The 115343-nt window shown below is 71.2% G+C and carries 96 protein-coding genes, 3 rRNA genes and 2 pseudogenes (2 of these 101 cut by a window edge); 66 read left to right on the top strand and 35 right to left on the bottom strand.

The genetic code is table 11. The features are described 5' to 3' along the window. A protein-coding gene (locus AC3IX6_RS29485; protein ID WP_489366118.1) for a zinc-dependent alcohol dehydrogenase family protein crosses the window boundary here: on the top strand, positions 1–401 show its 3' portion. It extends 643 nt beyond the left edge of the window; the window shows 401 of its 1044 coding nt (coding positions 644–1044); its start codon lies beyond the left edge, outside the window; the stop codon is at positions 399–401. 90 nt (positions 402–491) lie between these two features. Here the strand turns inward: AC3IX6_RS29485 and AC3IX6_RS29490 are convergent, their stop codons facing one another. Beyond that, the gene (locus AC3IX6_RS29490; RefSeq protein WP_489366120.1) at positions 492–2036 is read right to left on the bottom strand and encodes a S8 family serine peptidase; all 1545 of its coding nucleotides are present in this window, start codon (positions 2034–2036) and stop codon (positions 492–494) included. Between the two features lie 254 nt (positions 2037–2290). Between AC3IX6_RS29490 and AC3IX6_RS29495 the strand changes: the two genes are divergently transcribed. The 3 genes from AC3IX6_RS29495 to moaA all read left to right on the top strand — a co-directional run bounded on the left by AC3IX6_RS29495 (position 2291) and on the right by moaA (position 5494). Beyond that, positions 2291–2656, top strand: coding sequence for a DUF485 domain-containing protein (locus tag AC3IX6_RS29495; RefSeq protein WP_489366122.1), 366 nt, complete (start codon positions 2291–2293; stop codon positions 2654–2656). Then, the gene (locus AC3IX6_RS29500) at positions 2653–4308 is read left to right on the top strand and encodes a solute symporter family protein (RefSeq protein WP_489366124.1); all 1656 of its coding nucleotides are present in this window, start codon (positions 2653–2655) and stop codon (positions 4306–4308) included. Before AC3IX6_RS29495 ends, AC3IX6_RS29500 begins: the two co-directional genes overlap by 4 nt. Positions 4309–4504: 196 nt before the next feature. After that, on the top strand, positions 4505–5494 hold the full coding sequence (gene moaA, locus AC3IX6_RS29505) for a GTP 3',8-cyclase MoaA (protein WP_489366126.1): 990 nt from the start codon (positions 4505–4507) through the stop codon (positions 5492–5494). 83 nt (positions 5495–5577) lie between these two features. On the opposite strand, the gene AC3IX6_RS29510 is transcribed toward moaA, so the two are convergent. Together AC3IX6_RS29510 and AC3IX6_RS29515 are read right to left on the bottom strand one after the other, a co-directional pair. Next, positions 5578–5838: a hypothetical protein gene (locus AC3IX6_RS29510; RefSeq protein WP_489366128.1), complete on the bottom strand. Its 261-nt coding sequence runs from the start codon at positions 5836–5838 to the stop codon at positions 5578–5580. Between the two features lie 136 nt (positions 5839–5974). Then, positions 5975–6253, bottom strand: coding sequence for a DUF3099 domain-containing protein (locus AC3IX6_RS29515; protein WP_489366130.1), 279 nt, complete (start codon positions 6251–6253; stop codon positions 5975–5977). A gap of 232 nt (positions 6254–6485) precedes the next feature. Here AC3IX6_RS29515 and AC3IX6_RS29520 point away from each other — a divergent pair, with 232 nt between their 5' ends. Then, positions 6486–6764: a GlsB/YeaQ/YmgE family stress response membrane protein gene (locus AC3IX6_RS29520; RefSeq protein ID WP_489366132.1), complete on the top strand. Its 279-nt coding sequence runs from the start codon at positions 6486–6488 to the stop codon at positions 6762–6764. Positions 6765–6874: 110 nt separating this feature from the next. On the opposite strand, the gene tyrS is transcribed toward AC3IX6_RS29520, so the two are convergent. From tyrS to AC3IX6_RS29535, 3 genes are all read right to left on the bottom strand, one after another. Continuing rightward, entirely contained in the window at positions 6875–8140 is a 1266-nt protein-coding gene (gene tyrS / locus AC3IX6_RS29525) for a tyrosine--tRNA ligase (protein ID WP_489366134.1), read from the bottom strand. A 114-nt stretch (positions 8141–8254) separates the two neighbouring features. After that, positions 8255–9655, bottom strand: a complete 1401-nt coding sequence (locus AC3IX6_RS29530; RefSeq protein ID WP_489366136.1) for a metallopeptidase TldD-related protein — start codon at positions 9653–9655, stop codon at positions 8255–8257. Then, on the bottom strand, positions 9652–11175 hold the full coding sequence (locus AC3IX6_RS29535) for a TldD/PmbA family protein (protein WP_489366138.1): 1524 nt from the start codon (positions 11173–11175) through the stop codon (positions 9652–9654). The genes AC3IX6_RS29530 and AC3IX6_RS29535 overlap by 4 nt, the downstream gene beginning before the upstream one ends. 185 nt (positions 11176–11360) lie before the next feature. Between AC3IX6_RS29535 and fabG the strand changes: the two genes are divergently transcribed. The 3 genes from fabG to AC3IX6_RS29550 all read left to right on the top strand — a co-directional run bounded on the left by fabG (position 11361) and on the right by AC3IX6_RS29550 (position 13515). Continuing rightward, entirely contained in the window at positions 11361–12080 is a 720-nt protein-coding gene (gene fabG, locus AC3IX6_RS29540; RefSeq protein ID WP_327307427.1) for a 3-oxoacyl-[acyl-carrier-protein] reductase, read from the top strand. A gap of 5 nt (positions 12081–12085) precedes the next feature. Next, positions 12086–12859: an enoyl-ACP reductase FabI gene (gene fabI / locus AC3IX6_RS29545; RefSeq protein WP_489366140.1), complete on the top strand. Its 774-nt coding sequence runs from the start codon at positions 12086–12088 to the stop codon at positions 12857–12859. Between the two features lie 224 nt (positions 12860–13083). Then, entirely contained in the window at positions 13084–13515 is a 432-nt protein-coding gene (locus tag AC3IX6_RS29550; RefSeq protein ID WP_489366142.1) for a hypothetical protein, read from the top strand. On the opposite strand, the gene AC3IX6_RS29555 is transcribed toward AC3IX6_RS29550, so the two are convergent. Then, positions 13496–14203, bottom strand: a complete 708-nt coding sequence (locus AC3IX6_RS29555) for a FadR/GntR family transcriptional regulator (RefSeq protein ID WP_489366144.1) — start codon at positions 14201–14203, stop codon at positions 13496–13498. The two genes, AC3IX6_RS29550 and AC3IX6_RS29555, sit on opposite strands and share 20 nt — an antisense overlap. Before the next feature lie 137 nt (positions 14204–14340). Here AC3IX6_RS29555 and AC3IX6_RS29560 point away from each other — a divergent pair, with 137 nt between their 5' ends. The 4 genes from AC3IX6_RS29560 to AC3IX6_RS29575 all read left to right on the top strand — a co-directional run bounded on the left by AC3IX6_RS29560 (position 14341) and on the right by AC3IX6_RS29575 (position 16756). Then, positions 14341–15636, top strand: a complete 1296-nt coding sequence (locus tag AC3IX6_RS29560) for a CynX/NimT family MFS transporter (RefSeq protein ID WP_489366146.1) — start codon at positions 14341–14343, stop codon at positions 15634–15636. A gap of 5 nt (positions 15637–15641) precedes the next feature. Beyond that, entirely contained in the window at positions 15642–15761 is a 120-nt protein-coding gene (locus tag AC3IX6_RS29565) for an SGM_5486 family transporter-associated protein (RefSeq protein ID WP_489366148.1), read from the top strand. Positions 15762–15901: 140 nt separating this feature from the next. Continuing rightward, positions 15902–16117, top strand: a complete 216-nt coding sequence (locus AC3IX6_RS29570) for a hypothetical protein (protein ID WP_489366149.1) — start codon at positions 15902–15904, stop codon at positions 16115–16117. A gap of 120 nt (positions 16118–16237) precedes the next feature. Continuing rightward, positions 16238–16756 carry a SixA phosphatase family protein gene (locus AC3IX6_RS29575; protein WP_489366151.1) on the top strand — a complete coding sequence of 173 codons (519 nt, stop codon included), beginning with the start codon at positions 16238–16240 and terminating at the stop codon, positions 16754–16756. Positions 16757–16841: 85 nt separating this feature from the next. On the opposite strand, the gene serB is transcribed toward AC3IX6_RS29575, so the two are convergent. Then, a complete protein-coding gene (gene serB / locus AC3IX6_RS29580) occupies positions 16842–18041 on the bottom strand; it encodes a phosphoserine phosphatase SerB (protein WP_254387950.1) in 1200 nt (399 codons plus the stop codon). A 453-nt stretch (positions 18042–18494) separates the two neighbouring features. Here serB and AC3IX6_RS29585 point away from each other — a divergent pair, with 453 nt between their 5' ends. Continuing rightward, entirely contained in the window at positions 18495–21047 is a 2553-nt protein-coding gene (locus tag AC3IX6_RS29585) for an ABC transporter ATP-binding protein/permease (protein ID WP_489366153.1), read from the top strand. Between the two features lie 120 nt (positions 21048–21167). Here AC3IX6_RS29585 and AC3IX6_RS29590 read toward each other — a convergent pair whose 3' ends face one another. From AC3IX6_RS29590 to AC3IX6_RS29600, 3 genes and pseudogenes are all read right to left on the bottom strand, one after another. Next, on the bottom strand, positions 21168–21866 hold the full coding sequence (locus tag AC3IX6_RS29590; RefSeq protein WP_489366155.1) for a transglycosylase SLT domain-containing protein: 699 nt from the start codon (positions 21864–21866) through the stop codon (positions 21168–21170). Positions 21867–22172: 306 nt separating this feature from the next. After that, positions 22173–23285, bottom strand: a complete 1113-nt coding sequence (locus AC3IX6_RS29595) for an S-adenosylmethionine:tRNA ribosyltransferase-isomerase (protein ID WP_489366157.1) — start codon at positions 23283–23285, stop codon at positions 22173–22175. A gap of 191 nt (positions 23286–23476) precedes the next feature. Continuing rightward, positions 23477–24172: pseudogene (locus AC3IX6_RS29600) on the bottom strand (SDR family NAD(P)-dependent oxidoreductase); the annotation flags it as partial. Positions 24173–24420: 248 nt separating this feature from the next. Here AC3IX6_RS29600 and AC3IX6_RS29605 point away from each other — a divergent pair. The 3 genes from AC3IX6_RS29605 (at position 24421) to AC3IX6_RS29615 (ending at position 26652) form a co-directional block, all read left to right on the top strand. Then, a complete protein-coding gene (locus AC3IX6_RS29605) occupies positions 24421–25578 on the top strand; it encodes a GAF domain-containing sensor histidine kinase (protein ID WP_489366159.1) in 1158 nt (385 codons plus the stop codon). After that, complete coding sequence (locus AC3IX6_RS29610) at positions 25571–26230, top strand: response regulator (protein ID WP_489366161.1); 660 nt, start codon at positions 25571–25573, stop codon at positions 26228–26230. The genes AC3IX6_RS29605 and AC3IX6_RS29610 overlap by 8 nt, the downstream gene beginning before the upstream one ends. A gap of 176 nt (positions 26231–26406) precedes the next feature. Continuing rightward, entirely contained in the window at positions 26407–26652 is a 246-nt protein-coding gene (locus AC3IX6_RS29615; protein WP_243338617.1) for a chaplin, read from the top strand. Between the two features lie 435 nt (positions 26653–27087). Here the strand turns inward: AC3IX6_RS29615 and AC3IX6_RS29620 are convergent, their stop codons facing one another. Continuing rightward, entirely contained in the window at positions 27088–27867 is a 780-nt protein-coding gene (locus tag AC3IX6_RS29620; RefSeq protein WP_489366163.1) for a hypothetical protein, read from the bottom strand. A 144-nt stretch (positions 27868–28011) separates the two neighbouring features. Between AC3IX6_RS29620 and AC3IX6_RS29625 the strand changes: the two genes are divergently transcribed. The 4 genes from AC3IX6_RS29625 to AC3IX6_RS29640 all read left to right on the top strand — a co-directional run bounded on the left by AC3IX6_RS29625 (position 28012) and on the right by AC3IX6_RS29640 (position 31313). Continuing rightward, on the top strand, positions 28012–28806 hold the full coding sequence (locus tag AC3IX6_RS29625; RefSeq protein WP_327252042.1) for an ABC transporter ATP-binding protein: 795 nt from the start codon (positions 28012–28014) through the stop codon (positions 28804–28806). 71 nt (positions 28807–28877) lie between these two features. Beyond that, a complete protein-coding gene (locus tag AC3IX6_RS29630) occupies positions 28878–29309 on the top strand; it encodes an NfeD family protein (protein WP_489366165.1) in 432 nt (143 codons plus the stop codon). Positions 29310–29456: 147 nt separating this feature from the next. Next, positions 29457–30452: an SPFH domain-containing protein gene (locus AC3IX6_RS29635; RefSeq protein ID WP_489366167.1), complete on the top strand. Its 996-nt coding sequence runs from the start codon at positions 29457–29459 to the stop codon at positions 30450–30452. Positions 30453–30542: 90 nt separating this feature from the next. Continuing rightward, positions 30543–31313 carry a sulfite exporter TauE/SafE family protein gene (locus AC3IX6_RS29640; RefSeq protein ID WP_489366169.1) on the top strand — a complete coding sequence of 257 codons (771 nt, stop codon included), beginning with the start codon at positions 30543–30545 and terminating at the stop codon, positions 31311–31313. A 79-nt stretch (positions 31314–31392) separates the two neighbouring features. Here the strand turns inward: AC3IX6_RS29640 and AC3IX6_RS29645 are convergent, their stop codons facing one another. The 3 genes from AC3IX6_RS29645 to AC3IX6_RS29655 all read right to left on the bottom strand — a co-directional run bounded on the left by AC3IX6_RS29645 (position 31393) and on the right by AC3IX6_RS29655 (position 33456). After that, positions 31393–31896 (bottom strand): HNH endonuclease, encoded by a 504-nt coding sequence (locus AC3IX6_RS29645; RefSeq protein WP_254387938.1) that lies wholly within the window; start codon positions 31894–31896, stop codon positions 31393–31395. Between the two features lie 161 nt (positions 31897–32057). Next, on the bottom strand, positions 32058–32591 hold the full coding sequence (locus AC3IX6_RS29650; protein ID WP_489366171.1) for a YbhB/YbcL family Raf kinase inhibitor-like protein: 534 nt from the start codon (positions 32589–32591) through the stop codon (positions 32058–32060). A gap of 82 nt (positions 32592–32673) precedes the next feature. Next, entirely contained in the window at positions 32674–33456 is a 783-nt protein-coding gene (locus tag AC3IX6_RS29655) for a sporulation protein (protein ID WP_250742210.1), read from the bottom strand. Between the two features lie 143 nt (positions 33457–33599). On the opposite strand from AC3IX6_RS29655, the gene AC3IX6_RS29660 reads away from it, so the two are divergent. The 6 genes and pseudogenes from AC3IX6_RS29660 (at position 33600) to AC3IX6_RS29685 (ending at position 42659) form a co-directional block, all read left to right on the top strand. Continuing rightward, the gene (locus AC3IX6_RS29660) at positions 33600–34241 is read left to right on the top strand and encodes a DNA-3-methyladenine glycosylase (RefSeq protein WP_489366173.1); all 642 of its coding nucleotides are present in this window, start codon (positions 33600–33602) and stop codon (positions 34239–34241) included. 539 nt (positions 34242–34780) lie between these two features. Next, a 16S ribosomal RNA gene (locus AC3IX6_RS29665) occupies positions 34781–36305 on the top strand. A 283-nt stretch (positions 36306–36588) separates the two neighbouring features. After that, positions 36589–39712, top strand: a 23S ribosomal RNA gene (locus AC3IX6_RS29670). A 107-nt stretch (positions 39713–39819) separates the two neighbouring features. Continuing rightward, positions 39820–39936: ribosomal RNA gene (gene rrf / locus AC3IX6_RS29675) — 5S ribosomal RNA — on the top strand. The 16S, 23S and 5S rRNA genes sit together here, the layout of an rRNA operon. A 179-nt stretch (positions 39937–40115) precedes the next feature. Further along, positions 40116–41639: pseudogene (locus tag AC3IX6_RS29680) on the top strand (hypothetical protein); the annotation flags it as partial. Positions 41640–41807: 168 nt separating this feature from the next. After that, positions 41808–42659 (top strand): tetratricopeptide repeat protein, encoded by an 852-nt coding sequence (locus AC3IX6_RS29685; RefSeq protein WP_489371596.1) that lies wholly within the window; start codon positions 41808–41810, stop codon positions 42657–42659. 84 nt (positions 42660–42743) lie between these two features. Here AC3IX6_RS29685 and AC3IX6_RS29690 read toward each other — a convergent pair whose 3' ends face one another. Next, positions 42744–44015 (bottom strand): DUF1015 family protein, encoded by a 1272-nt coding sequence (locus AC3IX6_RS29690; RefSeq protein ID WP_489366174.1) that lies wholly within the window; start codon positions 44013–44015, stop codon positions 42744–42746. 89 nt (positions 44016–44104) lie between these two features. On the opposite strand from AC3IX6_RS29690, the gene AC3IX6_RS29695 reads away from it, so the two are divergent. The 4 genes from AC3IX6_RS29695 to AC3IX6_RS29710 all read left to right on the top strand — a co-directional run bounded on the left by AC3IX6_RS29695 (position 44105) and on the right by AC3IX6_RS29710 (position 48358). Continuing rightward, positions 44105–45205 (top strand): HAD-IIA family hydrolase, encoded by a 1101-nt coding sequence (locus tag AC3IX6_RS29695; protein WP_489366176.1) that lies wholly within the window; start codon positions 44105–44107, stop codon positions 45203–45205. Positions 45206–45396: 191 nt separating this feature from the next. Then, entirely contained in the window at positions 45397–46440 is a 1044-nt protein-coding gene (locus AC3IX6_RS29700) for a FecCD family ABC transporter permease (RefSeq protein ID WP_489371597.1), read from the top strand. Further along, complete coding sequence (locus tag AC3IX6_RS29705; RefSeq protein ID WP_489366178.1) at positions 46437–47513, top strand: FecCD family ABC transporter permease; 1077 nt, start codon at positions 46437–46439, stop codon at positions 47511–47513. The genes AC3IX6_RS29700 and AC3IX6_RS29705 overlap by 4 nt, the downstream gene beginning before the upstream one ends. Next, on the top strand, positions 47510–48358 hold the full coding sequence (locus AC3IX6_RS29710) for an ABC transporter ATP-binding protein (RefSeq protein WP_489366179.1): 849 nt from the start codon (positions 47510–47512) through the stop codon (positions 48356–48358). The genes AC3IX6_RS29705 and AC3IX6_RS29710 overlap by 4 nt, the downstream gene beginning before the upstream one ends. 147 nt (positions 48359–48505) lie before the next feature. Here the strand turns inward: AC3IX6_RS29710 and AC3IX6_RS29715 are convergent, their stop codons facing one another. Continuing rightward, on the bottom strand, positions 48506–48853 hold the full coding sequence (locus AC3IX6_RS29715) for an SCP2 sterol-binding domain-containing protein (RefSeq protein ID WP_274552579.1): 348 nt from the start codon (positions 48851–48853) through the stop codon (positions 48506–48508). A 66-nt stretch (positions 48854–48919) separates the two neighbouring features. Between AC3IX6_RS29715 and AC3IX6_RS29720 the strand changes: the two genes are divergently transcribed. The 5 genes from AC3IX6_RS29720 (at position 48920) to AC3IX6_RS29740 (ending at position 54161) form a co-directional block, all read left to right on the top strand. Beyond that, a complete protein-coding gene (locus tag AC3IX6_RS29720) occupies positions 48920–49180 on the top strand; it encodes a hypothetical protein (RefSeq protein ID WP_489366181.1) in 261 nt (86 codons plus the stop codon). 7 nt (positions 49181–49187) lie between these two features. After that, positions 49188–50003 carry a TlyA family RNA methyltransferase gene (locus AC3IX6_RS29725; protein ID WP_489366183.1) on the top strand — a complete coding sequence of 272 codons (816 nt, stop codon included), beginning with the start codon at positions 49188–49190 and terminating at the stop codon, positions 50001–50003. Then, positions 50000–50983 carry an NAD kinase gene (locus AC3IX6_RS29730; protein ID WP_489366185.1) on the top strand — a complete coding sequence of 328 codons (984 nt, stop codon included), beginning with the start codon at positions 50000–50002 and terminating at the stop codon, positions 50981–50983. Before AC3IX6_RS29725 ends, AC3IX6_RS29730 begins: the two co-directional genes overlap by 4 nt. A gap of 156 nt (positions 50984–51139) precedes the next feature. After that, positions 51140–52867 carry a DNA repair protein RecN gene (recN, locus tag AC3IX6_RS29735; RefSeq protein WP_489371598.1) on the top strand — a complete coding sequence of 576 codons (1728 nt, stop codon included), beginning with the start codon at positions 51140–51142 and terminating at the stop codon, positions 52865–52867. 205 nt (positions 52868–53072) lie between these two features. Further along, positions 53073–54161, top strand: a complete 1089-nt coding sequence (locus tag AC3IX6_RS29740; protein ID WP_489366187.1) for a glycosyltransferase family 4 protein — start codon at positions 53073–53075, stop codon at positions 54159–54161. A 274-nt stretch (positions 54162–54435) separates the two neighbouring features. Here the strand turns inward: AC3IX6_RS29740 and AC3IX6_RS29745 are convergent, their stop codons facing one another. Next, entirely contained in the window at positions 54436–56058 is a 1623-nt protein-coding gene (locus tag AC3IX6_RS29745; protein ID WP_489366189.1) for a PucR family transcriptional regulator, read from the bottom strand. A gap of 181 nt (positions 56059–56239) precedes the next feature. Between AC3IX6_RS29745 and AC3IX6_RS29750 the strand changes: the two genes are divergently transcribed. Beyond that, positions 56240–57772 (top strand): APC family permease, encoded by a 1533-nt coding sequence (locus tag AC3IX6_RS29750; protein ID WP_489366190.1) that lies wholly within the window; start codon positions 56240–56242, stop codon positions 57770–57772. A 15-nt stretch (positions 57773–57787) separates the two neighbouring features. Continuing rightward, positions 57788–59422 carry a flavin monoamine oxidase family protein gene (locus AC3IX6_RS29755; RefSeq protein WP_489366192.1) on the top strand — a complete coding sequence of 545 codons (1635 nt, stop codon included), beginning with the start codon at positions 57788–57790 and terminating at the stop codon, positions 59420–59422. Positions 59423–59437: 15 nt separating this feature from the next. On the opposite strand, the gene AC3IX6_RS29760 is transcribed toward AC3IX6_RS29755, so the two are convergent. Both AC3IX6_RS29760 and AC3IX6_RS29765 read right to left on the bottom strand, forming a co-directional pair. Beyond that, on the bottom strand, positions 59438–60820 hold the full coding sequence (locus AC3IX6_RS29760) for an FAD-binding oxidoreductase (RefSeq protein ID WP_489366194.1): 1383 nt from the start codon (positions 60818–60820) through the stop codon (positions 59438–59440). A 78-nt stretch (positions 60821–60898) separates the two neighbouring features. After that, positions 60899–62704: a glycoside hydrolase family 15 protein gene (locus AC3IX6_RS29765; RefSeq protein WP_489366196.1), complete on the bottom strand. Its 1806-nt coding sequence runs from the start codon at positions 62702–62704 to the stop codon at positions 60899–60901. 472 nt (positions 62705–63176) lie between these two features. On the opposite strand from AC3IX6_RS29765, the gene pyrG reads away from it, so the two are divergent. The 14 genes from pyrG (at position 63177) to AC3IX6_RS29835 (ending at position 79132) form a co-directional block, all read left to right on the top strand. Continuing rightward, the gene (gene pyrG, locus AC3IX6_RS29770) at positions 63177–64829 is read left to right on the top strand and encodes a CTP synthase (protein WP_489366198.1); all 1653 of its coding nucleotides are present in this window, start codon (positions 63177–63179) and stop codon (positions 64827–64829) included. Between the two features lie 88 nt (positions 64830–64917). After that, positions 64918–65550: an NUDIX domain-containing protein gene (locus AC3IX6_RS29775; RefSeq protein ID WP_489371599.1), complete on the top strand. Its 633-nt coding sequence runs from the start codon at positions 64918–64920 to the stop codon at positions 65548–65550. A 480-nt stretch (positions 65551–66030) separates the two neighbouring features. Continuing rightward, positions 66031–68013 (top strand): AAA family ATPase, encoded by a 1983-nt coding sequence (locus AC3IX6_RS29780; RefSeq protein WP_489366200.1) that lies wholly within the window; start codon positions 66031–66033, stop codon positions 68011–68013. A 152-nt stretch (positions 68014–68165) separates the two neighbouring features. Next, positions 68166–69281, top strand: a complete 1116-nt coding sequence (ald, locus tag AC3IX6_RS29785) for an alanine dehydrogenase (RefSeq protein ID WP_266876781.1) — start codon at positions 68166–68168, stop codon at positions 69279–69281. Positions 69282–69730: 449 nt separating this feature from the next. Next, complete coding sequence (locus AC3IX6_RS29790) at positions 69731–70768, top strand: ParA family protein (protein ID WP_266958946.1); 1038 nt, start codon at positions 69731–69733, stop codon at positions 70766–70768. Continuing rightward, the gene (locus AC3IX6_RS29795; protein WP_383953705.1) at positions 70753–71241 is read left to right on the top strand and encodes a hypothetical protein; all 489 of its coding nucleotides are present in this window, start codon (positions 70753–70755) and stop codon (positions 71239–71241) included. The genes AC3IX6_RS29790 and AC3IX6_RS29795 overlap by 16 nt, the downstream gene beginning before the upstream one ends. 177 nt (positions 71242–71418) lie before the next feature. After that, complete coding sequence (locus AC3IX6_RS29800; RefSeq protein WP_489366203.1) at positions 71419–72435, top strand: segregation and condensation protein A; 1017 nt, start codon at positions 71419–71421, stop codon at positions 72433–72435. Between the two features lie 5 nt (positions 72436–72440). Then, positions 72441–73064, top strand: coding sequence for an SMC-Scp complex subunit ScpB (gene scpB / locus AC3IX6_RS29805; RefSeq protein WP_489366205.1), 624 nt, complete (start codon positions 72441–72443; stop codon positions 73062–73064). Next, complete coding sequence (locus tag AC3IX6_RS29810) at positions 73064–74635, top strand: pseudouridine synthase (RefSeq protein WP_489366207.1); 1572 nt, start codon at positions 73064–73066, stop codon at positions 74633–74635. Before scpB ends, AC3IX6_RS29810 begins: the two co-directional genes overlap by 1 nt. A 132-nt stretch (positions 74636–74767) precedes the next feature. After that, entirely contained in the window at positions 74768–75367 is a 600-nt protein-coding gene (gene pnuC, locus AC3IX6_RS29815) for a nicotinamide riboside transporter PnuC (protein WP_489366209.1), read from the top strand. Next, entirely contained in the window at positions 75364–76530 is a 1167-nt protein-coding gene (locus tag AC3IX6_RS29820) for an AAA family ATPase (protein WP_489366211.1), read from the top strand. Before pnuC ends, AC3IX6_RS29820 begins: the two co-directional genes overlap by 4 nt. Next, complete coding sequence (locus tag AC3IX6_RS29825; RefSeq protein ID WP_489366213.1) at positions 76527–77333, top strand: NUDIX hydrolase; 807 nt, start codon at positions 76527–76529, stop codon at positions 77331–77333. The genes AC3IX6_RS29820 and AC3IX6_RS29825 overlap by 4 nt, the downstream gene beginning before the upstream one ends. Next, on the top strand, positions 77330–78376 hold the full coding sequence (locus AC3IX6_RS29830; RefSeq protein ID WP_489366215.1) for an ADP-ribosylglycohydrolase family protein: 1047 nt from the start codon (positions 77330–77332) through the stop codon (positions 78374–78376). The genes AC3IX6_RS29825 and AC3IX6_RS29830 overlap by 4 nt, the downstream gene beginning before the upstream one ends. Before the next feature lie 15 nt (positions 78377–78391). Next, positions 78392–79132, top strand: coding sequence for a nucleotidyltransferase domain-containing protein (locus tag AC3IX6_RS29835; protein WP_489366217.1), 741 nt, complete (start codon positions 78392–78394; stop codon positions 79130–79132). Here the strand turns inward: AC3IX6_RS29835 and AC3IX6_RS29840 are convergent. The 3 genes from AC3IX6_RS29840 to AC3IX6_RS29850 form a co-directional block, all read right to left on the bottom strand. Further along, on the bottom strand, positions 79129–79848 hold the full coding sequence (locus AC3IX6_RS29840) for a nucleotidyltransferase domain-containing protein (RefSeq protein ID WP_489366219.1): 720 nt from the start codon (positions 79846–79848) through the stop codon (positions 79129–79131). The genes AC3IX6_RS29835 and AC3IX6_RS29840 overlap by 4 nt on opposite strands. A 28-nt stretch (positions 79849–79876) precedes the next feature. Next, positions 79877–80347 (bottom strand): Rieske (2Fe-2S) protein, encoded by a 471-nt coding sequence (locus tag AC3IX6_RS29845; RefSeq protein ID WP_489366221.1) that lies wholly within the window; start codon positions 80345–80347, stop codon positions 79877–79879. 83 nt (positions 80348–80430) lie between these two features. Then, complete coding sequence (locus tag AC3IX6_RS29850; RefSeq protein WP_489366223.1) at positions 80431–80772, bottom strand: DUF952 domain-containing protein; 342 nt, start codon at positions 80770–80772, stop codon at positions 80431–80433. A 136-nt stretch (positions 80773–80908) separates the two neighbouring features. On the opposite strand from AC3IX6_RS29850, the gene AC3IX6_RS29855 reads away from it, so the two are divergent. The 5 genes from AC3IX6_RS29855 (at position 80909) to der (ending at position 85780) form a co-directional block, all read left to right on the top strand. Next, positions 80909–81355, top strand: coding sequence for a YidB family protein (locus AC3IX6_RS29855; protein WP_489366224.1), 447 nt, complete (start codon positions 80909–80911; stop codon positions 81353–81355). Between the two features lie 165 nt (positions 81356–81520). Then, complete coding sequence (locus AC3IX6_RS29860) at positions 81521–82609, top strand: prephenate dehydrogenase (protein WP_489366226.1); 1089 nt, start codon at positions 81521–81523, stop codon at positions 82607–82609. Positions 82610–82796: 187 nt separating this feature from the next. Next, a complete protein-coding gene (cmk, locus tag AC3IX6_RS29865) occupies positions 82797–83600 on the top strand; it encodes a (d)CMP kinase (protein WP_489366228.1) in 804 nt (267 codons plus the stop codon). Continuing rightward, positions 83597–84244 carry a lysophospholipid acyltransferase family protein gene (locus tag AC3IX6_RS29870; RefSeq protein WP_489366229.1) on the top strand — a complete coding sequence of 216 codons (648 nt, stop codon included), beginning with the start codon at positions 83597–83599 and terminating at the stop codon, positions 84242–84244. Before cmk ends, AC3IX6_RS29870 begins: the two co-directional genes overlap by 4 nt. 75 nt (positions 84245–84319) lie before the next feature. Further along, positions 84320–85780 (top strand): ribosome biogenesis GTPase Der, encoded by a 1461-nt coding sequence (der, locus tag AC3IX6_RS29875; protein ID WP_388504200.1) that lies wholly within the window; start codon positions 84320–84322, stop codon positions 85778–85780. A gap of 21 nt (positions 85781–85801) precedes the next feature. Here the strand turns inward: der and AC3IX6_RS29880 are convergent, their stop codons facing one another. Next, a complete protein-coding gene (locus AC3IX6_RS29880; protein WP_489366231.1) occupies positions 85802–86284 on the bottom strand; it encodes a hypothetical protein in 483 nt (160 codons plus the stop codon). 212 nt (positions 86285–86496) lie between these two features. Further along, complete coding sequence (locus AC3IX6_RS29885) at positions 86497–87294, bottom strand: hypothetical protein (protein ID WP_489366233.1); 798 nt, start codon at positions 87292–87294, stop codon at positions 86497–86499. A 286-nt stretch (positions 87295–87580) separates the two neighbouring features. On the opposite strand from AC3IX6_RS29885, the gene AC3IX6_RS29890 reads away from it, so the two are divergent. Further along, the gene (locus AC3IX6_RS29890) at positions 87581–88312 is read left to right on the top strand and encodes a transglycosylase family protein (RefSeq protein ID WP_489366235.1); all 732 of its coding nucleotides are present in this window, start codon (positions 87581–87583) and stop codon (positions 88310–88312) included. Between the two features lie 249 nt (positions 88313–88561). On the opposite strand, the gene AC3IX6_RS29895 is transcribed toward AC3IX6_RS29890, so the two are convergent. After that, positions 88562–90244: an MFS transporter gene (locus AC3IX6_RS29895; RefSeq protein WP_489366237.1), complete on the bottom strand. Its 1683-nt coding sequence runs from the start codon at positions 90242–90244 to the stop codon at positions 88562–88564. A gap of 278 nt (positions 90245–90522) precedes the next feature. Between AC3IX6_RS29895 and AC3IX6_RS29900 the strand changes: the two genes are divergently transcribed. Beyond that, positions 90523–91638 (top strand): glycosyltransferase family 39 protein, encoded by a 1116-nt coding sequence (locus AC3IX6_RS29900; protein ID WP_489366239.1) that lies wholly within the window; start codon positions 90523–90525, stop codon positions 91636–91638. 259 nt (positions 91639–91897) lie between these two features. Continuing rightward, a complete protein-coding gene (locus AC3IX6_RS29905) occupies positions 91898–93088 on the top strand; it encodes a phosphatase PAP2 family protein (protein WP_489366241.1) in 1191 nt (396 codons plus the stop codon). Between the two features lie 327 nt (positions 93089–93415). Here the strand turns inward: AC3IX6_RS29905 and AC3IX6_RS29910 are convergent, their stop codons facing one another. Continuing rightward, positions 93416–94408 (bottom strand): helix-turn-helix transcriptional regulator, encoded by a 993-nt coding sequence (locus AC3IX6_RS29910; protein ID WP_489366243.1) that lies wholly within the window; start codon positions 94406–94408, stop codon positions 93416–93418. A 157-nt stretch (positions 94409–94565) separates the two neighbouring features. Between AC3IX6_RS29910 and AC3IX6_RS29915 the strand changes: the two genes are divergently transcribed. Next, positions 94566–95735: an acyl-CoA dehydrogenase family protein gene (locus tag AC3IX6_RS29915; RefSeq protein ID WP_489366245.1), complete on the top strand. Its 1170-nt coding sequence runs from the start codon at positions 94566–94568 to the stop codon at positions 95733–95735. A 66-nt stretch (positions 95736–95801) separates the two neighbouring features. On the opposite strand, the gene AC3IX6_RS29920 is transcribed toward AC3IX6_RS29915, so the two are convergent. Further along, positions 95802–96254 (bottom strand): cell division protein SepF, encoded by a 453-nt coding sequence (locus AC3IX6_RS29920; RefSeq protein ID WP_214947996.1) that lies wholly within the window; start codon positions 96252–96254, stop codon positions 95802–95804. Between the two features lie 284 nt (positions 96255–96538). Between AC3IX6_RS29920 and AC3IX6_RS29925 the strand changes: the two genes are divergently transcribed. The 5 genes from AC3IX6_RS29925 to AC3IX6_RS29945 all read left to right on the top strand — a co-directional run bounded on the left by AC3IX6_RS29925 (position 96539) and on the right by AC3IX6_RS29945 (position 101543). Beyond that, complete coding sequence (locus AC3IX6_RS29925; protein WP_489366247.1) at positions 96539–97684, top strand: DUF5685 family protein; 1146 nt, start codon at positions 96539–96541, stop codon at positions 97682–97684. Between the two features lie 386 nt (positions 97685–98070). Beyond that, positions 98071–98952, top strand: a complete 882-nt coding sequence (locus AC3IX6_RS29930; RefSeq protein WP_489366249.1) for a S1 family peptidase — start codon at positions 98071–98073, stop codon at positions 98950–98952. Between the two features lie 155 nt (positions 98953–99107). Then, the gene (locus AC3IX6_RS29935; RefSeq protein WP_489366250.1) at positions 99108–99923 is read left to right on the top strand and encodes a DUF1684 domain-containing protein; all 816 of its coding nucleotides are present in this window, start codon (positions 99108–99110) and stop codon (positions 99921–99923) included. Between the two features lie 198 nt (positions 99924–100121). Then, on the top strand, positions 100122–100946 hold the full coding sequence (locus AC3IX6_RS29940; protein WP_489371600.1) for a S1 family peptidase: 825 nt from the start codon (positions 100122–100124) through the stop codon (positions 100944–100946). A gap of 117 nt (positions 100947–101063) precedes the next feature. Continuing rightward, positions 101064–101543 carry a hypothetical protein gene (locus AC3IX6_RS29945; protein WP_489366252.1) on the top strand — a complete coding sequence of 160 codons (480 nt, stop codon included), beginning with the start codon at positions 101064–101066 and terminating at the stop codon, positions 101541–101543. Between the two features lie 34 nt (positions 101544–101577). Here the strand turns inward: AC3IX6_RS29945 and AC3IX6_RS29950 are convergent, their stop codons facing one another. The 7 genes from AC3IX6_RS29950 to AC3IX6_RS29980 all read right to left on the bottom strand — a co-directional run bounded on the left by AC3IX6_RS29950 (position 101578) and on the right by AC3IX6_RS29980 (position 112571). Further along, positions 101578–102474 (bottom strand): DUF4231 domain-containing protein, encoded by an 897-nt coding sequence (locus tag AC3IX6_RS29950; RefSeq protein ID WP_489366254.1) that lies wholly within the window; start codon positions 102472–102474, stop codon positions 101578–101580. A gap of 91 nt (positions 102475–102565) precedes the next feature. Further along, complete coding sequence (gene fxsT, locus AC3IX6_RS29955) at positions 102566–106567, bottom strand: FxSxx-COOH system tetratricopeptide repeat protein (RefSeq protein ID WP_489366256.1); 4002 nt, start codon at positions 106565–106567, stop codon at positions 102566–102568. Next, complete coding sequence (locus tag AC3IX6_RS29960) at positions 106551–107981, bottom strand: TIR-like protein FxsC (protein ID WP_489371601.1); 1431 nt, start codon at positions 107979–107981, stop codon at positions 106551–106553. Before AC3IX6_RS29960 ends, fxsT begins: the two co-directional genes overlap by 17 nt. Before the next feature lie 43 nt (positions 107982–108024). Next, positions 108025–108879, bottom strand: a complete 855-nt coding sequence (locus tag AC3IX6_RS29965) for an AAC(3) family N-acetyltransferase (protein ID WP_489366258.1) — start codon at positions 108877–108879, stop codon at positions 108025–108027. After that, the gene (fxsBH, locus tag AC3IX6_RS29970; RefSeq protein ID WP_489366260.1) at positions 108876–111197 is read right to left on the bottom strand and encodes a radical SAM/SPASM protein FxsBH, inactivated beta-hydroxylase extension form; all 2322 of its coding nucleotides are present in this window, start codon (positions 111195–111197) and stop codon (positions 108876–108878) included. Before fxsBH ends, AC3IX6_RS29965 begins: the two co-directional genes overlap by 4 nt. Positions 111198–111226: 29 nt before the next feature. Beyond that, on the bottom strand, positions 111227–111391 hold the full coding sequence (fxsA, locus tag AC3IX6_RS29975) for an FxSxx-COOH cyclophane-containing RiPP peptide (protein ID WP_489366261.1): 165 nt from the start codon (positions 111389–111391) through the stop codon (positions 111227–111229). A gap of 277 nt (positions 111392–111668) precedes the next feature. Next, positions 111669–112571: an alpha/beta fold hydrolase gene (locus AC3IX6_RS29980; protein ID WP_489366262.1), complete on the bottom strand. Its 903-nt coding sequence runs from the start codon at positions 112569–112571 to the stop codon at positions 111669–111671. 299 nt (positions 112572–112870) lie between these two features. On the opposite strand from AC3IX6_RS29980, the gene adhE reads away from it, so the two are divergent. Further along, positions 112871–115343: the 5' portion of a bifunctional acetaldehyde-CoA/alcohol dehydrogenase gene (gene adhE / locus AC3IX6_RS29985; RefSeq protein WP_489366264.1), read on the top strand. It continues 164 nt past the right edge of the window; only the first 2473 of its 2637 coding nucleotides appear in the window; the start codon lies at positions 112871–112873; its stop codon lies beyond the right edge, outside the window.

Below are 115343 nucleotides of genomic sequence, written 5' to 3' on the forward strand. Positions count from 1 at the left end.
CCACCGACGTGGTCGCCGAGCGCGGCGAGGCCGCCGAGGCGGCCGTGCGCGAACTCACCGGCGGCCAGGGCGCCCACTCGGTCATCGAGGCCGTCGGCACCGAGCAGTCCATGCGCACCGCCGTGAACATCGCCCGCGACGGCGGGGCCATCGGCTACGTCGGCGTCCCGCACGGCAGCGGCACCGGCCTCGACCTCGGTGTCATGTTCGACCGCAACCTCACCCTGCGCGGCGGTGTCGCGCCGGTCCGCGCGTACATCCCCGAGCTGCTCGCGGACGTGCTCAGCGGTGCGATCGACCCGTCGCCCGTCTTCGACCGGGCCGTCACCCTGGACGAGGTCCCGGACGGCTACCGGGCGATGGACGACCGCAGCGCGCTGAAGGTCATGATCAAGCCCTGACGGCAGGACCCGTAGGAACGCAGCGACGCAAGGAAGGGCCGGGCGGGATGTTCCCCGCCCGGCCCTTCCCCGTGTCAGACGGTCAGCCGGTTACTTGACGGCCTTCAGCGCGTCGACCACGCCGTGGCCGTAGTAGCCCGTCTGGCCCCAGCCGCTCTCGCAGGTGGTGGCGTCGATCAGGGTGCCCGCAGAGTTGAAGATCTGCGACGGGCAGGCCGTCTTGGTGGCCTGGCCCTTGAGCATCGCCTGCAGGATCGCGGGCGAGGCGTACGGGTGGGCGCTCTTGAGGAGCGCCGCGACGCCGGCGACGTGCGGGGCGGCCATCGAGGTGCCCTGCTTGTAGCCGTAGCCGCCGCCCGGGACCGTCGACAGCACGCGGCCGTTGGCGTCCGGGGTGGCCGGGATCTGCCACTTGTCGCCACCGGGGGCGGCGACGTCGACGACTCCGAGGCCGTAGCTGGAGTAGTACGAGCGCAGGCCCTTGTCACCGGTCGCCGACACCGTGACCACGCCCGGGAGCTGGGTGGGCAGGTCGAAGCAGACGCTCGGGTCGATGGTGCGCGGCACCGGGGTGGTGTCGTTCGGGCTGGTGTCGTCGAGGATCGAGTCGCCGGCCAGGTCGTGGTTCGAGTTGCCCGCCGAGGCCACGTGCAGCGTGCCCTTGCGCTCGGAGTACTTGGTGGCCCGGCCGATGGCCTCCACCAGCGCCTTCTGGTCCTCGTCCGCCTTGCAGTTGTAGAGCCAGGGGTCGACGTAGTAGCTGTTGTTGGTCACCTCGATCCCCTTCTCGGCGGCGAACATGAAGCCGCAGACGACCGCCTCGGTGTAGAAGAGGCTGGTGCCGGGCTCGCTCACCTTGATGCCGGCGACCTTGACGCCCGGCGCGACCCCGCTGATGCCGAGGCCGTTGCGCGGGGCCGCGATGGTGCCGGCCACGTGCGTGCCGTGGTCGCTGCCGTCCGCGTACGGACGCCAGGCGCCCTCGCTGGTGTCCGCGACGCCGCCGACACAGTTGGCCGACTGCTCCTTGGAGAAGTTCGGCGCGATGTCGGGGTGAGTGTCGTCGACACCCGTGTCGATGACGCCCACAGTGACGTTCCGGCTGCCATCGTTGATCTTGTGAGCCTGATCGGCCTTGATCGTCCGCAGGTCCCACTGGTTGGACTCCAGCGGCTCCTGACCCTCCTGGGCCGCCGCTGCCGCCTTGGCGGCGTCCGCCGCGCTCAGCTGCTGCGTCGCGCCCTCGTCGGTGGTCTGCACCGCCGAGAGGGGGGCCGTACGGGTGGCGCCGACCGAGTCGAACAGACCGCGGTTGGCGCGCAGCTGCTTGGCGAAGTCAGGGTTCTGGGAGTGCGCGACGACGACCCCTATCTGCTCATAGGCCGTCACCACCGTTCCACCGGCCCGCTCGATGGCCTTCTTCGCCGCCGTCACCGTGGCAAAGGTCCTCAAGTTCGCCACGTACGACAGCTTCGGGCCCGTCGTCTCGGCCGTAGAGGTCGCAGCCGCGTCCGCCGTGCTGCTCAGCGGTGCGGCTGAAGCCGCGACCGAGGGCAGGAAGGCGAGCGAGGCGGTGAGCGCCAGGCCGACCGGTACGGCGAGAGCACGCCGGCGGCCGGATCCCAGATGAGCCATGGGTTCTCCAGATCATCTTTGAAAAGCCGTCCGGGCGCGGTCGCGACGGACGGGTTCATGACAGGCGAACTTAGCGTTTCCGTTCCCCTCTGCGCCATTAGTTCGAGGAATCAGTTCCCAAAGAAACAAACAGGTGTTGAACCACCCCGACGCGCCGGACGTGCCGTTGACAGGGGGATCGGCACCACCGTCCCCCCACGGAGGTTGTTTTGTCCGTCGTCCCCACCGCCCCCGCGTCACAAGGAGAGTCCCCCGTGACAGCCGAAACAGCGCCGCCCCCGGGCAGCACGGGAACGCCGCCGGCGAGCCCCGGGCCCCAGGAGTTCGTACGCGTCCAGCAGAGCGAGGAGTTCGCCGAACTGCGCCGCGCCCACCGCTCCTTCGCCTTCCCGCTCACCGTGGCGTTCATCGCCTGGTACCTGCTCTACGTGCTGCTCTCCAACTACGCGGGCGGCTTCATGGGGACGAAGCTCTTCGGCAACATCAACGTCGCGCTCGTCCTGGGCCTCGGCCAGTTCGCGACGACCTTCCTCATCGCCTGGCTGTACTCGCGCCACGCGGCGACCCAGCTCGACCCCAAGGCCTCGGCCATCAAGGCAAGGATGGAGGCGGGCGAATGAGCGCCCCGCTGTACGTGGCGGTCGCCGGGGCGGCCACCGCGGGCACGACCACCGCCGCCGGTGCCTCCGAGCACCGCCCGCTGATCATCACCCTGTTCGGGCTGTTCGTCGTCGCCACCCTGGCCATCACGATCTGGGCCGGACGCCAGACCAAGGACGCCGCCGACTTCTACGCGGGCGGCCGCCAGTTCACCGGCTTCCAGAACGGCCTGGCCATCTCCGGCGACTACATGTCCGCCGCGTCCTTCCTCGGCATCGCCGGAGCCATCGCGCTCTTCGGCTACGACGGCTTCCTCTACTCGATCGGCTTCCTCGTCGCCTGGCTGGTGGCCCTGCTCCTGGTCGCCGAGCCGCTGCGCAACTCGGGCCGGTACACGATGGGCGACGTGCTCGCGTACCGGATGCGCCAGCGCCCCGTACGCACCGCCGCCGGCACCTCCACCATCGTGGTCTCGATCTTCTACCTGCTCGCCCAGATGGCCGGAGCCGGCGTGCTCGTCTCGCTGCTCCTCGGCATCACCAGCGACTTCGGCAAGGTCGTGATCGTCTCGCTGGTCGGCGTCCTGATGATCCTCTACGTCACCATCGGCGGGATGAAGGGCACCACCTGGGTCCAGATGATCAAGGCCGTGCTGCTGATCGCGGGCACGCTGCTGATCACCTTCCTGGTGCTGCTCAAGTTCAACTTCAACATCTCGGACCTGCTGGGCCAGGCCGCCGACAACAGCGGCCAGGGAGTGAAGTTCCTGGAGCCCGGCCTGAAGTACGGCAAGGACTCGCTCTCGAAGCTGGACTTCCTCTCGCTGGGCCTCGCCCTGGTCCTGGGCACCGCCGGCCTGCCGCACATCCTGATCCGCTTCTACACGGTCCCCACGGCCAAGGCCGCCCGGAAGTCCGTGAACTGGGCCATCGGCATCATCGGCGCCTTCTACCTGATGACGATCGTCCTCGGCTTCGGCGCCGCGGCCCTGCTCAAGCGGGCCGACATCATCGCCTCCAACAAGGCCGGCACCACCGCGGCCCCGCTGCTCGCCCAGGAGATCGGCGGCGGCCCGGGCTCCACCGGCGGAGCGGTGCTGCTCGCCGTGATCTCGGCGGTGGCCTTCGCCACGATCCTCGCGGTCGTCGCGGGCCTGACCCTGGCCTCGTCCTCGTCCTTCGCGCACGACCTCTACGTGAACGTGATCCGCAAGGGCAAGGCCACCGAGAAGGAAGAGGTACGGGCGGCCCGCTGGTCGACCGTGGTCATCGGAGCCGTGGCCATCGGCCTCGGCGCCCTGGCCCGCGACCTCAACGTGGCCGGCCTCGTCGCCCTGGCCTTCGCGGTCGCCGCGTCGGCCAACCTGCCGACGATCCTCTACAGCCTCTTCTGGAAGCGCTTCACCACCCAGGGCGCCCTGTGGTCCATCTACGGAGGCCTGGTCTCCTCGGTCGTCCTGGTGCTCTTCTCGCCGGTCGTCTCCGGCAAGCCCACCTCGATGTTCAAGGGCGCCGACTTCTACTGGTTCCCTCTGGAGAACCCCGGCATCATCTCCATCCCGCTCGGCTTCCTGCTCGGGTGGCTGGGAACGGTCCTCTCCAAGGAGAAGGCCGACCCGCAGAAGTTCGCCGAGCTCGAGGTCCGCTCGCTCACCGGAACCGGCGCGCACTGACACGCTGCGCCTCAGCGAGATGCTCCGAACACCGAGCGTGGCCGTGTCGTATTTCCCTACGACACGGCCACGCCTCGTCTCGTTCATTCCGGCACCCCTAGATGTCACGGGTGTCGCGTAGGCTCGTTGATAGCGCTCGTACTCTCAACCATCACGGCGCAAACCTCTACAAACCGGACAGGGGAGGGGGCTTACAGTGCTTCTCGACACCTACGGCCGCGTAGCCACTGACCTGCGCGTCTCACTCACCGACCGGTGCAATCTGCGCTGTACGTACTGCATGCCCGAGGAGGGCCTGCAGTGGCTCGGCAAATCGGATCTGCTCAGTGACGACGAGATCGTCCGCCTGATCCGCATCGCAGTCACCCAGCTCGGGATCAAGGAAGTCCGCTTCACCGGCGGCGAGCCGCTGCTGCGCCCCGGCCTCGTCGGGATCGTCGAGCAGTGCGCGGCCCTGGAGCCCCGCCCCAAGATGTCGCTGACCACCAACGGCATCGGCCTCAAGCGCACCGCGCAGGCCCTCAAGGCCGCCGGCCTGGACCGGGTGAACGTTTCCCTGGACACCCTGCGGCCCGAGGTCTTCAAGACCCTGACCCGGCGCGACCGCCACAAGGACGTCATCGAGGGCATGGCCGCCGCCCGCGACGCCGGCCTCGCCCCCGTCAAGGTCAACGCGGTCCTGATGCCCGGACTCAACGACGACGAGGCCCCCGACCTGCTGGCCTGGGCCGTGGAGAACGAGTACGAGCTCCGCTTCATCGAGCAGATGCCGCTCGACGCCCAGCACGGCTGGAAGCGCGACGGCATGATCACCGCCGGTGACATCCTGGAATCCCTGCGCACCCGCTTCACGCTCACCGAAGAAGGGTCCGAGGAGCGCGGTTCCGCCCCGGCCGAGCGCTGGGTCGTCGACGGCGGCCCGGCCACCGTCGGCGTCATCGCCTCGGTCACCCGCCCCTTCTGCGGAGCCTGCGACCGTACGCGCCTCACGGCCGACGGCCAGATCCGTACGTGCCTCTTCGCCACCGAGGAGTCCGACCTGCGCGCCGCCCTGCGCTCGGGCGCTCCGGACGAGGAGATCGCCCGCCTGTGGAAGGTGGCGATGTGGGGCAAGAAGGCCGGCTCCGGCCTCGACGACCCGACCTTCCTGCAGCCCGACCGCCCGATGTCGGCGATCGGCGGCTGACCTCAGAGGTCCTCAGAGGCCAACCCGCCGTCAACCCCCGTCGTCGCCGACGGGGGCCGAGCGACCCCGAGGGCTCGCAGTGACTACGGCCGCTGCGAGCCCTCGGGCGCTTCCCACTCGTCGAGCTTGACGACGTCCTTGAGGAAGCCGCGGACCCCCAGGAACTGGGACAGGTGCTCGCGGTGCTCCTCGCACGCCAGCCAGGTCTTGCGGCGCTCGGGGGTGTGCAGCTTCGGGTTGTTCCACGCCAGGACCCAGACGGCCGCCTGGCGGCAGGCCTTGGCGGAACACGTGGGTGCTTCGGCGGCGGAAGAATCGTTCAGGAGTGCGTCAAGGGGAGTCACGGCTCAACCCTAAGACGGAATGGCGACGCCGAGCAGCCACGGGGGGAGCTGCCCGGCGTCGGTCCGTCGCTCCGACGGGGGATGCGGAGCGCGTAGGCAGTATGTCACGCAGGACCCGGTGCGGTGCACTGGAACTTCATGATTGATCTGAGCTTTTCTTGAGGTTTCCGTCATCCAGCGCGGGGCGCACGGGCGCCGGAACGAAGTGGGACGGCAGGGAGGGCGTCGATTCGCGTCCCGCGTTGGCGATGACCACGGCGATGTACGGCAGCAGCGCCCCCGCGACGAGCGTCACGACGGCCACGGGCCGCTGCACGTTCCACAGGACGATCGTCGCGACGACCGACAGGGTCCTGATCAGCATCGAAATCACGTACCGGCGCTGGCGTCCCCGCACGTCATCGGCGAGGCTCATCCGCGCCCCCGTGATCCGGAAGACCTCGGACCCGTTCCGCTTCGTCCGCTCCACAACCCACCACCCGATCGATCGCCGGACACTCCCCGGCCCGGACGCCTCCACGGTACGCCGCGTGCCCGCGGGCGGGCAGAGGGGGTGTCCCCCGAATGGAGGTGCCCGAAATGCGCAGTAGACCGGACGGGTCGAGACTGGGCCCACATGCGCACAACGCGCCAGGAGGAGGCTCGACATGGGTTGGTTGTGGGCGATCATCGTCGGCTTTGTACTGGGACTGATTGCCCGGGCGATCCTGCCGGGCAAGCAGCACCAGCCCCTTTGGCTGACCACCGTCTTCGGCATCATCGGCGCCGTCCTCGGCAACGCCGTGGCCACGTGGATCGGCGTCAACGAGACGCGCGGCGTCGACTGGATCCGGCACCTGCTGCAGCTCGCCGGAGCCGTCGTGGTGGTCGGGCTCGGCGACCTGATCTACAGCTCGTTGCGCGGCGGCAAGAAGCAGATGACCTGAGGGTTCCCGCCCGCTCCGCGGCGGAGCACGACGGAGGGGCCGGCCCGGACAGTGCGTCCGGACCGGCCCCTCCGTCGTGCCTGCGAGATGCCGGGGTGGCGAGCCGGCGCCTAGCCGGTGACCTCGACCGCCGCCAGGTTCTTCTTGCCGCGGCGCAGCACCAGCCAGCGCCCGTGCAGCAGGTCCTCCTTGGCGGGGACCACGTCCTCGGAGGCGACCTTCACGTTGTTCACGTAGGCGCCGCCCTCCTTGACGGTCCGGCGGGCGGCCGACTTGCTCGCGACCAGCCCGGTCTCCGCCAGCAGGTCGATGACCAGGCCCGGCTCCGCCACCTTCGCGTGCGGCAGCTCGGACAGGGCCGCGGCCAGGGTGGCCTCGTCCAGGTCCGCCAGCTCGCCCTGGCCGAACAGCGCCTTGGACGCCGCGATCACGGCGGCGCACTGGTCCGCGCCGTGCACCAGCGTCGTCAGCTCCTCCGCCAGCGCCCGCTGGGCGGCGCGCGCCTGCGGCCGCTCGGAGGTCTGCGCCTCCAGCGCCTCCAGCTCCTCGGGAGTCTGGAAGGACAGGATGCGCATGTAGGTGGAGACGTCCCGGTCGTCCACGTTCAGCCAGAACTGGTAGAACGCGTACGGGGTGGTCATCTCCGGGTCGAGCCAGACGGCGCCGCTCTCGGACTTGCCGAACTTGGTCCCGTCCGCCTTGACCATCAGCGGGGTCGCGATGGCGTGGACGTGCGCGTCCGGCTCCACGCGGTGGATCAGGTCGAGACCGGCCGTCAGGTTGCCCCACTGGTCGGACCCGCCCTGCTGGAGCACGCAGCCGTGCCGGCGGTACAGCTCCAGGAAGTCCATGCCCTGGAGCAGCTGGTAGCTGAACTCCGTGTAGCTGATGCCCTGGTCGGACTCCAGCCGCTTGGCGACCGAGTCCTTCGTCAGCATCTTGTTCACGCGGAAGTGCTTGCCGATGTCCCGGAGGAACTCGATGGCGGACATGCCCGCCGTCCAGTCCAGGTTGTTCACCATGAGCGCCGCGTTCTCGCCCTCGAAGGACAGGAACGGCTCGATCTGGGTGCGCAGGCGCGTCACCCAGTTCGCGACGGTCTCCGGGTCGTTCAGGGTGCGCTCGGCGGTCGGCCGCGGGTCGCCGATCTGACCCGTGGCCCCGCCGACCAGCGCCAGCGGGCGGTGACCCGCCTGCTGGAGCCGGCGCACGGTGAGGACCTGCACCAGGTGACCCACGTGCAGCGAGGCCGCCGTCGGGTCGAAGCCGCAATAGAACGTGACGGGACCGTCCGCGAACGCCTTGCGCAGCGCTTCTTCGTCGGTGGACTGGGCGAAGAGCCCGCGCCACTTCAGTTCGTCGACGATGTCCGTCACGGTTCTGGGTCTCCTTGAACGAGAGGGAACGAGGTGGAACGAGGTAAAACGGAAAGCTGAGGGTTTCCCCGCCAGTCTAGGCGGGGAAGGCCCGCACCTCTCACGCTTTGTTGATCAGACGCCCTTGCTGACCGAGCTCATGTTGAAGTCCGGGATGCGCAGCGCCGGCATCGAGGTCCTGGTGAACCAGTCGTTCCATTCGCGCGGCAGGGTCTTCTCGGTCCGGCCGGCCTCCGAGGCCCGCGACAGCAGGTCCACGGGGGACTCGTTGAACCGGAAGTTGTTGACCTCGCCGACGACCTGGCCGTCCTCCACCAGGTAGACGCCGTCCCGGGTCAGCCCGGTGAGCAGCAGCGTCGCCGGGTCCACCTCGCGGATGTACCAGAGGCAGGTCAGCAGCAGCCCGCGCTCGGTGGCGGCCACCATCTCCTCCAGCGACTTCTCCCCGCCGGCGTCCAGGATCAGGTTCCCGAACGACGGGGAGACCGGCAGCCCGGTCAGGTCCGCGGTGTGCCGGGTCGTGGTCAGCCGGGCCAGCTCGCCGTCCTTCATCCAGTCGGTCGCCGGGACCGGCAGGCCGTTGTCGAAGACGGAGGCGTCGTCGCCGGAGCTGTGCGCGATCACGAACGGCGCGGACTCCAGACCCGGCGCGTTCGGATCGCTGCGCAGGTTCAGCGGCAGCGGGGAGAGCCGCTCGCCGATCCGGGTGCCGCCGCCGGGCTTGGAGAAGACCGTCCGGCCCTCCACCGCGTCCCGGGCCGACGCCGACCACATCTGGTAGATCAGCAGGTCGGCCACCGCCGTGGGCGGCAGCAGCGTCTCGTACCGCCCGGCCGGCAGGTCGATCTTCCGCTCCGCCCAGCCGAGCCGTACGGCCAGCTCCGCGTCCAGCGCGGTCGGGTCCACGTCCTTGAAGTCCCGCGTCGCACGGCCGGCCCAGGCCGAGCGCTGGCGGTCCGGGGACTTCGCGTTGAGCTCCAGGGTGCCGTTGGGCTGGTCGTGGCGCAGGCGCAGCCCCGTAGAGGTGCCGACGTACGTGGAGACCAGCTCGTGGTTGGCGAACCCGTAGAGCTCGCGGCCGCCCGCGCGGGCCCGGGCGAAGGCCTCGCCGAGGGCCGGGGCGAAGTCCGCGAACACCGCCGAGGAGGTCTCGGACGGGGCGTCGGCGAAGTCCGGCGAGGACGGGGTGCCGGTGACCAGCGGCCGGGCGTCCTCCGCCGGTCCGGCGCCGCGGGCGGCCGCCTCGGCGGCCCGGACCAGCGGCTCCAGCTCCGCGGCCGTGACGGCGGAGCGCGAGACGACCCCCGAGGCCGTGCCCTCCTTGCCGTCGACGGTGGCGATGACCGTGAGGGTCCGGCCGCGGGTGACCCCGTTGGTGGTCAGGGCGTTGCCCGCCCAGCGCAGGTTGGCGCTCGACTGCTCGTCGGCGATGACGACGCAGCCGTCCGCGGTGGACAGCTCCAGCGCCCGCTCGACGATCTCGTGGGGCTTGGTGGTGCGACTCGACGAGGTCATCGTCCGGCCTCCTGCGTGGTGTTCAAGATGTTCACGTCGCGGAACAGCGCGGACGGGCAGCCGTGCGAGACCGCCGCGACCTGGCCCGGCTGCGCCTTGCCGCAGTTGAAGGCGCCGCCCAGGACGTAGGTCTGCGGACCGCCGACCTTCTCCATCGAGCCCCAGAACTCCGTGGTCGTGGCCTGGTAGGCGACGTCGCGGAGCTGACCGGCGAGCTTGCCGTTCTCGATGCGGAAGAAGCGCTGCCCGGTGAACTGGAAGTTGTAGCGCTGCATGTCGATGGACCAGGAGCGGTCGCCGACCACGTAGATCCCGCGTTCCACCCCGCCGATCAGGTCCTCGGTGGACAGCCCGCCCGGATCCGGCTGGAGCGAGACGTTCGCCATGCGCTGGACGGGCACGTGCCCGGGGGAGTCGGCGTAGGCACAGCCGTTGGAGCGGCCGAGCCCGGTCAGCTTCGCGATCCGCCGGTCCGTCTGGTAGCCGGCCAGGGTGCCGTCCTTGACCAGGTCCCAGCTCTGCGCTTCCACGCCCTCGTCGTCGTACCCGATGGTGGCCAGCCCGTGCTCGGCCGTCCGGTCGCCGGTGACGTTCATGATCGGAGAGCCGTAGGCGAGCTTGCCCAGCTGGTCGAAGGTGGCGAAGGAGGTCCCGGCGTACGCGGCCTCGTAGCCCAGCGCCCGGTCCAGCTCGGTGGCGTGGCCGATGGACTCGTGGATGGTGAGCCACAGGTTCGAGGGGTCCACGACCAGGTCGTAGCGCCCGGCCTCGACGCTCGGGGCCCGCATCTTCTCGGCGAGCAGCCCGGGGATCGCCTCCAGCTCGGAGTTCCAGTCCCAGCCGGTGCCGGTCAGGTACTCCCAGCCGCGCCCGGCCGGCGGGGCGATGGTGCGCATCGAGTCGAACTCGCCGGTGGTGGCGTCCACGGCGACGGCGGTGAACTGCGGGTGGATGCGCACCCGCTGCTGGGTGGTGGAGGTGCCCGCGGTGTCGGCGTAGAACTTGTTCTCGTGGACGGCGAGCAGCGAGGCGTCCACGTGGGCCACGCCGTCGGCCGCCAGGAGGCGCGCGCTGAAGTCGGCGAGCAGCGCGGCCTTCTCCGTGTCCGGCACCTCGAAGGGGTTCACGTCGTAGGCGGAGATCCAGGTCTTGTCGGCGTGCACGGGCTCGTCGGCGAGTTCGACCCGCTCGTCCGATCCCGCCGCCTTGATCACCTGGGCGGAGAGCTTCGCCATGGCCACGGCCTGCGAGGCCACCTTGGCGGCGGCGTCCATGGTCAGGTCCACACCGGAGGCGAACCCCCAGCTGCCTCCGTGCACCACGCGGACCGCGAAGCCGAGGTCGGTGGTGTCGGATCCGCCCGAGGGCTTGGCGTCACGCAGGCGCCAGGAGGCGCTGCGGATGCGTTCCAGGCGGAAATCGGCATGATCGGCGCCCAGCGCGCGGGCCCGCGCGAGCGCCGCGTCGGCGAGCGCCCGCAAGGGCAGCGCGGTGAAGGCCGCGTCGATGGAATGGGGCACGGAGGTCCTCCCGGGGGTTGGGGCAGCTGGCACGATCATGTCGCGCCGGGACTCGCGGTGCCTACATCTTTCTGTAGGGACTCGACAGAGCGCGTACCGAGGCCCTGTCGGAGCCGGATTCTCCGTAAGGGGTACTTGACCTATAGGTTTTTGGTATTCAGACCGCTAGTCGAAAGGGTGATCCGTTGAGCCGCTCGGTTCTCGTCACCGGAGGTAACCGGGGCATCGGCCTCGCCATCGCCCGAGCCTTCGCGGAAGCGGGGGACAAGGTCGCGATCACGTACCGGTCGGGCGAGCCCCCCGCGGAGCTCACGGCTCTGGGCGTGCTGGCGGTCCGCTGCGACATCACCGACTCGGACCAGGTCGACCAGGCGTACAAGCAGGTCGAGGACGCGCACGGCGCGGTCGAGGTCCTCGTGGCCAATGCCGGGATCACCAAGGACACGCTGCTGATGCGCATGTCCGAGGACGATTTCGCCTCGGTCGTCGACACGAACCTCACCGGCACCTTCCGCGTGGTCAAGCGCGCGAACCGCGGCATGCTCCGCGCCAAGAAGGGCCGCGTCGTCCTGATCTCCTCGGTCGTCGGCCTCCTCGGCTCGGCCGGCCAGGCCAACTACGCCGCCTCCAAGTCGGCGCTGGTCGGCTTCGCCCGCTCCCTCGCCCGTGAGCTGGGCTCCCGCAACATCACCTTCAACGTCGTCGCTCCCGGCTTCGTGGACACCGACATGACGAAGGTGCTCACGGACGAACAGCGGGCCGGCATCGTCGGCCAGGTGCCCCTGGGCCGCTACGCGCAGCCCGAGGAGATCGCGGCCGCGGTCAGCTTCCTGGCGTCCGACAACGCCGCGTACATCACTGGTGCCGTCATTCCCGTTGACGGCGGATTGGGCATGGGTCACTGATCACCATGAGCGGAATTCTCGACGGCAAGCGCCTCCTCGTCACCGGCGTGCTGATGGAGTCCTCCATCGCCTTCCACGTCGCCAAGCTGGCCCAGGAGCAGGGCGCCGAGGTCATCCTCACCGCCTTCCCGCGGCCGACGCTGACCGAGCGCATCGCCCGCAAGCTGCCCAAGCCCGCCAAGGTGATCGAGCTCGACGTCACCAACGACGAGCACCTGGCCCGCCTGGAGGGCCTCGTCCGCGCGGAGCTCGGCGGCCTCGACGGCGTCGTCCACTCCATCGGCTTCGCGCCGCAGGACGCGCTCGGCGGCAACTTCCTGAACACCCCCTTCGAGTCGGTCGCCACGGCCATGCACGTCTCGGCGTTCTCGCTGAAGTCGCTGACCATGGCCTGCAAGCCGCTCTTCCCGGAGAACGAGGGCGCCTCGGTCGTCGGCCTCACCTTCGACGCGCAGTACGCGTGGCCGCAGTACGACTGGATGGGCCCGGCCAAGGCCGCGCTGGAGGCCACCAGCCGCTACCTCGCCCGTGACCTGGGCAAGGAGAAGATCCGCTGCAACCTGATCTCGGCGGGTCCGATCGGCTCGATGGCCGCGAAGTCCATCCCGGGCTTCAGCGGACTGGCGGACATCTGGGACCAGCGCTCCCCGATGGAGTGGGACATGGCGGACCCGGAGCCGGCTGCCAAGGGCGTCGTCGCCCTGCTGTCGGACTGGTTCCCGAAGACCACCGGCGAGATCATCCACGTCGACGGCGGCCTGCACGCGATGGGTGCCTGACCTCTCAGGCTCCACCCCTGTTCCATCCGTACGGCGGCGGCCGCGTCTTCCCTTTCGGGAGGCGCGGCCGCCGCCGTTCTGGCGCGCGGGGCGGGGACCGTACGGGTTGACTCGATCAGATGTCCGCCCCCGGGTCCGATCTTCCCGAGTCGAAAATCAGGACATTTGCCTGCAAACTGGGCCCGTCGGGATCTTCCCGGCTCCTGCGGGGAGGAGGTACGGGAGTGCGCGCGAGGCGGAGCCGAGCGGTATCCCTGCTGGTCACCTCGGTGGTCCTGACCGGATTCCTGCTCCCGGGAGCCGTCGCGCAGGACGAGGGGCCCGTCCCGGCACCCGGCACGGACGTCCAGGCCCCGGCCGTGGTCGACCTGGCCCAGATCCCCGCCGAACCCCCCGTACAGCCCGCGAAGCCCCCCGCCCGGGAGCTCTTCGGGGCCGACTGCGACACCGAGATCAACGGTTCGCAGGTGGTCGCCTTCTGCCACAACGGCTATCCCCAGACCGACCTGGTCCGCCTGCACGTGGAGTGCGACCGCTGGTGGGACGTGGACGGGGACGGCGCCGCCGTGGCCGTCGGCCCGGCGGGCCGGGTGGAGCTCTCCGGCCGCTGCTGGAAGGAAGTCCGCTCCGCCTGGGTCAGCCACCAGCGGCAGTGACCCCCGCGGGCCGCCGCTCCTCCTTGGCCAGGCAGACGAACGGATAGCCGGCCGCCTCCGAGGCCGCCGCGTCCCCGTCCCCGCGCCGGATCGCCTCGATCAGCCGGGCGTGGTCCAGGTGCGAGGCGGGATCGAGCTCCGTCCCCACGTCGGTGCGCAGCCAGTCGGCCACCAGATCGCCGAGGTCCGCGTACAGCTCGATGAGCACGTCGTTGTGCGAGGCCGCCACCACCGCCATGTGCAGGGCCACGTCCGCCGCGACGAACGGCTCCGCGTCCCCGCCCGACCACGCCTCCTCGCGCCGCGCCAGCAGCGCGTCCAGCTGTACGAGGTCCCGCGCCGTCCGCCGCTCCGCCGCGAGACGGGCCGCCGAGGACTCCAGCGTCGAGCGCAGCTCCGCGATGTGCCGGGGATCGGCGCCGGCGAAGCGGCGGTGCATGACCCCGGCCAGCTCGCTGGTGGCGATGACGTACGTCCCCGAGCCCTGGCGGATGTCGAGGAGGCCGTTGTGCGCGAGGGCCCGGACGGCCTCCCGCACGGTGTTGCGGGCGACCCCCATCAGCTCCACGAGCTCCGGCTCGGTCGGGATGCGGGAGCCCACGGGCCATTCGCCGGAGGTGATCTGGTTCCTGAGCTGGGTGATCACCTGGTCGACGAGCGCGGATCGCCGGGGCGAGGTCAGCGGCATGCGGTCGGGGTTCCTCTCGGGGCGGGCGTGATGGGGGTGACGGGAACGAATGTGAGTGACGGGCACGAGTGCGAGTGACGGGCACGATACGGCTGCGGGGTGGACAACCAATCATCCCATGATTCTATGATGTCGGAATGTCCGACGAAGAAATCCAGACCCTGAACCGGCCCCCGGCCGCGCGCACGGCATCCCAGCAGCCCCTTCCCGCCTCCGCCGCCACCGCGCAGCCGGCGTGGCTCGGACCCGTGCTCCTCGTCGGCATCGTGCTGGCCGCCCTCAACCTGCGGCCCGCCATCACCAGCCTCGGCGCCCTGTTCGAGGAGACCCGCGAGGGCCTCGGCATGAGCGGCACCGTCGCCGGACTCATCACCTCCGTACCCGCCCTCTGCTTCGCCGTCTTCGGCGTCACCGCGCCCCGGCTCTCCCGCCGCTTCGGCCCGGCCGCCGTCGTCTGCGCCGGCATGGCCGCCGTCGCCGCGGGCCTGCTGATCCGGCCCTTCGCGACCAACGCCGCCGGATTCCTCGCGGCCAGCGCCCTGACCCTGGCGGGCATAGCCCTGACCAACGTGCTCCTGCCGGTGATCGTCAAGCGCTGGTTCCCCGACCGGGTCGGCACCATGACGGGGCTCTACTCCATGGCCCTGGCCGCCGGCACCTCGCTCGCCGCGGCGGCCACGGTCCCGATGACCCAGGCCCTCGGCGGCAGCTGGCGCACCGGCCTGCTGGTGTGGGCCTTCCTCGCCGTGGCGGCCGTCCTGCCCTGGCTGGCCATCGCCGCGGCCGCCCGCAAGGAGAAGGCCGCGGCGGCGGGCGTACCGGCCGCCCGCCCCGACGCCGGGCCGGGCGTGGTGCGCAGCCGCACCGCCTGGGCCCTCGCCTGCTACTTCGGACTCCAGGCCACGGGCGCCTACATCACCATGGGCTGGCTCCCGCAGATCTTCCGCGACGCCGGGGTCTCCGCCTCCACGGCGGGCGTCCTGCTCGCCGTCACCATGGTCATGGGCGTGCCGCTCGCCTTCGTCATCCCGGGCCTCGCCGGCCGGATGAAGAACCAGGGCCCCATCGCCGTCGTACTCGGCCTCTTCGGCCTCGTCGGCTACCTGGGGCTCTACTTCGCCCCCGCCGGCGGCGCGTGGGCCTGGGCCCTCCTGCTCGGCGTCTCCAACTGCGCCTTCCCGCTCGTCATCACCATGATCGGACTGCGGGCCAAGTCCCCGGCCGGCGTGGTCAAGCTGTCCGCCTTCGCCCAGAGCACCGGCTACCTCATCTCCATCCCCGGGCCGCTCCTCATCGGCACCCTCTACCAGCACACCGGAGGCTGGGACCTGCCGCTCGCCCTGATGGCCGGTCTGCTCGTCCCGCAGATCGCGCTCGGCGTGCTGGCGGGCCGGGACCGGACGATCGAGGACGAATGCGGCGTGCGAAACTGATCGGCATGTCGCCCGTACTTGAACCGAACCCCCCGAACGGCCACCGGAAGCTCGGCCTCGTGCTGGGCGCGATGCTGCTGGTGACCGTGATCATCGCCGTCGTCGCCACCCTCGCCTCGCCGTAGGAGGTGGGGTTAACCCCCCAACCCCTAGGGGGTCAGGCTCAGGGTCATCTGGGGTGCGCCCCGGATGGGAACCGCCTGCTCGAATCCTTAGATTCGAAGAGCAAGAGCGAGCCCGCCCGACGCACCCCACGGAGGCGGCCATGTCGGCCCCCACGCACCTGGCCCCCGGCCACCCGTCCGCTCCCCGCACCGCCGGGGCCGACGCCCGGCTGCCCTGGTGGGCCCTCGCCCTGCCCGCCCTCGCCTTCGGCCTGCTGCTCATACTCCTCACCGGATCCGGTGAGGCCCACGCCGCCTCCGGCGAAGGCTCCCCGCTCGTCCACGTCACCGAACGGCTGCTGAGCGCCGTCGGCTGACGGGCCGCCAGCCACCCGGAGCCCGCCCGCGCGGCCGCGCGCCCCGGCACGCTCCACACCTGCGGGTGAGCGCCTCAACACCCTGCGCCCCGTGGCTCGATTCATGCGAAGCTGGGAGTCATGAGCGCCGACACACCCCGCAGGATCGTCCTCCTCCGGCACGCCAAGGCCGAATGGTCGGACGGCACGGACCACGACCGCCCCCTGGCGGAGCGCGGCCGTCACGACGCCCCGGCCGCGGGCCAGAAACTGGCCCAGACCGGCATCACCTTCGACCTGGCCCTCTGCTCCAGCGCGGCCCGGACCAGGGAGACCTGGAAGCTGGCCGTCCAGGAGCTGCCGCACCGGCCGAAGACCACGTACGAGGAACGGCTCTACGAGGCCTCGCTGGGCGAGCTCATCGCCCTGGTCAACGAGACCTCCGACGAGGCGAGGAACCTCCTGGTCATCGGCCACAACCCCGGCATGCACGCGCTGGCCGACGCCCTCTCGGGCAGCGCACAGGGCGACGTGCTCGCCCGGATGAACCGTAGCGGCTTCCCGACCTCCGGGATCGCCGTCGTCTCCTTCACCGGCCCGTGGAAGTCCGTGGAACACGGCGTGGGCACCCTGCTGGACTTCTGGACCCCGCACAGCTGACGCGCGCACACCCCTACAACGGAGCGGGCCCCGGCACTGTCGAAGTGCCGGGGCCCGCTCCGTCGTAGGGAGCCGGACGGGTTCGTCACGCCAGGTCGGCGGCCTCGACCTCTTCGCGGGTGATGCCGAGCAGGTAGAGCACGGCGTCCAGGAAGGGCACGTTCACCGCGGTGTGCGCGGCCTGGCGGACCACCGGCTTGGCACAGAAGGCCACGCCCAGACCGGCCGCGTTCAGCATGTCCAGGTCGTTGGCTCCGTCACCGATGGCCACCGTCTGGGCCAGCGGTACGCCGGCCTCCGCGGCGAAGCGGCGCAGCAGCCGGGCCTTGCCGGCCCGGTCCACGATCTCGCCCGTGACCTTGCCCGTCAGCTTTCCGTCGACGATCTCCAGGGTGTTGGCGGAGGCGAAGTCCAGCCCGAGCCGTTCCCGCAGATCGTCCGTCACCTGCGTGAACCCGCCGGAGACCACGCCCACCTGGTACCCGAGGCGCTTGAGGGTGCGGATCAGCGTCCGGGCACCCGGGGTGAGGCGCACCTCGGAGCGGACCTTGTCCACCACGGAGGCGTCCAGCCCGGCCAGCAGCGCGACCCGGGCGTGCAGCGACTGCTCGAAGTCCAGCTCCCCGCGCATGGCCCGCTCGGTCACCTCGGCGACCTCGGCCTCACAGCCGGCGTGGGCGGCGAAGAGCTCGATGACCTCGTCCTGGATCAGGGTCGAGTCCACGTCCATGACGACGAGGCGCTGGGCCCGCCGGTGCAGCCCGGCCGAGACCACGGCCACGTCGACGCCGATCTGTGCGGCGGCGGTGGCCAGCGCGGTGCGCAGCGGCTCGGTCGCGGTGCCGGAGACGGCGAACTCCACGGCCGTCACCGGATACTTCGCGAGCCGGAAGATGCGGTCGATGTTGCCGCCGGTCGCGGTGATCCGCGCGGCGATGGCGGCCGTGGACTCGGCGGTGAGCGGGTGTCCGAGCACGGTGACGTGCGAACGGCCACTGCCGCGCGGCCGGTTGTCACCGGTGCCGGAGAGGATCTCGGCCTGCAGTTTGAGGGACTCGGCCCAGCTGTGGACGGTGGCCCGCAGCTCGCCCTCGGTGCCGGCGGTCGGATGGGTGACGAGGGCGCACAGGACGATGCGGCCTCGGGTGACGACCTGCTCGATGTCGACGACGTCGACGGAGTAGGCGGCGAGGGTGTCGAACAGCCCGGCGGTGATCCCGGGACGGTCCTTGCCGAAGATCTTGACGAGGAGGGTGGGGACGTCGGAGGTCTGCGAAGCGCTCATGGTGCCTTCACCGTATCTCCCCGGCCTGTGCGCACGGAGCCCCGTCCCACCTGGCGGAACCGTTTCGCTCCGTACGGACGTGCGGGCGCCACGCGGTGGACGTGTGGAGGTCGTGCGGTGGCCATGGGCGGGCCCTGGAGCGGGCCCGTGGAGATCCGGCGACGGGGCGCCGGCGGACGGCCGGATGCCGCGCGCGGAACGCGGGGCGAGGGCGGGGTGCGAGCCCGCCCGGCGGGACGAAGCGATGCCCCGGCCCGGCCGGAGGGATGGCGGGGCGTCCCGAAACGCACCTTCCGGCATGCTTTCGGCCCCCTCGGCAGGGCTATCGGGGCGCCGCCGCGTGGCCCGGATTCCCCTTGTGGCCGTGCGCCTGAAATAGTTCCCCCGGATGTTCGCCATCCCTAGACTCCCTGACGTCATGGGGGATTCTCGGGGGACTTAAGTGGGGCTGGAGTGCCGGAACTCGTACTGGAATTGAATGGAAGGACCTGGACGCTCGATCCGTCCAGGTCGTACTCGCTGGGGCGCGATCCCCAGGGAGACGTGGTGATCGATGACGCCCGGGTGTCGTGGCGGCACGCCACCATCGCCTGGAACGGGCGAGGTTGGGGAATCGAGGACCACGGCAGCACCAACGGCACGTACGTGCACGGGGCGAGGGTCCAGCAGGCCGAGCTCGTACCCGGCACGCCGGTGCACCTCGGCAACGCCACCGACGGGCCGAGGCTGAATCCCGTCGCGGGCGCGGCCGCCGCCGCGCCGCAGCCGGCCGTGGCGCAGCAGTCGCCCGCCCAGGCGTACGCGCAGCAGCCGCAGGCCCAGCAGCAGGCACCGCAGCACGCGCCGCAGCAGCCCTGGGAGCAGCAGGTCCAGCAGGCCCCGCCGTTCCCGCAGCAGCAGGCACAGCAGCCGCAGCAGGCGCAGTCCTTCCCGCAGCAGCACCAGCCGCACCAGCAGCAGCCGGGCGGCGGCGGCACCCCGGGCTACGGAGACCACCGCAGCCCGACGACGTTCCACCAGCTCGCGCTGGGCCACGTCATGCGCATCGGCCGTGCGCTGGAGAACGAGCTGGTGGTCTCCGACCTCCAGGTCTCCCGCCACCACGCGGAATTCCGCTCGATGCCGGGCGGCCGCTTCGAGATCCGCGACCTCGGCAGCCACAACGGCACCTACGTCAACGGCCAGCCGCTGGCGAAGTCGGGCACTGCGCTGCTCGGCCCGAACGACATCGTCGGCGTCGGCCACTCGACCTTCCGGATCGTCGGCGACCGCCTCGAAGAGTTCGTCGACACCGGTGACGTCTCCTTCTCGGCCCGCCACCTCACGGTCACGGTCGACGGCGGCAAGCAGATCCTCAAGGACGTCACCTTCGGCGTCCCCGAGAAGTCGCTGATCGGCGTCATCGGCCCCTCCGGCTCCGGCAAGTCGACGCTCCTCAAGGCGCTGACCGGCTACCGCCCGGCCAACGAGGGCGACGTCCTCTACGACAACCGCAACCTGTACAAGCAGTTCGCGGAGCTCCGCCAGCGCATCGGCCTGGTCCCGCAGGACGACATCCTGCACAAGGAGCTGAAGGTCAGCACCGCCCTCAAGTACGCGGCCAAGCTCCGCTTCCCGGGCGACACCGCCGAGTCCGAGCGCGCCGCCCGCATCAACGAGGTGCTGCGCGAGCTCAAGCTCGACATCCACAAGGACAAGAAGATCACCTCGCTCTCGGGCGGCCAGCGCAAGCGCGTGTCCGTGGCCCTGGAGCTGCTGACCAAGCCCTCGCTGATCTTCCTGGACGAGCCCACCTCCGGCCTCGACCCGGGCATGGACCGCGACGTCATGCAGCTGCTGCGCGGCCTCGCCGACGACGGCCGCACGGTCCTCGTCGTCACGCACTCGGTCGCCGAGCTGGCCATCTGCGACAAGCTGCTGGTCATGGCCCCGGGCGGCTCGGTCGCGTACTTCGGCCCGCCGGACGAGGCGCTGAACTTCTTCGGCTACTCCACCTGGGCCGACGTGTTCTCCGCCTTCGAGAGCTACCGAGACTACGACTGGGCCGGCCGCTGGAAGGGCTCGCAGCACTACCAGCTCTACGCCGCCGACATCGACGCGGTCGCCCCGCAGTCGGTGCAGCCCGCCGTGCAGCAGACCCGGCCGCCGAAGCCGCAGGGCTGGGGCTCCCAGCTCTGGACGCTGATGCGCCGCTACATGTCGGTCATCGCGTCCGACAAGGGCTTCATCGGGCTGATGCTGATCCTCCCCGCGGTCCTCGGCGTGGTCTCCGTCGTCATCCCCGCGAAGTTCGGACTCGCGCCGCCCGTGGCGCCGTCCCGCTTCAACGGCGACGCCGGCACGATCATGCTGATCCTCGCGGTCGGCATGTGCTTCTCCGGAGCCGCGAACTCGGTCCGCGAGCTGATCAAGGAACGCGTAATCTACGAGCGCGAGCGCGCGACCGGCCTGTCCCGGTCGGCGTACCTCGCGTCGAAGGTGATCGTCCTCGGCTTCATCACGGCCATCCAGGGCGTGATCATCTGCGCGATCGGCTTCTACCCGCGCGACCTGCCCGCCGAGGGTCTGCTGATGCCGCCGGCCGTGGAGATCTGCCTGTCGGTCATCGCGCTCGGCTTCACGTCCATGATGTTCGGCCTGGTGATCTCCTCGCTGGTGAAGACCGCCGAGAAGACCATGCCGCTGCTCGTCATGTTCGCGATCGTCCAGGTCGTCTTCACCGGCATCCTCTTCCAGGTCTACGACTCTCCGGGCCTGGAGCAGTTCGCCTGGCTGATGCCGTCCCGCTGGGCGATCGCCGCCGCCGGCACCACGCTGAACCTCGGCGTGCTCATGCCGCCGTGGGACGCGGAGAACCCGACCAACACCGACCCGCTCTGGGACGCCACGGCCGGCCAGTGGAGCCTGAACATCACGATCCTGCTGCTCCTCGGCGTCGCCTGCGGCTTCGCCGTGCAGCGCCTGCTGCGCCGCCACGAGCCCGAGGTCATGCGCGCGGGCAAGTGAGCCGGCGAGCAGGAACCAGGGCCGCGTAGGCGCGCGGGCACGCACGAAACGCCTCAGGGCGGCTCCGGAACACCGGGGCCGCCCTGAGGCGCATGGGGGGCTGGGGAGGACGCCAGGGGCCTAGTAGGCGCTGTTGACGTTGTCCATGGAGCCGTAGCGGTCGGCCGCGTAGTTGCAGGCCGCGACGATGTTGGCGACCGGGTCGTACTGGTCGAACTTGGTGCCCTTGACGTGGTACGCCTTGAAGGTCGGGGCGATGACCTGGAGCAGACCCTTGCTGGGGATGCCGTTCTGGGCGTTGATGTCCCAGTTGTTGATCGCCATCGGGTTACCGCTGGACTCGCGCATGATGTTCTTGTGGATCCCGGCGTAGGTGCCCGGAATGCCCTCGCGCTTCATGATGAAGAGGGCTTCCTTGATCCAGCCGTCCAGGTTGTTCGCGAAGACCGGCACGCGGTTCGCGGAACGGCTGGCGGCCGCCTTCTGCTCGCGGTCCTTCTTCGCGTCCGCCTCGGCCTTGGCCTTGGCAGCAGAGTCCTTGGCGGCCTTGGCGTCCTTCGCGACCTTGGCCTGCTGGCCCGCGACGACCTGCTGAACGGTGAGGTGCTGCTGCATGGCCTGCGCCTGCGCACCGTCGACGACCTTGGACCAGGCGACGGGAGCAGCGGCGACGGCCGTCTGCGTCTCGGCGGCGTCGGCCGGAACGAGGGAGAAGGCGAGGGCGGCGGCGCCCAGGGTGGCTACACCGGCGATGGAAAGCTTGTGCGCCTTCGTCATCGTCAGACGACGACTGTGGCCGGGAGTGCTGGTCTCGGTCATGCGTAGCAACCTCTTCGAATAGCGGGGGCCGCAGGAAAGCGCCTGCCGGATCCGGGATCCGCGGCGCTGTGCGGCGAGAGCAATTCTTAGCGGTGGCAAAATCCTGTGGCAAAGGTGTGACGTACGATCCCGCTTAGTGGATCAGGGGGCGGAGGCGGGCCCCGAATTCGGGGCCCGGTCCACGCGAGCCAGCGCTAACAGCGCTCTTATGCGTCCACTAGGGAGCTTCGTAAGTGATGTGCGTCCTATGCCCGGGCTCACATCGGTCACGTATCAATCTCACCAACCGTTGCGACAGCAATCCGTTCAGTGACCGTTCTCATCCTTGAGTAGCAGATGAACGTCCCCGAACTCGTGCCAGAGGCACAGATTCGCTACGGCTGAGGCATACCCGCGCAGTACGGCCTCCCGTCCGGCGACCGCCTCCAGCATCAGCAGGTGCGAGGCCCCGGGCTCGTGCAGCCCGGTCAGCAGCCCGTCCACCACCGACACCCCGCGCTCCGGCGTCACGACCAGACCGGTCCAGCCCCCGGCCGCCCGCACCACCCCGTCCCCGTCGGCGGCCGACTCCAGTGCCCGCACCGCCGTGGTTCCCACCCCGATCACCCTGCCGCCCGCCGCCCTCGCCGCGTTCACCAGCCGGGCCGTGGTCGCCGGCACCTCGTACCGCTCCGGGTACGGCGGCTCGTGCGCCTCCTGCGAGGCCACCCCCGTGTGCAGGGTCAGCGGAGCGAAGCACACACCCCGGCGCACCAGCTCCGCCACCAGCTCCGCCGTGAAGGGTCGGCCCGCGCTCGGCATCTCCGCCGAACCCGTCCCGTCGGCCCGGGGCACCGAGAACACCGTCTGGTACGCCGAGAGCGGCTGGTCCCGCTCCGTATAGGCGTACCGGATCGGCCGCCCGTACGAGCGCAGCAGCGCGGGCACCTCCTCCGGACGCCCCCGCGGCGGCCCGGGCCGCGCCCACCACAGCCGGTCCGCAGCGGGGGCCACCGGCTCCTCCAGTACGAGGCGCCACCCGCCCGGCAGCTCCACGACGGCCCCGGCGGGCCCCCCGGCCCGGGGCCGGGTCGTCCCCCGTACGACCCGGTCCCGCTCCCGGAGCTCCACCGCCCAGCGGCCGTCCCCGCCCTGCGTGGAGAAGTGCACGACGAGCTCCTCGCCGCCGAGCCGCCCGTCCACGGCGGCCGCCAGCGTCGCCGAGGTGTTCACCACCAGCACGTCCCCGGCGCTCAGCAGCCCCGGCAGCTCCCGGAAGGCGTGCAGCGACACCTCCGAGGCACCCCGCGAGACCAGCAGCCGCACCGAGTCCCGCCCCCGCCGCGCCCCCCGCTGCTCGGCGGGAACCCGGGCCGCAAGACCCGGCGGAATGTCCCTTATATACAGTCCCTTCTCCCGTAGCCCCCGCTCCCCACTCACGGCCCCACCCCATCCACCCGGACGACGCGGTCCGCCCCGGCGTCCCCATCCACCCGGACGACCTGGTCCGCCCCGGCGACCCGGTCCACTCCGGCGATCCCGTCCACTCCGGCGACCCCCTCCATCACGGCGGCCCCCTGTGCCCCGGTGACCCCCCGGGCTTCGGCGAGACCCTGTGCCCCGGCGGCCCCCCGGGCTTCGGCGAGCCCCTCGGCCGTGTACCGCCCGCTGGGCGCAGGCCCCGTGAGGAGGGTCAGCAGGACCGGGGCCACCTCCTGCGGCGTCGGCAGCGCCGCCAGGTCCTCCCCGGGGTCGGCCGCCGCCATCATCCGCGTCCGCATCGAGCCCGGATCCGCCCACCACACGCGCAGCCCCGGCTCCTCCACCGCCAGCACCGCCGACAGCAGGTCCCCCGCCGCCTTGGTCGCTCCGTAGCCACCCCAGGTCCCGTAGGGCACCACCGCCGCGTCCGAGCTGACGTTCAGCACCGCCCCGGCGGCGGCCGCCCGCAGCAGCGGCAGCGCCTCCTGGACCAGCCCCAGCGGCGCCACCACGTTCACCTCGAACGCCTCGCGCAGCCCCTCCAGCGGGTGCACCGCCAACGGCACCAGCGGCTCCGCACCCAGCACGCCCGCGTTGTTCACCAGCAGGTCCAGCCCGCCCAGCGCCCGCGCCGCCGCCACCAGCTCCGCCCGGTGCGCCGCCGAGGACACGTCCCCGGCCACCACCGTCACCCGCGCCCCCGCAGCCCGCAGGGCCTCCCCGGCCTCCGCCAGCGGGCCCGCACCCCGTGCGCTCAGCACCAGGTCCCAGCCCCGGGCCGCCAGCTCCCCGGCCACCGCCCGGCCCAGCCCCCTCGACGCCCCCGTCACCATCGCCACCGACATGACCGCACCCTCGCCTTCCGAACCGCCCGGCAGATGCCCCCAACGTAGGAACCCGGCGGCCCCCGCCGCCTCGGCCGCGGGCCGCACCCCGCCAGGTCCCTTCGCCCTAGGACGAGGACCTACGCCGAAACCCCGCCCCGAGGCGTGGACCTGCGCGGAGACCTACGCCGAGACCTACGTCGCGACCGGCCGCGGCCTACGCCCCCCGCCCGATCCGCCCGCCCCGGCGCCGCGAGTACCGTGAGGCCATGGACTCCGGACCCCGAGCCGCCCGCGGCGGCGGCCTCGCCGCCGTGAGCACCGCACTGCTCGCCATGAGCCGCCGGCTGGAGGTCCGTGACGTGCTGCGCACGATCGTCGCCTCGGCCCGCGAGCTGCTCGACGCCGAGTACGCGGCCCTGGGCGTCCCGGACGACCACGGCGGCTTCGCCCAGTTCGTCGTGGACGGCATCAGCGAGGAGCAGTGGCGGGCGATCGGCCCGCTGCCCCGCCAGCACGGCGTCCTCGCCGCGATGCTCCACCAGGACGGCCCCGAGCGGCTGGCCGACGTACGCGAGGACCCCCGCTTCGGAGGCTGGCCCGCCGCCCACCCCGACATGTCCGACTTCCTCGGGCTGCCCATCCGGGACGGCGAGGAGACCCTCGGCGCACTCTTCCTCGCGAACAAGCGGAGCACCCCGGGCGGCAGGCGCGGTTTCACCGACGAGGACGAGGAACTGCTCTCCCTCCTCGCCCAGCACGCGGCGATCGCCCTCACCAACGCCCGCCTCTACGAGCGCAGCCGCGAGCTGACCATCGCCGAGGAGCGCTCCCGGCTGGCCCACGAGCTGCACGACGCGGTGAGCCAGAAGCTCTTCTCGCTCCGCCTGACCGCACAGGCCGCCGCCGCCCTGGTGGACCGCGACCCGGCCCGCGCGAAGGACGAGCTCCAGCAGGTCGCCGTCCTCGCGGCCGAGGCCGCCGACGAACTGCGCGCGGCCGTCACCGAGCTCCGCCCCGCCGCCCTCGACGAGGACGGCCTGGTCGCCACCCTGCGCAACCAGGTCCGCGTCCTGGACCGGGCCCACACCGCGCACGTCACCTTCACCTGCGACGGCGTACGGGCCCTGCCCGCGGCCCAGGAGGAGGCGGTCCTGCGCGTCGCCCAGGAAGCCCTGCACAACGCCCTGCGCCACTCCGCCGGCGACCGGATCGACGTCACCCTGACCCGCCGGGAAACCGGGGGAGCCCTGCTCCGGGTGACCGACGACGGAACCGGCTTCTCCCCTCCCACCGTCCGCCGGGCGGGCCGGCACCTCGGCCTGGTCTCCATGCGGGACCGGGCCGCCGGCGTCGGAGGGAAACTCACCGTACGGTCCGATCCCGGCACCGGCACCACGATCGAACTGGAGGTACCCGGTGGCTGACACGCCGGGCCGTAGTGGCCGCGTCAGGGTGTTGCTCGTGGACGACCACCAGGTGGTCCGGCGGGGCCTGCGCACCTTCCTCGAGGTCCAGGACGACATCGAGGTGGTCGGCGAGGCGGCCGACGGCGACGAGGGCATCGAGCGCGCCGAGGAACTGGGCCCCGACGTCATCCTGATGGACATCAAGATGCCGGGCACCGACGGCATCGAGGCGCTGCGCCGGCTGCGCACGCTGGCGAACCCGGCGCGCGTCCTGATCGTCACCAGCTTCACCGAGCAGCGCACGGTGGTCCCCGCCCTGCGCGCGGGCGCGGCGGGCTACGTGTACAAGGACATCGACCCCGACGCCCTCGCCGCCGCCATCCGCTCGGTGCACGCGGGCCACGTCCTCCTCCAGCCGGAGGTCGCCGGAGCCCTGCTCGCCGAGGAGGGCCCCGGCCCGTCATCCGGCCGCGGCGGCAACCTGACGGACCGCGAGCGCGAGGTGCTGCACCACATAGCGGACGGGCGCTCGAACCGGGAGATCGCCCGTGCGCTCGTCCTGTCGGAGAAGACGGTGAAGACGCACGTCTCGAACATCCTCATGAAGCTGGACGTCGCGGACCGCACCCAGGCGGCACTGTGGGCGGTCAGACACGGCATCGCGCAGTGACCCACAAGGACAGTGACCCACAAGGACAGTGACCCACAAGCACAGTGACGCACACGGCCGGTGATTCATCCGGTCGGGTGTATGTAGCCCACATGGCGCATCCCGTTCGTCGGATGAGCGTTCTTCATGACGTGCCGCGGCGGCTGGCCGCGGCAGACGTACTGGAGGACGAGAACGTGAAGAACTTCAAGAAGGCCACCGCCGTCACCATGATCGCGGGCGGCCTCCTCGCCGCCGGCGCGGGTGTCTCGTCGGCGCACGGCGGTGCGTCGGCGGAGGGCGAGGCCCTGAACTCGCCCGGCGTGGCCGCGGGGAACCAGCTCCAGCTCCCCGTCCACATCCCCGCGAACGTCGTGGGCAACTCGGTCAACGTGATCGGCCTGCTGAACGGCGCCTGGGGCAACACGGGCGTCAACAACTGACCCCGCACCCTTCTTGACGAGGCCCTCGCACTGCTCGCCTTCTAGACGAGGCCCTCGCACTGCTCCGCAGGCTTCGCCCCGCTGCGCCGGCCTCCGACCGGCGGGCCAGTCGGGCCGGCGCAGCGGCCATGCACTTCGGCCCCGCTTCCCCCCTCTCCCTGGGAAGCGGGGCCGAGCCGTTCTCCGGCGCGGTACGGGCACTGCTCCGCGAGCTTCGCCCCGCAGGGCCGAACCGCGCAGCGCCGGCCCGATGGCGCAGCCGGGCCAAATCAGCCCCTCCGGCGTTTGAGGAGCTGGGTCCGGGGCGGCGCCCCAGAAGGCCCGGCGCAGCCGGGGCCGCTCGCGCAAGGGCGCCGCACCCGAATCCACCCGCAGCGGGGCCAGCTCGCGCAACGGCGCCGCACCCCCGATCCCCGCACCCCCCGCGGCCAGCGGCTAGCGCAACCGCTCCTCAACGGCCGAGTTGTACGCCGCGACCAGCGCCCGCCGGGCGACCCGCTCCACGGGCCGCAACGCCTCCGCGCGAGCCGCCATCTCGGAGGCGGCCACCGCCGCCCCGTGCCCCCGCTCGGTCGCCAGGGACACCATCAGGTCCACCCGCTGCGCCAGCGAGAGGACCCGTACCGCCCGTGCCGGATACCCCGGCGCCAGCGCGTCCCGCCCGGCTTCCGTCCGCGCCCGGTACGCGGACAGCGCCGCGTCCGCGACCGGACCGGATCCGGCCACGTCCAGCCGGGTCAGCACCACCGTGGCCTCGCGCAGCGCCTCCGCGAGTTCCCGTTCCGCCTCGCCGAGCGACGGCACGTCCGCCGGCGGGGCCTCCCGTACCGGCAGGCAGTGCCAGATCACCGACACGTGCACATCACCCGCGGGCCCGGCCTCCCGGACCTCCGGGACGAGCCCGACCGCCGCACCCACCGCGACGACCGCTTCCTCCGCGTCCAGCGCCCTCGCGTTGAATTCCGGCGGCCCGCTCAGCCCCAGCGGATGCCCCGGCGCCGGGAGCGCGATCCGCAGCCCGGTCACGCCCAGCACCCGCAGCCGGCCCAGCGCCAGGGTCAGACCCACCGGGCCGGATTCCCCGGGCAGCCCCTCCACCCGGTGCACGGAGTCCTCGCCCACGATCGACAACACGGCCTCGTCGGGCGAGACGAGACCGGCCAGCAGAGCGTTCCCCCAGGCGGCCAGCCGCCCTGAACGCGGTTCGAAAAGCATCCCCCCACTTTACGGACGGCCCCCCGGACCCGGGCCCGCGCCCGGAGCCCTCCCCGAGTGGCGTAGGTTTTCCCCTGGGGCTGCGCCCACCGACACGGGGCGGCGCACAGACGAACCGAGACTGCAAGGGGAGACAACACGCTCATGAGCGATGTTCTGGAGCTGGTGGACGTATCCGTGGTCCGCGAGGGCCGGGCTCTGGTGGACCAGGTCTCCTGGTCGGTCAAGGAGGGGGAGCGCTGGGTGATCCTCGGCCCCAACGGCGCCGGCAAGACCACACTGCTGAACCTCGCCTCCAGCTACCTCTTCCCCACCAAGGGTTCCGCCACCATCCTCGGCAGCACCCTCGGCAAGGTGGACGTCTTCGAGCTGCGCCCCCGCATCGGCATGGCCGGCATCGCGATGGCCGACAAGCTGCCCAGGCGCCAGACCGTCCTGGAGACCGTCCTCACCGCCGCGTACGGCATGACGGCCACCTGGCAGGAGGAGTACGAGGAGATCGACGAGCAGCGCGCCCGCGCCTTCCTCGACCGCCTCGGCATGACGCCCTACCTCGACCGGAAGTTCGGCACCCTCTCCGAGGGCGAGCGCAAGCGCACCCTGATCGCCCGTGCGCTGATGACCGACCCCGAGCTGCTGCTGCTCGACGAGCCCGCCGCGGGTCTCGACCTCGGCGGCCGCGAAGACCTCGTACGACGCCTCGGCCGGCTCGCCCGCGACCCGCTCGCCCCGTCGATGATCATGGTCACGCACCACGTCGAGGAGATCGCCCCCGGCTTCACCCACGTCCTGATGATCCGTCAGGGCAAGGTGGTCGCGGCCGGACCCATCGACCTCGAACTGACCTCCCGCAACCTCTCCCTCTGCTTCGGCCTGCCGCTCGTCGTCGAGCGCAACGACAGCGACCGCTGGACCGCCCAGGGCCTGCCCCTGCGGTAGTCGCGCCCACGGGCCCCAGCCGGGCCTCCCGCACCCTGTCCGGACCGTGCCCACCGACCTACCATGACCCTGTGGACATCGACGCGTGGGTGTGGTGGCTCATAGGCGCGGTCGGACTGGGCATCCCCCTCGTCCTGACCGCGATGCCCGAGTTCGGCATGTTCGCCGCCGGAGCGGTCGCGGCCGCCGTCACGGCGGCCCTCGGCGGGGGAGTGGTCGCCCAAGTCCTGGTCTTCGTGGCCGTGTCGGTCGCGCTCCTCGCGGTCGTCCGCCCGATCGCCAACCGGCACCGCAACCAGAAACCCCAACACCGCAGCGGCATCGACGCGTTGAGGGGGCGGAGCGCCGTCGTCCTGGAACGCGTGGACGCGAGCGGCGGCGGCCGGATCAAGCTCGCCGGCGAGATCTGGTCGGCGCGCTCCCTGGACGCGGACATCACCTTCGAACCGGGTCAGTCCGTCGACGTCGTGGAGATCGACGGGGCGACCGCCGTCGTCATGTGACGGACCGGCAGGATGTGACGAACCAGCACGTGAGCAACTCGCCTGTGTGCGAGCACATGTGGGCAAGCAGCCGACCCGCGGCCCCGGGGTCTGCGAGACTCCGCTGAACGGGGCAGCACAGACAGCCGGAAGGGCACGGGGAACCGCATGCAACCGATCATCATCGTTCTGATCATTCTGGTGGTTCTGGTCTTCATCGCACTGGTCAAGACGATCCAGGTGATCCCGCAGGCCAGCGCCGCCATCGTCGAGCGATTCGGCCGCTACACCCGCACCCTCAACGCGGGCCTCAACATCGTCGTCCCCTTCATCGACTCGATCCGCAACCGGATCGACCTCCGCGAGCAGGTCGTCCCCTTCCCGCCGCAGCCCGTCATCACCCAGGACAACCTGGTCGTCAACATCGACACCGTCATCTACTACCAGGTGACCGACGCCCGCGCCGCGACGTACGAGGTGGCCAGCTACATCCAGGCCATCGAGCAGCTCACCGTCACCACGCTCCGCAACATCATCGGCGGCATGGACCTGGAGCGGACCCTGACCTCCCGCGAGGAGATCAACGCGGCCCTGCGCGGAGTCCTCGACGAGGCCACCGGCAAGTGGGGCATCCGCGTCAACCGCGTCGAGCTGAAGGCCATCGAGCCGCCGACCTCCATCCAGGACTCGATGGAGAAGCAGATGCGCGCCGACCGCGACAAGCGCGCCGCGATCCTCCAGGCCGAAGGTGTCCGCCAGTCCGAGATCCTGCGCGCCGAGGGTGAGAAGCAGTCCTCCATCCTGCGCGCCGAAGGTGACGCCAAGGCCGCGGCCCTGCGCGCCGAGGGCGAGGCCCAGGCCATCCGTACGGTCTTCGAGTCCATCCACGCCGGCGACGCCGACCAGAAGCTGCTCGCCTACCAGTACCTCCAGATGCTCCCGAAACTCGCCGAAGGCGACGCCAACAAGCTCTGGATCGTCCCGAGCGAGATCGGCGACGCCCTCAAGGGACTCTCCGGAGCGATGGGCAACTTCGGCCCGATGGGAGCCGCGTCCGGCTTCAACCCGCAGAATGTCGGCAAGGACGGCGGCGGCACCGGCGGGATCCCCGCCGCCCGCGACAAGGACGCCGCGGAACGCCGGGAGCAGCCCCCGATCGACTGAAGGGGCCGCCCCCTCCGGCATGATCAGTGAGGCCCCCCGACCTTCATGGCGGGGAGGCGACTCACTCATGCAAAGGGGACGACCCCGCCCATGTCCATCTGGGAATCACTCGCGGTCTTCGCGGCCGGCATCGGCGCCGGCACCATCAACACCATCGTCGGTTCCGGCACCCTGATCACCTTCCCGGTGCTGCTGGCCACCGGCCTGCCGCCGGTCACCGCCAACGTCTCCAACACCCTGGGGCTCGTACCCGGTTCCATCAGCGGAGCCATCGGCTACCGCAAGGAACTCCAGGGCCAGCGCGCCCGCATCATCAGGCTCGGCGCCGTCTCCCTCGTCGGCGGACTCGCCGGCGCGATCCTGCTCCTCACCCTGCCGTCGGACTCCTTCGACACGATCGTGCCCGTCCTGATCGGCCTGGCCCTCGTGCTCGTCGTCTTCCAGCCCCGGCTCGCCGCCGCCCTGCGCAGGCGCCAGGAGGCAGCGGGCGGCGACACCGGCCACCCCGACGGGGGCCCGCTCCTGCTGTCGGGCATGCTGCTCTCCAGCGCGTACGGGGGCTACTTCGGCGCCGCCCAGGGCGTGCTCTACGTCGGCCTGATGGGCCTGCTCCTCCGCGAGGACCTCCAGCGGATCAACGCCGTGAAGAACGTCGTCGCGGCGATGGTCAACGGCATCGCGGCCGTCTTCTTCCTCTTCGTCGCCGAGTTCGACTGGACGGCCGTCCTGCTCATCGCCGTCGGCTCCACCATCGGCGGCCAGCTCGGCGCCAAAGTCGGCCGCCGACTGCCGCCCACCGTCCTGCGCGCTGTCATCGTGACCGTCGGGATCCTCGCGATCGTCCAGTTGCTGCTCCGCTGAGCGACGTAGAAAACGTACGTCGCCCAGCGCAGCCGTCTATCCAGCGGGACGATCCCGCCCTACGCGATCACAGGCAGCCCTACGCGGAACGCTCCAGCCACTCCGGCAGCGCCTCCCGCCCGCCCACCCCCAGCGCGAGCAGCATGGCGTCGGCCGGCGAGGGAACGAAGGGCTTGCGGAGGAGCGGCATCCCCGCCTCCTCCGGAGTCCGGGCCGCCTTGCGGTGGTTGTCCTCGGAGCAGGAGGCCACCGTGTTCAGCCAGGTGTCCCCACCGCCCTGAGCCCGCGGAAGCACGTGGTCCACGGTCGTCGCGCGCTTCCCGCAGTACGCGCACCGGTGTTGGTCCCGGATCAACACCCCCCTCCGTGACCAGGGAGCATGTCTCCGGAAGGGCACCCGGACGTACCTGCAGAGTCTGATCACCCGCGGCAACGGAAGCTCCATCGTGGCCGCGCGCACACGGAACTCGGGATGCGCCTGTTCGACCACGGCCTTGTCCTGGAGCACCAAGACCACAGCCCGGTTCATCGTCACCGTCGACAGCGGCTCGAAGCTCGCGTTCAGCACCAGCGTGTCCCGCATCTCGCCCACCTCCCGTGTGCAGGCCCGCGACCACCCTGGCGGCAAGGCCCGCAACCACTCTGGTCGCGCGCGCCACGCGGGACAACGCAATAAAAATGCCCGGTCCTGGTCGTCTTTAGACCAGGACCGGGCTAACGCTCGGAGAACGAAGGGCGGAACGCTCAGCCCGCGGGAGCCTCGTACTCACCGATGAGCTGCGCACGCCCCAGCGTGTGGAACCGCAGATTGAACCCGACGACGGCCGGCGAAACGTCCGCGCCGGGACCGAGCTTCTCCTCGTCCACCGCGTACACGGTGAACACGTACCGGTGCCGCTCCCCGGCCGGCGGAGCCGCCCCGCCGAAGTCCTGCGTGCCGTAGTCGTTGCGCACGTGCACGGCCCCGGCGGGCAGCCCCTCGAACTTCCCGCTGCCCGCCCCGGCCGGCAGCTCGGTGACCGAGACCGGCAGGTCGAAGAGCACCCAGTGCCAGAATCCGCTCCCCGTCGGAGCGTCCGGGTCGAAGCACGTCACGGCGAAGCTCTTCGTCCCCTCCGGGAATCCCTCCCACCGCAACTGCGGCGAGACGTTCCCACCGGACAGCACCTGGGCGGACCCCAGATCGGCCCCGGGCTCCAGGTCCGCACTGCTCACGGTGAACGCGTGCACCGCCGGATGGAAAGCGTGGGGGAGCGGCGCCCTGCTCTGCTCGGCCACTGCGGAACCTCCTACTGGATCGAGTCGACGCTGACCGTTACCTGTACACCGGTCGCTGTACCGGCACCGAGCCTAGATCCGCTCAGAACCAGTTGCGCTGCGAACCCACCGACGAGATCCACTGGTTCAGGTAGGCCGCCCAGTCGGTGCCCTGGTAGGACTGCAGCCCCACCTGGAAGCAGCGGAAGGTGTCGCTGCCCTCGCTGAACAGGCCCGGCTTCTTGTCCATCTCCAGGACGACGTCCATCTCGCGCCCGTCGGAGACGAAGGTCAGCTCGACCTGGTTCAGCCCCCGGTACTGCGACGGCGGCAGGAACTCGATCTCCTGGTAGAAGGGCAGCGTCTGGCGCGTCCCCCGGATGTGCCCGCGCTCCATGTCCGCACTGCGGAAGGTGAAGCCCAGCTGGGCGAAGGCGTCGAGGATCGCCTGCTGCGCCGGCACCGGGTGCACGTTGATCGCGTCGAGGTCGCCGGCGTCCACCGCGCGCGCGATCTCCAGCTCCGTGCTGACCCCGATGTTCATCCCGTGCAGCTGACGCCCCCCGAAGTGGGTGATCGGCGTCTCCCAGGGGATCTCCAGCCCGAACGGCACCACGTGCAGAGCGCCCGCCTGCACCTGGAAGGCACCACCGAGACGCTGCTTGGTGAAGACCACGTCCTGCTTGTACTCCTGGTCGTTGCCCTCCACCTCCACCCGCGCCTGGAGACCGACGGACAGCCCCTCGATCTGCTGCTCCACGGACCCGCCCTGGATCCGTACCTCGCCCTGGACGATCCCGCCCGGCACGACGTTCGGCTCGGTGATGACGGTGTCGACCGAAGCACCACCGGCACCCAGGCTCGCGAACAGCTTCCTGAACCCCATGCTCTGACTCCCCTATACGACTACGACGTGCTCGAAAAAGTCCTGCTCGACAGGACGCGCGCCACTGCGCGCGGTACTACCCCTACAAACGCGGAACCTTAGGCCCCGGTTGCAGGAGTACGCAGTCCACTACGCTCGACCGGATGAGCGCGCGCCCCGACCGTACGCCCCTGCTCCGGTCCTTCTTCGACCGCCCGGTCCTCACCGTGGCCCCGGACCTCCTCGGCCGCACCCTGGTCCGCCGTACCCCGGACGGCCCCATGGAGCTGCGCATCACGGAGGTGGAGGCGTACGAGGGGGAAGCCGACCCGGGCTCCCACGCCTACCGCGGCCGGACGGCGCGCAACGCGTCGATGTTCGGTCCACCCGGACACGCGTACGTCTACTTCATCTACGGCATGTGGTTCAGCCTCAACCTGGTCTGCGGCCCGCCGGGCCACGCGAGCGGTGTCCTGCTCAGGGCGGGGGAGATCACCGTGGGCGCGGAGCTGGCCCGCAAACGCCGAGTTTCAGCCAGAAACGACCGGGAACTGGCCAAAGGTCCGGCTCGCCTGGCCACCGCCCTGGCCGTGGACCGCTCCCTGGACGGCACGGACCTCTGCAGCGGTACGGATTCCCCCTTGTCCCTGCTGACCGGCACCCCCGTGCCGCCGGACCTGCGGAGCCACGGCCCCCGCACCGGAGTGGGCGGCGCCGGCGCGGCCCACCCGTACCGCTACTGGATCACCCACGACCCGACGGTGAGCCCGTACCGAGCCCACGGGCCACGCCGCCGCTCAACTTGACTCGGCGCGGGCGGACGCCTAACGTAGCCCGAGCCGCTTGAACGGGGCACTGCTATCAGCAGACCCCCAGAGCGGCCAACCCACTACCTACGACTTACCCCTGGCGGGGTCTTATTCGGCATGTCCGAATTCGATTTCGAACGGCCGATTATGAGCCACACGGGATAAGCGCTAATGTGGTGGAGCGCCGAAAGGCAAAGACCCTCCAACGGTCACCGAATTCAAATCCAGAGTCGGAAACGACAACGGAAATGATCTGGTAGAGTTGGAAACGAAGGAAGCGCCCGGAGGGCCTGGAAACAGGAACAAAGGAAGCGTCCGCTCCTTGAGAACTCAACAGCGTGCCAAAAATCAACGCCAAAAAGTTGATACCCCGTCCATTTCGGTGGATGAGGTTCCTTTGAAAAAGACCTGTGAGGTCGCGGCTTCGGCCCTGACACTTGCAGGCAATTACACAGCGAGGACGCAGTGGACGGTCGGTCTTATTCCGACATGACTGTCCCGCTCTAAGTGCGTGTGCACCGGATAACCGGTAAACATTCATGGAGAGTTTGATCCTGGCTCAGGACGAACGCTGGCGGCGTGCTTAACACATGCAAGTCGAACGATGAAGCCCTTCGGGGTGGATTAGTGGCGAACGGGTGAGTAACACGTGGGCAATCTGCCCTTCACTCTGGGACAAGCCCTGGAAACGGGGTCTAATACCGGATAACACTCCTGCCTGCATGGGCGGGGGTTAAAAGCTCCGGCGGTGAAGGATGAGCCCGCGGCCTATCAGCTTGTTGGTGGGGTAATGGCCCACCAAGGCGACGACGGGTAGCCGGCCTGAGAGGGCGACCGGCCACACTGGGACTGAGACACGGCCCAGACTCCTACGGGAGGCAGCAGTGGGGAATATTGCACAATGGGCGAAAGCCTGATGCAGCGACGCCGCGTGAGGGATGACGGCCTTCGGGTTGTAAACCTCTTTCAGCAGGGAAGAAGCGAAAGTGACGGTACCTGCAGAAGAAGCGCCGGCTAACTACGTGCCAGCAGCCGCGGTAATACGTAGGGCGCAAGCGTTGTCCGGAATTATTGGGCGTAAAGAGCTCGTAGGCGGCTTGTCACGTCGGATGTGAAAGCCCGAGGCTTAACCTCGGGTCTGCATTCGATACGGGCTAGCTAGAGTGTGGTAGGGGAGATCGGAATTCCTGGTGTAGCGGTGAAATGCGCAGATATCAGGAGGAACACCGGTGGCGAAGGCGGATCTCTGGGCCATTACTGACGCTGAGGAGCGAAAGCGTGGGGAGCGAACAGGATTAGATACCCTGGTAGTCCACGCCGTAAACGTTGGGAACTAGGTGTTGGCGACATTCCACGTCGTCGGTGCCGCAGCTAACGCATTAAGTTCCCCGCCTGGGGAGTACGGCCGCAAGGCTAAAACTCAAAGGAATTGACGGGGGCCCGCACAAGCAGCGGAGCATGTGGCTTAATTCGACGCAACGCGAAGAACCTTACCAAGGCTTGACATATACCGGAAAGCATTAGAGATAGTGCCCCCCTTGTGGTCGGTATACAGGTGGTGCATGGCTGTCGTCAGCTCGTGTCGTGAGATGTTGGGTTAAGTCCCGCAACGAGCGCAACCCTTGTCCTGTGTTGCCAGCATGCCCTTCGGGGTGATGGGGACTCACAGGAGACCGCCGGGGTCAACTCGGAGGAAGGTGGGGACGACGTCAAGTCATCATGCCCCTTATGTCTTGGGCTGCACACGTGCTACAATGGCCGGTACAATGAGCTGCGATACCGTGAGGTGGAGCGAATCTCAAAAAGCCGGTCTCAGTTCGGATTGGGGTCTGCAACTCGACCCCATGAAGTCGGAGTTGCTAGTAATCGCAGATCAGCATTGCTGCGGTGAATACGTTCCCGGGCCTTGTACACACCGCCCGTCACGTCACGAAAGTCGGTAACACCCGAAGCCGGTGGCCCAACCCGTAAGGGAGGGAGCTGTCGAAGGTGGGACTGGCGATTGGGACGAAGTCGTAACAAGGTAGCCGTACCGGAAGGTGCGGCTGGATCACCTCCTTTCTAAGGAGCACAGTACCGATTGCAGACAAACGTTCTGCACGGTCAGCTCAGGGTGGAACGTTGATTAGTTGGCACGGTTTCCAAAACCTTCTGTGAGTACTGCTTCGGCGTGGAAAACAGTAAGAGTGGCGGGGATCGTGCTTGGCACGTTGTTGGGTATCTGAGGGTACGGCCGAAAGGCTTTATCTTCGCGATGCCGGCCCCAGTGAACTTCGTCTTCGGATGAGGGTGATGGGTGACTGGTCGTTGCTTGAGAACTACACAGTGGACGCGAGCATCTGTAGGCCAAGTTTTTAAGGGCGCACGGTGGATGCCTTGGCACCAGGAACCGATGAAGGACGTGAGAGGCCGCGATAGGCCCCGGGGAGCTGCCAACTGAGCTTTGATCCGGGGGTGTCCGAATGGGGAAACCCGGCAGTCGTCATGGGCTGTCACCCACTGCTGAACACATAGGCAGTGTGGAGGGAACGCGGGGAAGTGAAACATCTCAGTACCCGCAGGAAGAGAAAACAACCGTGATTCCGGGAGTAGTGGCGAGCGAAACCGGATGAGGCCAAACCGTATGCGTGTGATACCCGGCAGGGGTTGCGCATGCGGGGTTGTGGGAATTCTTTTGATCGGTCTGCCGGCCGGTCGGCGAGTCAAAAACCGTTGATGTAGTCGAAGGACATGCGAAAGGTCCGGCGTAGAGGGTAAGACCCCCGTAGACGAAACATCAGCGGCTTGCTTAAGAATCTCCCAAGTAGCACGGGGCCCGAGAAATCCCGTGTGAATCTGGCGGGACCACCCGCTAAGCCTAAATATTCCCTGGTGACCGATAGCGGATAGTACCGTGAGGGAATGGTGAAAAGTACCGCGGGAGCGGAGTGAAATAGTACCTGAAACCGTGTGCCTACAAGCCGTGGGAGCGTCGCTGTATGTGCTTGCACATACAGTCGTGACTGCGTGCCTTTTGAAGAATGAGCCTGCGAGTTAGCGGTGTGTAGCGAGGTTAACCCGTGTGGGGAAGCCGTAGCGAAAGCGAGTCCGAATAGGGCGATTGAGTTGCACGCTCTAGACCCGAAGCGGAGTGATCTAGCCATGGGCAGGTTGAAGCGGAGGTAAGACTTCGTGGAGGACCGAACCCACCAGGGTTGAAAACCTGGGGGATGACCTGTGGTTAGGGGTGAAAGGCCAATCAAACTCCGTGATAGCTGGTTCTCCCCGAAATGCATTTAGGTGCAGCGTCACGTGTTTCTTGCCGGAGGTAGAGCACTGGATAGGCGATGGGCCCTACCGGGTTACTGACCTTAGCCAAACTCCGAATGCCGGTAAGTGAGAGCGTGGCAGTGAGACTGTGGGGGATAAGCTCCATGGTCGAGAGGGAAACAGCCCAGAGCATCGACTAAGGCCCCTAAGCGTACGCTAAGTGGGAAAGGATGTGGAGTCGCAGAGACAACCAGGAGGTTGGCTTAGAAGCAGCCACCCTTGAAAGAGTGCGTAATAGCTCACTGGTCAAGTGATTCCGCGCCGACAATGTAGCGGGGCTCAAGCGTACCGCCGAAGTCGTGTCATTGCAGCAATAGGGCCAACGCCCGCTGTGATGGGTAGGGGAGCGTCGTGTGCCGGGTGAAGCAGCAGCGGAAGCTAGTTGTGGACGGTTCACGAGTGAGAATGCAGGCATGAGTAGCGATACACACGTGAGAAACGTGTGCGCCGATTGACTAAGGGTTCCTGGGTCAAGCTGATCTGCCCAGGGTAAGTCGGGACCTAAGGCGAGGCCGACAGGCGTAGTCGATGGACAACCGGTTGATATTCCGGTACCCGCTTTGAAACGCCCAATATCGAATCAGGCGATGCTAAGCCCGTGAAGCCGTTCCGGACCCTTCGGGGAAAGGAAAGTGGTGGAGCCGGCGAACCAGACTTGTAGTAGGTAAGCGATGGGGTGACGCAGGAAGGTAGTCCAGCCCGGGCGGTGGTAGTCCCGGGGTAAGGGTGTAGGCCGAGGGGTAGGCAAATCCGTCCCTCATATAAGGCTGAGACCTGATGCCGAGCCGATTGTGGTGAAGTGGATGATCCTATGCTGTCGAGAAAAGCCTCTAGCGAGTTTCATGGCGGCCCGTACCCTAAACCGACTCAGGTGGTCAGGTAGAGAATACCGAGGCGTTCGGGTGAACTATGGTTAAGGAACTCGGCAAAATGCCCCCGTAACTTCGGGAGAAGGGGGGCCATCACTGGTGATCGGATTTACTCCGTGAGCTGGGGGTGGCCGCAGAGACCAGCGAGAAGCGACTGTTTACTAAAAACACAGGTCCGTGCGAAGCCGTAAGGCGATGTATACGGACTGACGCCTGCCCGGTGCTGGAACGTTAAGGGGACCGGTTAGTCACATTTCGGTGTGGCGAAGCTGAGAACTTAAGCGCCAGTAAACGGCGGTGGTAACTATAACCATCCTAAGGTAGCGAAATTCCTTGTCGGGTAAGTTCCGACCTGCACGAATGGCGTAACGACTTCTCGACTGTCTCAACCATAGGCCCGGTGAAATTGCACTACGAGTAAAGATGCTCGTTTCGCGCAGCAGGACGGAAAGACCCCGGGACCTTTACTATAGTTTGATATTGGTGTTCGGTTCGGCTTGTGTAGGATAGGTGGGAGACTTTGAAGCAGCCACGCCAGTGGTTGTGGAGTCGTCGTTGAAATACCACTCTGGTCGTGCTGGATGTCTAACCTCGGTCCGTGATCCGGATCAGGGACAGTGTCTGATGGGTAGTTTAACTGGGGCGGTTGCCTCCCAAAAAGTAACGGAGGCGCCCAAAGGTTCCCTCAGCCTGGTTGGCAATCAGGTGTTGAGTGTAAGTGCACAAGGGAGCTTGACTGTGAGACCGACGGGTCGAGCAGGGACGAAAGTCGGGACTAGTGATCCGGCGGTGGCTTGTGGAAGCGCCGTCGCTCAACGGATAAAAGGTACCCCGGGGATAACAGGCTGATCTTCCCCAAGAGTCCATATCGACGGGATGGTTTGGCACCTCGATGTCGGCTCGTCGCATCCTGGGGCTGGAGTCGGTCCCAAGGGTTGGGCTGTTCGCCCATTAAAGCGGTACGCGAGCTGGGTTTAGAACGTCGTGAGACAGTTCGGTCCCTATCCGCTGTGCGCGTAGGAATATTGAGAAGGGCTGTCCCTAGTACGAGAGGACCGGGACGGACGAACCTCTGGTGTGCCAGTTGTCCTGCCAAGGGCATGGCTGGTTGGCTACGTTCGGGAGGGATAACCGCTGAAAGCATCTAAGCGGGAAGCCTGCTTCAAGATGAGTATTCCCACCTCCTTGAGAGGGTAAGGCTCCCAGTAGACGACTGGGTTGATAGGCCAGATGTGGAAGCCCGGTAACGGGTGGAGCTGACTGGTACTAATAGGCCGAGGGCTTGTCCTCAGTTGCTCGCGTCCACTGTGTTAGTTCTGAAGCAACGAACGGTTGCTGGTTTCTAGAGCTAGAACATAACTATAAAGTGTGCTTGTTCGCTCGAAACCGATTAGGGTTTCGGTGGTCATAGCGTTAGGGAAACGCCCGGTTACATTCCGAACCCGGAAGCTAAGCCTTTCAGCGCCGATGGTACTGCAGGGGGGACCCTGTGGGAGAGTAGGACACCGCCGAACAATTTTTCAAAGGACCCCTGGTCCAGCGTTCAACGCTGGAGCAGGGGTCTTTTTTGTTTTTCTGAGCTTTACCTGGCTTTACGTAGCTTTACGCCGAAGCGCGGCCATGGGTTGGTTGCGCGAGAATGACTAGCGGTACCCCGACGACAGGAGTCACACCCATGTCCAACTCTCCCGACGATCGTCCGGAGCGCGAGCCTCGTCGCAACGACGGCGGTGACAGGGGCGGCTACCGCGGGGGCCGTGACGACCGTGGCGGCGACCGTCCGCCGTTCCGTCGCGACGACCGTGGTGGCGACCGTCCCGCCGGTGGTGGCTTCCGTCGTGACGACCGTGGCGGCCGTCCGGCCGGCGGTGGCGACCGTCCGTCGTACCCGCGTCGCGATGACCGTCCCTCCGGTGGTGGCGACCGTCCCGCCGGCGGCGGCTTCCGCCGTGACGACCGTGGCGGCCGTCCGGCCGGTGGTGGCGACCGTCCGTCGTACCCGCGTCGTGACGACCGTGGCGGCGACCGTCCCACCGGTGGTGGCTTCCGTGGCAACGACCGTGGTGACCGTCCCTCCGGCGGTGGCGGCTTCCGCGGCAACGACCGTGGTGACCGCCCCTCCTTCCCGCGTCGTGATGACGACCGTGGTGGGTTCCGCGGCGGCCGTGACGACCGCGGTGGCGACCGTCCGTCGTACCCGCGTCGCGATGACCGCCCCTCCGGTGGCGACCGCCCGGCCGGCGGTGGCTTCCGCCGCGACGACCGTGGTGACCGCCCCTCCGGTGGCGGCTTCCGTGGCAACGACCGCGGCGACCGTCCCTCGTACCCGCGTCGCGATGACCGTCCCTCCGGTGGCGACCGTCCGTCGTACCCGCGTCGTGATGACGACCGTGGTGGGTTCCGCGGCGGCCGTGACGACCGCGGTGGCGACCGTCCCTCCTTCCCGCGTCGCGATGACCGGGGTGGCGACCGTCCCTCCGGTGGTGGCTTCCGTGGGAACGACCGGGGCGACCGTCCGTCGTACCCGCGTCGTGACGACCGTCCCTCCGGTGGCGACCGTCCCTCGTTCCCGCGTCGTGATGACGACCGTGGTGGGTTCCGTGGCGGCCGTGACGACCGCGGTGGCGACCGTCCGTCGTACCCGCGTCGCGATGACCGTCCCTCCGGTGGCGACCGCCCGTCGTACCCGCGTCGTGACGACCGTGGCGGCGACCGCCCCACCGGTGGTGGCTTCCGCGGCAACGACCGGGGCGACCGTCCCTCCGGCGGTGGCGGCTTCCGCGGCAACGACCGCGGCGACCGCCCCTCCTTCCCGCGTCGTGATGACGACCGTGGTGGGTTCCGCGGCGGCCGTGACGACCGCGGTGGCGACCGTCCGTCGTACCCGCGTCGCGATGACCGCCCCTCCGGTGGCGACCGCCCGGCCGGCGGTGGCTTCCGCCGCGACGACCGTGGTGACCGCCCCTCCGGTGGCGGCTTCCGTGGCAACGACCGCGGCGACCGTCCCTCGTACCCGCGTCGCGATGACCGTCCCTCCGGTGGCGACCGTCCCTCGTACCCGCGTCGTGACGACCGTCCCTCCGGTGGCGACCGTCCCTCGTACCCCCGTCGTGATGACGACCGTGGTGGGTTCCGTGGCGGCCGTGACGACCGCGGCGGCGACCGTCCGTCGTACCCGCGTCGTGACGACCGGGGTGGCGACCGCGGTGGGTTCCGTGGTCGGGACGACCGTGGTGGCGACCGTGACTTCCGTGCCGACCGGGACCCGGTCAAGCGGCTTCCGATCGACGACGACGTCACCGGTTTCGAGATCGACTCCGACGTTCGCCAGGAGCTGCTGAGCCTGCCCAAGGGCCTGGCCGAGGAAGTCTCCAAGAACCTGGTCATGGTGGCCCGGCTGATCGACGAGGACCCGGAGCAGGCGTACGCGTACTCGCGCATCGCCCTGCGTCTGGCCTCCCGTGTCGCCGCCGTGCGCGAGGCCGCCGGCTTCGCCGCGTACGCCAACCAGAAGTACGCCGAGGCGATCGCGGAGTTCCGCGCCGCCAAGCGGATGACCGGTTCGGTCGAGCTGTGGCCGGTCATCGCCGACTGCGAGCGCGGCCTCGGCCGTCCGGAGCGGGCGCTGGCCATGGCCGGCGAGCCCGAGGTGCAGAAGCTGGACAAGGCCGGACAGGTCGAGATGCGACTGGTCGCGGCCGGCGCCCGCCGGGACATGGACCAGCTCGACGCGGCCATCGTGACCCTGCAGAGCCCGGAGCTGGCCTCCAACTCGGTGCAGCCGTGGACCGCGCGTCTGCGGTACGCCTACGCCGACGCCCTGCTGGCGGCCGGTCGTGAGGACGAGGCGCGCGAGTGGTTCGCCAAGACCCTCGAGGCCGACAAGGACGGGGCCACGGACGCCTCGGACCGCCTCGCCGAGCTGGACGGTGTCGAGTTCGTCGACGCCTCCGCCGACGACTCGGACGCCGACGATTCGGACGTCGAGGACGCGGACGTCGAGGACGAGTTCGACGACGAGGAAGAGGAAGAGGACGACGAGGACGACGACGACCCCGAGGTCGTTGCGGCCGAGCGCGCCTCCGACCAGGCCGAGTACTACGACGAGGACGACGACGAGTACGAAGGTGACGCCGACGTCGACGTCACCGACGAGATCGTCGTTCTCGACGAGGACGAGGACGGCGACCGTCAGGACGACGGGCGTCGCGAGTCCGGAGTCCGCGACGACGGCTGAGTGAGCTGAGAAGGGCGGTACCCCCGATGGGGGTACCGCCCTTTTTTGGTGGTCCGGGGTCCGCGGACCGGGTCCGGGCGTCCGTCAGTCCAGGCTGCGCAGGACCAGGCCGGTGGCCGGCTTGGGGCCGAAGGAGGTGGACTTGCGGGGCATCGTCACGCCCTGGCGGGCCAGTTCCCGTACGACCGACTCGCGTACGGGGTGCAGCAGGACGGCCGTGCCGCCGAGGCGCTCCGCCATCTCGACGGTGGCCTCGGTGTCGTGGATGTACGAGATCTGGTCGGGGGAGTCGGGGACGGCCCACAGCGTGTCCAGCAGGGTCGCGTGGAGCACCGTGGCGTCCAGCCGGCGCCAGGCCTCGGGGCGGTCGCCGCGGACCGTGCTCTCGATCAGGGCCGCCTCGGGGTCGGTGACCAGGTGGAAGCTGCCGTCGCCGGTGAGGAGGAAGGCGTTGCCGAGCTCCGCGGCCTCGGCCAGGGCCGCCATGGCCGCCGGCAGCGGGCCGTCGACGGTGCGGACCCGGAAGCGGCCGTCGAGGGCGGCCAGGGCGTCGGCGGGGGCCAGGCGCCGGAGCAGCCGGTGGATCGCGCGGACCTGGAGCGGGTAGCGGGCGGTGTCGACGAGGAGGACCAGGCCGAAGTCCCAGGGGGTGGGGGAGCCGTGCTCCTCCTGGAGGCGCAGGTACGTCGCCCAGCGGTGGTGGCCGTCGGCGATGAGGGCCTGGCGGTCGCCCAGGTCGGCGGTGATCGCCGCCAGGTCGGCGGGGTCCGTGACGGCCCACAGCCGGTGCTGGAAGCCGTCCTCGGTGGTGGTGGAGAACAGCGGCGTGGAGCGGGCGGTGCGCTCGACGACCGCGGCCGCGCCCGCCGCCGGATCCTCGCCGAGGTACGTCAGGAGGAGGGGCTCGAGATTGGCCGAGGTGGCGCGCATGAGGCCGGCGCGGTCGGTGACCACGTGGGGCATGACGTCCTCGTGGGGGAGGACGATCCCGGCGTCGGCGGCGGAGAGGGCGAGGGCCCCGATGACCCCGCGCTGGAGGAGCTCGCCCCGGCGCTGCTCGTAGACGTAGAGCGCGGGCACCGGATCGGCGCTGAGGATGCCCTCGGAGAGCCAGTCGCGCAGCGTGTGCGCCGCCTGCTGGTTGCGGGCGGCGGGGGTGTCGGCCTGCGGCAGGATCAGGCGGACGATGTTGTGGGGGTCGGCGGACTCCAGGTGGTTGAGTCCGTCGGGGCGCACGACCACGTCGTACGGCGGCGAGGTCACGGCGGCCAGGCTGCCGACGCGCTCGGGGACATAGCGCAGGCCATGGAACGGGATCAGGCGCAGTCCGTGGTCCGCGGTGCCAGATGTGGTCATTGGTGAATCGTAAGACCCGTCTCGGCATGCGGGATGATCGGGGGAGTACGGAAACCGGACAAGATCGATCGCACGAGGAGCCGACACCCATGACCCGGCAGAGCAGGACCCTTCCCGCGGGCAGTGAGCGGAGTCTGCACCAGGCGTACGACACGGCTCTGCTGGACCTGGACGGGGTGGTGTACGCGGGCGGTGAGGCCATCGCGCACGCCGTGGACTCGCTCGCCGCGGCCCGGGCCGACGGGATGCACCTGGCGTACGTGACGAACAACGCGCTGCGCACCCCGGACGCGGTCGCCGAGCACCTGAGCGAGCTGGGGATCCCGACGGAGGCCGGCGAGGTGATCACCTCCGCGCAGGCGGTGGCCCGGCTCATCTCCGAGCAGGTGGCGCCCGGTTCGAAGGTGCTGGTGATCGGCGGCGAGGGGCTGCGGGTCGCGCTGCGCGAACGCGGGCTGGTGCCGGTGGAGTCCGCCGAGGAGGAGGGGCTCGCCGCGGTGGTCCAGGGGTACGGAGGGCCCGATCTGGCGTGGGGGCGGTTCGCGGAGGCCTCGTACGCGATCAACCGCGGGGTGCCGTGGTACGCCTCGAACACCGATCTGACGATTCCGGGGGCGCGGGGGATCGCGCCGGGCAACGGGGCCGCCGTGGAGGTCGTACGGATCGCCACGGGCGCGGAGCCGCAGGTGGCGGGCAAGCCGCTGCCCCCGATGCACCGCGAGACCGTGCTGCGGACCGGGGCGAAGCGGCCGCTGGTGGTCGGGGACCGGCTGGACACCGATATCGAGGGCGCCTTCAACGGGGACGTGGACTCGCTGCTGGTGCTGACCGGGGTGACGGACGGGGCGCAGCTGCTGCGGGCCGAGCCGAAGTACCGGCCGACGTACGTGGACCGGGACCTGCGCGGGCTGCTGACCGGGCAGCCGGAGGTGGTGCCGGTGGCCGGGGGCGGTTTCCGCTGCGGGGGCTGGACCGCGGTGGCGGTGGACGGCGTACTGGAGCTGCGCGGGGAGGAAGCCGGAGCGGACGGTGCCGATGGCTCCGCCGGTGCTGAGAGTGCTGGCAGCGCCGACGGTGCCGATGGTGCGATGGACGGGCTGCGGGCGCTGTGTGCGGCGGCCTGGACCGCGGCGGGCGACGGCTCGTGCGGGCTGGACGCGGGCAAGGCGCTGGCCAGGCTCGGGCTGTAACTCGGGCTGCGACTCGGTCTGGAAGGGGATGTGATCTGTTCGGGCCGTACGCGCCGCCGGAGCCGGGCCGTCGGTGGGCGTGGCCGGGTCTTGGCAGGTCGGGGCCGGTCGGGGCCTGGTCCGAGGTCCCGGTGGGAGGGCCGTTCGGGGGAGTCGAGTGGGGTGGAGGGTAGGCTAACCTAACTTTCGTGTTGGTCGAGAGTCCCCCCGAACCGAGCGCGGCGCCGGCCGCCGCCACCCGCGCGCGCCACGGTGCGCGAGCCGCCGGTCTGCTCGCCGCCTTCGGCGTGCTCGCGCTGGTCGTGGTGGCGAGCATCGCCGTCGGCGCCAAGCAGATGCCCCTCCACGAGGTCTGGCACGGCCTGTTCCACTACTCCGGGACGGCCTCCGACGTCGTCGTACGGGACCTGCGGATCCCGCGGACCCTCCTCGGCGTGCTCGTCGGCCTCGGCCTCGGCCTGTCCGGCGCCGTGATGCAGGCCCTGACCCGCAACCCGCTGGCGGAGCCGGGCATCCTCGGCGTCAACGCGGGGGCCGCGGCCGCCGTCGTATCGGCCATCAGCTTCTTCGGGGCGACCTCGCTCGGCGAATTCGTGTGGTGGGCCTTCCTCGGCGCCGCCGTCGTCTCCGTGGTCGTGTACGTGCTCGGCGGCAGCCGCAGCGCCACACCCGTGCGCCTGGCGCTCGCCGGTACGGCGGCCACCGCGGCCCTCGTCGGATACATCAACGCCGTGCAGCTGATGGACAGCAAGGCGCTGGACAAGCTCCGCTTCTGGACCGTGGGCTCGCTGGCCTCCGCGAACATGGACACCGTCCGGCAAGTGGCGCCCTTCCTGCTGGTCGGCGCCGTCCTCGCGCTCGCTCTGGGCCGGCCGCTCAACGCCATGGCCATGGGCGACGACACCGCGCGGGCGCTCGGCGCCCACCTGACGCGGACCCGGATCGGCGCGATGATCGCCATCACCCTGCTGTGCGGGGCCGCGACCGCCGCCTGCGGGCCGATCGTCTTCGTCGGCCTGATGATTCCGCACCTCGTACGGTTCTTCACCGGCCCGGACATGCGCTGGGTGCTCGCGTACTCGGCGGTGCTCTCGCCCGTCCTGCTGCTCGGCGCCGACGTCATCGGCCGGGTCGTCACCCGGCCCGCCGAACTCCAGGTCGGCATCGTCACCGCGCTGATCGGCGGACCCGTCTTCATCTACCTCGTCCGGCGCAAGAGGATGGCCCAGCTGTGACAGTGACCGACGCACCCGTCAAGGCGCGCCGGGGCCGGACCGGGCCCCGGCCGGTGCACCTGCCCGGCGGGATCTCGCTGCGCGTGGAGCGGCGCGCGCTGGGCGTCGGGGCGCTGCTCCTGCTGCTCGTGCTGGCGACGGCCGTCCTGCTCATCGGCACCGGCGACTTCGACATCGCCCCCTGGGACGTCGTACAGACCCTGCTGGGCAACGGCACGCCCGCGCACGAGTTCATCGTCAACGACCTGCGGCTGCCGCGGGTCCTGGTCGGCGTCCTGGTGGGCGCGGCCCTCGGCATGGCCGGCGCCGTCTTCCAGTCCGTCTCGCGCAACCCCCTCGGCTCGCCCGACGTACTGGGCTTCGGCTACGGGTCCGCCGTCGGCGCGCTCCTGGTCATCGTGCTGTTCCACGGCAGCGCCGGCGAGGTGGCCGTCGGGGCCCTGGTGGGCGGGCTGGTGGCCGGCCTGGCCGTGTACCTGCTCGCGTACAAGCAGGGCATCCACGGCTACCGGCTGGTCCTCGTCGGAATCGGCGCCTCCGCGATGCTGACCGCCGTCATCCAGTACCTGCTGACGAAGGCGCAGCTCGTCGAGGCCACCCGCGCGATGGTCTGGCTGACCGGCTCGCTCGCCGGCCGGGACTGGGCGCAGGTCTGGCCGCTGCTCGCGACGTGCGCGGTGCTGTTCCCGCTGGTCCTCGGCCAGAGCCGGGCCCTGCGGATGATCGAGATGGGCGACGACGCGGCGTACGCCGTCGGGGTGCGGGTGGAGCGGACCCGGCTGCTCCTGATGGTGGCGGCGATCCTGCTCACCACCGCGGCCAGCGCCGCGGCCGGGCCCGTCAGTTTCGTCGCGCTGGCCGCGCCGCAGCTCGCCCGCCGGCTGACCCGCTCGCCCGGGGCGAGCCTGCTGACCGGCGCGCTGATGGGCGCACTCCTGCTGCTGGTGTCCGACTGGGTCTCACAGCGGGCCTTCGGCGCCGACCAGTTGCCGGTGGGGGTGGTGACGGGGCTGGTTGGCGGCTGCTACCTGCTCTGGCTGCTCGTCACCGAGCGCAGGGCGGGCCGCATATGAGGAACCAGAGGGGCCAGAAGGGCATGAGCAACCAGAGGAGCAGGCAAGTGCAGCGGCTGACCGCGGAGAACGTGACCCTCGGCTACGACCAGCGGGTCATCGCCGAGAACCTGTCGGTGGAGATCCCCGACCACTCCTTCACCGTGATCGTCGGCCCCAACGCCTGCGGCAAGTCCACCCTGCTGCGTGCGCTGTCGCGGATGCTGAAGCCGACGGCGGGACGGGTGCTGCTGGACGGTCAGGCCATCGGCTCGATGCCGGCGAAGAAGGTGGCCAAGACGCTGGGCCTGCTGCCGCAGTCCTCGATCGCCCCGGACGGGATCACCGTGTCGGACCTCGTCTCGCGGGGCCGCTACCCGCACCAGGGGCTGCTGCGGCAGTGGTCGGCGGACGACGAACGCATCGTGAACGAGTCGATGGCCTCCACGGGGGTCGCCGAGCTCGCGGACCGGGCGGTGGACGAGCTGTCGGGCGGGCAGCGCCAGCGGGTGTGGATCGCCATGGCACTGGCGCAGCAGACGCCGCTGCTGCTGCTGGACGAGCCGACGACCTACCTGGACATCCAGCACCAGATCGAGGTGCTGAACCTTTGCGCTGAGCTCCACGAGGAGCAGGGGCGGACGCTGGTCGCCGTGCTCCACGACCTGAACCACGCGGCCCGCTACGCCACCCACCTGATCGCGATGCGGGACGGGAGGGTCGTGGCGGAGGGGCCGCCGGCCGAGGTGGTCACGGCGGAGCTGGTGGAGCGGGTGTTCGGGCTGCGGTGCCAAGTCATTCCGGACCCGGAGACGGGGACGCCGCTGGTGATCCCCGCGGCCAGGCTTGCTCGCGCGACCCGGTAGGCGGCGGGGTGGCAGGCCCGGTCGGCAGGGTGCGGCGGTGCTTCCGGGGCTCCGCCCCGGACCCCGCGCCTCAAACGCCGGCGAGGCTGATCTTGCCCGGCCAGGATGAAATTGCCCTGGCAGGGGTGGATGTGGCCCGGTGGGGGCTCAGAGCAGGCTCTTGAGGCGGAGGAGGTCGCGGAAGCCTGCCTCCAGGCGGATGCGGCCCGAGGCCCAGGCCTTCGGGAACTTCAGGTCGCCGGCGACCAGGGCGACCAGGTCGTCGCCGGTCATCGCGAGCCGGATCTCGGCCTTGGCGGACGGCGGGCCGGGGGCCACCGCGTCCACGCGGATCCGGCCTCCGTCGAGGCGGCCCGTGAAGGTCCGGTCCAGGTCGGTGATGTGGCAGCTCAGCGAGCGGTCGAGCGCGGTCGCACCGCGCACGTCGCCTTCGGCCCGCGCCAGGTTGTCGGAGAGTTGGTCGAGTGCCGCACGGCACTCCTCGATCGTAGCCATCGTGATCCCGACCGTACCGCAGAGCCGCGCGCGGTCGCGGGCCCCCTACGCGGTAGCGTCGGGGGCATGAGCGAAGAAGTGCCCGCCGCCGCCCAGGAACCGGACGAAGCCCCGGCCGCGCCCGCCGGGCCGGTCGCGCTGGGCGTCGTACGCACCCCCACCGGGCACGCCGGAGTGGACTCCGCGCTGGAGCGGCTGGCGGACCTGGACCACCTCCCGGCGGACGGACACGTCGAGGTGTACGAGGATGTGCACAGGGGGCTGCGCTCCGCGCTCACCGCGCTGGACGCGACCGAAGGCCCCCGTCCGCACGAAAACAGGAGCTGAACCGATCGTGGCAGGAGTGGCACGCCGCCGCCTGGACGCCGAACTGGTACGCCGCAGCATGGCCCGCTCGCGCGAGCACGCCGCGCAGCTGATCGCCGCCGGCCGGGTGACCGTGGGCGGCAATACGGCGACGAAGCCGGCCACCCAGGTCGAGACCAGCGCGGCCCTCGTTGTCCTCAAGGACGACGGCGACCCCGACTACGTCTCCCGGGGCGGCCACAAGCTGGCGGGGGCGCTCGCGGCCTTCCAGCCCCAGGGGCTGCGCGTGGAGGGCCGCCGGGCGCTGGACGCGGGCGCCTCGACCGGTGGCTTCACCGACGTGCTGCTGCGCGCCGGCGTGGAGCACGTGATGGCGGTCGACGTCGGCTACGGGCAGCTCGCCTGGTCCCTGCAGAGCGACGACCGGGTCACCGTCAAGGACCGCACGAACGTGCGCGAGCTGACGGTGGAGCTGATCGACGGGGTGCCGGTGGATCTGGTCGTCGGTGACCTGTCCTTCATCTCGATCGGGCTGGTGCTGCCCGCGCTCGTACGCTGCTGCGCGCCCGACGCGGATCTGGTGCTGATGGTCAAGCCGCAGTTCGAGGTCGGCAAGGAACGGCTCGGCAGCGGTGGCGTGGTGCGCAGTACGGTGCTGCGCGCCGAGGCCGTGCGCGACGTCGCGGCGCAGGCGTGGAAGCTGGGCCTGGGCGTGCTCGGGGTGACCGCGAGCCCGCTCCCGGGCCCCTCGGGCAACGTCGAGTATTTTCTGTGGCTGAGGGCGGGGGCACCGGCACTCGACCCGGCGGATGTTGACCGTGCAGTGGCGGAGGGGCCGCAGTGAGTGATCTTTCGGGGGACCCGGCACAGTCGGGGGAGTCAGGGAATTCGGAGCACGAGGACTCGGGGGCGTCGGGAGCGTCGGGGAAGCGCACGGTCTTCCTGCTCGCGCACACCGGGCGGCCGGCGGCCATCCGCAGCGCCGAGCTGGTGGTCCAGGGACTGCTGCGCAGCGGGCTGGGCGTACGGGTGCTGCGGCACGAGGCGGTGGACCTGCCGCTGCCGCCCGAGGTGGAGCTGGTGGCCGAGTCCGAGTGCACCCCGGAGGTGCTCGACGGGTGCGAGCTGCTGATCGTGCTCGGCGGCGACGGGACGCTGCTGCGCGGCGCGGAGTTCGCGCGCGGCTCCGGGGTGCCGATGCTCGGCGTCAACCTGGGCCGGGTGGGCTTCCTCGCGGAGGCGGAGCGGGACGACCTGGACAAGGTCGTGGACCGGGTCGTGACGCGCGACTACGAGGTCGAGGAGCGGATGACCCTCGACGTGACCGTGCGGACCAACGGGGACGTGGTGCACCGGGACTGGGCGCTGAACGAGGCGGCCGTCCAGAAGGTGTCCCCGGAGCGGATGCTGGAGGTGGTCCTGGAGATCGACGGGCGCCCGGTGTCCGGCTTCGGCTGCGACGGGATCGTCTGCGCGACGCCGACGGGCTCGACGGCGTACGCCTTCTCGGCCGGCGGGCCGGTGGTCTGGCCGGAGGTGGAGGCGCTGCTGATGGTGCCGATCAGCGCGCACGCGCTGTTCGCCAAGCCGCTGGTGACCTCGCCGGACTCGGTGCTGGCCGTGGAGGTGCAGACCGGGACCCCGCACGGGGTGCTGTGGTGCGACGGGCGGCGGACGGTGGAGCTGCCGTCCGGGGCCCGCGTGGAGGTCCGGCGGGGGACGGTGCCGGTGCGGCTCGCCCGGCTGCACCACGCGTCGTTCACGGACCGGCTCGTCGCGAAGTTCGCGCTGCCGGTGTCGGGATGGCGCGGAGCCCCGCACTAGGGCCTGTCGTCACTCCCGTCGTCGCCCGAAGGGCGGCCCCGTACGGGTTCTGTGCACCGCGCGTACGTAAATAGCATGATTGTTCGAGCCGGTTCGGGCGGGTGACGTCACATGGCACCCATGAAACCTCGGTATCGTCGTCCCGTGCTTGAGGAGATGCGGATACGGTCGCTCGGGGTCATCGACGACGCTGTGGTCGAGCTGTCGCCCGGTTTCACCGCGGTGACCGGCGAGACCGGCGCGGGCAAGACCATGGTCGTCACCAGCCTCGGGCTGCTGCTCGGCGGGCGCGCCGACCCCGCGCTGGTGCGGATCGGGGCCAAGGCGGCGGTCGTCGAAGGGCGCATCGTCATGCGCCCGGACGCCCCCGCGGCGCTGCGCGCCGAGGAGGCCGGTGCCGAGCTCGACGACGGCGCGCTGCTGATCAGCCGGACCGTTTCCGCCGAGGGCCGCTCGCGCGCCCACGTCGGCGGCCGCTCCGTGCCCGTCGGCCTGCTCGCCGAGCTCGCCGACGACCTCGTCGCCGTCCACGGGCAGACCGACCAGCAGGGCCTGCTCCGGCCCGCCCGGCAGCGCCAGGCCCTCGACCGGTACGCGGGCGACGCCGTCGCCGTCCCGCTGGAGAAGTACGCCGCCGCCCACCGCAGGCTGCGCGCCGTCGCCGGAGAGCTGGAGGAGATCACCACCCGGGCCCGGGAACGCGCCCAGGAGGCCGATCTGCTCCGCTTCGGGCTCGACGAGATCGCCGCCGTGGAACCGCTCTCGGGCGAGGACACCGAGCTGGCGGCGGAGGCGGAGCGCCTCGGGCACGCCGAATCCCTGTCCTCGGCCGCCCAGGTCGCACACGCGGCCCTGGCCGGCAACGTCGAGGACCCCGAGGGCGTCGACGCGGGCGCGCTCGTCGCCGGGGCGCACCGCGCACTGGAATCCGTACGCTCCCACGACCCGGCGCTCGGCGCGCTCGCCGAGCGGATCGGGGAACTGGGCATCCTGCTCGGGGACGTGGCCGGGGAACTCGCCGGCTACGCGGACGACCTGGACGCCGATCCGCTGCGGCTGGCCGCCGTGGAGGAGCGGCGGGCGGCGCTGACCCAGGTGATCCGGAAGTACGGATCCGCCGAGGGCGGGGTCGACTCCGTCCTGGAGTGGGCCGAACGCGGGTCCGTACGGCTGCTGGAACTGGACGGCGACGACGAGCGGATCGATGAGCTGACCGCGGAGCGTGACGGGCTGCGCCTGGAACTCTCCGCACTGGCGCAGGCGTTGACGGACGCGCGGAACGAGGCGGCGACCCGCTTCGCGTCGGCGGTCACCGAGGAGCTGGCCTCCCTGGCGATGCCGCACGCACGGGTCACCATCGACGTCCGGCAGACCGAGGACCCCGAGGGGGTCGAGGTCGGCGGCCGGCTCGTCGCGTACGGGCCCTCGGGCGTCGACGAGGTCGAACTGCTGCTCGCCCCGCACCCCGGTGCCCAGCCGCGGCCGATCGCCAAGGGCGCCTCGGGCGGTGAGCTCTCCCGGGTGATGCTCGCCGTCGAGGTCGTCTTCGCGGGCTCCGACCCGGTGCCGACGTACCTCTTCGACGAGGTCGACGCGGGCGTCGGCGGCAAGGCCGCCGTGGAGGTCGGGCGGCGGCTCGCGAAGCTGGCCAAGTCGGCGCAGGTCGTCGTCGTCACGCACCTGCCGCAGGTGGCGGCCTTCGCGGACCGGCAGCTGCTGGTCGAGAAGACCAACGACGGGTCCGTGACCCGCAGCGGCGTCACCGTCCTGGAGGGCGAGGCCCGGATCCGCGAGCTGTCGCGGATGCTGGCCGGCCACGAGGACTCGGCGTCGGCGCGGGCGCACGCGGAGGAGCTGCTCGCGGCGGCCCGGAGTCCGGAGTAGCGGAGCGGCGGCGTAGGGCCTTTCGCCGTCGACAAGGTCGGCGGGGTCATCATGCTGACGCCCGGCTAGCCCGTGTGGGTGAGGATCGGGGGGTCGTGGCGGTATCTCGTACGGGATCCGCACCCGTATGGTCCCGGAACGCGCGTGCGGACTGGCATTCTGAGCGACGTCCCTGCCTTCCTCCCTCACCCTGGAGCTTCGGCCCGTGAGCAGCTCCCCGGTAACGGTCCCCGTCCTTCGCACCGTCCAAGTGCTCGGCGGCGCGAGCGGTGGTGCGCACGTGCGGTCGCTGGCCACCGGGCTCGCCGCGCGCGGCGTACGGGTCACCGTGTGCGGACCCGTCGAGGCGGAGGGGGAGTACGACTTCACCGGCGCCGGGGCACGCTTCACCCCGGACGCGGTGAGCGCGTTGCGGGCCGCGTGCGTCGAGGCCGACGTGGTGCACGCGCACGGCGTACGGGCGGGCATGCGCGCGGCGCTGGCCCTGCGCGGGCGGCGGGTTCCCCTGGTCGTGAGCTGGCACGGCGGCGGCCCCGGCAGCGGCCGCCTGAGCCTGCTGCTGGAACGGCACGTCGCGCGGGCCGCGGCGATCGTCCTCGGCGCCTCCTCCGCGCAGGTGGACCTGGCCCGGCTGCGGGGGGCGCGGGACGCGCGGCTGGCGGCGGTGGCGGTACCGGGGCCCACGGAGGCTGCCGGATCCACCGGGTCTACGGAGGCTCCGGACCACGGGAAGGTGCGGGCGGAACTCGGCGCGGTGGAGCGGCCGTTGCTGATCGCGGTCGGGAGCCTGGTGCCTCGGCGCGGGTACTCCGTACTGCTGGACGCGGCGCGGGAGTGGCGGGAGCTGGACCCGGTGCCGCTGCTGGTCATCGCGGGAGAGGGGCCGATGCGGGCGGAGCTCGCGCGGCGGATCCAGGCGGAGCACCTGCCGGTGCGGCTGCTCGGGCGGCGGCGGGATGCCGCGCGGCTGCTGGCCGCGGCGGATGTCGCGGTGCTGCCGAGCCGGTGGGAGGCGCGGTCGCCGCTCGCGCAGGAGGCTCTGCGGAGGGGTGTGCCGTTGGTGGCGACGGCGGTGGGCGGTGTGCCCGAGCTGGTGGGGGCGGCGGGGGTGCTGGTGCCTTACGGGGACCCGGGGGCGCTGGCCGCTGCGGTGGCCGGGCTGCTGGCGGATCCCGCGCGGCGGGGGGAGTTGGCGGTGGCGGGGCGGGCGCAGGCGCTGACGTGGCCGTCGGAGGATGACACCGTGGCGCAAGTCCTGTCGGTGTACGACGAGTTGACTTCGCGCCGGCGATAGCCCTGGCGGGTCCCGGGCCGGGTGCGGCGCCGTTGCACGGGGGCCAGCCCCCGGACCCCCGCGCCTCAAACGCCGGCGGGGCTGGGTGGTGCCGGGGCCCGGTGGCTGCGGGTGGGGGTCGGTGCCGGGGGCGGAGCCCCAGGGGCCGGGTGCAGCCCGGGGCCAAATTCAGCCTCGCCGGCGTTTGAGGCGCGGGTCCGGGCGGAGCCCGGGGAACGGTGGAAGGGCGGGTAGGGGACCCAGCCCCGCAGGGCCGCACCGCGCGAGCGGCGGGTTAGGAAGGGCTCGCGTGGCGGCGGGCGCGGAGGGCCAGGCTTAGGGAGAGGACGGTTTCCGGGTCGTCCAGGTCCGCGCCCAGGAGCTCCGAGATGCGGGCCAGGCGGTTGTACAGGGTCTGGCGGTTCAGGTGGAGCTCGCGCGCGGTCTCCGCCTTGCGGCCCGCGTGGGCCAGGTAGGTCTCCAGGGTGGGGAGGAGCGGCGGGCGGGAGACCGTGTCGTGCACGCGCAGGGCGCCGATCGCGCGGTCCACGAAGGCCGCCAGGTCGGGGTGCTCGCGCAGCCGCCACAGGAGCAGGTCGATGTCCAGGCGGCGGGCGTCGTACCAGGGGCGGGCGGGGAGTCCGTGCGCGGCGGTGGCGGTCTCGGCCGCGTGGCGCAGGCCCGCCGAGACGGTCGCCCAGCCGCCGCAGACGCCGACGACCACCGCGGGCGCGGCCCCCGCACGGTCCAGGCCGGCCCGCTCCACGCCGGTGCGCAGCGCCACCGCGACCCGGTCGGAGACCGTGGTGCGTTCGGCGTCGGAGCGGAGGGAGACCAGGAGGGGGACGCGGCCTTCGACCGGGCGGACACCGAGGAGCACCGGGACGCCGACGGAGGCGAGTTCCTCCAGGACGGCCCGGGCCAGCACCGCCCAGTTGCCGGAAGGGGCCAGGTCCGAGGAGAGCCGCATGACGATGGGCAGGAGCGGGCCCGGGCCCGGCTTGAAGCCCAGGACGCGGGCCTGGGCGGGGGCGTCCTCTGCGGAGATCCGTCCCTCGGCGAGGTCCGTGAGGAAGTCGCCGCGGCCGCGCGCCGCCAGCTCGTCCTCCTGCCGGGCCTGCATCAGGACGACGGCCAGTACGCCGGCCGTCCGCTCCGCCGCCATCCGGTGCACGGGCAGCAGCGGCGCGGACACGCCCAGCAGGACCAGCCGGGCCCGCACCGAGCCGGTGCCGCGGCCGCCGCCCGGGACGTCGACCACCACGGCGTTGCCGGACGGTTCCGCCGGGCGCTGGCCGCGTAGGCCCTCCCAGACCTGGAGCGGGTCCGCCGCGGCCTCGCCGGCGACCGGGCCCGCCGCGTACAGCAGCTGGCCGTCGGGGGTTTCCAGGAAGACCGGGTTGGCCGTGAAGTCCGCCAGGATGTGGAGCACTTGGGGGATCCCGCCACCGTCGAGCAGGGCTTCCGTGCAGCGCCGGTGGACCTCCTCGGCCCGCTGGAGCAGCGCGTAGTGCCCGTTGACGATCTCGGTGTGGACCTCCTCCGTGACGGTCACGAAGGGGACTTCGCGGTGCAGCTGGACGAGGGGGAGGCCGACCGCCCGGGCCGTCTCCACCAAGGTCGCCGGGAGGCGGGTGAAGCGGGGTCCCAGCTCGACGACCAGCGCGGCGATGCCCCGGTCCGCGAGGCGGCGTACGAAGGCGCGCTGCTCGGCGGGACGGGTGCCGAGGCCGAGGCCGGTGGTCAGCAGCAGTTCGCCGCCCTTGAGCAGGGAGGCGATGTTGGGGACCTCGCCGGCGTGCACCCAGCGCACGGTCCGGCCGAGCCGGTCGGCGCAGGCCACCACCTCCGGGAGCCCGCCGCGCAGCCCCGGCAGCTCAAGTGCCCGCTGAACCGTGATCCCGCCCTGATTGTCCATATGGCGGACGCTACCGGGGCTCTTGTTCCGTGCACATCACCGAGCGGTTACGGGGCTCCGTATACCCCCGTCCGGCCCGACAACTCGTCGTCCCGGCAAGGAGATTATCGGACTGCATGCCGATTGTGGCGTACGTCACGCGGGGAGAGAGTGAGCGCCCTCACGACAGGAACGAGGAGCCATGAGCACGGATAGCAGCACCGGCGGCGGCGCACCCCAGGTCCAGAGGCTGAAAGCCAATTCCGTGGGCCTGGTCGGTGTCGTCTTCATGGCCGTCGCCACCGCCGCTCCCATCACCGCGATGACCGGCAACCTGCCCATCGCCGTCGGCTTCGGAAACGGCATCGGCGCCCCCGCCGGATATCTCTTCGCGACCGCCGTCCTGACCGTCTTCGCCGTCGGCTACGTCGCCATGGCCAAGCGGATCACGGCGGCCGGCGCCTTCTACGGGTACATCTCGCACGGCCTCGGCCGGATCGCCGGCATGGCCTCCGGCATGCTCGCGGTCCTCGCCTACATCGTCTTCGAGGCCTCGATCGTCGGTGTCTTCTCGTATTTCACCAAGACCACCGTTCACGACCAGCTCGGCATAGACCTGCCCTGGATCGTCTACGCGGCCGGCATGCTCGCGATCACGGCCGCCCTGGCACACTTCGACATCAACCTCACCGCCAAGGCGCTGGGCGTGATGCTCATCGCCGAGATCGCCGTCCTCTTCGCCGTCGCCACCGCCGTACTGATCGCGGGTGGCGGTCCGGACGGGATACCCCTCGAGCCGGTCAACCCGAAGAACGCCTTCACCGGGATCTCCGCCGGACTCGGCCTCTTCTTCGCCTTCTGGTCCTGGGTCGGCTTCGAGTCCACCGCCATGTACGGGGAGGAGTCGAAGAACCCGAAGAAGGTCATCCCCAAGGCGACCCTGATCTCCGTCGTCGGCGTGGGGCTCTTCTACATCTACGTCTCCTGGATGACCATCGCGGGCAACGGCCTCGCCAAGTCCGTGGAGCTCTCCGCCTCCGCGAGCCCGCTCGACCTGTTCTTCGCCCCCACCCAGACCTTCATCGGCGCCTGGGCCGTCGACGCCTTCCAGTGGCTGCTGCTCACCGGCTCCTTCGCCTGCGGCATGGCCTTCCACCAGTGCGCCGCCCGCTACCTCTATGCCATCGGCCGCGAGGGCTTCCTCCACCCGGGCCTGGGCCGTACGCACGCCAAGCACGGCTCCCCGTACATCTCCTCCATGGTGCAGACGGCCATCGCCACCGGCCTGGTCGCGCTGTTCTGGCTGACCGGGCAGGACCCGTACATCCACCTGTACACGCTGCTCGCGATCCTCGGCACCATGGCGATCCTCATCGTCCAGACCCTGTGCTCCTTCGCGGTGATCGGCTACTTCCGCAAGAACCACCCCGAGGACCGGCACTGGTTCCGCACCTTCACGGCCCCGCTGGTCGGCGGCATCGCCATGGCCGCCGTGGTCGTCCTGCTGCTGGTCAACATGAAGACGGCGGCCGGGCTGGCCGCCGACTCGTTCTTCTTCACCCTGATCCCGTGGATCGTCGGGGTCGTCTTCTTCGGCGGGCTGGGACTCGGCCTGTGGCTGAAGTTCAAGGCCCCGGACCGCTACGAGATCATCGGCCGCGTCGTCCTGGAGGACGCCGCCGAGCGCACCGACGAGTCCACCGATGAGCCCGCCCCCTCCGCCGCGAACGTCTGAGAAGGAGCCACCGCCATGGCCCGTACGCCACTGATGCACGCGCTCCGGCAGTTCGCCGAGGAGCACGCCGCCGCCCGCCGGCTCGGCCTGCCCGTCGCCGAGGTCCGCGGCTCCTCCCGCCGCCAGCTCCTGGCACGCGCCGCCGCGCTCGGGCTCTCCGCCGCCGTCGCCTCGGCCGCCGCCCCGGCACTCGCCCACGCGGTGGAGGCCACCCCCGACAAGAAGCCGGTCACCCCCGCCCGCGTCGCCATCGTCGGCGCCGGCATCTCGGGGCTGACCGCCGCCCTCACCCTCAAGGACGCGGGCGTCCCCTTCACCCTCTACGAGGCCAACCCGAGCCGCGTCGGCGGCCGGATGTGGACCCAGCGCTCCCTGTGGGCCTACGGGCAGACCTCCGAGATCGGCGGCGAGCTGATCGACACCAGCCACAAGAAGATCCTGGAGCTCTGCCGCCGCTTCGACCTCCAGACCGAGGACTTCCTCGGCGGCGGCCCCAACGGGGCGGAGGAGGTCCTCTGGTTCAACGGGACGTACTACCCGCGCGAGCAGGCCGACGAGGACTTCAACGCCGTCTACCAGGCCCTGCGCCGCGATCTCCAGGAGGCCGGGGAGGTCTCCTGGAACTCCTCGACCCCGGCCGGGACCGCCCTCGACAACATGACCATCCACCAGTGGATCGACACCCGGATCCCGGGCGGCCACGGCTCGCAGCTCGGCCGCTTCATCGACGTGGCGTACAACGTCGAGTACGGGGCCGACACCCAGCAGCAGTCCGCCCTCGCGCTGGTCCTGCTGATGGGCTACCAGCCCAACCCGGGCAACTTCAACGTCTGGGGCCTGTCCAACGAGCGCTACCACATCACCGGCGGCAACGACCAGCTGCCGAACGCCATCGCCCAGGCCCTGCCCGCCGGTTCGACGGTCATGGGCCGCGAGCTGGTCGCCGTACGCGTCTCCGCGGACGGCACCCAGACCCTGACCTTCAACGACGCGGGCGCCACCCGGACGGTCGTGGCCGACCACACCATCCTGTGCCTGCCGCTGCCGATCCTCCAGCGGATCGACATCACCGGCGCCGGCTTCGACCCGCTGATGAAGAACCTGCTGCGCGACGCCCGCATGGGCTACTGCACCAAGCTCAACATGCAGTTCACCAGCCGCCCCTGGCGCGGCACCGGCCCCTGGCCGGGGGTCTCCGCCGGGGACTGCTTCACCGACAGCGAGGTCCAGCAGACCTGGGACACCACGAAGGTCCAGCCGGGCAACGGCGGCATCCTGCTCCAGTACGGCGGCGGCACCCTGGCCGGCGCGATCACCCCGGCGACCCCCTTCGCCACCGACTCCGACCCCTACGTACGCACCCTCGCGGGCCGGATGCTCACCGGGATCGACGCCTTCTTCCCCGGCACCAAGGCGGCCTGGAACGGCAAGGCGCAGATATCGGCCTGGCACCGCAACCCGTACGCGCTCGGCGCCTACTCGTACTGGCCGACCGGCTACCTGCACAAGTACGCGAAGTACGAGGGCACCGCGCAGGGCCGGATCCACATCGGCGGAGAGCACTGCAGCTACGACTTCCAGGGGTTCATGGAAGGCGGGGCGACCGAGGGGGAGCGGGCGGCGAAGGAGGTGATCACCGCCCTGACGTAGGCATCGGGCGGGCGGTCAGGCGGGGGCGATGTTGTGGTTGAAGCGGAAGACGTTGTCCCGGTCGTACTCCCGCTTCAGCCGGCCCAGCCGCCGCATGTTCTCGGGTCCGAGGCCGGCGACCACCCGGTCTCCGCCCTCGTCCCCGGTGAAGTTGAGGTAGACCGCGCCGGTGCTCCACGGCTGGACGTCGGCGCGGACGTCCTTGACCCACTGGCGGCAGCGGTCGTCGTCGGCCGGGTCCTCCCAGGCACCGAACGGGTGCACCGCCCAGGGCGCGTCGCGGAACGGCACCGGGTAGTCGGCCGGGCCCTCGGCGATCGCGCCGCCCTGGGGCCACACCACGTGCTGGGTGCCGCTCGGCACCGGCATGGAGTCCGCGCGGGCGCAGAACACGTCCACGAACGCGTCGGGCACACCCGTCAGGTACTCCGCCGACCAGTAGTTCCGCATGCCCGGCGGATCGTCGAGCATGCACTGGAGGTCCGCGTAGGGCAGGGCCGTCACCAGCTCCGCCTCGTGCGGGATCGCCAGCAGCGGGGCGATGAGGCGGCGCAGCTCCTCCTCGGGTCCCGCGTACGTGACCAGCGCGCCCGCGAGCAGCAGCCCGACCAGGTGCGACGGGACGAACTCCTCGGGCGGCCCGGTCATGTAGATGGCGCCGCCGCCCGCCTCGCGCGGCCCGTCCTCCATGACGTCCCGGTACGTACGGACCACCTCGGGCCCGTGCTCGGGCAGGTACAGCAGGAGTGCGACGGACATGGCCGGCAGCTCGTGCAGCCGCAGGGTCAGCGAGGTCGCGACGCCGAAGTTCCCGCCGCCGCCGTGCAGCCCCCAGAACAGCTCGGGGTGGTCCTCCTCGGTCGCGGTCACCATCTCCCCGTCGGCCGTCACCAGGTCCACGGCGAGCAGGTTGTCCACCGCCAGGCCGAACTTGCGGTCCAGCCACCCGGTGCCGCCGCCCAGGACGAAGCCGCCGACCCCGGTGGTGGAGACGCGGCCGCCGGTGGTCGCCAGCCCGTACCGCTCGCAGGCCCGGTCCAGATGGCTCATCGTGGCGCCGCCCTCGACGCGGACGGACGAGGCCCCGGGGTGGACCGTCACCCCCTGCATCCGGCGCAGGTCAACGACCATGCCGCCGTCGTTCAGGGACATCCCCGCCACGCTGTGGCCGCCGCCGCGCACCGCGATCGGCAGGTCGAGCCGCCGTGCGAAGCGCACGGCGGTCACCACGTCCACCGGACTCTCGCACTGCGCGATGACGGCCGGCCGGCGGTCGATCATCCCGTTGTAGAGGGTGCGGGCCTCGTCGTACCCCGGATCCTCCGGAACCAGGACGGCGCCGGACAGGTCCTCGCGGAGCTCGGCAAGTGCCGTGCCCGCCTTCGAGAGGGGAGCCATGGCTACCCCCTTCCGGGAGATGCGGAAGGTGCGGATGGTACGGAAGGTGCGGAAAGGCCTACGACCCCTCCAGGTTAGTCAGCCCCCGTACGCGCCGCTCGCCGTCAGCCGCAGGGCCGTGTCGATCAGGGGGACGTGGCTGAAGGCCTGCGGGAAGTTGCCCACCTGGCGCTGGAGCTTCGGATCCCATTCCTCCGCCAGCAGGCCCAGGTCGTTGCGGAGCGACAGCAGCTTCTCGAAGAGGCGCCGGGCCTCGTCGACCCGGCCGATCATCGCCAGGTCGTCCGCCATCCAGAACGAGCACGCCAGGAAGGCGCCCTCGTCGCCCTGGAGGCCGTCCACGCCCGCCTCCTCACCCGAGGTCGGGTAGCGCAGGATGAAGCCGTCGGGGGTCGACAGCTCGCGCTGGATCGCCTCGATCGTGCCGATCACCCGCTTGTCGTCCGGCGGCAGGAAGCCCATCTGCGGGATCAGCAGGAGGGAAGCGTCCAGCTCCTTGGACCCGTAGGACTGCGTGAAGGTGTTGCGTTCCTTGTCGTAGCCCTTCTCGCAGACGTCCTGGTGGATCTCGTCGCGCATCTCGCGCCACCGCTCCAGCGGCCCGTCCGCGTCCCCGCTCTCGATCAGCTTGATCGTGCGGTCCACGGCCACCCACGCCATCACCTTCGAGTGCACGAAGTGCCGGCGCGGGCCGCGGACCTCCCAGATGCCCTCGTCGGGCTGGTCCCAGTGGGTCTCCAGGTAGCGGATCAGCTTCAGCTGGAGCAGCGAGGCGTAGTCGTTGCGCGCCAGGCCGGTCATGTGGCCCAGGTGCAGGGCCTCGGTGACCTCGCCGTACACGTCGAGCTGGAGCTGGCCCGCGGCGCCGTTGCCGACCCGGACCGGGCGGGAGTTCTCGTACCCGGGCAGCCATTCCAGCTCGGTCTCGCCGAGCTCCCGCTCGCCCGCGATCCCGTACATGATCTGCAGGTTCTCCGGGTCGCCGGCCACCGCCCGCAGCAGCCACTCGCGCCAGGCGCGGGCCTCCTCGCGGTAGCCGGTGCGCAGCAGCGAGGACAGGGTGATGGCGGCGTCGCGGAGCCAGGTGTAGCGGTAGTCCCAGTTGCGGACCCCGCCGATCTCCTCCGGGAGGGAGGTGGTGGGCGCGGCGACGATCCCGCCCGTGGGGGCGTACGTGAGCGCCTTGAGGGTGATCAGCGAGCGGATCACCGCCTCCCGGTAGGGGCCGTGGTACGTGCACTGCTCGACCCAGTCCCGCCAGAACTCGGTGGTGGCCTCCAGGGCCTCCTCGGCCTCGGGCGGCTGCGGCGGCTCCTTGTGCGAGGGCTGCCAGCTGATGCAGAAGGCCTTCCGGTCGCCCGGCCCGACGGTGAAGTCGGAGTACGTGGTCAGGTCCTTGCCGTAGGTCTGCACCTCGGTGTCCAGCCAGACCGAGTCGGGGCCCGCCACGGCCACGGTGCGGTCGTCGACCCGGTGCACCCAGGGCACCACCCGGCCGTAGCTGAAGCGCATCCGCAGGGCGGAGCGCATGGGGACGCGCCCGCTGATGCCCTCCACGATGCGGATGATCTGCGGTGCGTGGTCCTCGCGGGGCGGCATGAAGTCGATCACGCGGACCGTGCCGCGCGGGGTGTCCCACTCGGACTCCAGGACCAGCGAGTCACCGCGGTAGCGGCGCCGGGTGGCACGCGGGGCCTCGGCGCCGGCCGGGAACGCCGGGCCGATCCGCCAGAACCCGTGTTCCTCGGTGCCGAGAATGCTCGCGAAGACGGCATGGGAATCGAAACGTGGCAGGCACAGCCAGTCCACCGCCCCGTCCCGGCAGACCAATGCCGCGGTCTGCATGTCGCCGATCAGTGCGTAATCCTCGATGCGCCCGGACACGTTGCATCTCCAGTCGAACAGCCACGTCCGCCCCGAAGGGCGCTTGCAATGCGCGATGTCGCGGATTCTCCGGTGATGTGGATCGCCGCGTCCAGCCCATGATTCCGGAACCGGACGGGTTACGCCGTTCGCGGGGCCGCTCGGCAGGGATGTGATCGAGATCCGAGCAGGACAAGACGGCACCCTAGTGATCCCCGTCAGCTTGGGGACAATGAGGTTCGGCCGAACGGGTGAGCAGCGGCGATACCGCCGTGACGGACCGCGCGCGGCCCCCCGCGAACGCCCCCGCCGCGTGGCCGGAGGCGGACCGGCCCGGGCGCTGATAGGCTGGTATCCCGTGGACCGGTGGTCTGCCTGTGCGAATCAGGAGCCCCGAAACCGCAGCTTCGGCGCCCCCTGAGACCCTCCGGATCGATGGTGGCCGGCGCCGGACGCACCTCACCTCGCGACCCACGGGAGCCCCCTCTTGGCGATGCCGCCCAAATCCATGACGACCAAGCACATCTTCGTCACCGGGGGTGTCGCTTCCTCCCTCGGCAAGGGCCTGACGGCCTCCAGCCTGGGTGCGCTGCTGAAGGCGCGCGGTCTTCGGGTCACGATGCAGAAGCTCGACCCGTACCTCAACGTCGACCCCGGCACGATGAACCCGTTCCAGCACGGCGAGGTGTTCGTCACCAACGACGGCGCCGAGACCGACCTGGACATCGGTCACTACGAGCGCTTCCTCGACGTCGACCTCGACGGCTCGGCCAACGTCACCACCGGCCAGGTCTACTCGCAGGTCATCGCCAAGGAGCGGCGCGGCGAGTACCTCGGTGACACCGTGCAGGTCATCCCGCACATCACCAACGAGATCAAGCACCGCATCCGTCGCATGGCGACCGACGACGTCGACGTCGTCATCACGGAGGTCGGCGGCACCGTCGGCGACATCGAGTCGCTGCCGTTCCTGGAGACCGTCCGCCAGGTCCGCCACGAGGTCGGCCGCGACAACGTCTTCGTCGTGCACATCTCGCTGCTGCCCTACATCGGCCCCTCCGGCGAGCTGAAGACCAAGCCGACCCAGCACTCCGTCGCGGCGCTGCGCAACATCGGCATCCAGCCCGACGCGATCGTGCTGCGCGCCGACCGCGAGGTCCCGACCTCGATCAAGCGCAAGATCTCGCTGATGTGCGACGTCGACGAGGAAGCCGTGGTCGCCGCGATCGACGCCAAGTCGATCTACGACATCCCCAAGGTGCTGCACACCGAGGGCCTGGACGCCTACGTCGTGCGCAAGCTCGACCTGCCGTTCCGCGACGTCAACTGGACCGTCTGGGAGGACCTGCTCGACCGGGTCCACAACCCCGACCACGAGGTCAAGGTCGCGCTCGTCGGCAAGTACATCGACCTGCCCGACGCCTACCTGTCGGTGACCGAGGCGCTGCGCGCCGGCGGCTTCGCCAACAAGGCCCGCGTGCAGATCAAGTGGGTCACCTCCGACGACTGCAAGACCCCGGCCGGTGCCGCGGCCGTGCTCGGAGACGTGGACGCGATCTGCGTGCCCGGCGGCTTCGGCGACCGTGGTGTCAACGGCAAGGTCGGTGCGATCACCTACGCCCGCGAGAACAAGGTCCCGCTGCTCGGCCTGTGCCTGGGCCTGCAGTGCGTGGTCATCGAGGCCGCGCGCAACCTGGCGGGCATCGAGGACGCGAACTCCACCGAGTTCGACGCCTCCACCCCGAACCCGGTGATCTCCACGATGGAGGAGCAGCTGGCCTTCGTCGAGGGCGCGGGCGACCTGGGCGGCACCATGCGCCTGGGCATGTACCCGGCGAAGCTCGCCGAGGGCTCCATCGTGCGCGAGGTCTACGGCGACCAGGCGTACGTGGACGAGCGCCACCGCCACCGCTACGAGGTCAACAACGCCTACCGCGGTGAGCTGGAGAAGAAGGCCGGTCTGGTCTTCTCCGGCACCTCCCCGGACAACAAGCTCGTCGAGTACGTCGAGTACCCGCGCGAGGTCCACCCCTACCTGGTGGCCACCCAGGCCCACCCGGAGCTGCGCTCGCGCCCGACGCGCCCGCACCCGCTGTTCGCGGGTCTGGTCAAGGCGGCCGTGGAGCGGCAGCAGGCCGCGAAGTAGTCGTACGGCACATACCGTAGACAGCCGGGGTACGGAGTTCCGTACCCCGGCTGTCGCGCGTTGTGGAGGGCTTCGGGGCATGTCGGGTATGGAGATCAAGGACACGTCGGAATCCTGGGAGACGGTGTCGACCCAGCGGCCGTTCCAGGGCGCGAAGACGGCGGTTGCCTCCGACGAGGTGCGGATGCCGGACGGGTCCGTGGCCCGCCGCGACTACCAGGTGCACCCCGGGTCGGTGTGCGTGCTGGCCCTGGACGACGCGGGACGGGTGCTGGTGCTGAGCCAGTACCGCCACCCGGTGCGGCGGCGGCTGTGGGAGCTCCCGGCGGGGCTCCTGGACGTCGTGGGGGAGAACCCGCTGCACGGGGCGCAGCGCGAGCTGTACGAGGAGGCGCACGTCAAGGCCGAGGACTGGCGGGTGCTGGCCGACTTCTACGCGTCCCCCGGCGGCTCCGACGAGGCCACCCGGATCTTCCTCGCGCGGGGCGTCTCGGAGGCGGACGGCGAACGCTACGCGGAGTCCGGCTCGGAGGAGGCGGACATGGAGGTGGCGTGGGTGCCGCTGCCTTCGCTGGTACGGGGTGTTCTGGCGGGCTCGCTGGGCAACCCCGGGCTCGTCACGGGGGCCCTGGCCCTCACGGCGGCCCTCGCCGCCGACCCCTCCCTGGCCTCCCTGCGTCCGGCGGACGCCCCGTGGCAGGCCCGGCCCTTCGAGGCGTAGCCCTGTGGGTGTGGGTGTGGGTGCGGGTGCGGGTGCGGCGCCGTTGCCGGGGGCGGGGTGGGGTGGGGTGTCGGCCTGGACTGCATGATTTAGGCGCCTTGCCCTTTACGGCCGGCAGTTGTGGCTTTCCTGTGCGCCACACATCACGCTTTACGTCCCGGCCGACACCCCACCCCGCCCCCCGTCCCCGGCCCGGCGCCCTTCCGACCCCGGCCGGGGGTGGTCTTCTTAGCCGTCCGGCGTTTGAGGACCGGGGTCTGGGGCGGAGCCTCAGGGGGTCCGGGCTGGCCCGGGGAACGGTGGAAGGGTGGGTAGGGGACTTCGCCCCGCAGGGCCCACCCAGCCGCACCGCGCGAGCGGCGCGTTAAAAAACAGCCCATCCGCTGATCCGATCGGGCGATTTGTCCGCCGCGCTCCACCCTGTCCGTCGCTCTGCGTGAACTACGCTCGCAATCCGAAGGCAGCGAGAGGAGCGGTTCCGTGACGGATTTCGTCGGGCGGCGGCGTGAGCTCAAGGAGCTCCGCGAGGACATCGCGCGAACCGGGCTCGACACCCTCTCCGGCCGCAAGGCCAAGGCCCCGCGCGCCCGGGTGCTCCTCGTCGCGGGGCGCCCCGGCTCCGGCCGGACCGCCCTCGCCGAAGCGCTGGTGCGCGAGATCGCCGACGACTATCCCGACGGGGTGCTGAAGGTCAGGCTCACCGCGCCCACGGGTGAGAGCGTCGCCACCGAGCGTGCCGTCCGCACCCTCCTGGAGGGACTCGGGCAGCCCACCCCGCCCGGCGCGGGCGAGGACGATCTCAGCTCCGCCCTGCGCACGGCCCTGGCCGGCCGCCGCATGGTCCTCCTCGTCGACGACGCCTCCGATCCGCACCAGGTCGACGCCCTGCTGCCGGACACCCCCGAGTGCCTGGTCGTCGTCACGTCGGAGGGCCCCCTGACCGGGATTCCGGATGTCCGCCCCTGCACCCTCGGCGGCCTCGACACCCCCTCGGCCGTCCGCATGCTCGTCCAGCGCATCGGCGACATCCGCGTCGCCAACGACCCGCGCGCGGCCGAAGCCCTCGCCGAGGAGTGCGGCGGCCAGCCCGCGGCGCTCGCCCTCGCGGGCGGCTGGCTCGCCGCACGCCCCAAGGCCTCCGTGGCGGACGTGGGCAAGCAGCTGCACGATATGCCCGCCGGGGTCGGCGGCCCGCTCGCCAAGGCCTTCAGGCTCGTCTACGAATCCCTCCCGCAGCCCGCCCAGCGGACCCTGCGGCTGCTTCCGCTTGCCCCCGCGGGCCTCGTCGACTCCCACGTCGCCTCCGCGCTGGCCGGCTGCTCCGTGGCCGCCGCGCAGTCGACCCTGGAGGACTTCGCCGCGCTGGGCCTGCTCCGGCCCGCCCACGACGGGCTGTACCTGCTGCCCGGCTGCCTCGCGCCGCTGCTCCAGGCCCTGCTGGAGGCCAAGGAGCGGCCCGCCGAGGTCCAGCTCGCGCGGGCCCGGATGCTGGAGCGCACCGTACGGCTGCTGCTCTCCTGCCGGGCGATGGCGGAGCCGGACGAAGACGGACCCGGCGGCGCCGTCGGGCTGCCGGAGAAGCTCGACGGGGTGCCGCGCGCGCTGCGCTTCGCCGACCGGCGGGCGGCGGAGACCTGGCTGGACACCCGGCTGCCCGCCCTGCTGGCCGCCGCCTCGCTGGCCGTGGCCGACGGGGAGCTGGACACCCTGGCGCGCAGGTTCGTGGCGGCGCTCGCGCGGGCGCTGTCCGAGCACCGCGGCACCGCCGGGGCGGCGCCCGAGCTGTACGGGCTGCACCAGCTCGTGCTGGACGTGGCCGAGCGGCGCGATCTGCACCGGGAGCAGGCCGCCGCGCTGCTGAACCTGGCCGATCTGGACGCCGAGACCGGCCGGACCCGGGAGGCGCTGGACCGGTACCGGGCCGCGCTGGACGCGGGAAAGGCGGCGAACGACCCGTACGCGTCGGGCCGCGCGATGGAATCCGTAGGCGGCGCGCACCAGGAGCTGGGGGACTGGCACCGGGCCTCCGACTGGTTCGGCCGGGCCCTGTCCCACGCCCTCGCCCGGGGGGAGCGCGCGGACGAGGCGCGGCTGTACGGGCGGCTGGGGAACGTGCACACGTACGCGGGCCGGTACGGGGACGCGCTGCGGAGCTGGCGGGCGGCCTCGGCCGGCTACCGGAAGCTCGCCGATGTCCCGGGCCAGGCAAAGGCGTTGAGCGAGATGGCGCGGATCCAGGAGTACGCGGGCCGGCCCGAGGAATCGCTGCACACCTGCCGGGAGGCGGTGGAGCTCGCGCGGAAGGCCGGGGACCTGCGGCTTCAGGCCGCGCTCCAGGTACGGCTGGCGGACACGCTGGACCGGCTCGGCGATCCCGCGGCTGCCAGGCTGCACAGGTCCGCGGCCGACAGATTGCTGGGAGATGACCCCGCAGCCTGCGAAATCCGCAGCGTTTCCGACTGAGATTATTACTTTGCAAGGCTAGACAGCCGCTCATCCTTCATTAGACTGGCTTCACCAGGTCATCCTCTGGTGCATCCCGTTGCGCGTTCTTGTGGACGGGTTTGTATTGAAGTAGCCCGAAACATCCCCTGAGCCAAGGACCGTGAGCCACGATGAAGGTCGGCATCCCCCGCGAGGTCAAGAACAACGAGTTCCGGGTCGCCATCACGCCCGCCGGCGTGCATGAGCTGGTCCGCAACGGCCACCAGGTCTTCGTCGAGCAGAACGCCGGTGTGGGCTCCTCGATCACGGACGCGGAGTACGTCTCCGCCGGCGCCGAGATCCTCGGCACCGCCGACGAGGTCTGGGCGACCGCTGACCTGCTGCTGAAGGTCAAGGAGCCCATCGCCGAGGAGTACCACCGCCTCCGCAAGGACCAGACCCTCTTCACCTACCTGCACCTCGCGGCCTCCCGCGAGTGCACGGACGCCCTCCTCGAGTCCGGCACCACCGCCATCGCGTACGAGACGGTCGAGACGGCGAACCGCGCCCTCCCGCTGCTCGCCCCGATGTCCGAGGTCGCGGGCCGTCTGGCCCCGCAGGTCGGCGCCTACCACCTGATGCGCTCGGTCGGCGGCCGCGGCGTGCTCCCCGGCGGCGTCCCCGGCACCCACGCCGGCGAGTGCGTGGTCATCGGCGGCGGCGTCTCCGGCTGGAACGCCGTGCAGATCGCCGTCGGCATGGGCTTCCACGTGACCCTGCTGGACCGCGACATCAACAAGCTCCGCGAGGCCGACAAGATCTTCGGCACGAAGATCAAGACGATCGTCTCCAACGCCTTCGAGCTGGAGAAGGCGGTCATCGAGGCCGACCTCGTCATCGGCGCGGTGCTGATCCCGGGTGCGAAGGCCCCGAAGCTGGTCACCAACGAGCTCGTCGCCAAGATGAAGCCCGGAAGTGTCCTTGTCGACATTGCGATCGACCAGGGCGGCTGCTTCGAGGACTCCCGCGCGACCACTCACGCCGAGCCGACCTTCCAGGTCCACAACTCGGTCTTCTACTGCGTCGCCAACATGCCGGGCGCGGTGCCGAACACCTCCACCTACGCCCTGACCAACGCCACGCTGCCCTACATCGTGCAGCTCGCGAACCTCGGCTGGGTCGAGGCGCTGCGTCGTGACCCGGCGCTCGCGCTGGGCCTCAACACCCATGACGGCCAGGTCGTTTACCGCGAGGTCGCCGAGGCGCACGGCCTCGAGACCCTCGAGCTGAGCACGCTTCTCGGCTGAGTCGTCAACGACTGACGTCAATCTCACGTATCCGGCCGGACCTTGCTCGCGAGGTCCGGCCGGAGGCGTTCCCGGGGTCGTCCGCAGGGCCGCTCAACTCGCCTCGAACGTAACCCTTTAACCCTTTCGCACACCCGCGAAACTTCCCGGCGACAGCTCGTACGCCCTTGACAGAGTGGTGTTCGGTTGCCGACACATCGCGGCGGGTCCGGCGGATTGTGTTGCCGCTGAGTGGTGACACGCCATAGAGTCGCCAACCGTCGGCATGGTGCCACGCTGACCTATCGATAAGTGTCCTGGTCACGTCCGAGGAGGTAAGACGACTTGTGAATGAGTCGACATTTGCTCCTGGAGGTGGTCGAGCAGGAGGGCCTGCGCGGGGCCAGGGTCCTGCCGGAATCGAAGCCGTGGGATCCGTAGCGGTCCGCACCTTCGCAAACCACCAGCACATGACGACGCCCCAAAAGAGCATGGACGGCCTAGACGTGAACTCCAGGGCCGGCGACCTGAGCGGCGACAAGCCCGTGGGTTTCGCCGACTACGAACAGGTGCCCGAGGGGCATTTCTACGACCCCGACGCGGAGTACGAGCCCGACCCCGAGTACGCGGCCACTCTCGCCCCCGACGCTGCCCGTCAGCGCCGTGAGCGGATCGGCCCGACCGGAAGGCCGCTGCCGTACTTCCCGATCCCGGGTCCGCTGACCGATCACGGTCCGGCGACGATCATCGCGATGTGCAACCAGAAGGGCGGCGTGGGCAAGACCACGTCGACCATCAACCTGGGTGCGGCGCTCGCGGAGTACGGGCGCCGGGTGCTGCTCGTCGACTTCGACCCGCAGGGCGCGCTGTCGGTCGGCCTCGGGGTCAACCCGATGGAACTCGACCTGACGGTCTACAACCTGCTCATGGAGCGGGGCATGTCGGCCGACGAGGTGCTGCTGAAGACGGCGGTCCCCAACATGGACCTGCTGCCGAGCAACATCGACCTGTCCGCCGCCGAAGTGCAGTTGGTCAGCGAGGTCGCGCGCGAGTCGACGCTGCAGCGGGCCCTGAAGCCCCTGCTGCCCGACTACGACTACATCGTGATCGACTGTCAGCCCTCGCTCGGTCTGCTGACCGTGAACGCCCTGACGGCGGCTCACAAGGTCATCGTGCCGCTGGAGTGCGAGTTCTTCGCACTGCGCGGCGTGGCGCTGCTGACCGAGACCATCGAGAAGGTGCAGGAGCGGCTCAACCCGGAGCTGGAGCTCGACGGCATCCTCGCCACGATGTACGACTCCCGTACGGTGCACAGCCGTGAGGTGCTGGCGCGCGTCGTCGAGGCCTTCGACGACCACGTCTACCACACGGTCATCGGCCGCACGGTGCGGTTCCCGGAGACCACGGTCGCCGGCGAGCCGATCACCACGTACGCCTCCAACTCCGTCGGCGCCGCCGCCTATCGCCAACTGGCCAGGGAGGTGCTCGCCCGGTGTCCCGCCGAGTGAGTCTGCCCGGAGCCGACGAACTGTTCCGTACGACCGGGGGGATGGCACTGACGTCCTCCTCGCCGTCGTCGCGGGGAGTCGAGCACGCCGCGTCGGCGGCGGAGGGCACGGCGGGAGAGGGCCGCAGCCGGGAGGCTGAGGCCGGCACGGAGCCGGGCGTCGGTCCGCAGCGGCGTCCGCAGGAAGGTTCCGGTAACGCCGTCCCCGCCCCCACCCCCGGTCGGGGCAAGGGGCAGGGCCGGGGTGCGAACCGGCGGCCCAGCGGGCGCGAGCGGCACGACGAGAAGATCACGGTCTACGTCTCCGCGGAGGAGCTCATGGACCTGGAACACGCGCGGCTGGTGCTGCGCGGGGAGCACGGTCTGGCGGTCGACCGCGGCCGGATCGTGCGGGAGGCCGTCGCGGTGGTGCTGGCCGACCTGGAGTCCCGCGGGGACGCGAGCATCCTGGTCCGGCGGCTGCGGGGGCGCTGACCCCCTGCGGGGGGCTCGGGCGGGGTGGTCCGTCGGCCCCCTGCGGTCCGTCGCCGCCCCGGACTCCGGTCCTCAAGCGTCGGACGGCTGAAAAGACCACCGTGCGTGGGAGTCTTAGGGGCTCGGGCCCCGCGGCCCCTGTCCGCCGGCCGTCACTCCGTACCACCCTGGACCGCAATGCCCCCTCCTGCCGAACCCGGCCTCCCGCCCCGCCGCTCGCTGGGCCGCGGCCCGGGTGCTCCCGTACCGGCCCCAGGGGCTCCGGCCGGGGTCGGGGCGGCCCCGGAGGCCCCCGGTGGCCCTGAGGGGCCCGAGGAGGCCGTGGCGGCCCCTGTGGCCGCGGTCGAGCCCGTAAGTGAGGCCGTGGTCGAGGCCGGAGCCGTGCCGGACCCCGTCGGGGACGGGCGGTTCACGGTGCACCTCGGGAACTTCGAGGGGCCCTTCGATCTGCTGTTGCAGCTGATCTCCCGGCACAAGATGGATGTCACCGAGGTCGCGCTGTCGGAGGTCACCAACGAGTTCATGGCGCACATCCGTGCCATGGGGCCCGACTGGGACCTCGACCAGACGACCGAGTTCCTCGTCGTCGCCGCCACCCTGCTCGACCTGAAGGCGGCCCGGCTGCTGCCCGTCGCCGAGGTCGAGGACGAGGCGGACCTCGCGCTGCTGGAGGCCCGGGACCTGCTGTTCGCGCGGCTGCTGCAGTACCGGGCGTACAAGCGGATCGCCGAGATCTTCCAGGACCGGGCCGAGATCGAGGGCAAGCGCTACCCGCGCACCGTGGGGCTGGAGCCCCACCTCGCCGAGCTGCTCCCCGAGGTGGTCATCAGCATCGGCGGCGAGGGGCTGGCGCGGCTCGCGGTCAAGGCCATGCAGCCCCGGGCGAAGCCGCAGGTGTACGTGGACCACATCCACGCGCCCCTGGTGAGCGTCCGGGAGCAGGCCGGGCTGGTCGTGGCGCTGCTCAAGGCCCGGGGCGAGGCCACCTTCCAGGAGCTCACCGAGGACGCGGCGGACACCCTGACCGTCGTGGCGCGCTTCCTGGCCCTCCTGGAGCTCTACCGGGAGAAGGCGGTGGTCCTGGACCAGGAGGAGGCCCTGACGACGCTCACGGTGCGCTGGAGCGGCGGGGACGGGGACGGCATGCCGACGGTGACGGACGAGTTCGACCAGATCGTGGAGGTCAAGGAGTGAGTGACGTGACGACCCCCGTGGCCGGGCTGGCCCTGAAGCCGGCCCTGGAGGCCGTCCTCATGGTCGTGGACGAGCCGGCGACCGAGGCGCACCTGGCCAGGGTCCTGGAGCGGACCCCGCGCGAGGTCGCTCACGCGCTGCGCGAGCTGGCGGACGAGTACGAGGCGCAGGGCTGCGGATTCGAGCTGCGGCTCGTCGCCGGGGGCTGGCGGTTCTACAGCCGGGCGGACTACGCGCCGGCGGTGGAGGCCTTCGTCCTGGACGGCCAGCAGGCCCGTCTCACCCAGGCGGCGCTGGAGACCATGGCCGTCGTCGCGTACCGCCAGCCGGTCAGCCGGTCGCGGGTCTCGGCGGTCCGCGGAGTCAACTGCGACGGGGTCATGCGCACCCTCCTCCAGCGGGGTCTGGTGGAGGAGGCGGGGACGGAACCCGAAACAGGTGCGATCCTGTACAGGACGACGAACTACTTTCTGGAGCGGATGGGCCTGCGTGGCCTGGACGAGCTCCCGGAGCTCGCGCCCTTCCTCCCCGAGGCGGACGCGATCGAAGCCGAGACGCAAGAGGGTGTTCCGTCGTTCGATCCGGACTCTCCGGATACCGATGAAGACGACAAGACGACGGAACTTTGATGCGAAGCAGCGGCAACGGCAACGGTGGCGGCAACAGGAACAGCGGCGGCGGTGGTGGCGGGCGCGGTAGCTCCCCCCGCGGCGGCTCCTCCAGCGGCGGCGGTGGTGGCTACCGCGGTGGCGGCTCCGGCGGCGGCAGCGGCTCGGGCGGCGGCTCCCGCGGCGGCTCCTCGGGCGGTGGCTACCAGGGTGGCGGCTCCCGCGGGGGCTCCTCCGGCGGCGGCTACCAGGGCGGCAGCGGCTCCGGTGGCGGCTCCCGTGGCGGCTCCTCGGGTGGTGGCTACCAGGGTGGCGGCTCCCGTGGCGGCTCCTCGGGTGGCGGCTACCAGGGTGGCGGCTCCCGTGGCGGCTCCTCGGGTGGTGGCTACCAGGGTGGCGGCTCCCGCGGCGGCAGCTCGGGCGGCGGCTACCAGGGCGGCTCCTCCGGCGGCGGCTACCAGGGTGGCGGCTCCTCCGGCGGTTACCAGGGCGGCAGCTCCGACCGTGACCGCGAGCAGGCCCCCCGCATCCGCAACCCCCGCCCCGAGGAGCGTCGCTACGACGTCGGCCCCGAGGGCGAGCGCAACGGCCGCGGCGGTGCCAAGGCGGGCGGCGGCGGTGCCCGTGGCGCGGCCGACGGCAACCGCGGTGGCGGTGCACGCGGCGCCGCGGCCCGCGGTGGCGCCAAGGGCGGCCCGAAGGTCTCCCGTACCCCGGCCATCGGCGGCGCCGGCGGCCCGCGCCTCGGCCCCGGCTCCCGCAGCGGCCAGTCCAAGCCGCGCGAGCTGGAGGCGCGGATCGAGGAGCGCGTGCGCGACCGGTACGCCGACAAGCCCGTGATCAAGACCCCGAAGACCTTCCCGGGTGCCGAGGAGGAGGGCGAGCGCCTGCAGAAGGTCCTCGCCCGTGCCGGCATGGGCTCGCGCCGTGCGTGCGAGGAGCTCATCGAGCAGGCGCGCGTCGAGGTCAACGGCGAGATCGTCCTGGAGCAGGGCAAGCGCGTGAAGCCCTCGGACGAGATCAAGGTGGACGGCCTGACCGTCGCCACCCAGTCGTACCTGTTCTTCGCGCTGAACAAGCCGGCCGGCGTCGTCTCCACCATGGAGGACCCGGACGGCCGCCAGTGCCTCGGTGACTACGTCACCAACCGTGAGACGCGTCTCTTCCACGTCGGCCGGCTCGACACCGAGACCGAGGGCATCATCCTGCTCACCAACCACGGTGAGCTGGCCCACCGCCTCACGCACCCGAAGTACGGCGTGAAGAAGACCTACGTCGCCGCGATCACCGGTCCGCTGCCGCGCGACATCGGCAAGCGCCTCAAGGACGGCATCGAGCTGGAGGACGGGTACGCCCGCGCCGACCACTTCCGCGTCGTCGACCAGCTCGGCAAGAACTACCTGGTCGAGGTGACCCTCCACGAGGGCCGCAAGCACATCGTCCGCCGCATGCTGTCCGAGGCCGGCTTCCCGGTCGAGAAGCTCGTGCGGACCTCCTTCGGTCCGATCGAGCTCGGTGACCAGAAGTCCGGCTGGCTGCGCCGCCTGACCAACACCGAGGTCGGCATGCTCATGCGCGAGGTCGGTCTGTAGGACCCCGTCAGTACCCCGGCCTCCTGAAGGCCTCCAGAACCCGCGGTGCCCCTGGGCGCCGCGGGTTTTCTGGTTGTGCCGGGCCCCGGACCCTGTTTATAGTCAGTCTGACCATAAAGGGATGGGGGCGTCATGGGATGGCAGACGAGCTGGACCGAGATCCTCGGCTTCGTCACGGGTGCCGTGTGCGTCTGGCTGGTCGCCCGGCAGCACATCGCCAACTGGCCGGTCGGCATCGCCAACAACGTCTTCTTCATCGTGCTCTTCACCCAGGCCGGCCTCTACGCCGACGCCGGGCTGCAGATCGTCTTCATCGCCCTGGCCGCGTACGGCTGGTGGTCCTGGACCCACGGGGGTGGCCCGGGCACCACCACGGCCCTGCCGGTGCGCCGCACCACGGCCGCCGAGTGGACCGCGCTGGCCGCGACGGGAGCGGTGGCGGTGCTCGGCCTGACCCTCCTGCTGAGCCGGGCCACCGACTCCACCGTGCCGTTCTGGGACGCCTTGACGACCGGGCTCTCGCTCGCCGCCACGTACGGGCAGTGCCGCAAGCTCGTCGAGTCCTGGTGGCTGTGGATCGCCGCGGACCTCGTGTACATCCCGCTGTACGCGTACAAGGGGCTGTACCTGACCTCCCTGCTCTACGTCGGCTTCCTCGCCCTGTGCGTCGCCGGACTGCTCGGCTGGCGCCGGGCGCTCCCGGCCCGCGAGGTGCTGGCGGTGACGGCATGAAGCGCCACGGCCACGGCCTGGTCCTCGGGAAGTTCTATCCGCCGCACGCCGGCCACCACCACCTGGTGCGCACCGCGCAGGACCAGTGCGAGCGGCTGACCGTCCTGGTCTGCGCGGCCTCGGTGGAGTCCGTACCGCTCGCCGACCGGGTCGCCTGGATGCGCGAGGCGCACCCGGGGGCCGAGGTGGTCGGCGCGGTCGACGACATCCCGGTCGACCTCCACGACCCGGCCGTCTGGGAGGCGCACATGGCGATCTTCCGGCGCGCGGTGCGCCGCCCGGTCGACGCCGTCTTCACCTCCGAGGCCTACGGGACCGAGCTCGCGCGGCGGTTCGGCGCCGAGGAGGTCTGCGTGGACCGGGACCGCACCCTGTTCCCGGTGTCCGGCACGGCCGTACGGGCCGACCCCGTCGGGAACTGGGAGTTCCTGGGACCCGCCGTACGGGCGGCGCTGACCCGGCGGATCGTCGTGCTCGGCGCCGAGTCCACCGGCACGACCACGCTGTCGCGGGCCCTGGCCGAGCACTGGCGGGGGCGCGGCGGGGTGTGGGCGAAGACCGGCTGGGTCGCGGAGTACGGCAGGCAGTACAGCGAGGAGCGGCTCGCGGCGGCGCGCGCCGCGGACCCGGCGGCGACCTGGGAGCAGGTGAGCTTCGCCCCGGCGGAGTTCCCGGTGATCGCGCGGCGGCAGGACGCGGAGGAGGAGCGGGCGGCCCGGCTGGGATCACCCGTGCTCTTCTGCGACACCGACTCCTTCGCCACCGGCATCTGGCACGAGCGGTACACGGGCGCGCGCAGTGCCGAGGTCGAGCGGATCGCCGCCGCGACACGGCGGGACCTGTACCTGCTCACCGACCACGCGGACGTGCCCTTCGAGGACGACGGGCTGCGCGACGGGGAGGAGCTCCGGCCGTGGATGACCGGGCGGTTCCTGGAGGAACTGGAACGGACCGGGAAGCGCTACCTCGTGGTCCGCGGGGACCGCGGGGCGCGGCTGGCGGCGGCGGTGGCCGCGGTCGACGGACTCCTGGCGGAGGGCTGGCGGTTCGCGGATCCGCTGCCGGAGCGGGTGTCCGGGCGGGTGTCCGGGCGGGTGTCCGGGCGGGTGCCCGGGCAGGTGGCCGGGCGGACCGGGGAGCGGGCGGGGGAGCGGAGCCGATGAGTGACACCGGACCTGGACCCCATCCCGGACCTGGACCCCATCCCGGACGCGGCCCCGGCCCCGGGCACGCGTACGACCCGCACGCCTTCGCGCCCTTCGCGGTGACCGTGGACCTCGCCGTCTTCACCGTGCGCGGCGGGATCCTGCACGTGCTGCTGATCCGGCGCGCGCAGGAACCGTACGCGGGCGCCTGGGCGCTCCCCGGCGGCTTCCTGCTGCCGCGGGAATCCGCGGAGACGGCGGCCCGGCGCGAACTGGCCGAGGAGACCGGCCTGTCGGCGGACGTGGTCGACGCCCTGCACCTGGACCAGCTGCGCACCTACAGCGAACCGGACCGGGACCCCCGCATGCGGGTGGTCTCGGTGGCCTTCACCGCGCTCGTCCCCGATCTGCCGGAACCGGCGGCCGAGGGCGGCGGAGACGCGGACCGGGCCCGCTGGGTGCCGGTGGGCGAGGCCTGTGCGCCGGCCTTCGGACTGGCCTTCGACCACGCGGAGATCCTCGCGGACGCCCGCTCCCGGGTGGGCTCGAAGCTGGAGTACAGCTGCCTCGCCACCGCGTTCTGCCCGCCCGAGTTCACCCTCGGCGAGCTCCAGGCCGTCTACGAGACCGTCTGGGACACCGCCCTGGACCGACCCAACTTCCGCCGCAAGGTCCTGGCCACGCCCGGCTTCGTCGAGGCCGTGCCCGGAGCCGCCCGGCTCACCGGCGGCCGCGGCAAACCGGCCGCGCTCTACCGGTCCGGACCCGCGACCACCCTGCACCCGCCCCTGCTGCGCCCTTCGGAAGGACACCCACGATGACGATGCCGCCGATGCCGCCGACGACATCCACGCACGCGAAGCGGGCCGCCACGGGCTCCCTGATCGGACTGGCTCTGGGAGACGCCCTAGGCTTCCCGACGGAGTTCAACGACGTGCCCCGGATCCTGGCGAAGACCGGCCCGTGGCGGCAGATGGACCTGCCCCGGCCGGCGATCGTCACGGACGACACCCAGATGACGCTGGCCCTCGCGCGGGGCATACGGACCGCCGCGGAGCGGGGCCGGGTGGGCCCGCTGCGGCTCGCGCGGCCGGTCCGGGAGGAGTTCGTCGACTGGTACCACTCCCCGGAGAACAACCGGGCCCCGGGCCACACCTGCATGAAGGCCTGCAGCCTGCTCAACCACCCCGAGCGGGACTGGCGCGACGCCAGCCAGCTCGGCTCCAAGGGCTGCGGAGCGAACATGCGGGTGGCCCCGGTCGGGCTGGTGCCGGGCTGGACGCAGGAGGAGCGGGCCGGCGCGGCCCAGCTCCAGTCGGCGCTGACCCACGGCCACCCGACCGCACTGGCCGCCTCCGACCTCACGGCGCGGGCGGTGTTCCTGCTGGCGCAGGGCACCGAGGTGACCGGCCTGGTCGGGCAACTGCGCTCGTACGCCCTGGAGAACCGCACCCGCTACCACGAGCGCTGGCTCGGCGACCTCTGGACGCGGACGGCCTCGGACGCCTCGGCCGAATCCTTCATGGCGCGCGGCTGGGACGAGTGCCTGGAGGTCCTGGACCGCCTCGCGGCGGCCCTGCGCAGCCCGTCCCCCGAAACGGACCCCTGCCTGACGACCGGCGAAGGCTGGATCGCCGAGGAAGCCCTGGCCACCGCCCTCCAGTGCTTCCTGCTCTTCCCGGACGAACCGCTCCTGGCCCTGCGCCGCGCGGCCTGCACGGCGGGGGACTCCGACTCCATCGCCTGCCTGGCCGGCGCCTTCGCCGGCGCCCACCTCGGCGCGGCCGCCTGGCCCCACGACTGGGAGGGCCGCATCGAGTACCGCGCCGAACTCCTGTCCTTCGGCACCCTCTGGGACGCGTGAGCGGTGCTGAACCCGATGGCCGTCGACCTGACCCCCGTCGTCGCGGAGCAGCCGGACCCGCTGCTCTTCGCGACGGTCTCGGGCGCCCACCTGTACGGATTCCCCTCCAAGGACTCCGACGTCGACCTGCGCGGCGCACACCTGCTGCCGGCGGCGGAGCTGCTGTCGCTCCGCGACCCGGAGGAGACGCGCAGCCGCATGTGGGTCCGGGACGGTACCGAGATGGACCTGGTCACACACGACCTGCGCAAGTTCGTCCGGCTGATGCTGAACCGCAACGGCTACGTCCTGGAACAGCTGCTGTCCCCCCTGGTGGTGCACACGACGCCGGCGCACGAGGAGCTGGTCTCCCTGGCCCCCGCCGTCCTGACCTCGCACCACGCCCACCACTACCGGGGCTTCGCGAACACGCAGTGGCGGCTCTTCGGGAAGACGGCCGAGCTCAAGCCGCTGCTCTACACCTTCCGGGCGCTGCTTACGGGCATCCACCTGATGCGCTCGGCACGGGTGCAGGCGCACCTGCCCACGCTGCTGGACGAGGTGCCGGAGGCTCCGGGCTATCTGGCCGGATTGATCGAGGCCAAGGCCGAGGCCGAGCACGGGGCTGCCGTGGGTGTCGACGCCTGGCAGGTGGGGCGGGACTTCGAGGCCCTGCACGGGGTCCTGGAGGCGGCCCGGGAGGCCTCGCCGCTGCCGGAGCACGCGGCGGCCTTCGACGCGCTCGACGCGTTCGTCGTACGGCGGCGGGTGGGTTAGGTCGTTGCCGATGCGCGGCGGGTGCGGAGGAGGAAGTCCTCCACGCGGGACAGGTCCGGGGCCTCGGGGAGGGGGGTCGTGGTGAGGGCGGCTTCGGTTTCCTCCTGGAGGAGGGTCATCCAGGCGTCGACCTCCTCCCAGGTGAGCTCGCCGCGGCGGACCGCGAGGAGGCGGTCGCGGTAGGGGGTCGCGTCGATCACCAGGCGGCCCGTGCGCAGCAGGTCGCGGCAGGACAGCAGCAGCCGCAGCAGGTGCATGGCGTGCTTCCAGCGCGGGGCGCCGTGGTTGCGGAGGTCGCCGAGGAGTTTGCCGCGCTGGGAGACGGCGTACCGGCTGAAGGTGGTGTGGGCCCGGCGGGAGAGGAACGCGCCGCGGAGCGAGAGGAGTTCCTCGCCGACCGGCGTGAGGTCCTCCACGAGAGGGGAGTGGAGGACCTCCAGGATGTTCGGGTTGGCGCGCAGCGCGAGTTCGCAGAAGCGCTCCAGCTCCCACGAGAACTCCTCGTCCCGGGGCCCGTCCACGTGCGTCGGCGGCTTCTCGAAGCGCCAGAACAGCGGCGTCGGGGCGAGGTAGACACCGCGCCGGTCGGTGTCGCTCGCCTCCGTCGCCAGGCCGAACGCCCTCGAACCGATCACGCACGAGTAGACCGTGTGGTCCCTGACCAGGGTGAGTTCGAGCGGCTCGGGGGTCGGGCTGTTCGTGTGGGCCTCGTTCATCCGGCGAGGCTAGTGCCGCGGCCCGCGGCTAGGCGAGCGAGATTTCGCCCGCCGGGGAGACGGTGATCTTCTTCTCTTCCAGCGGCTTGGTGGCCGGGCCCTTGGCCACCGCGCCGTCCGCGACCTTGAACTTGCTGCCGTGGCACGGGCAGTCGATGGTGCCCGCCTCCACCTTGTTCACGAGGCAGCCCTGGTGGGGGCAGACCGCCGTGAAGCAGCGGAAGGAGCCCGCCGTCGGCTGGGTGACGACCAGCTTCTCCTCCTTGAGGACCGTGCCGCCGCCGACCGGTACCTCCGAGGACTTGATCAGGGCCTTGGCGTCCGCGGCCGGAGCCGAGGACGAGGCGGACGCGGAGTTCTGCGCCGTGGGCGCGCTGCCGCCCTCGGACGACGGCTTCGCCTCGTCGGCTCCGCCGCACGCGGTCAGCACGCCGCCTGCCAGGACGCTCGCGCCGGCAGCCAGTACCGTGCGCCGGGCGGCGCGGGTGGGGTCGCTCATGACTTCTCCTCGGGTGATCGCCGGGATGGCGAAAGGCATCCTGGCGCGTGACGGGCTCCGGCAACACCCCGCCGCGCCTTGACTCAGCCCTCCGGAGGCCGGGGAACGAGTTCGGCCGGCGCACCTGGGGCGCGTACCACCTCCCACACGCGCACCACGGCGTCCCGGTTCAGCGGTCCGTGGACGTGCGGATAGCGGAGGCCCGTTTCACCCTCCCGGCGGACCTCGGAGGTGAGGGCGCGCTCGTCGAGCTCCACGGCGAGCAGGGTCCCCGGTACGGATCCGTAGTGCGCGGCGGCGATCGCGAGCACCGTCTCCGGATCCGCCGAACAGTGCACGAAACCCTCGGAGTCGAGGGAGGGCGGGGCGTACGGGCGTGCGGGATCCGCGGTCCAGTCGGAGAGCGGCACGAGGTGGAAGATCATGCCGATCGTTCTACCGCAGTCGGCGCACGCCTCTGCGCCAAGTGGCAGACGTGCCCGAGTTGGGTGACATTGTCCGTATCTCGAAGCCGGGTACGCCGATTTCCGCGCGCCCGGTCCCTCTTCGAAAGGCATCACCATGGCGGGCAACGACCTCGGCTCCCTTCTCGGCGGCCTCCTCGGCGGCGGCAGCGGCGGACAGGGCGGCAGTGGCGGCGGCAACATCCTCGGCTCCCTCCTCGGCGCCCTCTTGGGCGGCGGCGGTGCCGGCGGCGCCCAGGCGGCCGGAGGCGCGGGGAACAACCCGCTCGGCGGGCTGCTGGACATGCTGACCAAGTCGGGTCTGACCGAACAGGCCCAGTCCTGGGTCGGCACCGGCGAGAACCAGCCGGTCAGCGGCGCGGAGATCGCCAAGGCCCTGCCGGACGACACCCTGGCCAAGGTCGCCGAGCAGGCGGGCGTCACCCCCGAGGTGGCCGCCGACCAGATCGCGCAGGCACTCCCGCAGGCCGTGGACAAGCTGACCCCGCAGGGCTCGGTCCCCAGCGGCTCGCTGGAGGACATCATCAAGCAGCAGGGCCTCTGAGCGACCCCGAGCCCCCCAGAGCGACCCCGGTCCTGCCGGGGGTGGTTCCCGAGGGCCCGGCGGCCCGTCCCAGCGGACGGGACGCCGGGCCCTCGCACCGTTCCCGCTGGCTACCCTGAGGCAGGTACCGCCGCCCCACACCCCTGTACACCTGGAGAGCACCCCGTGAGAACCGCCGTCGTCATCGGAACCGGACTGATCGGCACCTCCGCGGCGCTCGCCCTGGCCGCCCGCGGCATCGCCGTCCACCTGTCCGACCGGGACCAGGGGCAGGCCCGTACGGCCGCCGCGCTGGGCGCCGGCACGGAGGAGCCCTACCAGGGCAAGGCCGACCTCGCCGTCATCGCCGTACCGCCCGCCCACGTGGCCGCCGCGCTCGCCGACGCCATAGGGCGGGACCTGGCCCGCGCCTACGTGGACGTGGCCAGCGTCAAGGGCGGACCGCGCCGGGAGCTGGACGCGCTGGGCGTGGACACGAAGGCGTACATCGGCACCCACCCGATGGCGGGCAAGGAGCAGTCCGGACCGCTCGCGGCCTCCGCCGACCTCTTCGAGGGCCGGCCCTGGGTGCTCACGCCGACCCGGGAGACCGACCACGAGGTGCTGAACCTGGCGCTGGAGCTGGTGGCCCTGTGCCGGGCCGTCCCGGTGGTCATGGACGCGGACGCGCACGACCGGGCCGTCGCGCTGGTCTCCCACACCCCGCAGCTCGTCTCCAGCATGGTCGCGGCCCGGCTGGAGGAGGCCGACGAGACCGCGGTGCGGCTGTGCGGGCAGGGCATCCGCGACGTGACCCGGATCGCCGCCTCCGACCCGCGGATGTGGGTGGAGATCCTCTCCGCCAACCCGGGGCCCGTGGCGGACGTGCTCTCCGGGATCGCCGCCGACCTGGAGGAGACCGTGGAAGCCCTGCGGGGCCTGCAGTCGGCCGACGAGGCCAAGCGCCGGGACGGGGCGGCGGGCATCGAGGACGTACTGCGCCGCGGCAACGCCGGCCGGGTCCGGGTCCCGGGCAAGCACGGGGCCGCGCCCACGGTCTACGAGACGGTGGCCGTCCTCATCTCCGACCAGCCGGGCGAGCTCGCGCGGATCTTCGCCGACGCCGGCCGGGCCGGGGTCAACATCGAGGACGTGCGGATCGAGCACGCGACGGGGCAGCAGGCGGGCCTGGTCCAGCTCATGGTCGAACCCCGGGCGGTCGCCGGCCTCCAGGCCGAGCTGCGCGAACGCGGCTGGGCGCTGCGCCAGCCGTAGGGCCTCCGGGGCGGCCTCCGGCGCGTCCTCCGGGGCGGGCCGGAGGCCGCCCCGCGCCCGCTCCACGGCCTCCCCGGGCCCGCCCGCCGCCGCCCCGGCGGGCGGCGGCGAAAAGCCCGGTAACCTGGAGGAGGGGCGCTATTGGCGCGCCCGGACACGTACGCGCAACCAGGAAGGTGCCCGCACCGTGGAAACCGCAGCTCCGACCGCCGTGATCGTCGCCATCGACGGTCCCTCCGGCACGGGCAAGTCCAGCACTTCCAAGGCCGTGGCCGCCAAGCTCGGGCTGCGCTACCTGGACACCGGTGCCCAGTACCGGGCCATCACCTGGTGGATGATCACCAACGGCATCGACATCGAGGACCCGCAGGCGATCGCCCTCGCGGCGGGCAAGCCCGTCATCGTGTCCGGCACCGATCCGTCCGCCCCCACCATCACCGTCGACGGCCAGGACGCCTCCGGCCCGATCCGGACCAAGGAGGTCACCTCGAAGGTCAGCGCCGTGAGCGCCGTCCCCGAGGTGCGCACCCTGATCACCGAGCTCCAGCGCTCGATCGCCGCCGAGGCGGCCGACGAGGCCGAGGGCATCGTCGTCGAGGGCCGGGACATCGGCACCACCGTGCTGCCCGACGCCGACCTGAAGATCTTCCTCACCGCTTCCGCCGAGGCCCGCGCGGCCCGCCGCAGCGGCGAGCTGCGGGGCAAGGAGGCCGTGGACCTCGCGGCCACCAAGGAGGCGCTGCTCCAGCGCGACGCCGCCGACTCGGGCCGCAAGACCTCCCCGCTGGCCAAGGCCGGCGACGCGGTCGAGGTGGACACCACCGAGCTCACGCTCGACCGGGTGATCGAGTGCGTGGTCACCCTCGTGGAAGAGCGGCGCAGCCGAGATGCAGCGCAGGTTGAGGGTTCCGAGCGAAGCGAGGAGCACTCGGCCGGAGCGGAGTCGAGGCGGAGCGCGACCGAGGGCACAGAGAAGCGGGGCCGCGCGTGAGCGATACGCCCTCCCTCAAGGGTGCGGCGGTCGGCCGGAGGATCGGCATCGGGCTCATGTACGGCCTCTGGAAGCCGCGCGTGCTGGGGGCCTGGAAGGTCCCCGCATCCGGCCCCGTCATCCTGGCCGTGAACCACTCGCACAACATAGACGGCCCCATGGTCATGGGCACCGCCCCGCGACCGCTGCACTTCCTGATCAAGAAGGAGGCGTACGTCGGTCCGCTCGGCCCCTTCCTCGACCGGATCGGGCAGGTGAAGGTGGACCGCTCCGGCGCCGACCGGGGCGCCATCAGCCGCGCGCTGGGCGTCCTGGAGAACGGCGGAGCCCTGGGGATCTTCCCCGAGGGCACCCGGGGCGAGGGCGACTTCGCCTCGCTGCGCGCGGGCCTCGCGTACTTCGCGGTCCGCTCCGGCGCCCCCATCGTGCCGGTCGCCGTACTGGGCAGCACCGAGCGCTCCGGCCGCGTCGTCAAGGCGCTGCCGCGGCTGAAGAGCAGGGTCGACATCGTCTTCGGCGATGCCTTCGACGCCGGGGACGGCAGTGGCCGCCGTACCCGTACCGCGCTGGACCAGGCCACCGTACGCATCCAGGACCGGCTGACCGCCCACCTGGCCGACGCCAAGCGCCTCACCGGGCGCTGAGCGAGACTTGACCTAGTAGTGGAACCGCGCTGCGCGGGCCCCACCGATCACCACGAACGACGAGGAACGGACTTCATGAACGACCAGCAAGACCACGGAGCACTTGGCGATGCCGAGTACGCGGAGTTCATGGAGCTCGCCGCGGAAGAGGGCTTCGACATCGAGGACGTCGAGGGCGCGCTCCAGGAAGCCGGCCACGGCCCGCTCCCGGTCCTCGCCGTCGTCGGCCGCCCGAACGTCGGCAAGTCGACCCTGGTGAACCGGATCATCGGCCGCCGCGAGGCGGTCGTCGAGGACAAGCCCGGCGTCACCCGCGACCGCGTCACGTACGAGGCCGAGTGGGCCGGCCGCCGGTTCAAGGTCGTCGACACCGGCGGCTGGGAGCAGGACGTCCTCGGCATCGACGCCTCCGTCGCCGCCCAGGCCGAGTACGCCATCGAGGCCTGCGACGCGGTCGTCTTCGTCGTGGACGCCAAGGTCGGCGCCACCGACACCGACGAGGCCGTCGTCCGCCTGCTGCGCAAGGCCGGCAAGCCCGTCGTCCTGTGCGCCAACAAGGTCGACGGCCAGAGCGGCGAGTCCGACGCGGCCTCGCTGTGGTCGCTGGGCCTCGGCTACCCGCACCCGGTCTCCTCCCTGCACGGCCGCGGCACCGGCGACATGCTCGACGCCGTGCTGGAGGCCCTGCCCGAGGCCCCCGAGCAGACCTTCGGCACCGCCGTCGGCGGTCCGCGCCGGATCGCGCTCATCGGCCGTCCGAACGTCGGCAAGTCCTCCCTCCTGAACAAGGTCGCCAAGGAGGACCGCGTCGTCGTCAACGAGATGGCCGGCACCACCCGCGACCCGGTCGACGAGCTGATCCAGCTCGGCGGGGTCACCTGGAAGTTCATCGACACCGCGGGCATCCGCAAGAAGGTCCACCTCCAGCAGGGCGCCGACTACTACGCCTCGCTGCGTACGGCCGCCGCCGTGGAGAAGGCGGAGGTCGCGGTCATCCTGATCGACACGACCGAGCAGATCTCCGTCCAGGACCAGCGCATCATCACCATGGCCGTCGAGGCGGGCCGCGCGATCGTGATCGCGTACAACAAGTGGGACGACCTCGACGAGGAGCGCCGCTACTACCTCGAGCGCGAGATCGAGACCGAGATGCAGCAGGTCGCCTGGGCGCCCCGGGTGAACGTCTCGGCGCTCACCGGCCGCCACATGGAGAAGCTGGTCCCGGCGATCGAGACCGCGCTCGCCGGCTGGGAGACGCGCATCCCGACCGGTCGGCTGAACGCCTTCCTCGGCGAGGTCGTCGCCGCCCACCCGCACCCGATCCGTGGCGGCAAGCAGCCGCGCATCCTGTTCGGTACGCAGGCGGGCAGCAAGCCGCCGCGGTTCGTCCTCTTCGCCTCGGGCTTCCTGGAGCACGGCTACCGCCGCTTCATCGAGCGCCGCCTGCGCGAGGAGTTCGGCTTCGAGGGGACCCCGATCCACATCTCGGTCCGCGTCCGCGAGAAGCGCGGTGCGCAGCACAAGCGCAAGATGTAACGGCGTAGGGCTTGGCCGGGGCTAGTAGCCCCGGCGCGGAGCGGGCGGCAGGGCCGCCGGGATGTGCTGCATCCCGGTCTGGTGCTGCCGCCCGTTCGCGTATCCGGCGCCGGCGTACGAGTACTGCGGCTGCGGGACCGGGGAGGGCTGCCAGGCGTCCGCCTGCTGCCCGGCGTGCTGTCCCGCCGGCTGCCATGAGGAACCGTTCCAGCCGCTCCCGTAGGAGCTCGCGGAACCCGCCCCGGAGCCGCTGCCGTACGCGCCCGTGCCCGCGGCGTACGCGCCGCTGTAGGGGCCCCCGTACGAGAACGCGGTGAAGCCGAGGTCCTCCTCGCCCGTGCGGTCGCCGGGCAGCGCCCGGAAGGCGCGCAGGTACTCCGAGTACAGCGTGTCGTAGATCGGGGTGTGCGAGGCGGTCGGAGAGCTCCCCAGCTCCCGTACGGGGCGCATCGGGGGGACGCTGCTCGGATAGGACGGGGCGCGGGAGACATCGTAGGAATGCACGTATCAGCCAACGAAACGGGCGGCTCGCGGATGCGGGGTGACGGGGCGGAAAACGCAGATCGCCGGGGGTGCGCGGGACGGACCGCGCACCCCCGGCGCACGCCGCCCGGCCCCCGTGAAGGGGGTCGGACGGCCGTTTCGGGGACGGAAGGCAGAGCGGGGGCGGGAGGGCGGGGAGAGCCCCGCGTTCCTGGAGGTCAGGTGCCTGGAGGTCAGGCGCCCGGGGTGCCCGCCAGCGGCATCGAGGCGGCGACCAGCTTGCCGTTGCGGGCGGCCTTGTCCAGGGCGTCGCGCAGCAGGTCCTCGCGGGGCTGCTGGCCGATGGTGCCGACGGGGGCCGCGTACACCAGGACGCGCTGCGTCTTGTTGACGGCGGCCCGCCAGCCGTCGGTCACCGACAGCGGCCGGTGCGCCTGCCACCAGGCGATCTGACCGGGCTGGAGCACCGAGTGCAGCTGGCCGGCGGCGAGCAGGATCGACCAGCCGCTCAGGGCCTGCGGGACCTCTTCGGTCTCGGTCATGGGGATGAAGCCCTGCTCGATGAGGAGCGGGAGGAAGTCGTCGCCGGGACCGGTGGTGCCGGGGCGCGCGATGGGCGCGGTCGGCTCCACCACGAGGGCGGGGTGCAGCTCGCCGTTGATCAGGATCAGGCCGCTGGTGATGCCGAGGACGGCCTGGCCGCCGGGCACGGACTGCGGGACGTCGCCGGCGGGGGCGGCCGCCGGGGCGGGGCTGTCGCCCGTGATGGAGCGGACGGCGCCCTGGAGGTCCGCCTCGGGGACGGAGACGACCTGCGAGGGGATGCAGCCGGCGTGGGCGAAGGCCAGGACGGCCGTCTCGTCGCCGACGAACAGCACGGTGCTGGTCTGCTCGCGCTCGGAGTCGCCGGGGGTGCGGCAGGAAGTGCAGTCGTAACTGCCCGGGGATCCGTCACCTGCGAGCAGCCGCTCGGCCTCCTCGTCGCCGATCTCGGCACGTACCTCATCACTGACTTCGAGCATGCGCGGCACGGGGTGGCTCCTCGGACTAGGCGTGCGGGGCCGGGGGGTTCCGGCTCGCCGGGCTCAACGGGGGAGTGGCGGCCGGGGTCACGCCGTTTGAGGGAACGGAATCGAACCGGACCCCCGAAGGAGTGAACGGTCCGACCGGGCCGTTGTTTTCGTGCCAACTCTTTTTTGGTTGTGCGCAGTTGATGGTCGGTGCTGGCCGTTTGGGCGGTGGGCCGAGCGGGTGGGGGCGCGGGGGGCGCGGTGTGGCGCGCGCGGGGGGCGGTACGGGGCTGCGTAGCGTGACGCGATGCGCAACTTCGGGGTTCCGGGTGGGGCGGGTGCGGGTGCGGGTGCGGGTGCGGCGGCGCTGGTGCTGGTCGTGCTGGCGGCGGTGTCGCCCGTGGTGGTCGGGGCGGCGGCGGTCGCGGCGCCGCCACCGCCCCGGCCGGGGGCGCCCGGCAGGGCGGTGGACTGCGGGCCCGGCGGGCAGTGGCCCTGGGACTGCGTGGCCGACTGCGAGAGCGGGGGCCGCTGGGCGGTGAACACGGGGAACGGCTTCTACGGCGGACTGCAGTTCTGGCAGCCGACGTGGGAGGAGCACGGGGGGCTGGCCTTCGCCCCGAGGGCGGACCTCGCCACGCGGGAGCAGCAGATCCGGGTGGGGGAGGAGCTGCTGGGGAGCCAGGGGTGGGAGGCGTGGCCCGTGTGCGCGAAGCGGTACGGGCTGGCGGGGCGGATGCACGTGGTGCGGCGCGGGGACACGCTGGTGGCGATCGCGCGGAGGCATCGGGTGGTGGGTGGGTGGCAGGCGCTCTATGCGGCGAACCGGGGGGTGATCGGGCCGCGGGCGGAGGTGCTGCGGATCGGGACGCTGCTGGTGCTGCCGGCTGGGCGGGAGGTGGCGCCCGCGCCTGTGGCCTCGCCGGCCCCGGTCTTGCCGGCTCCGGCCGTGTCGGCCGTGCCGGCTCCGGGTTCGTCGGCTGGGCCGGTTCGGCCGGCCCCGGCCGCGAGTCCCGGTCCGGTGGGGGCGCGGGCTTAGCGGGTCGGTCTCGGGGTGCGGCCCTGCGGGGCTGTCCCCTACCCGCCCTTCCTCCGTTCCCAGGGCTCTGCCCTGACCCGGTCCTCAAGCGCCGGACGGGCTGGAGGGGGTGCCGGGCTGCGCCCGGGCCCCCTGGGGCTCCGCCCCGGACCCCGGGCCTCAAGGGCCGGACGGCTGGAGTGGCCGGACCCCGGGCCTCAAGGGCCGGACGGCTGGAGTGGCTGCGCCTCGGGCGTCGGGCGGCTGGGGTCAGGCCGGGTGGCCGAGGGCTGGGTCGTGGTCGGGGGTGGGCTGGGCCGGGACGCGGGGGCGGGTGGCCGAGGGGTCGGGGCCCTGTTGGGCGGGCAGGCGTACCGGTTCCGGGTCCGGGCATTCCATGGTGCGCGGGAGCTTCAGGGCCATCACCGCGCCCGCCAGCAGCAGGGCCGCGCTGACGACCAGGGTCACGTGCAGCCCGTGCACGAAGGAGTGCCGGGCGGCCGAGAACAGGGACTCGCCCGCCGGTCCGCCGAGGCGCGCCGCGATCTGGTAAGCCTCCCCCAGGGAGTGGGAGGCGCCGGCCGAGTCGGCCGCGGACACCCCGGGGACCGCCGCCAGGCCGGGCGCGTAGGCCGCGTTCATCACGCTGCCCAGCAGCGCGATGCCCATGCCCGCACCGAGCTGGTAGGAGGTCTCCCCGATCGAGGCGGCGCCGCCGGCCGTCGCGGCCGGAGCCTCGCTCAGCATGGACTCGTAGGCCGCGAACAGGGTGGTCTGGAGGCCGAAGCCGAGCAGGACGAAGCCGACCGTGAGCAGGACCGGCCGGTCGTGCTGGCCCATGAAGGTCAGGAGCAGCACCGCGCCGGCGGTGAGTACGAAGCCCAGCGAGACCATCGTGCGCGGCCCGGTCCGGGACAGCGTGTACGAGCCGGTCGCGCCCGCCGCCATCGCGGCGAAGGTGAGCGGCAGCAGGCGCAGCCCGGTCTCCAGCGGGCTCAGGTGCAGGACGAGCTGGAGGTACTGGACGGCGATCAGTTCCAGGCCGACCAGCGCCAGCATGGCCAGCACGATGCAGCCCACGGAGGTGGTGAAGGCCGGCCGGGAGAACATCCGCATGTCGATCAGCGGGTGGGCGCGGCGCTTCTGGCGCCGTACGAAGAGGACGAGCAGCCCGGCCCCGATCAGGAGGGGGACCAGCGCCTGCGGGTCGGCGAGATGGCGCTCCGCGCCGAGCCGCTTGACTCCGAGGACCGCGCCGAGCACGCCGCCGGCGGCCAAGAGCGCGCCGAGCACGTCCCAGGGTCCGTCGGAGGTCCCCTTGGACTCGGGCAGCAGCCACCGGCCCAGCGGCAGGATCATGATCATGAGCGGGATGTTGATGAGGAAGACCGAGCCCCACCAGAAGTGCTGGACCAGGAAGCCGCCCAGGACGGGGCCGCTGGCCGCCCCCACGGCGGCGACGGCGGTCCAGATGCCGATGGCGAGGGCCCGCTCGCGCCGGTCGGGGAAGACCTGGCGCAGGATCGACAGGGTGGCCGGCATGATCATCGCTCCGCCGACGCCCAGCAGGGCGCGGGCGGCGATCAGGACCTGGGCGTTGTCGGCGAGGGCGGCCAGGGCCGAGGCCGCGCCGAAGAGCCCGTAGCCGAGGAGCAGCACGCGGCGACGGCCCACGCGGTCACCGAGGGTGCCGAAGAGGATGAGGAGGGCGGCGCAGACCAGCGGGTAGGCGTCGACGATCCAGAGGAGTTCCATCGGGCCGGGACGCAGGTCCTCGGTGACGGAGGGGACGGCGACGTGCAGGATCGTCGCGTCGAGCGCGACGAGCACCAGGCTCACGCACAGGACCGCCAGGACGGCCCAGCGGTTGGCCCCGCCGGAGGCCGCGCCGAGTCGCCGCAGTCGCTGCCAGGGGGAAGGGTTCCTGTCGCCGGTCACGTTCGTCCCCGACATGCATGTACCTCCCAGGTGATCCCTCGCACTCGGCGGACCAGCGTATTTCGGGGCCACGGGTGGGGAGGGTGGCGTCCTACGGGGTCCGGCGTCGACACGCGAGTGAAGAGTCAGCGTACGCGAGTTCGGCTGTCCGACACGTGGTCAAGCTCTCATCCCGCCGCCGGCCGCGCTGTGGCGTGCGCCACTCGTTCCAGGCACCGTGAGCCCGGCCCGATCGGCAAGACACCCCCTAAGCCCTTCCTGCCCGGGCGCGACTGCCCCGGACCTCGATAATCATGCCCGTGAAGGATCTTGGATTTCGTCGGGCCGCGCCCGCTCTGGCCGTGTTCGTGGCGGTGCGGCTGCTCGGGCTGGCCGTGCTCGCGGTGTGGGGGGCGGTGGCCGGCAGCAGCCCGCACACCCTGCTCTCGGCCCGCTGGGACTCCCTCTGGTACGCCCGCATCGCCGCCGAGGGGTACGGGTACGAGGTGGCGCTCCCGAACGGAGACGTCCACTCCAACCTGGCCTTCTTCCCGTTGCTGCCCTGGCTGGAGCGGCTGGTCTCGGCCGTCACCGGGCTCGGGTACGGATCCGCGGGCCTGGTGGTGTCGGCGCTCGCGGGGCTCGCCGCGGCCTGGGGGATCTTCGCGGTCGCCGAGTCCGTCCACGGCCGCCGGGCCGGGGTGTTCGCCGTCGCGGTCTGGGCCGCGCTGCCCGTCGGGATCGTGCAGTCGATGGCGTACAGCGAAGCGCTGTTCACCGCACTGGCCGCCTGGAGCCTCTACGGGGTCCTGCGCGGGCACTGGCTCACCGCCGGCCTGCTCGCGGCCGGGGCGGGGCTGACCCGCCCGGTCGGCGCCGCCGTGGTCGCGGCGGTGTGGGTGGCCGCCGCCCTGGCCCTGCGCGGCGGGGAACGCTCCTGGCGGCCGGTGGCGGGGGCGCTGCTGGCCCCGCTCGGCGCGGCGGCGTACGTGCTGTGGGTGGGCGCGCGCACGGGCGGGGGCCTGACCGGGTACCTCGACGTACAGGGCGGCTGGGGCAACGGCTTAGACGGAGGCTGGGCGTTCGCCCGGTTCATCGGCGAGCGGCTGGCCTCGTCCGCCTTTCCCGCCGGGATCGGGCTGATCGCCGGGGTCGTGCTGGTGCTGTGGCTGTACGCGCTCTGCGTGCGGCGCCGCCAGCCGCTGCCGCTGCTCGTGTACGCCGGGATCGTGGTGGCGCTGGCCCTGTGCGCCTCCGGGTACTTCGGCTCCAAGCCCCGGCTGCTGCTGCCCGCCTTCCCGCTGGTGTTCCCGCCGGCGGTGGCGCTGGCCCGGTGGGGGCCGGGCCGGGCGGCCGCCGTCGTGGGCGCGGCGGCCGCCGTGTCGGCCGTGTACGGGGCCTTCTGGCTCAACGGTTCGGGGCCGCCGTAGGCCGTGGCGGGAGGGCCCGGAGGCCCAAGATCACGGAATGGATCGTTCCGCTCCATGTTTGGGCAAAACAATTGACCTGGAGTTATAAAGACGGTCTAAGTGTGCGAAGAAATGGCCGGAGGAAGGGACCTTCCCCGCTCCAACCAAAGGCTGAATACCGGGAATTAAGTCCCGCGTGAGACCAACTCCACATCACATGGTCATCACAAAGCCCGCGATTCGACCGGGCCGCCCATCGGCGCGCGGTAACGTCGATTGAGTGCGTACCGACCAAATCCTGCCCAGACTGGAGCGGGTGTTCGCCCGGCTGGACCGGGAACCAGAGCGACCGGCTCATCTGCAAACACCGCGGATGAGCCGGCACCGCGTCGTGCTCCTCGGAGCGACCCTCGGCATCTACCTGGCGATCGTGGTCGCGGTCCTGGCCACTTCGTGGCTCGTCCGCCTCGACTGGCAGATCATGTTCTTCCGCCCGTACGAGCAGTGGCCGCAACTGCACGCCTTCCTCGACTACCTCGTCGTCCTCGGTCAGCGCGGCCCCACCGCGGTCATGGTCGCGGCCTGGCTCGGATGGCGGTCCTGGCGGCAGCACACCCTCCGCCCGCTGATCACCCTCGGCGTGGCGCTGCTGCTGCTCAACATCACCGTGGGCGCCGTCAAGCTGGGCCTCGGCCGGCTCGGTCCGCACTACGCCACCGAGATCGGCTCCGCCGAGCTCTTCGCGGGCGGCGATATATTTCCTTCCGGCCACACCGCCAACGCCGTGGTGACCTGGGGAATCCTGGCCTACCTGGCCTCCACCGTGGTCACCCGCCGGGTGCTCTCCCTGGTCTCCGCCGTGGTCTCCCTGAGCGTCGGCGCCACCACCGTCTACCTCGGCACCCACTGGGTCAGCGACGTACTGCTCGGCTGGCTCGCCGGTCTGCTCGTGCTGCTGGCCCTGCCGTGGTTCGAGCCGCTCATCGCCCGGGCCGAGGCCTACGTCTTCGGCCTGCGCGCGCGGCTGCGCAGCCTCGTGGAGGCCGGGCAGGTGCCCGAGGCCCTCACCGGTCTGCTGGTTCCGCTGCTCTCGGCCGGCGGCAAGTGGCAGCTCCAGCGGGCCGCCGCGGAGCCGTCCGGGCGTCTGCCCGCGGCGCAGCCCGCGCAGGCGGCGCAGTCCGTACCGCCCGTGGTCGTTCTGCGGCAGCCGGGGGCGGTCGAGTCCGCACCGGTTCCGGTCCCCGCCTCGGCCTCGGCCTCGGCTTCCGCTTCCGCCCCGGCTTCCGCTTCCGCTTCCGTACAGACCGCGGGGCACCAGCCGGCCGCCCGGCCCGCCGCCCACCTCTCGGGCCGTCCGCACCTGATCCGTTCCGAGCGGACCCCGGGCGCCCCGGTCGGCAGCCGCCGCCCGGTCCACGCGGAGCGCGCCCCGGCGCGCGGCGCGGCGCCCCGCCCGGCCACCGGCGGCTGAGCCGGACGGTACGCACCCCCTCCGCTCGCGCAACCAACGGCGGGCCCCGGTCGAGGACCGGGGCCCGCCGTGGCGCGTCCGGGACCGGCCGTGCGCCTTTCGCCGCCGCACCGGCCGCGAAAGGCCCGGAACGTCAGCGGCGCGCCCGGACGTTCCTCCATACCGGGTCACGCTTGGGTCACGGATTGTCGACAGTCCTCCACGGCGGAGTTCGTCTGGACCTTTTATTTCCCGTCCCGCGACACGCCCGGGATGAATTCTGTTTCGAATTCCCCCGGAACTTCCCGGAATTGTGGCCGCGGTGCACTCCGGGCGCCCTCCGCTTCCTCACGAATCCTTCACTTCTCCGGTCGCTTCACGCGGTTCCAGAGACCTGCCGAGCCGATCTCGCGCGGCCCGGATCCGGTCCGTCAGCTCGACCGGCTCGACGACCTCGAACTCACACCCGATCAGCATGATGTGAATCACCAGGACATCGAGGTTGACCGCCCCGGTGCGCAGGATGCAGCTCTGCTCGTCGAGCGGCTCCAGGGTCCCGTCGGCCGGCCCGACGATCCGCGCCGCCTCCTCCTGGGGCACCCGCAGCCGGACGACCGCGCGGGCCGCGTACACCCGCTGGGAGATGCCCCGGGAGACGTACGCGGCGAGGTCCTCGGCGGGCGGCGGGCGCGGGGTGAAGCGCGGTCCGTGCGGGGGCCTGGGCTCGATCCGGTCCACCCGGAAGGTCCGCCAGTCCTCCCGGTCCAGATCCCAGGCGACGAGGTACCAGCGGCGCTCGCTGCACACCAGCCGGTGCGGCTCGACGGTCCTGCGGGTGACGGTGCCCCCGTGGTCCCGGTAACCGAAGCGCAGCCGCTCGGCGTCGCGGCAGACGCCGGCCAGTTCGGTCAGCACCGAGGAGTCGACGGTGGAGGCACCCGCCCCGCGGAGCATGGGCACCGTGAACCGGTTCAGCGCGGACACCCGGGCCCGCAGCCGTGACGGCAACACCTGCTCCAGCTTCGCCAGCGCCCGTACGGAGGCCTCGCCGATGCCCTCCACGCCGTTCCCGGCGGCGGTCCGCAGTCCCACGGCCACCGCGACGGCCTCGTCGTCGTCGAGGAGCAGGGGCGGCAGCTCGGCCCCGGCCCCCAACTGGTATCCGCCACCGGTGCCCGGACTGGCGTTCACGGGGTAACCGAGCTCCCGCAGCCGGTCCACGTCCCTGCGCACGGTCCGCGGCGTCACGCCGAGCCGGCCGGCCAGGTCGGCCCCGGTCCATTCCCGGTGGGCCTGCAACAGGGACAACAGGCGCAGCAGCCGCGCGGAGGTATCGAGCATGTCCGCAGTCTGCCCGCAGGACCGGTGTCCCAGGACCGGTGTCCCAGGACCGGGGTCCCAGGACCGGGGTCACACCGGAAGCGGGTGGACCGCGGGCCGGTGGACCGACAAACTTGCGGCGCTAGGTTTTTGTGATCCCGGCCTGCCAGGAGGCGCAGTGTCCTTCGTTCCCACCGACCCGCTCGGGCTCGACGAACTCCTCACGCCCGAGGACCTCGCGATCCGGGACACCGTCCGCGGCTGGGCCGCCGACCGGGTCCTGCCGAACATCGCCGAGTGGTACGAGAACGGCGAGCTGCCCGGGATCCGGGAGATCGCCAAGGAGCTCGGCGCCCTCGGCGCCCTCGGAATGTCGCTCCAGGGCTACGGCTGCGCGGGCGCCAGCGCCGTCCAGTACGGGCTCGCCTGCCTGGAACTGGAGGCCGCGGACTCGGGGATCCGCTCGCTGGTCTCCGTACAGGGCTCGCTCGCGATGTACGCGATCTGGAAGTACGGCTCCGAGGAGCAGAAGCAGCGCTGGCTGCCCGGCATGGCCGCGGGCGAACTCATCGGCTGCTTCGGGCTGACCGAGCCGGACGTCGGTTCGGACCCCGGCGCGATGCGCACGCACGCCAAGCGGGACGGCTCGGACTGGGTCCTGAACGGCCGCAAGATGTGGATCACCAACGGCTCGGTGGCCGCCGTGGCCGTCGTCTGGGCGCAGACGGAGGAGGGGATCCGCGGGTTCGCCGTCCCCACGGACAGTGCCGGCTTCTCCGCCCCGGAGATCAAGCACAAGTGGTCCCTGCGCGCCTCGGTGACCAGCGAGCTGGTCATGGACGACGTACGGCTGCCCGCCGACGCGGTGCTTCCGGGCGTCACCGGACTCAAGGGGCCGCTCGGCTGTCTCAGCCACGCGCGGTACGGGATCGTCTGGGGATCCATGGGCGCGGCACGCGCCAGCTTCGAGTCGGCGCTCGGTTACGCGAAGACGCGCGAGCAGTTCGGCAGGCCCATCGGCGGCTTCCAGCTCACCCAGGCCAAGCTCGCCGACATGGCGCTGGAACTCCACAAGGGGATCCTGCTCGCCCACCACCTGGGGCGGCGCATGGACGCCGGGACCCTGCGGCCGGAGCAGATCAGTTTCGGCAAGCTCAACAACGTCCGCGAGGCCATCGAGATCTGTCGCACCGCGCGGACGATCCTCGGTGCCAACGGGATCTCCCTCGAATACCCCGTCATGCGGCACGCCACCAACCTCGAATCGGTCCTCACCTACGAGGGCACCGTCGAGATGCACCAGCTCGTGCTGGGCAAGGCGCTCACCGGGCTCGACGCCTTCCGCTAGGCCGGGTGCGGCCACAGGTCGCCGGGAGGGCCGGAAGGAACCGGGGGCGGCCGGTGAGGGCCTTGCTCAGCTCTGGTTGAAGAAGTCGCGCGAGCGGCCGCCGGACTCACCGCTCACGATCTGGGTGTCGGCCGGGGTCAGCAGGAAGACCCTGGTCGCCACCCGCTCGATCGAACCGCGCAGACCGAAGGTCAGACCGGCCGCGAAGTCGACCACGCGCTTCGCGTCGCCCGGGTCCATCGAGGACAGGTTCACGATGACCGGGACACCGTCGCGGAACAGCTCGCCGATGCCGCGGGCGTCGCGGAAACCGTCCGGGGTGACCGTCGCGATGCGGCGGCCCTGCTCGACGGCGGACTCCGACGCCACCTTGACGCGCGGGTCCGTGACCCACTGCTCGCCGGGGCCGACCACCGAGCCCCCCTGCGGAGCCTCCGCGTAGTCGTCGTCGTAGTAACGCTCGTCGTCGCTGTCCTCTACGAGACCCAGCCAGGCACTCGCCTTGCGCACCGAACCCATGGACGCCTCCTTTCATCGCGGTCAGTTCTGTCTTGTCTTCCGCGTCCCTATCGTCGTCCATGATGCTGACAACGCGCCAAGTGGATAGTCGCCGCGCAGGGGTTTCGTGACGGTACTGGTGCAGAACATCCGTTGCACGGTCAAGGATCCCGGCGGGTACCGCTGCTGACTGAGTGAAAATACGACCAGTGCGGCCGTACGAGTGAGCGACGGGGACGTACGGGTGACGGGCGGTCTCGCTACGATGCCCGTCGAGCACGCGTATGACACACGGGGGAATCGTTTTGTTCGGCATCGTCAGACCATGCACGCACCGCCTCGGGGAACGGTTCAAGACGGAGTGGATGGCCCATCTCTGCGGGCTGTGCCTGGCACTTCGGGGTGACCACGGCCAGTTCGCGAGGATCGTGACCAACTACGACGGGCTGCTCGTCTCCGTTCTGACGGAGGCTCAGTCCGGTCCCGCCCCGGGCTCCCGGCGCACCGCCGGTCCCTGTCCACTGCGCGGGATGCGCACCGCGGCCGTGGCCAACGGTGAGGGCGCGCGGCTCGCCGCCGCCGTCTCGCTGGTCCTGGCCTCCGCGAAGGTGCGCGACCACGTGGCCGACCGCGACGGCCTGTTGGCCCGCGCCCCGATCGCCCTCGCGGCGCGCCGGGTGGCCCGGGGCTGGGACCGGGCGGGGGCCCGTACCGGGGCCTCGATCGGCTTCGACACGGCCGTGCTCGTCGACGCCGTGGACCGGCAGGCGGGCATCGAGACCCTGGCCGGAGCGGGCACGCCGGTGCTCGTGGTGACCGAGCCGACCGAGACCGCGACGGCCGCCGCCTTCGCCCATACCGCGACCCTCGCCGGACGGCCAGGCAACGCCCCCGCGCTCGCCGAGGCGGGACGCTACTTCGGGCGGCTCGCGCACCTGCTGGACGCCGTCGAGGACCAGACCGCGGACGCTGCGGCGGGCGCCTGGAACCCGCTGACCGCCACCGGGACCCCCCGCGCCGAGGCGCGCAGGCTGTGCGACGACGCGCTGCGGGGCATCCGGCTGGCGCTGCGGGAGGTGGAGTTCGCCGACGCGGGGCTCGCCCACCGGCTGCTCGTGCACGAGCTGCGCACCTCGGTGGACCGGGCCTTCGGGACCGCCGGCTGCTCCCACACGGCGACGGGCCCGGCGCCCGAGGGCTCCTTCGGGCCGCCCCCGGTGGACTTCGGTCCGCCGCCGGCGCCCCCGCGCAAGCCGCGCCGCGACCTGCTGCCGGGCTGCGCGGTGGCCCTGGGGCTGTTCTGCACCTGCCAGCTGTGCTGCACGGACCACGAGGGTCCGTGGTCCCGCAAGAAGAGGGACGCCTGGTGCAACAACTGCGACTGCGGTCCGAACTGCGACGGTGGCTGCGGGTGCGGGGACTGCTGCTGCTGTCCCTGCGACGGCTGCTGAGGACGTTCGGGCTCCGCTTCGGCCCGGGCCCGGCTTCGGATTGGTTCCGGATTGGTTTCGGCTTGGTGCGGGCTTGGTCCGACCCTTCGTGCCATCGGTACGGTGGGGCGTTTTCCAGCCGTTCCGAGAGTCGGTGCGCAACGGGCGGCGGCACGGCCTGGGCTGCGGCAAGGGAGCATGTCGGCCGAGGTGGCCAACGCGGAGCGGACAGTGGCTTGAATTAGGCCTTGCCCCGCGTGCCTGTCGCCGGAAAACCTTCGATAGCATTTACGGGGTTTGTCAGGGGCACGGCGAACGGCGTCAATGCCGGCCGGGGTCTCTGATGACTACACAAGCTCGGGCACCGCACCTGCCCCGGGCTTCGATTTCCTTCGGGAGGACAATAAGTGACGATCAAGCGCATCTTCCGTTCGCGGCTCTTCGCCGCAGGCGTCGGCCTCACCGCCGTGGCAACCCTCGCGGGTCCCGCGTCGGCCGCCGAGGCCCCGAGCGGCAGCAGCGTCAACGCCCAGCGCTTCGCCGCGGTGGAGGCCTCGCTCATGCGGGTCAACGTCGCCGGCACGGCTTGGGGGCAGGACCCCGAGACGGGGGCCATCGAGGTCACGGCGGACTCCACCGTCTCGGACGCGAACATAGAGAAGATCAAGAAGGAGGTCGGGGCGAACGCCCCGGCGGTGCGCGTCGAGCGGACCCACGGCAAGCTGACGACGCTGATCAGTGGTGGCGACGGCATCTGGACCACGTCGTGGCGCTGCTCGCTCGGCTTCAACGTGCGCAAGGGCAGCACGTACTACGCGCTGACCGCGGGTCACTGCGTCAAGGGTGCCGGCGCCTGGTACGCCAACTCGTCGCGGACCACCAAGATCGGTCCGGGCGTCAGCGGCAGCTTCCCGGGCAACGACTACGGTCTCATCCGTCACGACAACGGCCTCAAGAAGTACGGCAGCGTCGGCAGCCAGGACATCAGCACCTCCATGAACGCCTACGTGGGTCTGAACGTGAAGCGCCGCGGCTACACCACCGGTATCCGTAGCGGCAAGGTGACCGGCCTGAACTACAGCGTGAACTACGGCGCGGACGGGATCGTGCACGGCATGATCCGGACCAACGTCTGCGCCGAGGGCGGCGACAGCGGCGGCGCGCTCTACTCGGGCACCCGCGCGGTCGGCCTCACCTCCGGCGGCAGCGGCAACTGCACCACGGGCGGCACCACCTACTTCCAGCCCGTCCGGGAAGTCCTCTCCCGCTATGGCGTGAGCGTCTACTAAGCCGCACGCGCCCTGCTTCACCGCTTCACCACGTGATCGCTGGACCCCCTCCCGCCTGCCGGGTGGGGGTTCAGTGCGTTGGGGTATGCGTGCGTTCGTGGCCATTCGTGAGCCTTCCGGTTTTCGGCCGGTCCGGTGTGGAAGGGTTCAGCGGCATGAGCGCTGACACAGAAGATCCGTCCACGGCCTGGAAGCAGTGGCACGAGCATCGGGTGGCGACCGTGTCCGCCCCCCACGGACCGCTGGCACTGACCGGCACCCACTGGCTCGCCGACTACCCGGAAGGTCGAATTCCGGCCGTTCCGGGGCACTGGCGGGCCGTCGCCGGAGGAGTGACCCTGACCGCGGGGCCGCAGGACGGGATCACCCTGGACGGCGAGCCCCTCGCCGGCGCCGCCGTCCTGGCCGCCGACGAGACCCCGCCCTCGCACTCCCGGCTCGCCGCCGGGGAGGTACGGCTGGTCGTGATCCGGCGCGAAGGGGAATGGGCGGTCCGCGTGTTCGACCCGGCCGCACCGGGCCGCGCGGCCTTCACCGGGATCGAGGCCACCCCGTACGACCCGGCGTACGCGGTGCCGGGGCACTTCACCCCGTACGGGGAGGACCGGACGGTCCAGGTCGAGAACGTCGACGGACGGGCGCGCGGGCTCGGCCTGGGCGGTGAACTGAGCTTCGCCTTCGCGGGCGCCCGGCACACGCTGCGGGTCGCCGTGGACGAGGAGGACGGCAGTCTCTGGGCGGTCATCGGCGATGCCACCGGCGGCCGTTCGAGCTACCGCTTCCGCTTCCTCAAGCCCGGAACACCCGCCGCCGACGGCTCCGTCACCGTGGACCTCAACCGGGTCCAGCTCCCGCCGTGCGCCTTCGCGGACCACTTCGTGTGTCCCTTCCCCCCGCCCGGCAACACCCTGCCCTTCGCGATCGCGGCGGGTGAGCGGCGGCTGAAAGGCGCCCTTGCTAGCGGTATCTGACACCAGGAGACTCCCGTCAGCGTCTCTCGGGGCTTGTCAGGGGCACGTCGAACGGCATCCCGTTCCGCCGCGTCCCCGGCCGCCCTCCACGGGCTCCGGCACCACCCACCCCGCCGGGCCTCCGAACCCCACTCGGGAGGACGACAAGTGACGATCAAGAGCATCATCCGTTCCAGGCTCTTCGCCGTGGCCACCGGAATGGCCGCCATGGCCGCCCTCGCGGCGCCCACGGTCGCGCACGCCGACGGCGGCTTCAGCGCCGACCGGCTCGCCTCCGCCGGCGCCTCGGTCCTGCGCGCCGACGTCGCCGGCACCGCCTGGCACACCGACCCCGCCACCGGCACACTCGTGGTCACCGCCGACTCCACGGTCTCGGCGGCCTCGATCGCCAAGATCCGCAGCGAGGCCGGAGCGAACGCGGCCGCCCTGCGCATCGAGCGCACCCCCGGCAAACTGACGAAGCTGCTCAGCGGAGGCGACGCCAAGTACGCCACCAGCTGGCGCTGTTCGGTCGGCTTCAACGTGCGCAGCGGAAGCACCTACTACGTCCTCACCGCCGGCCACTGCACCGACGGCGCGGGCACCTGGTGGACCAACTCCGCCCGCACCACCGTCATCGGCCCGACGGTGGGCTCCAGCTTCCCGAACAACGACTACGGCCTCATCCGCTACGACAACACCTCCCTCTCCCACCCGGGCACCGTCGGCAACCAGGACATCACCAGCGCCGTCAACGCCACCACCGGCATGTCCGTCACCCGGCGCGGCTCCACCACCGGTACCCACAGCGGCTCGGTGACCGGCCTCAACGCCACCGTGAACTACGGCGGCGGCGACGTCGTCTACGGGATGATCCGGACCAACGTCTGCGCCGAGCCCGGCGACAGCGGCGGCCCGCTCTACTCGGGCACCCGCGCGGTCGGCCTCACCTCCGGCGGCAGCGGCAACTGCTCCTCGGGCGGCACCACGTTCTTCCAGCCCGTCGTCGAGGCGCTCAACGCGTACGGCGTGAGCGTGTACTAGACCCCGCTCCGGGGCCGCGCCACGGACCCGTGCGCCCCCGCCGCACCCCTGGACGTCCTCCCGCCTTCTGGGAGGATGTCCAGGGCGTTCGTGTCCACGGGGGGAGCGGGTTTCTGCATGAAGCGAATCGGCGTGACCGGGCACCGGTCGATTCCGGACGAGCTGCTCGGCCATGTGGAGGAGGGCCTGCGGGCCGTACTCGGGGGCCACCAGGGGCCGTTGGAGGCCCTCTCCAGCCTCGCCGAGGGAGCGGACCAGCTGTTCGCCGCCATCGCGCTGGAATGCGGCGCCGACCTCACCGTGGTCATCCCCAGCGGGGACTACGAGGAGGGCTTCGGGGAAAACGGCGCACTGGAGCGGTACTTGGGGCTCAAGCGCCGGGCCGCCCAGGAGGTCCGGATGGACTTCGCCCGCTCCACCGACGAGGCCTACTACGCGGCCGGCACCTACATCGCCGACTCCTGCGACCGGCTCGTCGCCGTCTGGGACGGCCTGCCCGCCCGCGGGCACGGCGGCACCGCCGAGATCGTCGCCTACGCCCGCGCGCTCGGCAAACCCGTCACCGTGATCTGGCGGGAGGGCGTGACCCGGGATTGAGGGCCACGCCCGACGCCCCGACCGCGGTGCGGTGTCAACTGCTGTGCCGGGCCAGCCAGTCCGTGTGCTGCGGGGACACGTACCGCTCGGTCTCGTAGACCGCGGTCGGCCACTGCGTCTCGGTGATGGTCGTCTGCATCACGACCATCATCGCGGAGAGGTCCTGCTCGATCAGGGTGTGCGCCTCGATCAGCGGGTGGTGGCGCCGCACCTCGTTCCAGGCGATGCCGGCCGTGGCCGCCGCGCTCAGCAGCCCGGTCAGCGCCGGCCCCGGACCCGAACCGAACGCCCCGAAGAGGGCGAACAGCAGCGCCAGCAAGGTCAGCAGCACGATCGACCACGACCACAGGGCCGTCGCCCGCCGGGACACCTCCGTCTTGCGCTGGTACCAGTTGCGCTGCTCGATCAGCCGGTCACGGACGTACGTCTCCCTGCGGACCTCGTAGTCCAGCCCCCGCAGCCGGAACATCGCACCGGTGATCTCCCCGCCCTCCGGCACCAGTCCGGCGGTCCGCGGATCCTCCCAGCCCATCTTCCGCAGCTCGTTCAGCCCCGCCTCCAGCCGGGTCCGGTACGTCTCCTCGACGCCCGGGACATCGCTGCCGAAGGGGGCGCCGTGGACGGCGTACCGCCAGGCCAGCGATTTGATGAACTCCGCGGCGCTGCGGTTGAGCTGCCACTGTGGGCGGGCCCGGCGCCGGGTGGCCCGTACGCCCACGCCCAGCACCCCGGCGTAGGCGAGCACGCTCAGGAGCCCGGACAGGTAGGCGGAGCCGAGCTTCGGGCCCTCGGGCAGCGCGGCGATCGCGGCGGCCACGACGAGCAGCATCAGCTGGGCGCGGGTGGCCTGGGTGGACTCCCGCTGCCGGGAGATCGCCGCCTGGTCGGTGTGGTGGAAGAGGGCCGGCAGGTCCTCGTTGCGAAAGGTCATGCTGTCACTCACAGCGAACCCCCCAGTCTGCTGTTCGTCCATGGATCGGGGAGGTGCGGGGGCGGCGCCCGGCGGGAGCCGCCCCCGCGGATCACACCGCCAGGGGCTCCAGGTCCCGGTGGACCCGGCGCTCGTCGCGGGCGTACCGCGTCAGCCCGTGGTCCTCGCCGAGCAGCCGGGTCAGCTCGGCCACCGCCTCGGCCCGGACCCGGTTGGCCTCCTCCTTGCGGCCCATCATGTCCAGGCTGACCGCCATGTTGGAGGCGCTCGCCAGGGTCTCCGGGTGGTGCACGCCCAGCGCCTCGCGCAGCCGCATCACCGAGATCCGCTCCAGCTCCAGGGCGCCCTCCGGATCACCCAGGTCGGCCCGGGCGTTGGCCAGGTTGAGGTTGGCGAAGATGGTGTGCGGATGGTTGTCGCCCAGCACCTCGCGCATGTGCCGGATGGTCTGGCGCAGCATCGGCTCGGCGGTGTCCGCCGCCCCCGTGCCCCAGTGGAACACCGCGAGGTTGTTGACCGCGGCCAGGGTGTACGGGTGCCGCTCGCCCGGCACCTTCACGTACTCGTCCACCACCTCCTGGGCCAGGTCCCGCGCCCCGCCCGGGTCCCCGGTCGCGAACAGGTCAGCGGCCAGGTTCAGTTCGCAGGCGAGCAGGTCCGGGTTGACCGAGGTGTACTTGGCCCGGTACCGGTTGCGGGTCGCCGTGGTCAGCCGCAGCGCGTCCTCCACGTCCCCCGCCCTGCGCAGCGAGACCGCGAGGTTCTTGGCCGCCGACAGTGTGCCGGGGAAGGCCCGGCCCAGGGTCCGCTTGTAGATCTCGTACGTCCGGCTCAGCAGTTGCACCGAGTCGTCGTACCGGCCGACCTCGCGCAGGTCGCGCGCCAGGTTCTGCGCCGAGGACAGGGTGTACGGATGGTCCGTGCCCAGCACCTCGGTGCGCCGGTCGAAGACCTCCTGGTCGATCTCCCTGGCCCGCGCGTACTGGCCGATCATGCGCAGGTTCAGCGCCAGGTTGTTCGCCGCCGCGAGGGTCCGCGGGTGGGCCTCGTGGAAGATCTGCCCGAAGCCCTCGTGCGCGGCGTTGGCCAGCTCCATCGCCTCGCCGTAGCGGCCGAGCGCGCCCAGGTCCATCGCCAGACCGCTGGTGGTCATGTACGTGTGCGGGTGCGAGACGCCCAGCGCCGCCTGCTGGCGCTCCAGCGTGCCCTCGTCCAGCTCCATCGCCTCCACGAACCGGCCCTGCGAACGCAGGATGTTGGAGAGGTGGAAGCGCAGGTACAGGTACTGGAGGTCGTCGCCGCCCAGGGTCTCGCGCCAGGTCTCCCGCAGCTCCTCGCCCAGGGCGTACGCGGCCTTGAAGTCGCCGCGCTTCCAGAGGTACCGCACGCGGTCGATCAGCAGCCGACGGGTCTCCGGCTCCTTGCAGAACCGGGCCTCGGAGGGCGTCAGGTGCGGCCAGATGGTGTTGAACCGCGGCCAGGTCTCCGGGTTGTCTATCGGCTCGTCGTCGTCCGGCCGGGCACCCGCCAGGATCCGGTGCACCGCGTGCCGGGCCTCGCGCTGCTCCTCCTCGGAGAGCTGCGCCCGGATGACGGCCTGCACCAGGCGGTGGACCTGGATGCTGTTGCTGACCTGGTCGACCTTGGCGAGCGCGAACCGGCCGATCTCCCGGATGACGCGGCCCAGGACCAGCTTCTCCTGGAGGGAGGAGTCGTACGGCTTGAGGGCGTCGATCATCTCCTTGCTGTAGAGCAGGTTCGCCGAGATCGGCTCGGGTGCGAAGAAGGCGCACAGCTGGAGCAGCCGCACGGCCGCGGGGGAGCGGGACTGGAGCCGTTCTATGGAGACGTTCCAGGTGGCGGCCACCGGCTCCGGGTAGCCGGGCGGCTGGTTCAGCGCCAGCACGCGGGCGGCCTGCTGGGCCAGCTGCTCGATGTACGCGGACACCGGGGTCGCGGTCTCCGCGATCCAGGCGCCCGCCTGCTCGACGGCCAGCGGCAGGTCGCCGACGGCCACGGCCACCTGCTCGGCGTCCTCCTTGCTGAGCCCGGGGGCCCGGCGCTGGAGGTGCTCGATGGACTCCTCGCGCAGGAACACGTCCACCGGGAGGGCGTCGCCGTACTGGGACCAGGACTGGTTGCGGGAGGTGACCAGCACGTGCCCCGGGCCGCCCGGCGGGAAGTACCGCTTGAGCGTCTCGGGGTCGTCGGCGTTGTCGAAGACCAGCAGCCAGCGCGAGGAGGGAACCCCGCGCCGCAGCAGGTCGATCGCCTCCTGGGAGGCGGCCGACATGTCCTCGCCGGTCTGCGCGCCCAGGCGTACGGCCAGTTCCGCGAGGGCCGCGACCACGTCGTCGGTCTGCTCGGCGGAGATCCACCAGACCAGGTCGTAGTCGGCCATGAAGCGGTGCACGTACTCCAGCGCCACCTGGGTCTTGCCCACGCCGCCGAGCCCGAACAGGGTCTGCGGCTGCGGCAGCACCACGGATATGCCGCCGCCGAGCTGGTCGCGCATCCGCTCCAGCACGATGGAGCGGCCGGTGAAACCGGGGTTGCGGGGCGGCGCGTTCCAGATCTTCGGGACCGTCCCCGGGAAGCGGGGGCCGGGCGCGGAGGCGCTGGCAACGGTGTCGGGCAGCGCCATCGGCCGTTCCACCGCGCGCAGCAGCGCGGTCGTGGCGTGCACCTCGTCGAGGCGGAACAGGTCCACCGGATTGCGGTCGATGTACGGGGTGGACAGGCGGACGTCGCCCACCCGCAGCGGCACCAGCTGGCGCCGGCCCCCGGTCGGGTCCTCGGCGGCGGCCCGCTCCCACACGTCCACCGCGCGGGCGGACTTGAGGTAGGCGCTGGAGAGCAGCACCACGGTCCGCGCGGCGGTGTCGACGCTGATCCCCGTACCGCCCAGGGTGTCGCCGCCCGCGGCGGCCGGGGTCCGTTCGGCGGAGACGTCCCGGGGGACGACCCGGAAGCCGGCCCGAGTGAGCACCGATTCGATCCAGTCGGCCCACATGCGGTTCTCGGCGACGTAGGAGAGGAAGAGGTCCGCGGGCAGGGCGGGGCGGCGCCGGGTGAAGGCGTCCCGGATGCGCAGCCGCACCTCCTCGCCGATGGCGGGCATCGAGGTGACGTCGCCCTCGGTGACGACGGCGGTGAGCCGTTCGAAGGCGGAGAGCAGGGAGTTGGTGAGCCCGGCCTCGTCCCCGAAGGTGGCCAGGGTCTCCTCGTAGGCGTAGTAGGGGCGGTACGGGATCTCCACCGCGCCCCAGTAGGAGGTGAGGTCGTCCCCGATCAGGCCGTTGGGGAAGCGGTCGAACTTGATCCGGGCCAGGGCGCGGCCGGCGTCGGCCTTCTCCTTCTCGCCCTCGTCGATGCGCATCGGAACCGGGTAGATCTTGATGCCGCGGTCGTTGAACCGCTCGTCGATCTGCCGGGCCACGGAGGCCGCGCCGTCGATGGACTGGTCGGACAGGGTGAAGCAGTCGACCAGGACGTCGGGCAGGTGGACCGTGCAGATGTCGGCTATGTCGGAGAGGCCGGTGCGGCTGTCGATCAGGACGTAGTCGTAGTTCCGCTTCATGTCCGCCCGTAAGGCGTCGAAGAAGAGCCCGCCGCCGAGGCGGTCGTAGAAGTTGTCCCAGTCGAAGGTGGAGACGGTCGCGGAGTACTCGCGGTTCTGCCGGCCCGCCGAGACGAAGTCGAGGGTTCCGCCGTCGGGGAACTCCCAGCCGAGGTTCTCGGGGGTGAGCGAGACGGCGTGCGGCTGGATCCGCGCGTAGTCCTTGTGCCAGTCGTCGGCGCGCTGCACCGGGCTGGTGGCCGCCCACGCGTACTCGCTGATCAGGTCGATGACGCCGGTGGTGGCCCCGAGGGTGGAGGGGTCCAGGAAGGGGTGGAAGAAGCGGTGCAGGCCGGGAGCCTCCAGGTCCCAGTCCACGGCGAGGACCCGCTTGCCGTTGGCGGCGAGGATCCAGGCGGTGTTGGCCAGCGCCATCGTGCGGCCGGTGCCGCCCTTGTACGAGTAGAAGGTGACGATGCGCCCCTCGCGGTGCTCGTCACGGCTGCTGTGCTGGCTGTCACGACTCGATGTCATCCGCGTCCCCCCGGTCGTTGTCGTTGTCGTCTGTGGGCCCGGTGGACCCGGTGGACCTGCCGTACCCGTCGCCCGTGTCGCCCGCGGTGGGCGGGAAGGGGGCGGGCGGTGGGGCCGGCGGCCCGTTCATCCCCATCGGACCGAGCAGCCGGGGCCGCTCGCTGCCGCCCGCGGGGCTGCCGGCCGGTGGGTAGACCTGGGCGTGTCTCAGGAACTGCTGGGCGGCGGCCTCCACCACCTGCGGCAGGATCTGCCCGAGCGTCTCCATGTTGGCCACGCCGTTGGCGGCGGCCCGGCAGGCGGCCCGGCCCTGGCTCATCTTGACGGGCATGGTGTCCTCGAGCCGGTGCGCCAACTCGCTCTCCTTCGCGCGGCTCTGGTGGTCGTACCGGTTCCACGGCACGACCACGTTGATCCACGGCCGGGACTCCTGGTCGAAGGCGGCGAGGCGCTGCCGGCGCTGTTCGTCCTCCACCGCCCACCGGTCCACGATGAGGATCTCGGGCCGGGTCGGCGGCTGTTTGGAGTCGAAGTGCCCGGCTTCGTCGTCGAACGACCCCACCGTCGTCTGGTAGTTGAGGTTGCGGACCAGGTCCTCGGCCACGTAGGCGATGGGCCGCTGGGAGACCGGGTGGTACGGGTTCCAGTCCAGCGCGCTGTCCCCGTAGTACTCGGGGCTGCGGCCCTCGGGCAGATCGTGCCGGGAGGCGGCGGCCACGGTGACGTGCAGGGTGCGGGCGGTGCTGCTGGGGGTGCCGTTCGGAGAGCCGAAGGCGCTGGGCACGAGGCGGTAGTCGAGCGGCCGGATCGGATCGAGCCGGACGGTCTCGGCGACCCGGACGATCCGCTTGGCGAGCTCGTACACGGCGCTCTCGTACTGCTCGGCGTAGCCCCGCAGTTTGATCAGTCCGTACAGCCCGTCGGTGACGTACCGCTCGCCGAAGGTGTTGTGGTTGAACTGCAACCGCTCGGCTGGGAGCGGTAGTTGGGAAGGCGGTACCGGCACCCATAACGCGGGCACGATGGCCTCGGCCGGCTGATTGCTGAGCGCCACGTGGTGGATGGTGCGCTGCGCGAAGGCGAACCATTCCTTCCCGCACATTTCGCTGGCGAAGTAGCGCGGCGAGAACAGGGGGACGAAGACCCGGCAGGTGGCGAGCGCCGCCCCGAGCCGTTCCGACCAGCCCTCACCGCTGCGTATCTCCCGGTCCATGAAGCCGGCCTCGGCTCCCGCGGGCAGATTGGTCAGTGCCATGACATGGCTGCAGAGATCGCGGAAAAGCCGCTCCACCCACATGTCCGGGTCCGGTCCTCCCGCCCCGAACCTCGGTGTATGCGCATAACTGAGAAAAAAGTACGGCTGCACTGATGCGGGCACACGACCCCCGTCCCGAAGATGCGAGCGAAGAAACATCATTCCGGAGCTGCTCCGCCACATCCCCTCATCGTTCAGTCAATCAGCGTCTGTTTTCGGTCATCCATTCAAGCGCGTGATCGACGGCATACGGAAGGGCGAAGAGCATGGTCGATGCCCCGCCGATCCACCCCCGGCGTATCCGGCCTTCCGGGAACGCCCTGCCGATCTCGGCGAAATCGCTGTCATCCAGCGCGATGTCCTCGTACGCGGTCCACCCTTCCCGCTTCGGCCCTTCGGGCTGCCCCTCCGAAGACCCCGGATGGTTCACCTTCACCACACACTCGTACATGCGCAAGGGGGGCTTCGGAATTCGATACTCCGCGAGGTGGAAAGCGGTACAGACGGAAAATCCCACATTGATCATGAGTACCTCCCACCCCTTCCCGCACATCTTTCCCAGGGGTGATTCCTCGCCCAAATGGCTGGTCAGCGGATGTTCCGCACACAGTTCCCGGGCGCCTTCGCCGACCGCGGAGAAAGAGGTCTGCGGATGCCCGCTGCGGGCCGCTCCCGGGGCGGTGCGCACGGCTTCGGCGAGGACCCCCATGCCGTGGCTCGGGGTGCGCGCCGGGTCGAAGGCGGGCATCCGTGCGCGGAAGGCCCGTACGCCCTCCTCGGAGAGGCCCGCGATCCGGGCCAGGTGCGCGGTGGAGGTCCTGGAGTTCTGCGGGGTGAAGGCCGGAGCCGCGAGGGTGCCGCCCGGGCCGACGGCGGCCAGCAGGGCGTCGCGCAGCTCCCCGGCTCGCAGACCGGTGCCGCCGAGCGAGGCGTGCACCAGGAGCCGCGCGCCGGGGCGGACACCGAGCGCGTGCAGGGGGCCGGACAGGCCGTCGGGGCCTTCGGGGCCGGGCCGGGGGAGGCGGGCGGCTTCCCCGGGGCCCGGCGGGCCGCTCACGCGTCGACCGCCTTCAGTTCCCAGCGGAGCTGCTCCACGAGCCGCTTTCCGGTGGTGGTCAGCTCCGCCGCCCCCGACAGCCGGTCCAGCGCCCGGTTGATCCGGTCCAGCCCGCCCGGCTCGGCGGTGGCGGTCGCCCGCAGGTAGGCCTCCACGGCCACCCGCTCGTGCACGTCGGCCAGCAGCCGGGACACCGGGACCGGGCGCTCCCGCCACGGCGAGGGGTGCTGCCATTCCCCGTCCAGCGCGTACAGGTCGGCCACCTCGGTCAGCGCCTGGAGCCCGGCCCGGCGCCGCCCGGTCAGCAGCGCGAGCGCCGTCTCCGCCACCCCGGCCGCGTACGGCACTCCGAGCGCGCCCGGACCGTGCCGTCCGGCCTCGCCCCAGCCGCGGGCCCGGGGGCCGCCCGCGAGCGGGGTCAGCGTGGTCAGCCCGGTGGCGGCCGCCCGCGCGAACTCGGGCACCGAGGCGTGCAACAGCGCCCACGCCGCGTCGAGGCGCCCGCGCCACTCCTCCGCCTCCCCGGCGCCGAGCCGCAGCCGGGGCGGGCGGGGGAAGCAGTTGCGGTGCGGATCCAGGTCCTCCAGCGCCACCGGGGCCGTGTCCGGCCCCGGCGACCAGGTGCGTACGGGCTGCCAGCGCGCGTCACCCGCGGCGGGCCCGAAGCGGTGCTCGGGGCGGCCCTCCTCGCGGACGGCGTACCCGCCGTCGGTGGCGTGCAGGGTGGCCCGCCCCTCGGTGCCGGGCTCGCCCAGGCGCAGCAGGCCGAGCGTCGGCAGGTAGACCTCGCCGTCCCGGTAGACGACCTCGGCGGGCAGGTCGAGCCCGCCGCGCAGCACGGCGGCGGCGGCCAGGGCGGTCAGCCGGCGGGCCGCGTGCGGGGCGTCGGGGCGCTCCTGCGCGGCGGGGTCGAGGCAGGCCATGACCCAGGTCCGGGTGAAGGGGTGGGCCAGTACGGCGTCCAGCGCGTGCGCGCCCGCTTGCCCGGCCCGCTCCACGGCGCCCAGCACCCGCCAGGCGCGCTCCCAGTCGGAATCACCCGTGCGGCGGTCGTTCAAGAGGGCCAGCAGGTCCCGGGTCAGCTGCTCCTGGGACCCGGCCAGCTCGGCCGGGTCGGACAGTTCCGGCGCGCTCGCGCGGGCACTCGTACGCCCCTCCACGCCGTCGACGAGCTCGCGCAGATCGGTGCAGTAGACGGAGGGGTTGTCGAAGTTCCCGGCGCCGTTCCCGGCGCCGTTCCCGGCGCCGTTCCCTGCGTCTCCCGGGCCGGCGAGGTCTTCGGGGCCGGCCTTGTAGCGGTGCGTGTAGAGCCCGCCTCCGCACGAACGTACGACGGGGCACCGGCGGCACGCGTCGCTGACGCCGGCCAGGCCCAATTGCCGGGCGCGGACCCCGGGATGGGCCGCGACCAGGTCGAAGGCGTGGTCGAAGACGTTGAACCCGGTGGCGGCGGCGCCTTCGAAGGCGCTCTTCAGGGAGTCGACTTGTTCCAGGTTCCCGTCGGTCTCCACCACGACGAGATCGGTGGGCGCGAGGCCGAGGGACTCGGTGAGGCTGGGGCCGCCGGCCAGGGTGGAGAACAGCGAGTCGAAGAGCCGTACGGGGACCGGGCGGCCGCGGCGGTCCCAGTGGTCGAAGACCCGCAGCAGCCAGCGCGCGTAGGTGTCGGGGGCCTCGTCGGGGCGGACCGGGGGCGTCTGCCAGGTGGCGTGCGGGAGGAGGAAGTCCACGCGCGGCGGGGCCAGTTCGACGAGGGCGTCCAGGACGGCCACCGGATCGTTGGCCACGTCGATGGTGCAGAGCAGGCCCTGGTAGAGGTGGCGGTAGGGCTCGGTGCGCAGGAGGTCCACGGCGGCCAGGACCAGGGGGTGGCTGGTGCGCCCGTCGGCGAAGCGCCGGTGGCGGTCGTTGGCGGCGCGGTCCCCGTCGAGGGAGACGCTCACGCTGACGCCGAACTCCGCGAAGAGGTCCAGGTAACGGCGGCTGAGCTGCAGGCCGTTGGTGTGCATGCGCAGGTCGAGGGCGGCGATGCCGTCGAGGGCGCGGGTGAACTCCTCGCACACGAGCCGGAGGCGGGCGGTGCCCGCGAGAAGCGGTTCCCCTCCGTGAAGGATGACCGTGACGGAGGGGAGTGCGTGTGTCCTTGCGTGTTCGGCGAGACGCGACGCGGTCTGTGCGATCACCTCGGGGGAGATCACTTTGGGCCGGCCGCGCCAGCTCTGATCTGCGTGTTCGTAGACGTAGCAATGATCACAAGCAAGATCGCATCTGCTGTGAACTTTCAGGACGATCTCGCGAAAAGCGATCAGGCCGGTCATTCCACCAGTCTAGAGCGCTGACTTCCTCGTCAGAGTGCAGAGTTGAAGATGGGCGTCTGAACCTTTCGGCCGGATTCCGTCGGGAGGACGCGACCCAGGGTCGCGGCCGCGCGCGCACCGCGGACATCGATCCGGTCGAGCGGGACGCGGAGGGCCGTGACGGTGCTGGCCGGGTGGGTTGCGGAGGTGTTCATGACGCCGTCCTCGGGGAGGTCATGGGGAATGGGAAGGGGACAATGGCGAGGAGAGCCAGTGTCTGGCGCGGACTTTACCTGCCCATGGCCCCTTCGGCTCGCTAAACCTGGACGCGGGTTCTCACAATGTGACCTCTCGGTCCAATGGACATGACGAACGATCACGCGCCCGTGGCATGGGTGAACGAATTCGACGGGTCTTCCGTGCCGGGCGTTTACCCAAAGGCAAGATCCATTTCCCGCCGGCCTTCCTCGCGGCCCCCGTGGCGCCCTCCTCCTACGCCGGCTGCTGCTCGTTGATGGGAGGCACGGGCACCTCCCTGAGCAGCCACGTCAGTACGTCGGGCAGGGCGCGCAGCGCCGCGAAGTGCGCGGCGGCCGGGTCGATGTTCGTGGTGGCACCCGGGATGCGGCCGGCCAGCCAGCGGGAGTGGCCCACGGGGGAGAACACGTCGAGCTCGCCGTGCCAGATCAGCACCGGGCAGCGGATGTCGGCCGGGTCGAAGCCCCAGGGGCTGCTGAAGGAGATGGCGTCGTCGATCCAGCCGTAGGCGGAGGTGCGGACCCCCTCGCGGTAGTTGCGCAGCAGCATGGCCCGCAGCCCCGCGTCCGCGACGATCATGCGGTCGCTGTCGGTGAGCTCGCGGCGCAGCTCGTCCAGGAGCCGGCCGGGGTCCTCGGCGATCCCGGCGGCGCGCGGGATCAGCCGGGCGGCGAGCTCCTCGGGGTCCCGGCCGGCGGTGGAGTGCTCCCGGATGTTCGAGGGGGACATGCCCTCGAACCAGTCCAGGTCCTCCGCGTCCCGGGGGGCCAGGGAGACCAGCGCGGCGGTCCGGGTGACCCGGTCGGGGAGCAGGGCGGCGCAGGCCAGCGCGCCGGGGGCGCCGCCGGAGCGGCCGGCCACGGCGAAGCTGTCCAGGCCCAGGGAGTCGGCGATCGCGGCCACCTCCGTGGCCACGTCGGCGACGGTGCGGCCCGGATGGCGGTCGGAGCCCCCGTAGCCGGGCCGGTCGTAGGCGATGAGCTGCATCCGGCGCTGGTACAGGACCATGCCCCGGGGGGCGGGGCCCAGCCGGCTGCCGGGCATGCCGTGGAGCAGGAAAACGGGTTTGCCGTGCGGGTCGCCCCAGCGCTCCACCGTCAGATTCCGTCCGTCCGCGACGCGTACCTGACTGCGCACGCGCTCCCTCCCTACGGTCGAAGCGACTCGTCACCGTGATTGTGCTCGCTGGGGGAGGAGCGCGGTAGGGCGCACTTCGCCCGAAATTCTTGTGAAAGTTTTCACAAGCGCACAGGGGTCTTAGGTCCCGAGGTGTCCATGCAGGTCAGAGTGGTGATGGAGAGGGCGTGAACAGTCGTGAACGGCCCTTCGGCCCGGTGAGAAAGGGCTTTTTCGGCGGCACGGCTTCCGCTTTTGGGTGTCGAATTGAGTCATCAGGAAAGCGGTTCAGGTTGAGTCGAAATGAAGGAGTTCCTGCCATGCAGGCGAACGAGATGGTGGATGGACTGGTCCAGGGGGCGCTCAAGGCGCTCGACCAGTTCTCGTCGTTCAACCAGGAGCAGGTCGACCACATCGTCAAGAAGGCCTCGCTGGCCGCGCTGAGCCAGCACGGCGAGCTCGCCCAGCTGGCGGTCGAGGAGACCGGTCGCGGCCTCTTCGAGGACAAGGCCGTCAAGAACCTCTTCGCCTGCGAGCACGTCGTGAACTCGATGCGCGGGCTCAAGACCGCCGGCGTCATCCGCCGCGACGAGCTGAACGGCATCACGGAGATCGCCGAGCCCGTCGGCGTCGTCTGCGCGATGACCCCGGTCACCAACCCGACCTCGACCACGATCTTCAAGGCGCTGATCGCCCTGAAGACCCGCAACCCGATCATCTTCGCCTTCCACCCCTCCGCGCAGAACTGCTCGGCCGAGGCCGCCCGCATCGTCCGCGACGCCGCCGTCGCCGCCGGCGCCCCCGAGAACTGCGTCCAGTGGGTCACCGCCCCCTCCATGGAGGCCACCGGCGCCCTCATGAACCACCCGGGCGTCTCCACCATCCTCGCGACCGGCGGAAACGCCATGGTCAAGGCCGCCTACTCGTGCGGCAAGCCGGCCCTGGGCGTCGGCGCGGGCAACGTCCCCGCGTACGTCCACAAGAGCGCCAAGCTCGGCCGCGCGATCCACGACATCGTGCTCTCCAAGGCCTTCGACAACGGCATGATCTGCGCCTCCGAGCAGGCCGTCATCCTCGACACCGAGATCTACGAAGCGGGCCTCGCCGAGTTCAAGCGGCTCGGCGCCCACGTGGTCTCCGCCGCCGAGAAGACCAAGCTGGAGCAGTTCGTCTTCGGCACCACCGCCTACGCGGCCGACGCCAACGGGGCCAAGCTGAACCCGGCGGTCGTCGGCAAGTCCCCGCAGTGGATCGCAGAGCAGGCCGGCTTCACCGTCCCCGCCGACGCCTCGATCCTCCTCGCGGAGTGCAACGAGGTCGGCGAGAACGAGCCGCTGACCCGCGAGAAGCTGTCCCCGATCCTGGCCTGCCTGAAGGCCTCGGACACCGAGCACGGCCTCGAACTGGCCTCCGCGATGGTCGAGTTCCACGGACTGGGCCACAGCGCCGCCATCCACGCCGAGGACGAGGAGCTCGTCGAGGAGTTCGGCAAGAAGGTCAAGGCGATCCGCGTCATCGCCAACTCGCCCTCCACCTTCGGCGGCATCGGCGACGTCTACAACGCCTTCCTCCCCTCGCTCACCCTGGGCTGCGGCTCGTACGGACACAACTCGGTGTCGAACAACGTCACCGCGGTCAACCTGATCAACGTCAAGCGGATCGGACGGCGCAACACCAACATGCAGTGGTTCAAGGTCCCGCCGAAGATCTACTTCGAGCGCAACTCCATCCGCTACCTCGGTGAGATGGACGGCATCAGCCGCGTCTCGATCGTCACCGACAAGACGATGGTCTCCATCGGCTTCGTGCAGAAGGTCGTCGACATCCTGCAGGCCCGCGAGGGCGCCGTGTCGATCCAGATCATCGACAACGTCGAGCCCAACCCGGAGCTCTCCACCGTCCAGGCCGGCGCCGCGATGATGCGCGACTTCAAGCCCGACACGATCATCGGCCTCGGCGGCGGCTCGCCGATGGACGCCGCGAAGATCATGTGGCTGATGTACGAGCGCCCGGAGGTCGAGTTCGCCGACACGAAGGAGAAGTTCTTCGACGTCCGCAAGCGCGCCTACAAGTTCCCCTCGCTCGGCGAGAAGGCCAAGATGGTCGCCATCCCGACCACCTCGGGCACCGGCTCCGAGGTCACCCCGTTCGCCGTCATCTCCGACCCGGCCGCGGCCCAGAAGTACCCGCTCGCCGACTACGCGCTGACCCCGAACGTCGCCATCGTCGACCCGATGCTGCCGATGGGCCTCCCGCCCAAGGTGACCGCCGACTCCGGCTTCGACGCCCTGACGCACGCCACCGAGGCCTACGTCTCCGCGTACTCGAACGACTACACCGACGGTCTGTGCCTCCAGGCCATCAAGCTCATCTTCGAAAACCTGCAGCGCTGCGTGGTCGACGGTCCGAACGACCCCGAGGCCCGCGAGAAGATGCACAACGCCTCCACGGTGGCGGGCATGGCCTTCGCCAACGCCTTCCTGGGCATGGTCCACGCCATGGCGCACACCCTGGGCAACACCTTCCACGTCGCCCACGGCCGCACCAACGCGCTGCTCCTGCCGCACGTGATCCGCCACAACGGCACGGTCACCCACAAGGCCACCCCGTGGCCCAAGGCCGAGGTCTACCGGGCCCCGGAGCGGTTCCAGGAGATCGCGAAGATGCTGGGCCTGCCGGCCGCCACGGCCGCCGAGGGCGTCGAGTCCTACGCCAAGGCCGTCGAGGAGCTCCGCAGCAAGTGCGGGATCACCTCCTCCTTCGCCGAGGAGGGCGTGGACGAGCAGGCCTTCA

The organism is Streptomyces sp. GL_141 (assembly GCF_057834385.1).

Excerpts from the sequence above, each read along its gene's own strand:
- AC3IX6_RS29555 (WP_489366144.1), bottom strand. The coding sequence starts at position 14,203 with ATGCCGCTGACCTCGCCCCGGCGATCCGCGCTCGTCGACCAGGTGATC.
- fxsA (WP_489366261.1), bottom strand. The coding sequence starts at position 111,391 with ATGAACACCTCCGCAACCCACCCGGCCAGCACCGTCACGGCCCTCCGC.
- AC3IX6_RS29750 (WP_489366190.1), top strand. The coding sequence starts at position 56,240 with ATGAGCACGGATAGCAGCACCGGCGGCGGCGCACCCCAGGTCCAGAGG.
- AC3IX6_RS29890 (WP_489366235.1), top strand. The coding sequence starts at position 87,581 with ATGCGCAACTTCGGGGTTCCGGGTGGGGCGGGTGCGGGTGCGGGTGCG.
- AC3IX6_RS29830 (WP_489366215.1), top strand. The coding sequence starts at position 77,330 with ATGACGATGCCGCCGATGCCGCCGACGACATCCACGCACGCGAAGCGG.
- AC3IX6_RS29520 (WP_489366132.1), top strand. The coding sequence starts at position 6,486 with ATGGGTTGGTTGTGGGCGATCATCGTCGGCTTTGTACTGGGACTGATT.
- AC3IX6_RS29560 (WP_489366146.1), top strand. The coding sequence starts at position 14,341 with ATGTCCGACGAAGAAATCCAGACCCTGAACCGGCCCCCGGCCGCGCGC.
- AC3IX6_RS29570 (WP_489366149.1), top strand. The coding sequence starts at position 15,902 with ATGTCGGCCCCCACGCACCTGGCCCCCGGCCACCCGTCCGCTCCCCGC.
- fabI (WP_489366140.1), top strand. The coding sequence starts at position 12,086 with ATGAGCGGAATTCTCGACGGCAAGCGCCTCCTCGTCACCGGCGTGCTG.
- fxsT (WP_489366256.1), bottom strand. The coding sequence starts at position 106,567 with ATGACATCGAGTCGTGACAGCCAGCACAGCAGCCGTGACGAGCACCGC.
- AC3IX6_RS29940 (WP_489371600.1), top strand. The coding sequence starts at position 100,122 with ATGGCCGCCATGGCCGCCCTCGCGGCGCCCACGGTCGCGCACGCCGAC.
- AC3IX6_RS29620 (WP_489366163.1), bottom strand. The coding sequence starts at position 27,867 with ATGCTTTTCGAACCGCGTTCAGGGCGGCTGGCCGCCTGGGGGAACGCT.
- AC3IX6_RS29960 (WP_489371601.1), bottom strand. The coding sequence starts at position 107,981 with ATGTTTCTTCGCTCGCATCTTCGGGACGGGGGTCGTGTGCCCGCATCA.
- AC3IX6_RS29910 (WP_489366243.1), bottom strand. The coding sequence starts at position 94,408 with ATGCTCGATACCTCCGCGCGGCTGCTGCGCCTGTTGTCCCTGTTGCAG.
- AC3IX6_RS29710 (WP_489366179.1), top strand. The coding sequence starts at position 47,510 with ATGAGGAACCAGAGGGGCCAGAAGGGCATGAGCAACCAGAGGAGCAGG.
- AC3IX6_RS29515 (WP_489366130.1), bottom strand. The coding sequence starts at position 6,253 with ATGAGCCTCGCCGATGACGTGCGGGGACGCCAGCGCCGGTACGTGATT.
- ald (WP_266876781.1), top strand. The coding sequence starts at position 68,166 with ATGAAGGTCGGCATCCCCCGCGAGGTCAAGAACAACGAGTTCCGGGTC.
- AC3IX6_RS29625 (WP_327252042.1), top strand. The coding sequence starts at position 28,012 with ATGAGCGATGTTCTGGAGCTGGTGGACGTATCCGTGGTCCGCGAGGGC.
- AC3IX6_RS29530 (WP_489366136.1), bottom strand. The coding sequence starts at position 9,655 with ATGACCTCGTCGAGTCGCACCACCAAGCCCCACGAGATCGTCGAGCGG.
- AC3IX6_RS29695 (WP_489366176.1), top strand. The coding sequence starts at position 44,105 with ATGACCCGGCAGAGCAGGACCCTTCCCGCGGGCAGTGAGCGGAGTCTG.
- AC3IX6_RS29745 (WP_489366189.1), bottom strand. The coding sequence starts at position 56,058 with ATGGACAATCAGGGCGGGATCACGGTTCAGCGGGCACTTGAGCTGCCG.
- AC3IX6_RS29755 (WP_489366192.1), top strand. The coding sequence starts at position 57,788 with ATGGCCCGTACGCCACTGATGCACGCGCTCCGGCAGTTCGCCGAGGAG.
- AC3IX6_RS29835 (WP_489366217.1), top strand. The coding sequence starts at position 78,392 with ATGGCCGTCGACCTGACCCCCGTCGTCGCGGAGCAGCCGGACCCGCTG.
- pnuC (WP_489366209.1), top strand. The coding sequence starts at position 74,768 with ATGGGATGGCAGACGAGCTGGACCGAGATCCTCGGCTTCGTCACGGGT.
- AC3IX6_RS29810 (WP_489366207.1), top strand. The coding sequence starts at position 73,064 with ATGCGAAGCAGCGGCAACGGCAACGGTGGCGGCAACAGGAACAGCGGC.
- AC3IX6_RS29790 (WP_266958946.1), top strand. The coding sequence starts at position 69,731 with ATGACGACGCCCCAAAAGAGCATGGACGGCCTAGACGTGAACTCCAGG.
- AC3IX6_RS29775 (WP_489371599.1), top strand. The coding sequence starts at position 64,918 with ATGGAGATCAAGGACACGTCGGAATCCTGGGAGACGGTGTCGACCCAG.
- AC3IX6_RS29565 (WP_489366148.1), top strand. The coding sequence starts at position 15,642 with ATGTCGCCCGTACTTGAACCGAACCCCCCGAACGGCCACCGGAAGCTC.
- AC3IX6_RS29855 (WP_489366224.1), top strand. The coding sequence starts at position 80,909 with ATGGCGGGCAACGACCTCGGCTCCCTTCTCGGCGGCCTCCTCGGCGGC.
- AC3IX6_RS29900 (WP_489366239.1), top strand. The coding sequence starts at position 90,523 with ATGCCCGTGAAGGATCTTGGATTTCGTCGGGCCGCGCCCGCTCTGGCC.
- AC3IX6_RS29840 (WP_489366219.1), bottom strand. The coding sequence starts at position 79,848 with ATGAACGAGGCCCACACGAACAGCCCGACCCCCGAGCCGCTCGAACTC.
- AC3IX6_RS29850 (WP_489366223.1), bottom strand. The coding sequence starts at position 80,772 with ATGATCTTCCACCTCGTGCCGCTCTCCGACTGGACCGCGGATCCCGCA.
- AC3IX6_RS29825 (WP_489366213.1), top strand. The coding sequence starts at position 76,527 with ATGAGTGACACCGGACCTGGACCCCATCCCGGACCTGGACCCCATCCC.
- AC3IX6_RS29800 (WP_489366203.1), top strand. The coding sequence starts at position 71,419 with ATGCCCCCTCCTGCCGAACCCGGCCTCCCGCCCCGCCGCTCGCTGGGC.
- AC3IX6_RS29655 (WP_250742210.1), bottom strand. The coding sequence starts at position 33,456 with ATGGGGTTCAGGAAGCTGTTCGCGAGCCTGGGTGCCGGTGGTGCTTCG.
- AC3IX6_RS29845 (WP_489366221.1), bottom strand. The coding sequence starts at position 80,347 with ATGAGCGACCCCACCCGCGCCGCCCGGCGCACGGTACTGGCTGCCGGC.
- AC3IX6_RS29760 (WP_489366194.1), bottom strand. The coding sequence starts at position 60,820 with ATGGCTCCCCTCTCGAAGGCGGGCACGGCACTTGCCGAGCTCCGCGAG.
- AC3IX6_RS29590 (WP_489366155.1), bottom strand. The coding sequence starts at position 21,866 with ATGACCGAGACCAGCACTCCCGGCCACAGTCGTCGTCTGACGATGACG.
- AC3IX6_RS29645 (WP_254387938.1), bottom strand. The coding sequence starts at position 31,896 with ATGCGGGACACGCTGGTGCTGAACGCGAGCTTCGAGCCGCTGTCGACG.
- AC3IX6_RS29660 (WP_489366173.1), top strand. The coding sequence starts at position 33,600 with ATGAGCGCGCGCCCCGACCGTACGCCCCTGCTCCGGTCCTTCTTCGAC.
- AC3IX6_RS29720 (WP_489366181.1), top strand. The coding sequence starts at position 48,920 with ATGAGCGAAGAAGTGCCCGCCGCCGCCCAGGAACCGGACGAAGCCCCG.
- AC3IX6_RS29945 (WP_489366252.1), top strand. The coding sequence starts at position 101,064 with ATGAAGCGAATCGGCGTGACCGGGCACCGGTCGATTCCGGACGAGCTG.
- AC3IX6_RS29690 (WP_489366174.1), bottom strand. The coding sequence starts at position 44,015 with ATGACCACATCTGGCACCGCGGACCACGGACTGCGCCTGATCCCGTTC.
- AC3IX6_RS29895 (WP_489366237.1), bottom strand. The coding sequence starts at position 90,244 with ATGTCGGGGACGAACGTGACCGGCGACAGGAACCCTTCCCCCTGGCAG.
- AC3IX6_RS29950 (WP_489366254.1), bottom strand. The coding sequence starts at position 102,474 with ATGACCTTTCGCAACGAGGACCTGCCGGCCCTCTTCCACCACACCGAC.
- AC3IX6_RS29935 (WP_489366250.1), top strand. The coding sequence starts at position 99,108 with ATGAGCGCTGACACAGAAGATCCGTCCACGGCCTGGAAGCAGTGGCAC.
- der (WP_388504200.1), top strand. The coding sequence starts at position 84,320 with ATGAACGACCAGCAAGACCACGGAGCACTTGGCGATGCCGAGTACGCG.
- AC3IX6_RS29500 (WP_489366124.1), top strand. The coding sequence starts at position 2,653 with ATGAGCGCCCCGCTGTACGTGGCGGTCGCCGGGGCGGCCACCGCGGGC.
- fxsBH (WP_489366260.1), bottom strand. The coding sequence starts at position 111,197 with ATGACCGGCCTGATCGCTTTTCGCGAGATCGTCCTGAAAGTTCACAGC.
- AC3IX6_RS29575 (WP_489366151.1), top strand. The coding sequence starts at position 16,238 with ATGAGCGCCGACACACCCCGCAGGATCGTCCTCCTCCGGCACGCCAAG.
- AC3IX6_RS29715 (WP_274552579.1), bottom strand. The coding sequence starts at position 48,853 with ATGGCTACGATCGAGGAGTGCCGTGCGGCACTCGACCAACTCTCCGAC.
- AC3IX6_RS29640 (WP_489366169.1), top strand. The coding sequence starts at position 30,543 with ATGTCCATCTGGGAATCACTCGCGGTCTTCGCGGCCGGCATCGGCGCC.
- AC3IX6_RS29820 (WP_489366211.1), top strand. The coding sequence starts at position 75,364 with ATGAAGCGCCACGGCCACGGCCTGGTCCTCGGGAAGTTCTATCCGCCG.
- AC3IX6_RS29685 (WP_489371596.1), top strand. The coding sequence starts at position 41,808 with ATGGTGGCCCGGCTGATCGACGAGGACCCGGAGCAGGCGTACGCGTAC.
- recN (WP_489371598.1), top strand. The coding sequence starts at position 51,140 with ATGCGGATACGGTCGCTCGGGGTCATCGACGACGCTGTGGTCGAGCTG.
- pyrG (WP_489366198.1), top strand. The coding sequence starts at position 63,177 with ATGCCGCCCAAATCCATGACGACCAAGCACATCTTCGTCACCGGGGGT.
- AC3IX6_RS29490 (WP_489366120.1), bottom strand. The coding sequence starts at position 2,036 with ATGGCTCATCTGGGATCCGGCCGCCGGCGTGCTCTCGCCGTACCGGTC.
- serB (WP_254387950.1), bottom strand. The coding sequence starts at position 18,041 with ATGAGCGCTTCGCAGACCTCCGACGTCCCCACCCTCCTCGTCAAGATC.
- AC3IX6_RS29635 (WP_489366167.1), top strand. The coding sequence starts at position 29,457 with ATGCAACCGATCATCATCGTTCTGATCATTCTGGTGGTTCTGGTCTTC.
- AC3IX6_RS29605 (WP_489366159.1), top strand. The coding sequence starts at position 24,421 with ATGGACTCCGGACCCCGAGCCGCCCGCGGCGGCGGCCTCGCCGCCGTG.
- AC3IX6_RS29920 (WP_214947996.1), bottom strand. The coding sequence starts at position 96,254 with ATGGGTTCGGTGCGCAAGGCGAGTGCCTGGCTGGGTCTCGTAGAGGAC.